We start from the raw sequence: 113232 nt of genomic DNA, 5'->3' as shown, positions 1-113232 counted from the left end.
CCGCGAGCACCGCCGTCTCAGTCTCCGGCACGGCCTCCGCATCCCCAGCGCCAGAAGCCCCAGCGGCCCTCACCTCAGACAGACCCGGCTCAACCCCACCGACCGCCGCAGCGAGAACCTCCGACTCGACTAAAGGATCACCCGCCGCAACGGACGGCACCCCTTCGCCGGCCCCCGAAACAGGTTCTAATGGCGTATCCGCCATGATGGTCCTCCCTGGTAGATCGACGATCATGCGGCACCCCGCGCAGTCGTCGATGCGGATCGAACCGCCATGCAGTTCGACGATCTCCTTCACGATCGCCAACCCCAGCCCAGCACCCCCGCCGTCCGCCGTCCGTCCCGCGTCCAACCGGGAGAAGCGCTCGAACACCCGCCCGTGCGCCGAGGCGGGGATCCCCGACCCCTGGTCGGCGATGGTGATGCGGACCCCGTCCCCGTCGGGCGCGCCGGTCACGGTGACCGAGCCGCCGGGCGGGCTGTGGCGTACCGCGTTGTCGAGCAGGTTCGCCAGGACCTGGGCGAGCAGGTCGGGGTCGGCGCGTACGACGAGGTCGGCGGGGACCACCGGGGTGAGCCGGACGTCCTCCCGCGCCAGCGCGGCCTCGCGTACGGCCTGCTCCAGCAGCGGCGCGAGCTCGACCGCTTCCGGTTCCATGAGGCGTACGCCCGAGTCGAGCCGTGACAGGTCGAGCAGTTGCGCCACGAGCCGGCCGAGCCGTTCGGTCTGGGCGAGCGCGGTCTTCATGGTGACCGGGTCGGCCGCGGAGACGCCGTCCACGACGTTCTCCAGGACGGCGCGCAGGCCGGTGATGGGGGTGCGCAGCTCGTGGCTGACGTTCGCGACGAGCTCGCGCCGTTGCCGGTCGACCTCGCCGAGGTCGGCCGCCATCGCGTTGAACGCCCTGGCCAGCTCCCCGACCTCGTCGCGCGAGGTGGCGCGGACGCGCAGCGTGTAGCGGCCCTTGGCGATGGTCTGGGCGGCCCTGGCCATCTGGCGCAGCGGCTTGGTCATGCCCATGGCGAGCACCTGCACCATGATCAGGGCGAGGACCAGCGCGACGGCGATCCGGATGGGCCGGGAGAGGCCGGAGTTGATGCCGACCTCGTTGACCAGGAAGGCGGTGCCCACGGCCAGCACGATCACCAGGCCGAGCTTGACCTTGATACGGCCGAGGAAGTCGAGCGGCTGCCTCATCGGCGGACCAGCGCGTAGCCGACGCCGTGCACCGTGCGGACGACGCCGGAGCCGAGCTTGCGGCGTAACGCGCGTACGTGGCTGTCCACGGTCCTGGTCGCGGCGGCCTCGGAGAAGCCCCACACGTCCGACAGCAGCCGGTCGCGCTCGAAGACCTGGCCGGGCCGCTCGGCCAGGCGGCGCAGCAGGTCGAACTCCGTCCTGGTGAGCTGCGCCTCGGCGCCGCGGACGAACACCCGGCGGGCCGCGGTGTCGATCTCCACCTCGCCCACCCTGATCACCGTGTCCTCGGAGGCGAGCTGGACGGCCCGCTCGACCCTGCGCAGCAGCGCGTGGATCCGGGCCACCAGTTCGCGCATGCTGAACGGCTTGGCCAGGTAGTCGTCCGCGCCCACCCCGAGCCCGACCAGCACGTCGGTCTCCTCACCGAGCGCGGTCAGCATGAGCACCGGAACCGGCCGGGCCGCCTGCATCCGGCGGCACACCTCCAGCCCGTCGAGTCCCGGCAGCAGCCGGTCCAGGATCACCAGATCGGGCTCCGCCCTGCCGTACTCGGTCAGGGCCGTCTCCCCGTCCCCCGCCACCCTGACGTCGAACCCCTCGGCCGCCAGCCGGTTCCGTACGGCCAGGGCGATGGTCTCGTCGTCCTCGACCAGGAGGATGCGTCGCTGCTCTGCCACGGACGAAAGCCTAGAAGGGGGCTGTGCAGACGGCACTCCCCAATCTGTGCATATCCGGTGCAGACTTGGTCGGTGAACACGGACGGATACCTGCGCCGCCTCGGGCTTCCCGACCTGCTGACCGCCCCGCCCACGGCCGAGAACCTGCGCCGGTTACACGTCGCGCACATCGAGCGGGTCCCGTACGAGGCGCTGCAGATCTGGCTCGGCCGCCCCACCACGGTCGATCCCGTCGAGTCGGCCGGGCGGATCATCGGCGGCCGCGGCGGCTACTGCTACCACCTGAACGGCGCGTTCTCCCTGCTGCTCATGACGCTCAACTACGACGTGACCAGGCACGTGGGCGGCGTGCAGGTCCCCAACGGCGCGCCCGGCATCACCGCCAACCACCTGGTGCTCACCGTTCGCGGGCTGCCGTCCGAGGACAATCCGGGCGGCGAGTGGCTGGCCGACCTCGGGCTGGGCGACGCGCTGCACGAGCCGCTCCCGCTGGTCGCGGGCGTCTACCGGCAGGGCCCTTTCTCGTACGGCCTGCGGCGTTCCGAGGTCGCGCCGGGAGGCTGGCGGTTCGACCACGACCCGAGCGGCTCGTTCCCGGGCATGGACTTCGACCCCGCCCCGACCGACATGTCAGCTTTTACTGCGATGCATCATCACCTGTCGACGTCGCGGGAGTCGGGTTTCGTGCGGGTCGCGACGGTCGCCCGGCGGGACGCTTCCGGCGTGGACCTCCTCCGCGGGCTCGCCCTGTCGCGCGTGGGCAACGGCGCCCATTCCATCACCCTCCACACGGCTCGTGACTACTACTCCGCGTTGTCCGACGTGTTCGGATTGCACCTGGACGACGTTAGTCAAGAAGAGAAAGAAGCCCTGTTCGGGAAGGTTCACGACGCGCATGAAAAGTGGCTGTCGGGAACCAACGCCTAGCCCATGGCTTTGCCATAGAACGTGGCGATATCGTGCACCTCGGGATGGGAGAGACCAAGAAGCTCGCCGGTCGCTACCGGCTGCTGAACCCTTTGGGCACGGGTTCCGTACGACTGGCATTCGACGAGGTAGAACATCGTGACGTCGCGGTCAGGGAGCTACGTGTGCCCGCCGAGTTACGCGGATCCGCGCTGCAGGACGCGCGGCGGGCCGCCGGGCTCCGGCATGCCTCCGTCGTACCGGTTCTCGACGTGGTGGTGGAGGACGGCGAGCCGTGGCTGGTGATGGAGTTCGTCTCCGGCACCTCGCTGGAGCAGACCGTTGACTCGCGGCACCCCTTGCCCGTGCAGCAGGCCGCCCGGGTGGGCGTGTGCCTGCTGTCGGCGTTGCGGACCGCTCATGACACGGGAATCGTGCACGGGCGGGTCAATCCGGGCAACGTGCTGCTCACCTCGACGGGCCGGGCGGTGCTCACCGGGTTCGGGCTGCCGGGGCTGGGCATGCGGCCGGCCGCCGACATGTGGTCGATGGCCGCGACGCTGCACTTCGCCGTCGAGGGCCGGCCGCCGGGGCGGGCCCCCGCGGAAAGCACCGACGCCTTCCGATGGCTGGTCAGGGCCATGCTGGAGCCCTCCGGACCGCCGCCGGTCGACGTGGTGGCCGGGATGCTCGACCGGCTGGCCGTGGAGCAGACGCTCGGGCACGTCCTCGCCACGGCCGGGCCGCTGCCGCCCGCCCGGGTGGCCGAGATCGGGCTGGCCGTACTCGACCAGCTGGCCGACCTGCACGCCCGGGGATCGCATCACGGCGGCGTACAGCCGGGCAACGTCCTGATCGACACGGCCGGCCGGGCCACGCTGGCCACCACGCCCGCGCCCGCGCCGGTGTCGCACGCGCCCGTGATGCCGGCGACGATCCCGGCCTACACGGCGCCAGAACGCGTGCCAGGGCCGGCGGCGGACCTGTGGTCGCTGGGCGCCACGCTGTTCGCGGCCGTCGAGGGGCATCCGCCCGCGCCCGGCGCCCCGCTGGCCAAGGCGGGCGCGCTGGCGCCGGTACTGTTCCGCCTGCTGTCGGGGTTCCCGGCGCACCGGCCGGGGCCGGACGCGCTCCGCAAGGACCTCAAGGCCGTGGCGGACCTGTTTTGAGATACATCGCGATTGGAACCACCGGGATGGTCCACTCGTTGGACTCAAGACGCACAATGGGAGAGGCGGGGCGCGCGCTCCGCGTACGGAGGAAGTTGAGGATGTCACCAGTCCAGAAGTACGCCATCGGCGCAGGCGCCGCGGTTCTGCTCTCGCTGATCTTCTTGCCCGGCTGGCTCACCCTGCTGGTCGTCCTCGGCGTGGTCGCCGCCCCGGTGGTCGGTTACCTGATGCTCGACCCGTCGCAGCGCGAGCGGCTCAAGCGAGCCCGCAGACGCGGCATCGGCAGCTGAACCCAACCCGAGCCGGGCACGCGGCGGGGCCTCAGGCCGCCGCCGCGGCCAGGGCCGTGTGCACCCGGCTCGTCACCCGGCGTTCGATGTAGAAGGACAGGAACGGCACCGTGCCGCCGAGCATGATGCCCAGCATGTACGGCCAGCTCCAGCGCGCCTTCATCCCCAGGTTCATCACCGTGATCAGGTAGATCATGTAGAGGAAGCCGTGGATGGGCGCCACGATCTTCGACAGGCCCACGATGCCGAAGCCGTATCGGAGCACCATGGCCACGCAGAGCACGAGCAGCATCACGCCGACGATGTAGGCGAGCACCCGGAAGGGCTTCAGAGCCGATTCCACCGTTAACCTTCCAGAACCATCTCAGGGGACTTGCCACTGTCCCGATCACGATCCGCTCGCACGGCATCGCGTACGAAGTGGAACCACATGAACACGGCGAACCCCGCGAAGATCCACCAGTTGGCGGCATAAGCGAGATTACGCCAAGTCAACTCCCCGCCGACGACCGGCGGCCGGACCTTCACCGGCGTCAGCGGCCCCGAGGCGGGCTGGGCGACGACATAGCCGTTGCGCACCTTCTGCCCGCTCCACAGGTTGATCAGCTCACCGGTGGACACCGTCTGCACCTGCCCCGCGGGCAGCCCCTCGGTGCGGCGCTGCACGCTGTCGGTGCCCTGCGACGGGCGCAGCCGGCCGGTCACCGCGACCTTGCCACCGGGCACGGCCGCCGCCGGATCGCCGGCCTTGGCCACCCAGCCGCGGACGACCGGCACCAGCGTGCCGTCGTCGAGCCGGAGCGGCGTGAGGACCCAGTAGCCCTCGTCGCGCGAGACGTTGCCGCCGGGCGCGTCGACGTCGGCCGGCCGGTCGGCCACGAGCAACTGGCGCGGCGCGTCGTAGACGCCCTCCGCCGAGACCTTGCGGCCCACTGCGGGCCCGGTCAGCTGCGCGCCCACCTGGGACAGCGTGGCGACGCCGACGGCGGCGGGATCGGTGACCGCGTGCGGCTTGCCGGAATCCTGGAACACGCCGAGCTGCCAGCGCCCGAGCAGGATGAACGCGATGAGGACCCCGATCGTCAGCAGGTGCAACCCCACCACGCGTGGGGAGAACAGGGTCCGGAGCATGCTTCAAAGCTATCCGGCCACCAGGCCGGTCCCCTAATCAGCCCATGTCCACAGATCACACCAAAAGCGGCAAGCGCACCAGACGATCACGCTAAGCTGCTGGGCATGTCTGACCAGCATATCGACCCTGCCGGCAACACTCAGCAGTTCCGCGCGTTCGCGCAGCGGTCCGAGCAGGAGGCGGCGCCGAGCAAGAAGTCCCCCATTCTGCCGATCGTCGCGGTGATCGCCGTCGTCGTGATCATCGGCGTCGCGGCCTTCCTGCTCCTGCGCTAATCCCGCGCACTTCAGAGCGCCGACGGCCACCCGCTCTCGGCGCTTTTCGTGTGCCCTGAGAGCAGGTAACATACCGACCAGTCGGTGTGATATGGGTCACCCTGGACGGACCTGGACGCCTCTCATTACATTGGACAAGTCGTCTAATAATGCGGAGGAGCAGTGGACGAGCCAGGAATAGTGATCATCGGTTCGGGCTTCGCCGGGATCGGCATGGCGATCAAGCTCAAGGCCGCCGGCTACCACGACTTCGTCATCCTGGAGAAGGCCGCCGACCTGGGTGGCACCTGGCGCGACAACACCTATCCCGGCTGCGCGTGCGACGTGCCGTCGCCCATGTACTCCTACTCGTTCGATCTCAATCCCGGCTGGTCGCGGATGTTCTCCCCGCAGGAGGAGATCTGGGACTACCTGCGGGCGTGCGGCGAGAAGCATGGCATAACCCCGCATTTCCGGTACGGCAAGCGCGTCATCGCGCTGGAGTACGACGACCTCGACCGCCGGTGGGCGGTGACCACGGACGACGGCGAGACCCTGCGGACGAATGCCGTGGTGTCGGGCATCGGCGCCCTACGCATCCCATCGTTCCCCGAAATTTCGGGACGTGAGGTTTTTGCGGGGGCGGCCTTCCACTCCGCCGAGTGGGACCACTCGGTCGATCTGACCGGCAAGCGCGTCGCGGTCATCGGCACCGGGGCCTCGGCCATCCAGTTCGTGCCGCGGATCGCGGAACGCGCGGCGCGGCTCACCGTGTTCCAGCGCACGCCACCCTGGATCCACCCCAAGCCGGACTTCAGCTTCTCACCCCGGGCACAGCGGCTCATGCGGTTGCCGGGCGCCGCCAGGACGGTCCGCAACGCCATCTACTGGCTGCTGGAGACCAGGGCGCTGGGTTTCACCCTCGACCCCAAGCTGATGAAGGCGTCCGAGCAATCGGCGCTCAAGCACCTGGAGAGGCAGATCCCCGACCCGGAGCTGCGTGAGCGACTGACGCCCGACTACACGATCGGGTGCAAGCGCATCCTGCTGTCCAGCGACTACTATCCGGCGCTGACCCGGCCGAACGTCTCGCTGGTCACCGACGGGATCGCCGAAATCAGGGAGCACTCGATCGTCGACGCCGCCGGGGTCGAGCACGAGGTGGACGTGATCGTCTACGGCACCGGGTTCAAGGTGACCGAGGCGCTCCAGCGGCAGCGGATCGTGGGCCGCGACGGGCTGAAGATCCAGGACGCCTGGCAGGACGGCATCGAGACCTACTACGGCATCTCCACCGCCGGGTTCCCGAACCTGTTCTTCCTCCTCGGCCCGAACACCGGCCTCGGCCACAACTCGGTCGTCTTCATGATCGAGTCGCAGGTCCGCTACGTGATGGACTGCCTGCGGCTGCTCTCGAAAACCCAGGCCAGGGCCATCGACGTCAAGCCGGGACGGCAGCGGGCGTTCAACCGGCGGCTGCGCGAACGGCTCGACCCGCTGGTGTGGAACGCGGGCGGCTGCCGGTCCTGGTATCTGGACGAGCACGGGGTGAACCGGACGCTGTGGCCGGGCTTCACCTTCGAGTACTGGGCGCGTACCCGGAAGATGAAGCCCGGCGCGTACGAACTGATCTACTAACCCGGTCTCACTACGAGGGCGCTGCCGCCGCCCCGCCGAACCGGCTCGGCGACCGCCTGCACCTTGCCCCGGCCCAGGAACTCCAGCGCGGTGGCCGCGCCGATCTCCGTGGTCAGCGCGAGCTTGTGCCCGCGCGCCTCCAGCTCCGCCCGGTACTTGTCGAGGAAGGCCTGCTCGGCCAGCGTCTGCTCGGTGTTGCGCTGCGTGGCCCGCGGCGCGGCGACCGCGTCGGGCAGGCTCATGCCCAGCTCGAAGCGGTTGACCAGGATCTGCAGCACGGTCGTGATGATCGTCGAGCCGCCCGGCGAACCGGCCGCCAGCACCGGCCGGCCATGGGCGAAGATCAGCGTCGGCGCCATCGACGAGCGCGGGCGCTTGCCGGGGGCCGGCAGGTTCGGGTCACCGGGGGCGGGGCCGAAGGTGAAGTCCGTGAGCTCGTTGTTGAGCAGCACCCCGCGCCCCGGGACCACGATGCCGTTGCCGCCGGTGGACTCGATCGTCAGGTTGTAGGCGACCACGTTGCCCCACCGGTCGGTGATGGTCATGTGGGTCGTCTCGGGGCCTTCGTCGGTGGTCGCCGTGGCCGTGCCCGCCGGGGTGGCGCACGCCTCATAGCTGCCGTCGGGGTTGCCGGGGGGAGCGGGGTTGGCCATCGCCTTGTCGCCGATCAGGCAGGCGCGTTCCTTGGCGAAGCCGTCGGACAGCAGCTCCTTGAGCGGCACGTTCGGGATGTCGCCGACGTACTTGTTGCGGTCGGCGAAGGCCAGGCGGGAGGCCTCCAGATATTCGTGCAGGCCCACGCTCGGCAGGGCCTCCAGGATGTTGAGCGCCTCGCCCACGGTCGAGCCGCCTGAGGAGGGGGGCGCCATGCCGTACACCTGCATGCCGTTGTAGTCCACGCGCGTGGGGTCGCGCTGGAGCACCCGGTAGGCGCGCAGGTCGGACAGCTCCATCAGGCCCGGACGTACGTTGCGGGTGGCGCCGGGGGTGACGGGCGGCTGCTTGACCGTGGCGACGATCTCCTTGCCGAGCTGCCCGTCGTACAGCCAGCTGATTCCGCGTTTGCCCAGCTCGCGGTAGGTGGCGGCGAGTTCGGGGTTCTTGAAGACTGAGCCGACGGGCGGCGGGGCGCCGTTCGGGAGGTAGAGCTTGGCGGTGGAGGTGATGTCCTTGAAGCGGGCGAGGTTCGCGGCGGTCTGGTCGTAGAAGGTCTGGTCGACGACGAAGCCCTTGGACGCCACCTCGACGGCGGGCTGGAGCGCCTGCTTCAGCGAGAGCGTGCCGTACTTCCGCAGGGCCACATCCCACTGCGCGAGCGTGCCGGGGATGCCGGCCGACAGGCCGCTGGTGACGCCCTCGTCGAACGGGATGCCCTCCAGCGTGGTGGCGGTCATGGCCTTCGGGGCGGTCTCGCGGCCATCCAGTGTGACCACCCTGCGGCTGCGGGCGTCGTAGTAGACCATGAAGCCGCCCCCGGTCAGGCCCGAGGAGTAGGGCTCGGTCACGCCGAGCACGGCGCCGGCGGCGACGGCCGCGTCCATGGCGTTGCCGCCCTGCTTGAGTACGGCGATGGCGGCCTTGCTGGCGTCGAAGTCCACCGTGGCGACCGCACCGCCGTACCCCTCGGCGACGGGGGCCTTCTGCTGCGGTGTGGGAGCGGCCAGTGCTGGGGTGGAGGCCAGCGAGATGAGGATTGCTGCTGCTGCAGGAACGATCACTCGGCGCATGTGTCCACGATGGCCCAGGTACGCCCATCGTGGTAGGGCCCCCTGCGGCCGGAGGATGATGCGCAGGTCAAGCGGGTGGCCTAGCGTTGGGGGGTGCGAAAGAAGCCGGGAAACGACGTCTACGTCGCTTTGGTCGTCGCGGTGATCCAGGTGGTGCTGTCGCAGGGGGCGGCCTGGGGGCAGCGGGGGTTCAGGGCACCGCTGGATTCGCTGGCGTACGTGTTGCTGCTGGTGGGGCCGGTGGCAATTGTGGCCCGCCGGAAATTCCCCGTTCTTTCGACTGTCGTCACTCTTTTGGCGACATATGCGTATGTGGTGGTTGGCTACCCGTATGGGCCGGTTTTTCTGGCGCCGATATACATGCTCGGGTCGCTCATCGTCAGTGGGCGGCGGCTGGTCGCATGGATCCTCTCGGGGGTCACGCTCGCCGTTTTCCTGATTTATGCCTCTTTGGGGGGCAACCAGACCCTTTGGATCTTCCACACGCTGGCGATCACCGCGTTCATCTTGCTGTTCATGGTGATCGCCGAGCTGGTCAGGATCCGCAGTGAGCGGCGTGCCGAGCACCAGCGGGTCGTCGAGGAGGAGTCGAGGCGACAGGCCAGCGAGGAGCGGCTGACGATGGCGCAGGAGCTGCACGACGTACTGGCGCACAACATCTCGCTGATCCACGTCCAAGCGTCCACCGCCCTGCATCTCATGGACGATCAGCCTGAGCAGGCCCGTACCGCCCTGACCACCATCAAGTCCGCCTCCAAGGAGGTCCTCGGCGAGATGCGCTCAGTCCTCAACGTGCTGCGCGAAGGCGCCCCCCGCTCCCCCACGGCCGGGCTCGACCGCCTCGACGAACTCGTGGCGCGCTCCGGCCTGGACGTGACACTCAAACGCGTCGGCTCCCGGCCGCTGCCGCCGCAGCTCGAGCGCGCCGCGTACCGGATCATCCAGGAAGCCCTCACGAACGCCGCCCGCCACGCGCCCGGATCCCGGGTGACGGTCCGGCTCGAGTACGGCACAGGCGCGCTGGGCATCCTGGTCACGGACACGGGCGCGACGAAACCGGCCGTACTGACGGAGGCAGGCAGCGGCAACGGCATCCCCGGCATGCGCGAACGCGCCTCAGCCCTCGGCGGCACCCTGACCGCCGGCCCGGCAGGCAACGGCTTCCAGGTCGAGGCCACACTGCCCCTCCCCGAGGAGACCTCATGATCAAGCTCGTACTGGCCGACGACCAGGCTCTCGTCCGGGCGGGCTTCAAGGCCCTGCTGGATGCCCAGCCCGACATGACGGTGGTCGCGGAGGCCGCCGACGGCGCCGAGGCGGTACGCCTGTCACGCGAGCACGAGCCGGACGTGGTGCTCATGGACATCCGCATGCCCGGCACCGACGGCCTGGCCGCCACCCGCCAGATGCCACCCGGCCCGCGCGTCATCATCCTGACCACGTTCGAACTGGACGAGTACGTCTTCGAGGCCCTGCGCGGCGGCGCCAGCGGCTTCCTCGTCAAGGACACGGAGCCGGCGGAGCTCATCCAGGCGGTCCGCGTGGTCGCGGCCGGCGAAGCCCTCCTGTCCCCCAGCGTCACCCGCCGCCTGATCGCCGAGTACGCCACCCGCGCCAAGGAACCCTCGGCCACCAACCACCACCTGGACCAACTGACGGACCGCGAACGCGAGGTCCTGTCACTGGTAGGAACCGGAAAGACGAACGACGAGATCGCCGCGGACCTCTTCATGTCCCCCGCCACGGCGAAGACGCACGTCAGCCGAGCCATGATGAAACTCCACGCCCGCGACCGCGCCCAACTCGTCGTCATCGCCTACGAATCCGGCCTGGTGAAACCCGGTTGGCTATAGACAAGCACGGCCTTCGCCTGGGCTACCGCCCCTTAGCCGGGTCCAGGGCCGAAGCGTTCTCAGGGGGTGGGACAACTGCGGGCATTCGCGGGCCATCATCCCCGATCGACGTGCTCATCCACCACCTGGAGCACATCACCGTCACCGACCCCCTGACATGGTTCCGACTGGCCGGACGCGAGTGACAAGTCGATGACAGAATGTGACCATGCGGCCACCCCGAGCGAGATCTTTCAACACCACCGGCCCCTGCGACCCGCGACGCCATTACATGCTGCCCCCCACGCCACGGCTCCCCGAGGCACGGGTGCTCATAGAGATGGATCGCTATTTCGTGCTGCACGCGCCCCGGCAGACCGGCAAGACGACCGCGCTGCGCACCCTGGCGGCCGAACTGACCGCCGAAGGCGACACCGCCGCCCTGATGCTCTCCTGCGAGCGCGCCAAGGCGGCCGGCGACGACTACGCCGCAGCGGAGACGATCCTGCTGAAGTCCCTCCGCCAAGCCGCCGAGTGGTCGGGATGGCCAGAGGAGCTGCTGCCGCCGAATCCCTGGCCACAGGCCCCGGCTGGCACCAGGTTCGGTTCGGCGCTGACCGAGTGGTGCCACCGCTGCCCGCGCCGGGTGGTGCTGTTCCTCGACGAGATCGACGCCCTGCAAGGCAACAGCATGGTCAGCATCCTCAGCCAGCTCCGCGACGGTCACAACGCACGGCCGGGAGGCCAGCCGTTCCCCACATCCGTCGCGCTGTGCGGGTTGCGTGACTACAAGGTCGCCTCGGGCGGCGAACCCGGCCGGTCCAACCCGGCCAGCCCGTTCAACATCATCACCGAGTCGCTGCGCCTGGGCGACTTCACCGCCGACGAGATCGTCGAGCTGTACGACCAGCACACACAGGCGACCGGCCAGGAGTTCATCAAGGATGCGGTGGACCGGGTCTTCGAGCTGACCCAGGGACAACCGTGGCTGGTCAACGCCCTCGCCTTTGAGACCATCCTCCAGATGGGGAAGACCATTACCATCACCGCCGGTCAGGTGGAAGATGCCAAGGAGCGGTTGATCCGAAAGCGGGTCATGCATCTGGACTCGCTGGTCGCCCGGCTGCGGGAGCCGCGGGTCAAGCGGGTGATCGAGCCCATCCTGGCCGGGGACTTCCCCGACGTCGACTCCACCTTCGACGACGACCTGTCCTACGTCCGCGATCTGGGCCTGGTCAAGCAGAAAGCCCTGCTGGAGGTGGCGAACCCGATCTATCGGGAGGTCATCCTGCGGGTGCTGGGTGCCCCGTCGGAATCGTACGTGATGGCCGATCCGCACAGTTTCGTGCTGCCGGACGGCCGCTTCGACCTGCCGCGCCTGCTGCAGGAGTTCGTCGTGTTCTGGCGCGAGCACGGCGAAGTCCTCATCCGGCAGGAGGGCTACCACGAGGCCGCCTGCCAGATCATCCTCATGGCCTTCCTGCACCGCCTCGTCAACGGCGGAGGCCACCTCGACCGGGAGTACGCCGCCGGCACCAAGCGCCTGGACGTACTGGTCCGCTGGCCCTACACCGGCCCCGAAGGCGAACGGCAGGTGCAACGGGAAGCCATGGAACTGAAGGTCTGGCGAACCGGCGAAAACGACCCGATGCCCGACGGCCTCGCGCAGCTCGACCGCTACCTGGACCGCCTCACCCTCACCACCGGCGTGCTGGTGATCTTCGACCGGCGCCCCGAAGCCCCGGCTTGGAAGGAACGCGGCGGATTCGAGGAGGCGACCACCCCGTCCGGCCGCCAGGTCACCCTTCTGCGGGTTTGATGGGTGCAGCCGTAGCTCAGGCCGCCTGGTCATCGCCCAGGCCATGATCAGTCGATCACCAGAACAGCTCCCAGTCCCCGGTGGTCGTCGAACGCGCCCGCAGCATGCCGAAATCGGCGCCCGTGTAGTTCACCTCGGCGGCCACGAGTCTGTCGTTGGCGAGAGACCTCATGGAGCAATAGATGGACCCGCACTGGAGACGGAACCTCTCCCATGGTCCGATGGTGGCCGCGCGTGCCCGGAGCATGCCGGAATTAGTGCCCGTGTATTCCACCTCGGCGCTCACATACCGCTGGGCACCCACCGAATAGATGGTGTCGGACGTTCCGTCATAGCAGACTCTGAACCTCTCCCATGGACCGGAGGCGGTCGCCCGAGCACGGAGCATGCCCCAAGCGGATCCCGTGTATTCGAGTTCGGCGCTGACATAAAGGTCGTTGGCCTTGAGCCTCATCACACCCTCTCCGCATGAGGGCCGCAAGATACTTCCGCTATCGCGGGCTGCCTTGCGAGCGGCGTCGCGCTGTTTCACGTAGTCGGCTAGATTTTTGAACGTGCCGACCGCCGGAGCGGGGGTGGGGGTCGTGTCGGCGCTCGCCGCGGGTGCCGCGGTCAGCACGACCGCGCCCGCTGCCAAAGTCATGCCGAACTTGCGCAAGACGTTCCTGGCTTTCATGTTCCTGCTTTCTGCTGCGAATACCTGCCGCGGTGTGCCGGCTATCGGTGGCCGCTGATGGCCGAGATATGGAAGGCGTTGCGGACAAAGCCAGCCGATCGCCTACACGGTCTCATGCCGCAGTGAATTACCAGTTAATCGGCTACACGCTGCCCCCGGACTGCATTCAGTCGGAATCCATTTCCTTCTGACAGCGTCCACTGAACAGAGTGCGCAGAAAGGACTCGTCACCGCCGACGAGGCAGAATTCACGTGCGAAGAAGAGCGATTTGGAGGCCGGCCGCACCGGCTCCTCGACGGCCGGCGAACGTTGCCGGTTCCGTCGACTACCTGACCACGAGATACGGCATCAGCGTCGACGAAGCGATGCGCCGGCTCGAGCTCATGTTCAGGGATGTCTTTCAGCTGATGATGGGCGAGGCGATGACGACGGTGACGTCGGCCGCATCAGGGCCGGTGCGGTAGATGTGCGGGGCGTCTCCCGCGAAGGCGAGCAGGTCACCGGAGCGCAGGTCGGTGGGGGCATCGGCGGGTCCGGCGGTGAGGTGGCCGGAGGAGACGAGCAGGTGCTCGATGGTGCCGGTCGCGTGCGGCACGCCGTCCAGGTGCGTGCCGGCGGGCATGCGCAGCCGCCAGATCTCCAGGCTGTTGCCGCTGCTGATACGGCGCAGCAGCTCGCGTCCCACTTCGCCGGCGGCCAGATCGGTGCCCGGTACGTACACCGGCCCCGGATCGGTGTCGCGAGCCAGGAGGTCGGTCAGCGGGATGCGCAGGGCGATCGCGAGCGCGTCGAGGGTCTCGATGGTCGGGTTGCCCCGCCCGGCCTCCAGTTGCGACAGCGTCGCCTTGCTCAAACCCGCCCGGCGGGCCAGCTCGGCACTGCTCATGCCGCGCTGCTCACGGCGCTGGCGAATCTGCGCCCCAACCGCGATCGCCGTGCTGCTGGCGGGCCGGCGGTCGCCGGATGTGGGTGCCATCAGCGTTCCCGGTGGGCGGCGCTGTAGGAGACGCGGATCCGGCCCTTCTTGACCTTCAGCGTGGGCAGCACGACGTCGGCGAGGTCGCCGAGGCTGTGCACGTGGGTCCCCCCACACGGAGCCGAGTGCAGATGGGCCAGGTGCACGATACGGTGCCCCTCGGCGTCGTTCTCCCAGGTCACGGGCAGGTCCTGCGCGATGGCCTTGGCGACCTCCGTCCGCAGCGCCTCGGTGGCGTCCTCCCGGCCCTCCGGGGTCTCCAGGCGGGCGTCGGGCCGCGGTGCGGTGAACTCGATCCGGGCCTGGCCGGGGAAGTGGTTGTTCGCGGCCAGCACCCAGCCCTGCGCCCGTCCGGCCGCCTCGATCAGGTGGCCGGACGTGTGCAGCGCGGCATGCGCGATGCGCGACGGAAGGTCGATGCGGACCTCGACCGACTGCCCGAGCGAGAAGAGCGGCAGCGTGGCCGCGCCGGAGGCCATGGCCACGACCAGCCCGGAGTCGTGGTCCCGTACGGGGGCGATCTCGTGGCCGTCTATCCACCCGCGATCGGCGGGCTGGCCCCCGCCCTGCGGATGGAACAGACAGTGCTCGACCGCCACCCACGGCGCGCCGTCGCGCGCACCTATGGCGGTGACCTGGGTATGGGCCTGCTCTTCGTACGTGTCCGCGTAGTAGGCGGGGACTTGCATGACAACCCTCATTAGGAAAGATTGGCGAACTCTACGTTCATTATAACGAACGATGGTGAGTGTCGCGTCTGGCCGGTGCGAGCCGAATGGCCACCTCCTGGGCGCGGCGCAGGTCGTACGGTGCCGACAGGCGTTCTGCCGCCCGTACTGCCTGCTCCGCGGCCTTCGCCGCCGCCCGCCGTTCGCCCGCGGCGGCCAGGACGAGCGCGCGGGCCCAGCCGATACGGGCGGCGGCTCCCGGATGGCGGGCCTGGTACTCGGCGAGGTGCCGGTGGAGCCTCCGGGCCGTCGCGGGGTCCGGGTCCGGGGACATGTGGCAGAGCAGCTCGGCCAGCCCCGACCAGCACTCCAGCATGCCGCGCTGGGCCTTCGGCAGGCGGGCGGCCAGATCCAGCGCCCGGGCCAGCGCCTCCCGCGGATCGTCCGCCATCGAACGAGTCTCGACCAGGCGGGCCGAGGCCGTGAGCAGGCGCAGCTCCTGGATCACCGGCATGACCGCGCCGTCCCGCAGGCCGAGCCGCTGCTCGTGGGCGCGCCGGCGTTCGGTCGAGGCGCGGGCCGCCGCCAGCACCTCGGCGACCCGATCGAGGCTGGTCCCCTCGATCCGCAGCAGGGCCTCGGCCTGGCCCGTCAGGCACCAGTGGCGGCCGATGTCGCCGCCGACCCGGCTCGCCGCCTGTTCCGCCGTGGCGGCGTACAGGTTCGCGGCCTGCTCGAAGTCGCCCCGCCAGAGCGCCGTCTCCGCGAGCATGCCCGCGCAGTTCTCGGCCACCCGGGGGTCCAGTGTCCTGACCCGGCACTCGGCGAACGACCCCCGGGCCGCCTCGAACTCCCCCGCCGAGAGCTGGTCCAGGCCCCGGGCCAGGCGGGCGCGGCTCGCGGGCTCCGTGGGATGCGCGATGCCCGTCAGGGCCCTGTCGGCGAGCGCGCCGTAGCGATGGGCCAGGCGGTGGCGTCCGGCGACGCGGGCGATGGTGGCGAAGTTCGCGTACGCCTCCGCGCGCAGGTCCGGGGCGGAGGTACGGTCGGCGGCGTTGAGCTGGCGCAACGAGACCGCCAGCATCGTAGGCACGTCCTGCTGGTGATAGGCCAGCCGTGCCAGGAACGTCAGCGCCTGCGCCACCTCGGCGTCCCGTTCGGACCGGGGCACCGGCAGGACCCGATGGAGGATCTGGCGCGCGGCGGCCGTCAGGGTGGCGGCGACCAGGCCGGGCCGGGAGGCCGGCAGCGGCCTGCCTACCGTGTCGAGTGCCGCCCTGACCAGCCGGTACGCCTCCCGCTCCCGGGCAAGTTGATGCTCGCTCACGCACGCCATCCGCAACCACCGCGCCCGCAGGCGGGGAGCCTCGGGCGTACGGGCCAGATGCAGCCGTACGACGGCCCCCGACTCCTCGTACAGCCGCAGCCGCAGGCACAACACCCAATAGTTGTCCAGGAACCCGGGCTCCCCGGACACCGCCCAGGCCAGCCGGATGTTGTCCATCTCCGCCCCCAGCACGCGGGTCACCTCCGCGTCCGAGGCATCCTGCAGGGCGGCGGCGTGCCGGTCGAGCAGGTGCGAGAAGTACGCGGCGTGCCGCTCCCGCGCCGCCCGCCGCTCGCCCGGCGACAAGTGCGCGGCGGCGAACTGCTGGATGAGCGGGTGGATGACGTACCGTCCGGCGGGGGTGAGCTCGATCATGCTCTGGTCGATCAGGCGGACCAGCACGTGTGGCCCGGCCCTGGCCACCTCCAGCGCCGCGGGCAGCGTGCAGCCGCCGCCGAACACCGCCAGCGCCGCCAGCGCCTTCTGCCCGGCCGGGTCGAGGAGCCGCCAGGAGGTCTCGAACACCGTACGCATGCAGGCGTGCCGCGATCGGGCCGCCGGTCCCGCGGCCGACAGCAGGCCGGGGTCCACGCCGAGGTGGCGGCCCAGTTCGGCGGGCGGTACGGCCCGCAGCAGCCCGGCCGCCAGCTCGATGGCCAGCGGCAGACCGCCTGTGGCGGCGCAGATCGCGGCCACGGCGGCGGCGTCCCGGTCGGCGTCGAACGCCGGTTGCGCCCGCGTCGCCCTGGCCGCGAACAGGGCCTCGGCCGCCGGTCCCGGCAGGCCCGCCACCTCGTACGTCACCTGACCGGGCAGGTCGAGCCGCCGCCTGCTCGTCGCCAGGACCCGCACGCCGGGGGCCGTACGCAGGACGCGCCCGATGACCGCGTCGAAGGCGGGCAGGTGCTCGAGGTTGTCCAGCACCAGGAGGACCTCCTGCCGGGCCAGCGCCGCCAGGAGCAGGTCCAGAGCGGGGCGCTGCGGCGTGAGGTCCACGCCGAGGCGGCGGGCGAGTGTGGTGACGGCTGCCTCCGGGCGTACCCCGGCGAAGGAGACGAAACGGGCCGAGTCCAAGGCGGCGGCGATGGCCAGGCGGGTCTTGCCGACACCGCCCGGGCCCAGCAGGGTGACCAGGCGTTCGGCGGCCAGCAGTGTACGCAGCCGCCCCAGTTCCGCCTCCCGGCCGTACAGGTCCGTGCCGGGCACCGGCAGGGGCGCGCGCCGGACGGCTGTCCGCTGGGTGATCAGGCGCCGTCTGGCCGCCGCGGTCTCCGGCGCGGGCTCGACACCCAGGTCGTCGGCCAGCCGTAGCCGCAGGTCGTCGTAGCAGGCCAGGGCCGCCGCCCGGTTGCCCGCCGCGGCCAGGGCCGCCATCAGCAGGCGGTGCGCCTCCTCGTCGTACGGGTCCAGCCCGGCCACCAGGCGTGCCAGCCGTACGAGATCGGCCGGTGGCGCGGAGCCGGAGCGCAGCAGCAGCTCGCGCAGCCGCAGCCGGGCCCGCCCGCGCTCCGACTCCAGCCACCCGCCGAAGGCCGGGGCGTCGCAGAACCACACCCCGTCCATGAAGTCGCCCCGCCACAACCGCAATGCCTCTGCCACGGTCGCCGTCTCGGCCAGGCGTCCGTGGTCCACGTAGCAGCCGCCGGGGCGGAACCGTACGTGGTCGCGGGTGATGTCCAGCCACCCGCCCACCTCTTTGCGCAGCTCCGACAGCGCCAGGCGCAGACTGCCGCGGGCGTTGGCGTCCGGCCGCTCGCCCCACAGCAGCGCGGCCAGCTCGGAGCGCGGGCGCGGGCCCGGCGTGGTGGCGAGATAGCAGAGCAGGGCGCGGGTCTTGGCGGAGCGGATGCCCACCGGCCGCGCTCCGACGGCCAGCTCAGGCGAGCCCAGCAACAGCAGGGTCAGCGTGTCTCCCATAACTGCAGCACGGTAGGCGCGTCCCGGCCGCGCGACTACGCAAAAGGGCGTGCACGGAACGTGCTCTACGCCACTGACCAGCGCTCTAACGATGTGCTCACGCTGCCGGCCCCACTCTGATGCCGTGTTTCGCGACAGCCGCGAGACGCGATCCTCTCCAAAGGAGAAGCAGTATGCGCTCTCAGAAGCTGATCCCCGCTCTCGCCCTGGCGGCGGGACTGGCCGTCCCGGCAGTGCTGGTCGCGGCCCCGCCCGCCGGCGCGACCACCGCGGCCGCGAACTGCTCGGTCGCGTTCTACGACCTCGACGCGTCCGCCGTGGACGAGGTCGACGGCAAGGACGAGCTCAGGCTCGAGGTCGGGTCCAGAATCTTCCCCAACTCCTGGGTCAACATGAACGCCGGCAGCGACGCCGACCCGGTGGACTTCGACTACGCGAGCGTCAACCTCAGCAGTTCCTCGTCATTGGCCTGGAACCTGCGCGAGGTCCAGCCGCCGATCGTCAAGTCCGGCTACAACCTCGGCACGATCATCGTGTACGGCTCCGACTGCGCCGGGCTGTCCACCGGCCAGTCCGTCATCGTCGGGGGCATCGTCTCCGGCACCCATGACAGCTACTACGAATACAACCTCAGGTTCAGGATGACCGGGCTGTAACCCCGCCGAACGTGAAGGCCCTGCCGTAGTCCCGAGGCAGGGCCTTCACCACGCCGACAGGCTTACTTTCTCTGCTTCTTGGTCAAGCCACCAGACGTACTGTCATTCTTGCGCTTGCTCGACGGCGTCTCGAAGATGCTGTCAGAGGATTCCTCGTCCTCCTGCTGCGCCTGCTCGGCTTCCAGGCGGGCCCGCTCGGCTTCCAGGCGGGCCCGCTCAAGAGCCTCCTGCACGTCCTTCTTCGAGGGCAGCAGTTTGTAGACGATGCCGAGCTCGTGGACGTCCCATTTCGCCAGCTCGACCGCGCCCGCAGGCGGTTTCACGCCGGTCGTGCTCTTCTTCTCCCGGTAAATCGCCCCGGCCTTTTTTTTCTGCGCATCGGTCTGCGTTCCAGCGGCTCGCTTGATCGGCTTGTACGTCTCCGAGAAATAGACGTGATCGTATTCGTCGAGCCATTCGGTGAAGCTGGTCGATACCTCTGCGTTCTCCGCGGGGACGGTCATCCCCTTCTCCTTCTTCGACTGGGTCCAGTCCGACGTGAAGAACACGCCGAGGGCCAGGCGGGCGCAGTCGGTGTGGGCCGTGTCCACCTCGTCGAGTTTGGCGATGTCGGCCTCGAAGTCGTTCTTGAAGTCCTTGAGCCGGCCGAGCGACTGGGTCTTCACCTCGACGATGACCTTGTCCGAACTGGAGCCGGCCACGGTGCCATTGAGGACGAAGTCGGCCTGCTTGGGCTTCGGCTTCTTGGTCACGTAGACGGCGCGGGTCTGTGGGGCCCCCAGATCGGCCCACGGATGCTTGCCCTCGATGTAGGTCGACAGGGCGGTTCTCAGCGAGTCCTCCCATCCCTCCCCGGGCATGGCCCAGAACTTCGCGATCGTGTCGAGATTCTCATCGGCCCACGCGAACAGCAGCGCGAGGAATCCATCGGTGGCGAGGAGTTTCGTCCCCGACCCCTGCTCCACGGTGAATGTCTGCTCGGTCATTTTTCCCGTTGCCCTCTCTCCCAGGTCTTGTCGGCATCCACAAGATGGGCGAGGGCATTCAGCAACGGATTGACGAATACTTGACGCGCTGTTCACGACTTTGCACGCGAAGCGGTGGCAATTTATTTCGCGCGGTTAATTCTCGCGAATCAAATCGCCACCGGCATGATGATCTGCGAATCAGGCTCGTAGCGGGTCACTCCGTCACAGGTCAAGCAGGGCCAGGCGAACGTCAGCACGTCCGCATCGCGGCGCGAGTCTGTTCGGTGGACATCGGCGGGGCGGGCAGGGGCCGGGCCGCGACGGCGCGCAGGCCGTCCAGGGCCAGGGCGAGGTGCCGCCGCCAGGCCCCTGGCGCCACCGTGTACGTGGCCTTGACGGTCGCCGCCACACCCCAGAGCACGAAGGCCAGGTCGGCGAGTGTGATGTCGCCCCGCAGGTCCCCGGATCGCTGGGCGCGTTCGAGGATTTCGCGCATCAGGCCGTACCCGCGATCCCCGTCCACTGCCGCCCCCCGTGCGGCGAGGTCGTTGTAGCCGAGGTCGGCGGCCTGCAGCTCGCACACGCCGGTCAGGAACGCGACGAACCCGTCCCAGGCGTCGTCCATCGCCAGCGCCTGCTCAGCCAGCTCGGCCACGGTCGCCCTTCGATCCTCGAAGACCGCCTCCACGAGGGCGCCCCGCGTGGGGAAGCGGTTGTAGAGCGTCCCGATGCTGACCTCGGCCGAACGGGCGATCTCTTCGAGCGGTACGTCGAGCCCATGGTCCGCGAACAGCTGCCGGGCCGCCCGCAGGAGGCGCTCACGGTTTTGAACGGCGTCCTTGCGCATATCCGCAAGCCTAGCTAAGTTGAGGACCATCTCAACTTGAGGAGAGCCTCAACTTATGCCCAGAACCATTGTGATCACCGGCGGCACGAACGGCATCGGCAAAGCCCTGGCCCGCCACCACACCGAACGGGGCGACCAGGTCGTGGCCGTGGGCAGCAGCGAAGAGGGCGAACGCCGCCTGCGCGAGGCGGCTCCGCAGGCCCGCTTCATCAGGTCTGACCTCAGCTCACTCCGCCAGACCCGAGACCTAGCAGAACGGCTCAACGCCGAGCACCCGGTGATCGACGCACTTGTGCTCGCCGCGTTCCGGTTCAACTCGGCACGGGTGGAGACCGAGGAGGGGTTCGAGCACACTTTCGCTCTCTATGTGCTCAACCGCTGGCTCATGGCCGAAGGACTGCGCGACTCGCTGGAGAACGCACCGACACCGGTGATCATCAACCTGTGCGGTGCCGGGCAGGGCGGCCGAATCCACTGGGACGACCTCCAACTGAAGAACAGCTACCGGGCGATCACCGCGACCATGCAGGGAGCCAAGGCCAGCGAACTGCTGGGGGCAGCCTATGCCTCTGGGCGCACGAAGTACGTGCTGTACAACCCGGTGTTCGTCGCGACCGGACTACACGAGTCCTTCAAGCAACCGCTGCGTGGCCTCGTACGGGTGACGTCGGCGGTATTCGCCCAACCAGTCGCCAAGGCCTTGCCGCCGATCACCGCGCTCATCGACCAGCCACCGAGCGAGCCGCTCACGACCTGGAAGAAGGGCAAGCCCATCGATCTTGCCGTGGACCGGAACGAGGCGCGGCGTTTGACGGAAGCCATCCGCGCCCTGGCCCCTTGAAGGAACCGCGCGGCCCCTCTCCGGCGTGCCAACGACCAACAGCGCGACGCACCCCAAAACGAACCCCCCAAAAAGCCCGCTCTACTTGACCTTGTCGAAAACGTCAGGCCGGGAGAACAGATAGACCCGAGACAGCGGCCAATACCGCACCACGGCCTTGCCGATCACCGAGGGCGGTCAAGATGAGGAACGTCGGTTCCTGCATCGCCCTGAAGCTCATGACAACGATATATACCGATGATCAGAGTCAGGCGCAACCCGCATCCGCAGCGGACGCGTCGGCGCGGGAGGACAGAATTGCCCTCATGATGGCGACGAGTGTGACGCTGCGGGTGCTGGCGCTGCTACATCAAGTGGGGTGCCAGGTATGGGTGGCCGGTGGATGGGGCATCGACGCCCTGGTCGGCAAGGTCACCCGTGAGCACCACGACCTTGACCTGTTGCACCGTGTCGAGCAGGAGCCGGTGCTGATCGAGACGCTGGCGGCCGCCGGGTTCGCCGAGCAGCCCGATGCCCAGCCGGGCCGGCCTGTTCGCTTCGTTATGAAGGACCGCCATGGTCACGAGCTGGACCTTCATCCGCTGCGGTTCGACCCGGACGGCTCCGCCGTCCAGCAAGCCGACGACCATGGAGGCGTCTTCGTCTATCCCGCGGACGCCTTCACCACCGGCATGATCGAGAACGTCCGGGTGGGGTGCCTCTCGGCCGCCCAGCAGGTCGCCTTCCATCAGGGATACCAGCCCCGCGACCGTGATCTCCATGACATGACCCGGCTGCGCGAGGCATTCGGTATCGCCACCCACTTCTAGGACTCTCAGGGAGTGTGGCGTAGGAGTGGGCGGTGGCCCCAGGTGGCCCAGCGCCAGAGCCACTCAAGGGGCCCGAAGCGGTATCGGCGCAGCCAGAGAGTAGACCACACCCACTGAGTACAGAGAATGGCAGCGGCGATCCCGACCACCATCGTCAACGACCAATTGTCCGGCGAGCCACCGATGACGCGTTGGACAGCTAGGACGAGGATCGTGGCGGTCAGATAGTTGGTCAGCGCCATCCGGCCCAGTGGCGCGTAGATGGCCTGCAGCGCCGGTCGGAGCGGCGTCCGGAGCAGGACCAGCAGCGCACATATGTAGAAACCGGCGACCAGCAGCCCACCCACGCCCATCGAGAGGCCGAAGCCGGGGTCGTCGGACCGCAGCCCGACCTGCCACCACAGGACAGGCGCCGCCACCACCGCCAGGGCCGTGCCCAAAACGACCGGCACCCGGGTGGACCGCTCGATCCGCTCGATCACCCCATACCGGGTCAGTGTCGAGCCCAGCAGGAACAGCCCGGGGACCAGACCGAAGAAGCCGCTTCCGAGGATCGGCGAGACCGCGAGGAGCGCGGCGGCCAGGCCGGCCAAGGCCCAGCGCGGCAGCCAGGTCGAGGGCAGCAGTATCGCCAGGCCGACGATGGCGTAGATGGTCAGGATGTCGCCCTGCCACAGCAGGAAGTGGTGCACCAGACCGAGCGCGAGCAGCACCAGCAGTCGGCGCAGCAGGAGCACTCGCGGGTGAGCGGTACGGCCCGCGGAGGACTCCAGCAGCAGCGAGAATCCGACGCCGAACAGCAGGGAGAAGATCGGGAAGAAGCGCTGCTCGACGAGCAGCCCCATCCACGCATCCCCCGCCGTCGGCGACCCATGGGTCACGACCGGGCCGCCGAGGCTGGCTATCGGCTGGACGTTGGCCAGCAGGATCCCGCACAGCGCGAATCCGCGGATTACGTCGAGCGCGCCGATGCGTGGGCGGCTGGAGGAGGTCATCGCCCCGCCATCGGATGGAGCCGGGCGCCCGTCCGCAGGTGATCGGCGTGCCCGGCGGCCCTCAGGCTCTGTCGGGTCCGTGGCCTTCCGCGCCGGATAGGGAGCTTGATGTGACATGAGGCTCATCCTGCGGGCTCGGTCCGGTGCCGGGCATCGGGCGAAAGCAGGGTTACGCGGTGCTTGACGGTACTTTCGGCTGGTTCGGTGCGGGGTGGTCATCTCCTAGCGTCTTGAATTCTCTGTGGTTCCCTGAAGGAATCAGGCAACTCGGACGGGCGTGGCCTGGCCTGGGCCGCCCCGGTGCTTGGCGAGCATGAGCACGGGGGTGGCTTTGGCGTGGTGGAAGCCGGTCCGATGGTGAGAATTCCTGACATGCCCTGTCCGGTACGGCTGGTGCCGTCCCGGCTGGGGTGCATGGCCCGCCGGACGCTGTCCACCGCTGGTGGGCGGTGGGGCGGGCACCGTGCGCGGGTCGGGCACACGGCTGGACGTCATCGGGTTGTTTCGTGCGGTGGCCGGGGTGCGGGTGGGCCGTTTCGGGGTGGGGCGCCTCTTGGCTCTGTCGCGTGCTGCCGGGCGGGGGTGCAGGTCTGCTCGGGTGCGGCGGGCGCGGCGGGCCGCGCGGGTGGGCCTGCGCGTTCGGCGGGCGCGGGCGACGTTGCCCTCCACGATGGCGTGGATGGTGCGCACCCCGGTGGAACGGTGGGTGCGGGTAGCATGCTGGCCGAGCAGGCCACGGGAGACGATCCGCTCGGCCGCTGCCCAGTCCCGATCACAGGACAGGCCGCAGGCCGGGCAATAAGCCCACCTCCAGCCCCGCTCGCCGAGCCGGTCCGGGGCCGGGCAATGCTGGAGCACCGACGTACCATCCCCGCACCGGGGGCAGTACCGGGAGGTCCCACGCGCCGTGACCGTGACCACCGCGATGGCGTACTTGGCCGCCAGATGCCGGATCGCCTCGACGATCCGCCCGCGCACCTGCCCCGACAGTCGCGCGTTCCAGCCCCCTCGGCGTCCGCGCGCCTCCAGGGTGGCCAGATCTTCCACATAGATGACCGTCGCCCCCGCGGCGGCGGCCTGATCGACCGCCCACCGCGCCGCCGACCAGGTCAGTGCCTTGTTCAAGTTTCGGATGCGAGCGCACAGCCGCTCATGTTCGACACCGAGGGTCTGGCAGACGGCGCTCAGCGTGGCGTAGCGGGAATCGGCGGGCGTGATCCCGGCTAGGAGCCTGTCCAGGTGCCGGTGCTTGGCGGCCAGGTGTTCACGCTCGCCGCGCAGCCGGTGCAGCTTGGCCGACACACCGCTCGCGTCGTAGATCAGCGGCCGCCCATCACTGATCACCCGGCCATCGGTCAGCTTCCCTACCACGCCGACCAGCAGCCCGTTGAGGCCCCAGTCGAAGCCGCACCCGACCCGATGACCGGTAGCGGGCGCGAAGCCGACCGGGATCTGGAACGGCAGATCGACGCGCGCCCGCCCTTTTGCCACCCGCACGGTGGGGGCGCACAACGCCGCCTGCGGCGGCACGGTCGGCGGCAGCGCGACCGGTACCACATGCCACGCCCAGTCCCGAGAAGACGCGGGCCACTCGACCAGCGGAAGCCGCACCCGCAGCCGGGCGCCGTCATCGCCGGCGCGCTCCACGGTGACCAGTTGCCGGTCGGCCGCCGCCAGCACCACCTGCGCCGCAACGTTCGGCGGCTCCTCCAGTTCGGTCAGATCTGCCGGGAAGGTGTGATGCTCGTCAAGGTAGGCGCGGGTCTGCCGGGTCCGGTTACGGATGTCCGCGGCTGTCACCCCGTCCGGCAGCAGCGCGCGCAGCGCCTGCCACTCGGCGCCGGTGCGTGCACCCGTATTCTGCGGCCAGGTGGCCACGATCGCCGCCACCAGGCGGCGCCGGTGCAGCGCCAGCCGCAACAGGCGGGCGGCCTGCTCTTGGGCGCACCGCATCACCCGATCACAGACGTACACGCCCGAGGGCGGGCTCGCGGCCCAGCCGAGCCGGCGCAGCGCCATCCAGCCCTTCGACGGCAGCACCTGCCCGTCCAGCCCCACCCCGGACCCCAAAGCGTCCAGATCAGCCGCATTCCACCGGGCCACCACCAGACGGGCGGTCACATCGCGTGCCAGAGCGGTCAGCCAGGCCACCCGCCGCACCAGCAGCGCCTGCGGGACGACCTCACCGGTCGCCTCCACCACCGCCGCGTAAGCGGTGCAGGAGGCTGTCGCGGTGAGCCTACTCACCCACCGCCCCCCATCAGGTCATGGGTGAGCAGGCGGCATCGACGCGTGTACCGCACGGCCTGGAGCCCAACCTGCACTCTGCCCACCCCCCGCCACCACGATGTGTGACCGTAACGCTACCAAGAGTTGACGTCTTTGGGTAGAACACGTGAGCGATACACGTCCGCCGGATACCGATCCATCCCGCGGATCACGTTCCACCGGCACAGCACGGGCTACGAGCCCAGAGCAGAATCCCAGGTTTTCATAGCGAATATGAAGAACGGTTCATACCCTGAGCGGTGTGAATCGTCGCGAGTGGGCCGGGTTCGCGGTCGATGCCGGGCTCGGCGTCGGGTTCGCGGCGGCGCTCGCCTTCCAGGCGTACCGGATCGCCGACAGCTGGGGTGGCGCCTACTGGCAGTTCGGCTGCGTGGCGGGGGCGGTGGTGTGCGGGCTGGCTCTGGTGCGCCGACGCGGGCGGTTGTGGGCGGCCATCGCGGGTCTGGCCGTCGCGGCGGTCGCCATCGTGGTCGCCCGGCTGGCCGGGCTGCCGAGTGAGCCGGGGCCCGCTATGGCGTTGGGCCTGTCGGTGCTGGTCGGCTCCGCGGTCAGAGTGCTGCCGGTCTGGTGGGCGGGCGCCGTCGCGGCCGGCGGTGGCGCGGTGGTCGCCGGTGGTCTGCTGGCCGCGTTCGTCTTCTCCACCGGCTCGGTGGTGGCGGTGCTGAACGGCGCGGCGTGGCTGGCCGCGCTGGTGGCCGGGCTGGGGCCGCGGCTGCTGGCCGCCCGGCGCCGGGCCATGGCCGAGCGGGTACGCCGCAACGAGCGTCTGGAGCTGGCCCGCGAGCTGCACGACGTCGTCGCCCACCACATCACCTCCATCGTGCTCCAGGCCCAGGCCGGCCAGCTCCTGGCCCGCAAGCAGCCGCACACGGCGGAAGGCTCCCTGGCCGGCATCGAGGCCGCCGGGTCCGACGCGCTGGCCGCGACCCGTCGCGTGGTCGGCCTGCTGCGCGACGCCACCGACAACGACAAAACGCACTCCGGCGAACAGCTTGGCGAGCTCGTCAAACGGTTCGACGGCCACGGCCTCGCGGTGCGTTTGAGCTTGCCCGACGGGGAGTCGGGGTGGCCGCCCGAAGTGGCCCGTACCGTCTACCGGGTCGTACAGGAGTCGCTGACCAACATCTCCCGCCACGCCCCGAACGCCCGCCACGTCACAGTCACCGTCACCCGAGACCAGGACGCCGTCAGAGTGCAGGTCGTCGACGACGCCCCGCCGGGCGTGACCTCCTACCCCCACCGGGGCGGGTACGGCCTGATCGGGATGCGCGAACGCGTCGAAGCCCTCGGCGGCACGCTCAGCGTCGGTCCGCGCCGCGGAGCCGGCTGGTCCGTACTCGCCACCCTGCCCATCTCCACAGCCGCTTCCGTGAGCAGGCTCCGATGACCATTCGGGTCCTGCTGGCCGACGACCAGGCGATGATCCGCGCCAGCCTGCGCATCATCCTGGAAGACCAGCCCGACATCAGCGTGGTCGGCGAGGCCGCCGACGGCGCCGGGGCGGTCGCCCTGGCCCGGAGACTGCGCCCGGACGTGTGCCTGGTGGACATCCAGATGCCCCGCCTGGACGGCATCGAGGTCACCCGCGAGCTGGCTGGCCCCCGCGTCCCCGACCCGCTGCGGGTGATCGTGGTGACCACCTTCGACCTGGACGAGTACGTCTACGGCGCGCTACGCGGCGGAGCGGCCGGCTTCATTCTGAAAGACGCCGGCCCGGCCCTGCTCGTCGAGGCCGTCCGGGCCGCGCACGCCGGAGACGCGCTGATCTCCCCGTCGATCACGCTGCGGCTCCTGCGCCACCTCACCGCTTCCGGCGCACCGGCCACTGGCGGAGCCGCTCCGCCGCTGTCCCAACGAGAGACCGAAGTCGTCCGGGCCATGGCCGCGGGCCGTACCAACCAGGAGATCGCCACCGAGCTGTTCATCTCGGTGAGCACGGTCAAAGGTCATGTCACCGCCATCCAGGCCAAACTCCAGATGCGCAACCGGGTCGAGGTCGTCGCCTGGGCCTGGGAGAACCGCATCGTGGGCACCGCCTGAAGGTCAGAAGACGTTCTTGAGGAACGGCAGCAGGGCTTCGGCCGTGCGCTCGGGGAACTCCGACATGGGGTAGTGGCCCGCGTCGTCGATCAACACGGCCTGCCCCCGCAGCAGTGACGCCTGGGTTCGCGCCTCCGCCGCCGGGTCGGGGAAGTCGGGGTCCTTGACGCCCATGAGGACCAGGGCCGGGCAGCGGACCTGGGGGATGACCTGTTCGGCGTCCGGCGCCCGGTCGAAGAGCATGCGGCGCATCGCCTCGTGCCGCTGCGGGTCGCGCAGCATGGCAACCAGCTTGGCGCGGTGCCCCTCCAGGTCGGTGGGCTTGGCGGTGGGATGCGCCACGCCGTAGTAGACCTTCCACAACCGGGGGGAGAAGCCGATGACCCGGACGAGCGCGCGGACGGCGATGTTGAGCGGGATGGCTCTGATGAACCCGTCGATCGGGACGATGCCGGCCACCCGCTCGGGAACCTCTGCGGCGGCGCAGACGATGCCGCCTCCGGCGTAGGAGTTGCCGAGCAGGACGGCGCCGGGCGCGTCCAGTTCCTCCAGAAGAGCCACGATGTCGCCGCCCACGGCGGACTGCGAGTAGTCGTCCCACCCCGCCGACGACTCCCCGTGGCCGCGCAGGTCCATGGTCACCACCCGATACCCCGCTTCCACCAGCGCGGGACGCAGGAACCGGTAGACCTCCCGGGTGTCTCCGAGGCCGGGCACGCACACCACCAGCGGCCCCTCACCGGCGGAATCGTAGGCCAGCCGCCCGTCCGGCACGTCAACGAACATGTCAGCACCCTTCGCGAAAGAGGACATAGGCGGTCTCAGCTGAGGACATCGACAACGAGGCCCAGGACGAGCAGCGCCGCCATCACGCCGCCGGAGACCATCGCGCGCCAGGTGACGGGTGCGCGCTGCCGTACCGAGCGGAAGTACAGGACGGCGCCGACCACCAGGAGGACCCCTTCGATGACGGCCGTGGCCCAGGGGACCTGCCACAGTCCGAGGCCGAGCAGCGGCAGGCCGCCGGCGTTACCGGGCAGCAGCGGCAGGTCGGCGCGGTGGACCAGCAGGTCGAGCAGCCAGTGGCTGAACACCATCGCGCCCAGCAACCAACCGGTCCTGCGGCCCCACCGCCGGGCGCTGAGGCCGCCGTACAGCGCCGATAGCAGTAAGGCGCCCAGCAGCGAGTGGGTGTACTGCGCGTTGATCAGCGCTTCGCCGTAGGTTCCGGGGGCGACGGCCTTGAAGGACTCGATCCCGCCCGCCAGGTACAGGGCCACGAAGACGACGTCGAGGAACTGCGTGGCGAGCATGAGCGACCACAGCGGGACGCGCGGCTCGCGGGCCTTGACCGCAGCGGCCAGGCCGAAGTGTCCGATGAACATCTAGCGTCCTTCCTTGGCGACGGGCTCGGCGGCGCGGGTGGCCCAGTGGTCGAGCCACCCGCACAGCACGACGAACAAGATCAGAAAGATAAGGAGGTCCACATGTTTCCCCTTACGTCTGTGCGCGGATCGCGCTTGCGGTACGACGCTAGGGATCGGAGGCGTCCGGCCGGTATCGGACGATTGTCGGGTGATGCGACTGATGCCGGTCTGGCGAGGGACGGTACATTCTGATCGTGCTGCGAGGGCGGGAACGAGAACTGGCGGAGATCGAGGCGCTGCTCGCACGGGCCAGGGACGGCCGGAGCGCCAGCCTGATACTCCGGGGCGAGCCCGGCATCGGCAAGTCCGCGCTCCTCGACCACGCGGCCCAGTCGCCGGAGGGCCTGCGACCGCTGCGCGGCACCGGCATCGAGACCGAGGCCGAGCTGCCCTTCGCGGCGCTCCATCTGCTGCTCCGCCCGGCCCTCGACCGGATCGGCCGGCTGCCGGCGCCGCAGGCCCGGGCGCTGGAGGGCGCGTTCGGCCTGGCCACCGCCGGCGGGGACGCCCCTGAGGACCGCTTCCTCATCGGCCTGGCCGCCCTGTCGCTGCTCACCGAACTGGCCGAGGACGGCCCGCTGCTCTGTCTGGTCGACGACGCCCAGTGGATGGACCGATCGTCGGCCGAGGCGCTGCTGTTCGCGGCCCGGCGGCTGCACTCCGAGGGGATCGCCCTGCTGTTCGCCGCCAGGGACGGCTTCCACGCGCCCGGGATCCCCGAGCTGCGGCTCGAAGGACTCGATCGGCAGGCCGCCGGCGAGGTGCTGCGCGAGCGCACGCCCGGGCTGGGTCCGTCGGTGCGGGAGAGGATCCTCGCCGCGAGCGGCGGGAACCCGCTCGCTCTGATCGAGCTGCCCCGGGCCCCCGAGGCGCTGCGGCACGCGCAGGAACCGCTGCCGCTGCCGCGCAGGATCCAGGAGGCGTACGAGGCGCGCATCGCCGTCCTGCCGCCGGGCACCCAGACGATGCTGCTGGTCGCGGCCCTCGACGACGCCCAGGACCTCGACGTCGTGCTGCGCGCGGCCGGCCGGCTGGGGGTTGACGGCAGTGCCCTGGGCCCGGCCGAACACGCCGGTTTCCTGTCCACCGCCGACGGGCGGATCTCCTTCGGCCACCCGCTCATGCGCACTGCGGCGGCGCGGCGGGCGGTCTACGACGAACGCCTGGCCGTGCACCGCGCCCTCGCCGGCGTACTCGACGACGAGCAGGATGCCGACCGCCGCGCCTGGCACCTGGCCGCCGCCACGACGGGCCGCGACGAGCCGATCGCCGCCGCGCTGGAGCAGGCGGCGGGCCGCGCCCGCGAGCGCGCCGGCCACGCCGCGGCCGCCGCGGCCCTGGAGCGGGCGGCGCGGCTCACCCCCGGCCTGGCCGAACGGGCCCGGCGGCTGGCCCTGGCAGCCGAGGCCGCCGCGGACGCCGGCGTCCTGGAGCACGCGCAGGGCCTGGCCGAGCAGGCGCGGCGGCTCGACGACGACCCGCTGACCGTCGCGCGACTGGCGGCGCTGCGCGGCCGGATCGCCTTCGACCGGGGAGCCGTGCACGACGCCCATCGGATCCTGCTCGACGGCGCCGCCTCCATCTCCGTCCTGGATCGCAAGGCCGCGGCGCTGATCCTGCTCGACGCCGTGCGCAACGCGTGGTACCTCAGCGATCCGGCGGCCGTCGCCGAGTCCGCGGCGCGGCTCGCCGAGCTGCCGTTGTCGCCGGAGGACGGGCTGGACGGCTTCGTCCGGGCGGCCCGCGCCATGGCCGACTTCCTGGCCGGCGACCTGGACCGGGCGCTACCGCCGTTCCGTGAGCTCATCGCCGTGGCCGTGGCGATCCCCGCCGGCATGACGGCCCTGAGGATCAGCATCTGCTCGCTGGCCGGGATCTCGGGGGACTTCGACAACGGGGCGGCGATCGCCCAGTCGGCGATCGAGGAATGCCGGGCCGTCGGCCTGATCGGGCTGCTGCCGCTCGCCCAGGCCGTGCTGGCGATCCACCAGATGTACCTCGGGCGCTTCCGCGACGCCGTCACGACCGCGACGGAGGGCCGTCGGCTCGCCGTCGACATCGGCCACACGCATCGCGTCGCGCACTTCGAGAGCGTCATGGCCATGGCGAGCGCCGTCCAGGGCCACGAACAGGAATGCCGCGAGCTCGCCGAACGGACGATCGCGCACGTCGCCGCCCATCCGGTGGCGACCATCGTCGGCTGGGCCGAATGGGCGCTCGGCCTGCTGGACCTCGGCCAGGGCCGCTTCGAGGCGGCGCTGGAACGCTTCGACGCCGCCGCCCGCGGGCCGCTCCGGCACCAGATCATGCCGATCTACTTCGCTCCCGACCAGATCGAGGCCGCCGTGCGACTGGGCCTGCCCGCCCGCGCGGAGCAACCGCTCGCCCGCTTCGCCACCTGGGCCGCGGCCGCCGGTCATCCGTGGGCGGAGGCCGTGCTGCACCGCTGCCGTGCCCTCCTCGCCCACGACGACCACGAGGCGGAACGGCACTGGCAGCAGGCCGCGCGCTCGCACGCCGAGGCGAACCGGCCCTACGAGCGGGCCCGCACCGACCTGCTCCACGGCGAGTGGCTGCGCCGCAACCGCCGCAGGCACGAGTCCCGGGCCCGCCTGCGCGCGGCGCTGGAGACCTTCGAGCGCGTCGGCGCCCGCCCCTGGGCTGAGCGGGCCCGCGCCGAGCTGCGCGCGGCGGGCGAGAACGTGGCCCAGGGCGGCCCTGACCTGGCCGCCCTGCTCTCACCCCAGGAGCAGCAGGTGGTACGCCTCGCCGCCACGGGGATCACCAACCGGGAGATCGCCGCCCAGCTCTTCCTCAGCCCGAAGACCGTCAGCCACCACCTGTACCGCGCCTTCCCCAAGCTCGGCGTCACCACCCGCACCGAACTCGCCCACCTCGACCTGAGCTGAACGACCCAAACCGGCTGCGGAACCGCGACCTGGGCTGATGCCTGGCGACGGGTCACGCTCCCGGCGGCGGCGCGGTTGGCGTCGTCCAGGCCCTCGGGCCGGAAACGGACCGCCATCAGCGGCTACGCCTGCTTCTTCCGTCATCAGGACGGCGGCGAGTAACGCCTTGCCTCTGGTCACGGGCGGCCCTTCGGCGTCGCGGGGAGCTCGTCCGTCCAATCGGTATCAATGGCAATGTACCCCTTGCTCCACCCCACGCCTCCGTCGCCGGAGAGGATGAGGTTGGCCCGGACGACCCGGGCGGACCCGGGATCGACGACCATCTCGATCCCCCTCTTCCCGCCGTTGGGGTCGGGCATCCGCAGGGCCTGGCCGCCTTCGACCGCGCCCGTGTTCTCGACTCCCGGCGTCGCGGCGAGCGCCCGGAATGCCGCGGAACGGACCTCAGCAGGCACGGGCAGTTCCATGATCAGCGCGAGCAGGCTGAAGGTGGGGTTGCCCTGTATCTCGGACGTGGACATGTTGTTCGGGTTGCCCTTGCGCTGGACGAGCCACGCCTTCAGCGCCTCCGGGTCCGTCGGCAGCTTCTCGAGGTCATCGAAGCTCACGGGGGCGCCCTTGAGCATGAGCGAGATCTGGGTCGGTACGACGATGCCCGGAGTGTCCTGCGGCTCGTTCCTCGTCCAGCGCTTGCCGTCGCGCGAGGTCCAGCTCTCATGGAGGGGGATCTCGTTCGACCACGTGGTGGTGACATGCCAGTAGGTCCCGGAGCTTTGCGGCGTACGTTCCGCGCTTACGGCCGCCATGAGCAGGACCTCCTTGCCCGAGACCGGAGCCGCGGCGATCACATGCGCCGGTGCGCCCGCGTTCGTGACCGCCCCCGTAGCGATCACGACCGCGGTGGCCGCCCCGGCGGCGACCAGCGCCACGCCCGGCACGAACCACCTGACGCGCCCCCGGCTCCGCATCCTCTGGCCCAGCGTCCTGTGGCCCAGCGTCCTGTGGCCCAGCGTCCTGTGCTGTAGCCTGCTCCGGCTGCGCGTGACCACCTCCTCGGACGGCTCCGGCTTGGCCAGCAGACTGGCCACCTCTTCCAGGTCATTCATGGGGTCTCCTTGCCTGTGAGCGTGCTGTCTATGAGGGTGCTGTCGATCCGGGCGTGGATCTTGGCGCGGGCCCGGCTGAGCCGCGAACCCACCGTGCCGATGGAGATGCCGAGCGCCTGGGCGATCTCGTCGTAGCTCAGCTCTCCCAGCGCAAGGAGCAGCAGCACGTCACGCTCGCCAGCGTTCAGCGAGGCGAGCGCCATGGCCAGTTGCGGCTGCATGCGCTGGGCGGATACTGAGGTGAGGACCCGGTTCTCGTGCCCTTCCACGACCGGCGCGGGGTCCAGCCGGGCCAGCGCCTTGTAGTGGCGGGCCTCCTTACGGCGATGCCTGGCCACCAGGTTCGTGGCGAACCCGAACAGCCAAGGCCGTAATCCCCCCTGCTCCGGATCGAAACGATCGCGCCGATCGAAGGCCAGCAGGAACGTCTCCGCCGCGATGTCCTCGGCCACCTGCGTGTCCAGGCGGCCCGCAACGTACAGGTAGATGTCGCGGAAATAGCGGTCATGCACGGCGGTGAACAGCTCGAGATCCCGCCGGTAACCGGCGACGAGGTCGGCGTCGGTCACCTGCTCGCCCACGTCGGCGGTCACGTGCCCGTCTCCGTCATGAGTGTGCCTTCCGGATGGTGATCGTTGCTTTCACCCACCCTTCGCCGTACGCCCGCTTCTTCTTCCCATCAGTCCCCTACGCCCGCCCAGTGCCGGATGTCCCATCACCCCCACCGCACGTCGACGGAGCTTCGGGAAGGAGTTCACTCCCTCGCATACAGACGACGAGTTCGCCCGGCCTTGCTCATCGCATTACAGGGGGAGTATCCCTTCGCAGCAGCCTCGTCATCGCGGTGCAGCCCCGCTCCAGGGGCCCCGGGGCTGTTGGTCCGTCCTTGAGCCGGGCGGGAGAGACCTCTGGCAAGCTTCGCGCTGCCAGGAGGCCGTCAGTGCTCGACTTCTTCAAGACAGTGGGCTTAAGTGCCTCGGTGCTGCCACTCTCCTTGGCGATCATCGTCGTCGCAGCGGGCCTGACCGCCCTGTGTGCCCGTCGGCCAAGCGCCAGAACCGCGCCGTCCAGGTGCTGCGGATCGTGCTACGCACCCCCGACAGGCGGACGCGAGACGGCCAACTCCGCACCCCGCCGTCAGGCGCCGAGGCAACTTCGCAGGAGAGCTCCAAACCCGAACAGGCGCCGTAGAGCCGTGCCGCCTCAACGGCTGGGTCGACGACTCTTGTTGCGGCCCCGCCGCTTGCACCAGGCCAGGCTCGGCGGCGGAGCCGCCCCCCAACGTCCACTTCCGAGAGACAGGCATGGATGGACGGAGCCTGTCTCTCTTTTCTCCGCCTTCAGCGGCAGGACCATGGGGGTGCGTGACCAGCCACAGGGGGAAGGCCGTTGAACGGCGTTCGGCTGGTCACGGGCTTGTGGTTAATGATCATGAGCCAGGCATGGCCGACCATCCGAAATTGGGAGCCCTAACCCCGCCTATGGCTTGGGCTGTCAGACGCGTGACCGGCGTGCGGGAGTCCGGCTGCGCCGCCAGTTTGTCGGCCAACTCCTCCAGGTTGGCGGCAAGGAGCACAAGAACCATGCCGCTTCCTGCCTCCGCTGGCGTCAACCTTCGTTGTCTACGGGAGGCCGCAACGCCGATCATAAGAAATGCGTGGATCTCCCATTTGTCGCCGAACCGCTCTTCGAGGTCTTCCTTGATCATCCCATCACCTCTTCGCATCTTGAAGCAGCCGGGTACGGCAAGTCGGCCCAGACCACACGGCGTTCACCGCTCAGGTATGTGCCCCAGGCGCTAGACAGCGTCTTCACGATGTGCAAGCCCCGTCCTGATTCCGTCAGGGCCTTCAACCCCTCGCACGTCGACGGATCTGGGGGCGGAGATTGCCGTACGACGTGTGGCCCGTCCCCACCGAGGGCGCCCGCGTCGATCACCTCGACGCGAAGAGAGCCGCTGCCACGAATTACCCGCAGCACCACCCAGTCGCGCCCCTCACCGCCCTCGACATGCGTGACGGCATTCGAGATCAACTCGGTCACGACCTGTTGCGCATCCAGCAGGAGCGGATCATCTTGCCGAAGCCAACCGCACAAGGCCATTCGCGCCTCTCGCGGCGCCTTGTTGCTGCGCCACAGGCTCGCGGCCGAGATCAGGGTCATACCGCCCTGCACATCAGTGCTGGTGGGTGTGGGCGTTCCGTGCTGATGGGCCAATGACACCGTCTGCCTCCATCGCCGTCATCACGTCCGAACTCGTGACGTGCCTCACCTCGCGAGATGGCCATGTTCTCGCAGCCTGTTTCCACAGAACCAGCACGGGTATTCCTCAGAGGTATAAGGAAGTATTAAGCCAATACCCCTCCGCTATAAGCTCAGCTGGTGGACGTACGGACTCTCCCCGAAGCGCTTAAAGCGATCATGGAAGAACGGAATTGGACACAGATCCAGCTCGCCCAAGAGTTGGGAGTTTCTCAAGCATGGATATCGCGCGTCTGCCGCGGCGTCGCCGATACGAGTTTGACCAGGGCAAAACAGCTGCTCGCGCGCGTCGGCTGGGAGATGCGCTTTTCACCTTCTGTGGAGGAACCTGTGGAACGCAGGGAATTCCTGGCAGCCGCCGCATCCGTGATGTTCGTGCCATCCGCTGTCAGTTCGAATCCCTATCTCGATCCGGACTATGTACGCGCGCTCGCCGACAGCCTGGCACGTGGCCGCTATGAGCTTGGAGGGGTGCCGATTGCGGCCCGCGCTCTAGGGCATGTGAAGCAAATTACTCACATCCCGATGAAAACGGTTGGGATCGAGCTACAAGGGGCTGCTTCCGATCTCATGTATCAGGCCGGCATTGCCCTGTACGACGCCGGGCGGCTCGCTCAAGCCGAGCACGCGGGCATGACCGCACTTGACCTAGCACACCATGCACAGAACTTCCCGGCGCAGGCACGCGCCTACGATGCGCTGAGCCGCGTCAGCCTCTACCGCGATGACCCAATGCGGGCGGTGCAGTACGCCCAGCGCGGGCTCCGAATTCCAGGTCTTCCCTCGAGCCGCCAATCCAGCTTGCACATGCGCCTGGGACGTGCCCTGGCCGGCATCAAGGGGAGCCAGAAAGATGCGCGAACTGCCCTTGATCGCGCCCTGGACGCGCGCGGACTGAGCGCGTTTGCGGAAGCTACCCTCGGCGGAGATGTAGCCATCGGCCTGAGCCAGCTGGGACAGTTCAATCAAGCGGAACAGCTCCTGGGCAATGCCGCCGAAGCCATGGGACAGTGGTCCCTCCTCTTTCAGGCCCAATACCTAGGCCGCCTGGCGCAAACAGCAATCCAGGCTAATAAACCGACACTCGCCGTCCACCACATATACGGCCTGACGCGGGCACTGCCCTTCATCAGCTCCGCTCGAGTGAACAATCAGGCGAAGGACATCATTCAGTCCTCGGCCAAATGGGATCGAATACCTGACGTCCGTGTGTCCCGTGAACGCCTATATGCGATGCTATCGCCCGAGCATCCTCCCTCTTGACGAAGGAGCGTGCGCGTGACGCTCTCACGACGCCAGTTCACCCACCTGCTCGCCGGCGGAGCACTCACCTCCCTTCTGCCCGGCCGCCTCGGCGACCCGGATCAAGCCCAGCGGGTAGCCCGCGCGATCGAGCAGCCATCGCGCATCGACGGCGAAGTCATCGACTACTTCCGGCGTGTGCTGGCCGAGCACTACACCGCTGACAAGATGCTCGGCCCTCGCTCCCTGCTTCGTCCGGTGTTGGCGCAGATCGACGTCTTGGACGAGCTCCGCCGCGGCGCCGGCACCCGCCATGCCGCGCCACTCCTTCAGGTGCTGGCCCAGTACGCCGAGATGGCCGGCTGGCTGCACCAAGACCTCGGCGAACCCAATAGCGCCATGCACTGGACCAGGCGAGCCGCCGAATGGTCCCAATGCGCAGGAGATTCCCAAATGTCGGCCTACCTGCTGGTCCGGCAGTCCAACATCGCCTGCCTGACCGATGATCACGCCGCCGTCGTCCAACTCGCCGGCGCCGCCCGTCGCAACTCTGATGCGCTGGAGCCGAAGCTGGACGCCCTGGCCGCACAGCAACTGGCCCGTGGACTGGCCATGCTCGGTGAGCACGACGAGTGCTTCACCCTTCTCGACCAAGCCGCCGAAACCCTACGCGACCATCCGCAAGTCACCCGTCAGCACGTACCGGTCTACCTGCATTCCTACGACCTCGACACACTCCAGGAGCAAAGCGCCGTCTGCCACCGGGCCGCTGGCCGCGCCGACACCGCCGCCACCATCCTCCAGGCCCAGATCGGCAAACTTCCCCCCAACCTCACCCGCGACCGCGGCCACCTCACGGCCAAACTTGCCGTAGCCGTCGCCCAATCCTCCCTCGCGGAGCCGAGCCGCGCCGCCCACCTGGGGCACGAGGCGCTGGGCATCGCCCATCAGACAGGCTCAGCCCGCATTCGCCGCGAGCTACAGACGCTGGACAGCGAATTGCGCGAGCGCTGGCCTGACGACACCGACACACGGACGTTCCGCGAAGCGCTTATCAGCCTCTGAGCCGTAGCTGAGCGACAGGTACTCGCAATGGGCGGTCAGGGGGCGGGGGCGGTGCTTTCGCGGATCACCAGGCTGGTCGCCACCTCCACCCGCAGCGTCTCCGGCCAGGACTCGGGCCCACGCAGCGAGCTGCGCTTCCACAACGACTACACCTCGGGACAGGCGCAGTTCGAGTGGGACATGAAGGTGGGCGCGGGCGCGTACCGGCTCTGCGTCATGCAGGACTTCGGTGGCGCCACGTCCGCGACGGCCTTCATGAGGCTGGGCGATGAACACCAACAGCATCAACTACTACGACTCCACGACACAGATCTTCGCTCCGGTGTACGACACCTACATCCGGCTCAACGTCGTCCACGACACGGCGGCAGGCAAGGTGCACGTCTTCGTCAACCGGCAGTACAGGACCAGCTTCGACGATCGCGGGGCCGCCACCCACTACTTCGAGTGCGGACGCTACGGGCGGACGGGGATGTCGGCCCGCAGCGACAACTACCTCAAGAACATTCACATCTACCGCAAGTGATCGCTCACGGGGCGGGCGTAGGTCACCTGTCGTTCCACGAAGTGCTCATGGCCTCTGAGCCGTAGCAGGGCGACATGCCACCACATCCGCATCGGCCTGTCGTCGGATTTGAGGCGCTGGTGTTCGCGGGTGCACGCAACGAGCACACGGCCGGTTGTCAGGGGGCGGTCAGGGTGAGGAACGGGATAGCCGCTCTGATGGGGAGTTCCAGCTCGAGTTCGGACCTGTGCACCTGATGGAGCCGGTACTCCGAAGCGACTGCGTCGAGGTGGAACTCCTTCACCTCAACGATCTCGTATTTCTCGTCCAGCATGATCAGAAGGTAAAGCGGGATACCGGAGGCCGCATACTGGACGCGTTTGTCGGTGAGGTCTTCGCGGACCGTTCCCGGCGAGGACACCTCGACAACCGCAAGGGTCTGCGATGCCTCCGGCTTCTGGCCAGGATCGTCCAGGCATTTATAGACCACGACATCCGGACGCCGGAACGTGAACTTGGGCACCCGCCAGAGCACTACATCAATGTCGGTCTCGACACTCATGCATGGACCACTGACAGGACGCGCGGTTTCCAGCGAACTGGCGAGGCGACGCGCGATCCGGTTGTGCTGAGGAGCCGGTGACTCACACTTGATCACGTGGCCGTGCACAACCTCGATGCTTGCGGCGACGTCCTCGGGCAGCGCGCGGTATTCGGCTTCACCCATCACTTCGGGAAGGGCGTCGAACCATGACGGGATTGCCATGCCGGTCTCCCTCGCTTGAGGCGGACATCGAGGATCGGCGAACAGTGAAAGGGTGACGAGAGTCGAACCCGCGCTGTCAGCTTGGGAACTGCGTCGATCATAGCTCGACAGGGCGCAGGATATTTGAGCCGCTTCCCCGGAGCCCCAACCGCCCCATATTGCTGGACCGCGCCGAGCCGCCCGAGAACCGCGGACTGAGCCAGTGCAGCTGAAACGCCCGCCGTGCTCCTCAGCGTGGGCACTACGCGCGAGCGCGAAGCGCCCCTCTGGCGAAGGCCTTGCCTGGAGGGCGGGTGACGGGTTTCAGTGGTCGCGTGCGTCGTACGCCTCGCGGGCGCTGTCGATCCGGTCGATGTTCTGCTCGGCCCACTGCTTCATGACCGCCATGACGGGCAGGAGGCTCCGTCCCAGATCAGTGAGCGCGTAGTCGACGCGGACCGGCACCGCTGGAGTGACCGTGCGCGAGATCAGGCCGTCGCGTTCGAGGTGGCGCAGTGTCTCCGTGAGCATTTTCTGGCTGGCGCCCGCGATCGCGCGAGCGAGGTCGCCGAAGCGGCGCGGGCCGTCGGCCAGCTCGTTGAGCAGGACGGCCACCCACTTGTCACCGATGCGCTCGATCAGCCGGTTGGCCGGGCAGGCGGTGAAGCGGGCCTGGTAGGAGAGCCGGCTCTCGGCGTGCCGCTGGGCGGCGGTGCGAGTAGTCATGGCATCCCCTCACGTGCGTTGGTCACCTTGAAGTGCGTACTGCCGTTCGACCGTAGCACCGCCTAACTTCGCTCGTGAGCAGGGTTCATCCTGACTGATCGAGGAGTGAAGAGAGCATGACGACGATCGCCATTCTCGGCTCGGGCGCGGTGGCCCGAGCCCTCACCGGCAGGCTGCGCGACGCGGGGCACGAGCTCGTCGTGGGCTCTCGTGCCCCGCGCGAGGACGCCGTCTTTCCCGTCATCGGCTTGCGTGAGGCGGCGGGATCGGCGGAGGTGGTGATCAATGCCATGCCCGGCCCCGTGTCGGTGGAGGTGCTCACCGGCCTCGCGGCGGAGCTGGCGGGCAAGGTGCTGGTCGACGTCGCCAACGCCACCGAGTCCGACGCGCACGGCTTCGCGTCGGCGCTGCTGTATCCGGGCAGCAGCCTCGCCGAGGAGATCCAGCGGGCCTTGCCGGATGTACGCGTGGTGAAGACACTCAACACCGTGCACGAATCGATCATGGCTCAACCGGCTCGGCCGGCCACTCCGCCCACTGCCTTTCTGTCCGGGAACGACGCCGACGCCAAGAAGGCCGTCGGTGGCCTGCTGGCCGACCTGGGGTGGGCGGCTGAGTGGATCATCGATCTCGGTGGGGTGGAGACGGCGCGGGTGCCGGAGGCGTTCATGCTGATGGTCGGCGACCTCGTCCGCGCGCTCGGCCCGGTGCCCTTCGGCATGGCCATCGCCCGCTGACGCCTGTTGCCACCCGTTGGCGCCTGCTGACGCCTGTTACGCCGGTTGAGGGGTGAGCCAGGTGGTCATCGCCTCGGGCAGGCCCTCCGTGCCAGCCCAGGCCACGTAGCCGTCGGGGCGGATCAGCAGGACGTCGGCGGGCGGATCCGCGCAGTGCGCGGCGACGACCTGGAGGCGCTCGTCGCTCGCCAGGTCGCCGAGCTCCGAAGGGCCCAGGTTGAGCAGCACCCAGCCGGCCGGGCGCATGAGCTCCGCCACGCGGGTCGGCCCTTCCGTGGTGGTCAGTGTCAGGTCGGGGGCGAATCGGCCGGTCAGTGGGTGGGGCGCGGTGCCGTACCGGATGTCGGAGCCCTGGAGCATGTCGCCGAGACGGCGCAAGGGCTGGTCGAAGGCGAACAGTTCCGCGAGGAGGTCACGCAGGGCCGTGCCGTCCTCGCCGGTGAGGCGTTCCAGGGCCGCCTGGGCGCGGGTGTGGCGCAGGGTGTGGACGGCCACCGGGCGGCGTTCCGACTCGTAGGTGTCGAGCAGGCCGGGCGCGGCGTGACCGTGCAGGTGGGCAGCCAGCTTCCAGGCGAGGTTGGCGGTGTCCATCAGGCCGACATTCAGCGCCGAGCCGCCTGCCGGGAACAGATGGGCGGCGTCACCCGCCAGGAACACTCGGCCCTCGCGGTAGTGGTCGGCGACGCGGGCCTGCGAGACGGTGCTCGACAGCCAGATGGGCTCGCCCAGCGGCAGGTCGACGCCGATGACCCGGCGCACCGCGGCCTCGAACTCCGCCAGTGTGACGGCCGTCGCGGGCGCCACCCCCTTCTCGCGTACGCCGACGATGTGGACGCCGGGCTGGAGCGAGGTGAGCAGCAGGCGGCCGTTCGGGGTCTGGTTCCAGCCCTGCTGCAGGCCATTGACCTGCGGTGTGTCGAAGATGCTCGCATCCGGCGCCGCGAAGTGGCCGAGCCGCAGCACCTCGTCGTCCGTCGTGCCGGGGAAGCCGATGCCCGCCTGTTCGCGTACTAGGCTGTGGCCGCCGTCGCAGCCGACGACGTAGCTGGCCTGGAGCCGGAAGCCGTCACCCTCCAGCGTCACGCCTTCGTCGTCATGGGCGAGCGTCCTCAGCCGGTGGTCCCAGCTGATCTCGGCGCCGAGCTCGGCCGCGCGCTCGCGCAGCAGCCGCTCCAGGCGGGGCTGCTGGATCATCAGCAGCTGTAACGGGGACTCGTCGCCCAGTTCGGCGAATTTCAGGGGCACCGAGCCGAACGGGAAGCCCGGCGCGCGTCCGGCGAACGGGCTGCCCGCGCTGAACCGTTCGAGCAGGCCCCGATGGTCGAGCAACTGGATGATCTGCCCGCCCAGGCCGTTGGCCTTGGGGAGGTCGCCAGGCTCGGCTCTCTTCTCCAGCACGGTCGTACGGACGCCGGCCAGGCGCAGCTCGCAGGCCAGCATGAGCCCCGTGGGGCCCGCTCCTATGATCACTACTTCTTCCATGCCCGTCAGGCTAGATTGACAAAGTTGCTCTGTCAATCTAGCCTGACGATGTGGACATGGGAGAACTCTCTGAACGCATCAAGTCGAACGACCCCGCCATGGGACTGCGCGCGGTCGGCGCCCTGCACCGGCTGGCCGAGCAGGTCGAAGCCGTCTCCGTGGCCCTGGCCAGGGAGCAGGGGTGGACGTGGGAGCAGATCGGCGACGCGCTCGGCATGTCGCGGCAGTCGGTACACGCGAAGTACGGAAAGTGACGCGCACCACGAAAGTGCTGCGGAGTACGGAAAGTGAGGGTTGGCATGTTCGGAACGGAGAAGAGCCCGTTCGGAGTGGTCGTGACCGCGGCGCTGGAGGAGGCCAGGCAGCGTGGCGACCGGCGGCTGGGGACCGAGCATCTGCTGCTCGGGCTGCTGCGCCAGCCGGATCTGGCCCCCGCCCGAGCGCTCGGCGTGGATCTGGAACGGGCGCGGATGGCACTCGAAGAGCTCGACCGGGCGTCGCTGCGAGCGCTCGGGATCGACGCCGGCGAGGTGCCACGGGCACGGCCGCGCAAGCATCCGGCCGTGCCGCGCACCGCGCTGACGTCCAGCGCGCGGGCGGCGATCAACCAGACGATCAAGACGACCACCCGCAAGGTCAGGAGCACCGCCGCACCGGCCCAGCTGCTGCTGGCCCTGCTCGCGCAGGGACGGCCCGATCCGGTGGCCGAGCTGATCGACCAGCTCGGCATCGACCGCGCCGAGGTCCGCGCCCGCTTGGCCGCCTAACCGACCGTCCGGCGCCCGGGCCACCGACAGCCGACCGACTGACCGGCTGCTGACTGGCCGACCGGCTGGCCGCCTGAAATCGGGTTGATCGTGCCTCACCCCCCTGGCAGGGTATGAACCGTTGCCAGCGCTCGCTACGCCAACCTGTGGCCGCCAGGAGAACTGTGATCGAAGCTTCCGATCTACCACCACTGAAAGTAATCAGATGGTAATGTTCGGCAACAGCCGGGTGCCTGACTGGCGCTCGGTCCCCGCCCCCATTGGTGTTCGCACCAACGGGACAGCGTCCGGCGGGGCGGTGGCCCAAGAGCCGCACCCCATCTGGGAATGCGGAATCAGGCCCCGACAACGCGGCTCTCAACCACGGTCCGCCCAGCTCGCCGGACGGACGCGGCATCGGCTTCCACCGGATCGCCTCCCGACCTCGGTCGGAAAGCGACGAGGCTACGCTGATGTCCGTTTTACTCAGGTAAACACAGAGAGTTGAAGACGCTCGAACGATGGACCACCGCATGTTCGACGACCTAGTCGCAGAGGCCGAGTCGGTCTCCGTGGACGGCTGGGACTTCTCCTGGCTCGACGGCCGGGCGACGGAGGCCCGCCCCTCCTGGGGATACTCCCGCCAACTGGCCGGCCGGATGGCCACCGCCGAGGCCGCGCTCGACATCGAGACCGGCGGCGGCGAGATCCTGGCCGGGGTCCCGAAGCTCCCGCCGGTCACCGTCGCCACCGAGTCGTGGCCGCCCAACCTCGCCCTGGCCGCCGAGCGGCTGCGCGCCCGCGGCGCCGCGGTGGTGGCCGACGACGAGCTGCCCCGCCTGCCGTTCCGCACGGCGGCCTTCGACCTGGTCGTCAGCCGTCACCCGGTGCGCACCTGGTGGGCCGAGATCGCCCGCGTACTCAGGCCGGGTGGCACCTACTTCTCCCAGCAGGTAGGCGCACGCAGCGTCGCCGAGCTGACCGAATTCTTCATGGGTCCGCAGGACGGCTCCAGCCGCGACCCCGAGAAGGCCAGGGCGGCGGCCGTGCAGGCCGGGCTCACCGTGGTCGATCTGCGGGCCGAGTCGTTGCGGATGGAATTCCGGGACATCGGAGCGGTGATCTACTTCCTGCGCAAGGTGATCTGGACCGTGCCGGGCTTCTCGGTCGACCGCTACCGGAAAGAGCTGCGCGAGCTGCACGAACGCATCCAGGAAGACGGGCCGTTCATCGCCCATTCCACCCGTTTTCTGATCGAGGCCAGAGCCTGACGCGTCGCCCGGCCGCTGCGGCTGGGCATCGACGAGGCCGGCCGACTACCCCCGAGGGCGTACGACGAAAGAAGCCGGACACTCCCCTGGGTGGAGCGCACGACGAGCCCACGGTCCGATGCGCCGGGCTCGCCCGGTGACGACTCTGGATGCATGAACACAATGACGCATTGGGGCTGGGGCGCTGGATTCTGGCCGATCATCCCGGTTCTCTGGGGCCTGTTCTGGGTGGCCGTCGTCGCCCTGGCCGCTCGGACCTGGCAGAAAGGTCGCTGGCACCGTACCGAGGCCGGAGCGACCACGTCGGCGGAGCGGATCCTCGCCGAGCGGTACGCGCGCGGCGAGATGAGCGACGATGAGTACTTCGAGCGGATATCAGTGCTCAAGAGCTGACCCACCCGGCGCTCAAGAGCCACGGCGAAAGCTAAACCGTCACGCGGGTAAAACAACTGTGACTGGCCGCATCCGGTTCGCGACGTTAAGTTGCCTCTAGGGACTGTCGAGAAGTGGGGGCTCTTATGCAGTCGATCGCCCGATTCTGCGGCCAATGCAACTGTGGCTGCCCTGAGCTGTTCGTCGACCGTTCGGCGCCGGAAGAGCGTCAGGTGCTGATCATCGACGACTTCGGGCAGCGGGTGGAGATGAGCCTCGACCAGTTCGGCTCGATCGTCGAGGCGGCCAAGAGCGGAGCGCTGGACGACCTGGCGCTCCGCGGCTGACCGTGCAGCCCATCGCCCTGCTCGCCAGCGGGATCGCCGCCGGACTGGTAGCGGGGACCGCGTCCTGCACCGCGGTGCAGGGCGGGCTGCTCGTAGGCCTCACCTCGGGCGGCTGCGATGGCGACGAGCGGGGGCCGTCGCGTGATCCGATGCTCGTGGGGTGGTTCCTGGCGGGGCGGCTGGCCTCCTACGCGGCCGCCGGGGCGCTGCTCGGCCTGGCGGGTTCGGCCGTCAGCCTGCCTCCGCAGGCGCGGGCGCTGCTGCTCGTGGCGGCGGGCGTCGCGGTCATCACGTACGCGATCAGGCTGCTCCGCCGGCGGCAACCCGGCTGCGGGGCCCCCAGACGGGCGCCCCGGAGCGCGCCGCTGCTGGGCGCGGCCACCATCCTCATCCCCTGCGGGGTGACGCTCGGCATGGAGATGGTCGCGGTCTCCAGTGGCTCGCCGCTGGGCGGCGCGGCGGTGATGACCGGGTTCGTGCTCGGCACCGCGCCCGCCTTCGCGCTGCTCGGCTGGGTCCTGCGGCGCGTCTCGCGGACCAGGCTCGCCCGGCTGGCCGGGGTGGCGGCGCTCGCGGCCGGCCTGTGGACGGTCGGCTCGGGTGTCAGTCTGGGCGGCTGGCTCGCGGCTCCGGCAGGTTCGGCGGGCCTGGCGGGTTCAGTAGGTCTGGCGGGCTTGGCAGGTCGGGCAGGTTCGGTGGCGTCAGGCGGACCCGGCGCCGGGCAGGGTGCCCATACGGTCACCGTCTGGGCGACCCGCGACGGCTACCGGCCGCAGATCGTGACCGCCCGTGCCGGAGTCCCCGTCGAGATCGTCTTCAAGCTGGCCGACCAGGGCTGTACGAGCACGGTCACGATCGCCGGGCGGGACGTCGCCCTTCCCGCGACGGTGCGCCTGCCGCCGCAGCGCCCAGGGTCGCTTCGTTACGTATGCGGGATGGGGATGTACAGCGGCTACATCAACTTCTCCTAGTCCCTCGGCGATTACTGTTCGCATTCACGCGATTACCTGGCACCCTGTGGCCATGGCGTGGTGGCAAGAGGAGGTGGCGGCACCGGCGATCCCGGCGCCACGGGTGGGAGACGAGCCCGAGCTGCTGATGGCCGCTCGGGCCGGCGACCCGCAGGCGGCGCACCGGCTCGGCCGGCTCTGCGCCCAGCGGGGCGACCGCTCGGCGGCCAAGGAGTGGTGGGAACGGGCGGCGGCCGGCGGCAATATCGACAGTGCCTACAACCTCGGCGTCTGGCACGAGAAGCACGGCAGCCTGGAGGAGTCAGTCTCCTGGTACAAACTGGCCGCCGCCACCGGCGACGTCGAGGCCGCGGTCAACCTGGCCACACTGCTGCTGGAGCAGCGCGGAGACGTCCCGGCCGCCAGGCGCTGGTTCGAGATCGCGGCTCGTGAGGGCTCCCGGACGGCCGCCCGGCGACTGGCATTGATCTGCGAGGACGCGGGCGAGGTCGCGGCCGCCCGCGAATGGCACCGCCGAGCGGCCGCCGACGGCGACGCAGCCTCCGCGCACGACCTGGGCTTCCTGGCGTACGCGGCGGGCGAGGACGAGGAGACCCTGCACTGGTGGGAATGCGCCGCGCGCGGCGGCCACGCCGAGTCGGCCTACTGCCTCGGCCTGCTCCTCCAGGCCAGCCGTGACCCCGAGGGCGCCGGCGCCTACTTCCGGCTGGCCGCCAAGAGCGACCACCCGGGCGCCGCCTCGCAGCTCGGCGGCAGCGCGCTGGCCCACGGAGATCTGCGTACGGCCCGCGCCTGGTTCGAGCGCGCGGCCAGTGCGGGCCGGCTGGCGGACCAGCGGATGGCCGGGTTCGTCTGCGTCGAGCTGGGCGACTCCGCCGGGGCCGGCCACTGGTTCGGCCGGGCGGCGGCCAGCGGCGACGCCGAGTCCGCCTTCCACTTCGGGCTGCTGCTCATCGCCGAGTTCAGCGACCTGGCGGGCGGCCGGCACTGGTTCCGGCAGGCCGCGCTGGCCGGACATCACCAGGCGGCCATCGAGCTGGCCGGGCTGCTGTCGGCGGCCGGGGAGACGGACGAGGCCGCGCGTTGGCTGGCCGACCCGCCGCCTCCGTCCTGGGACCGGCCGGCCGAGCCCGAGCTGGCCGCGCGGGCCGAGCTGGCGGCGTCCGCAACGGGCCGCCGGGGCGGCGTCTCGCTGGCCGTACGCGAGCTGGCCGAGATTCTCGGCACCTGGGACCTGGCGACCAGACCGCTGCACGACCACGCGGACGTGCTGGGCTGGCTGGCCCGGCGCAGCGGCCTGCACTCCAGCGCGATCGAGCACCTGGCGTCGGTGCGCGGCACGCTGCTGCGTCCGGGCAGCGCGCCCTGGCCCAGCCCTGGCGAGATCGACCACGTCCTCGCCACGGCCCGCGACCTGCGACAGCGGCTCGGCGTCCGATAGCCAAGCCGCTGTGCTCCAGTGGTGGTCAGGCGATTCAGGCAGGGTCAGGCGGCGAGGACCTCGGTCACCGGCGTGACCGGGAGTTCGAGCGCCTGCGCGACCGGGCCGTTGGTGAGCAGCCCGTCGTAGGTGTTGAGCCCACCCGCCAAGCCCGCGTCCGCCTTGAGCGCGTCCCGCCAGCCCAGGTCGGCCAGCTTGACGGCGTACGGGAGCGTCGCGTTGGTCAGGGCGTAGGTGGAGGTGTTGGCCACCGAGCCCGGCATGTTCGCCACGCAGTAGAAGATCGACCCGTGCACGGTGTAGGTCGGCTCGGCGTGCGTGGTCGGGCGGGAGTCCTCGAAGCAGCCGCCCTGGTCGATGGCGATGTCGACGAGCACCGAGCCCGGCTTCATGCGCGAGACCAGGTCGTTCGAGACCAGCGTCGGGGCCTTGGCGCCCGGGATCAGGACCGCGCCGATGACCAGGTCGGCGTTCAGCACCTCCCGCTCGATCGCGTACGAGGTGGAGACCAGCGTCTTGAGCCGGCCCTGGTAGATGGCGTCGATGAAGCGCAGGCGGTCGACGTTCGTGTCGAGGACGGTGACCTCGGCGCCCATGCCGACGGCGATCTGGGCGGCGTTCAGCCCGGATACGCCGCCGCCGATCACGACCACCTTGGCCGGGGCCACACCGGGCACCCCGCCCGGCAGCACGCCGCGTCCGCCGTTGAAGCGCATCAGGTTGTACGCCCCCACCTGCGGAGCCAGGCGGCCCGCGACCTCCGACATCGGGGCGAGCAGCGGCAGGCTGTTGCCGACCTGCACGGTCTCGTAGGCGATGCCCGTCGTCTTCGCGCCGAGCAGCGCGTCGGTGCACGGCCGGGAGGCGGCCAGGTGCAGGTAGGTGAACAGCACCAGGCCCTCGCGCAGCCGGTGGTACTCCTGGGCGATGGGCTCCTTGACCTTGAGCACCATCTCCGCCTCGCCCCACACGGCGTCGGCGCTTTCGACGATCTTCGCGCCCGCCGCCAGGTATTCCTCGTCCGGGATGTGCGAGCCCAGCCCTGCGCCTCGCTGAACGGTGACGTCGTGGCCGTGACGGACCAGCTCGTGCACGCCTGCCGGGGTTGCGGCGACTCGGTATTCGTGGTTCTTGACCTCGGCAGGCACGCCGATCTTCATGGCTGATCCCTTCTTTCCTTGAACAGCGTTGTCCTTGAACAGTCGTTGTCCTTGAACAGTGTTAGAGGCGAGCCCACGCTTCCGTGAGCACGTTGCGGAGGATCGACCCGATCTCGTCGAACTCCTTCGGCCCCGCGATCAGCGGCGGCGCGAGCTGGATGACGGGGTCGCCACGGTCGTCGGCGCGGCAGTAGAGCCCGGCCTCGAACAGCGCCTTCGACAGGAAACCGCGCAGCAGCCGCTCCGACTCCTCGTCGGTGAACGTCTGCTTGGTGGTCTTGTCCTTGACCAGCTCGATGCCCCAGAAGTAGCCGGAGCCCCGGACGTCGCCGACGATCGGCAGGTCCTTGAGACCGTCGAGGGTGGCCTGGAAGAGCGGCTCGTTCTTGGTGACGTGGCCGAGCAGGTCCTCGCGCTCGAAGATGTCGAGGTTGGCCAGCGCCACGGCCGCCGAGACCGGGTGCCCGCCGAAGGTGTAGCCGTGGGCGAACATCTGGTCGCCGCTCTTGAACGGCTCGAACAGCCGGTCGTGCGCGATCATGGCCCCGATGGGTGAGTAGCCGCTGGTCAGGCCCTTGGCGCAGGTGATGATGTCGGGCACGTAGTCGAACTTCTGGCCGCCGAACATCGTGCCGAGCCGGCCGAAGGCGCAGATGACCTCGTCGGAGACGAGCAGCACGTCGTACTCGTCGCAGATCTCGCGCAGCCGCTGCCAGTAGCCGGCCGGCGGCGGGAAGCAGCCGCCGGCGTTCTGCACCGGCTCGGCGAAGACGGCGGCCACCGTGTCGGGGCCCTCCATCTCGATCGCGCGGGCGACGCGGTCGGCGGCCCAGATGCCGTACTCCTCCGGGCTCATCCCCTTGATGCCGCTGATCTCGTCGGCGCGGTAGTAGTTGGTGTTCGGGACCCGCACCGAGCCGGGCACGAGCGGCTCGAACATCTGCTTGAACGCCGGGATGCCGGTGATCGACAGGGCGCCCTGCGGGGTGCCGTGGTAGGCGATCTGGCGGCTGATGACCTTGTGCTTGAGCGGCTTGCCGATGAGCTTGTAGTACTGCTTGGCCAGCTTCCAGGCGGACTCGACCGCCTCGCCGCCGCCGGTGGTGAAGAAGACCCTGTTGAGATCGCCGGGGGCCAGGCTCGCGAGCCGCTGCGCCAGCTCGGCCGCCTTCGGGTGCGCGTAAGACCACAGCGGGAAGAAGGCGAGCTCCTGTGCCTGCTTGGCGGCTGCCTCGGCCAGCTCGCTCCGGCCGTGACCCGCTTGGACCACGAAGAGTCCCGCCAGGCCGTCCAGGTAGCGCTTGCCGTGGATGTCGTAGATGTAGGAGCCCTCACCGCGAACGATGGTCGGGATCTCCGCCTGCTGGTAGGCGCTGTGCCTCGTGAAATGCAACCACAGGTGATCCTGCGCGGCCTTGAGAATCTCGTTTTCCGGCTGCGTCATGATTATCTTCCCTCGTGTCTGATCTCCCCACAGTCTGCATGTTCACCTCGGGTTTGCCAAGCGAAAGCGTCGCAGCAGTGTGCAAGAAAACCGAGATCCGCAGGAACGGTATGTAACAGCTGCGAAATCCGCAGGTAGATTAGCGCGCGGGTCATGCCCGTTTCACGCGTTGTGAAGCCTTTGTGATCCAATGAGACGTTAACTATCGAAGAACGACCCGGGGGACCGTCCGTGACTCCTGACCAGATCGAGAGCGCCGTCGCGGCCGCGATGCCGCAGTCCGTAGAGGACCTCAAGCGGCTCGCCGCCATCCCGTCGGTGGCCTTCCCCGGGCATCCCGAGGAGCCCGTGCTCGCCGCCGCCGCCATGACCGAGGAGCTCCTGCGCAGCACGGGGCTGACGCACGTGCAGCGAGTCGCGGTCGAGGGCAGCTTCCCCGCGGTGTACGGCGAGGTGGCCGCGCCGCCCGGCGCGCCCACCGTGCTGCTCTACGCGCACTATGACGTGCAGCCCGCCGGCGACCCGGCCGCCTGGCGCACCCCGCCGTTCGAGCCGACCCTGATCGACGGCCAGCTGTACGGTAGGGGCACCGCGGACGACAAGTCGGGCATCATCTCGCACGTCACTGCCCTGCGCGCGTTCCAGGGGCAGTTCCCCGTCGGGGTGAAGGTCCTCATCGAGGGCCAGGAGGAGTACGCCGGGGAGCGCCTGGAGGCGTTCGTCGAGCGCAACCCCGACCTGCTGCGGGCCGACGCCATCGTGGTGGCCGACTGCGGCAACCCGCGTGTCGGCGACCCCGCGGTCACCACCTCGCTGCGCGGCATGGCCGCGTTCACCATCGAGGTCCGCACCCTGCGCGAGCCGGTGCACAGCGGCCAGTTCGGCGGCGCTGCCCCCGACGCGCTCTCGGCGCTCATGCGCATGCTGACCTCGCTGCACGACGACAACGGCGACATCCGGGTGCCGGGCCTGCCCCGCGGGACCTTCCTCGGTCAGGGACCGTCGGAGGAGGAGTTCCGCAGGACCGCCGGGGTGCTGGACGGCGTGTCGCTGGTCGGCTCCGGCTCCTTGGCGGACCGCCTGTGGGCGTCGTACGCCATCACCGTGACCGGCATCGACGCGCCCACGGTGTCGGGCGCCATCAACGCGGTCCAGCCCGCGGCCCGCGCCCGCGTCACGGTCCGCATCCCCCCGTCCGGCGACCCCAAGACGACCGTGAACGCGGTGGTCGAGTTCCTGCGGCAGGTCACGCCGTGGGGCGCCCAGGTCTCGTTCGGCGACTACACCGTGGGGTCGGGCTTCCAGGCCGACTCGGGCGGCAAGGCCCGCACGGCGCTCAACCGGGCGATGGAGCGCGCCTTCGGGCGGCCGCCGCGCGATGTGGGGGCGGGCGGGTCGATTCCGCTGGTGAACACGCTGCTGAAGCAGTTCCCCGCGGCGGAGATCCTGCTGTTCGGGGCCGAGGACGAGGAGGCGGCCATCCACGCGCCCAACGAGCGGGTGGACCTGGAGGAGCTGCGTCGCACCGCCACCGCCGAGGCGCTGTTCCTGCGGGAGCTCAGCCTGCCCTCCGCGCTCGGCGTCTGATTCTCCGCTACAACCTCAGCGATCCGCCGCGCTTGACGGTGCGGATGATGGGGGCCGTCTCCATGGTGGTGACGGCCTCCAGGGCGGCGAGCCGTTCGGTGAGGTATCGGCCGAGGTCCAGGGGGTCGCGGCAGTTCAGGGCCGCGACCAGATTGGTGGGGCCGGTGGTGAGGGCGGCGAAGGCGATCTCGGGATGCCGCGCCAGCGCCGCACCGACCTCGAGCGCCTTGGCCGGCGGGGCGGCGATCCACAGCCGGGCCTCGGTGCCGAATCCGAGCGCCGAAGGCGGTACGTCGAGCTGGTAGCTCAGGATTCCCTGGCCGCGCAGCGCGTACAGACGGCGTTTCACCGTGGTCTCCGACCAGCCGGTGGCGGCGGCCAACTCGGCGTAGGACGCGCGGCCGTCCAGATTGAGCGCCCGCAGCAGCGCCTTGTCGCCCTCGTCGAGATCGATCGGGCCGTCTCCGGCTTCTACTGGCGGCGGCCGCAGCCGGTCGGCCTGTTCGGGTGACAGCCAGGCCAGCCCCTGCCAGCCGTCCGGCAGGACGAAATTGCGCAGCAGCAGGTGAGCGGAGACCGAGACGACCCGGCTGGTGCGGGGCAGTTTGTCCAGCAACAGGGCGTCCTGGTCGCGGGTGCCGCGCGTCCGTACGGTGCAGGAGATCTCGGTGCCGCCGGACAGCAGGTACACGAAGGACGTGTCGTCACGGGCGGCCAGCGCCTTGGCGACCGGCACAGCCGCGTCCGGGGTGCAGCGCAGCCGGATGGTCCACTGGGTGTGCCCCAGCCGAGCGCCGTTGACCAGACCCGCCACCCGCAGGGCACCCTGGCCGCGCAGCCGCCGGTAGCGGCGGGCCACGGTGTTCTCCGAGACCCCGAGCACGTCGGCGATCGTCCTGAACGGGGCCCGGCCGTCGATCTGCAGCGCGTGAACCAGACCCCTGTCGACGGTATCCATCCACATATCCCTGTGCGGTGACGGTTTCCGGCGATCCTAGCCGCCTGGCTGGGACGGATAGGCGGTCGTGCGCGACGCTCGTCGCATGAACATCCTCGTCCTCGCCGCCACCGGAAACGTCGGCGGCCAGATCATCACCCAGCTGCGCGAGAGCGGCCACTCCGTACGGGCGGTCACCCGCGATCCGCGCACCACCCGTTTCCCCGCCGAGGTCGAGGTGATGCGCGGCGACCTGTCCGCGCCGGACACCATCGCGGCCTGCCTGGACGGCATCGACGCGGTGTTCCTGCTCTGGCCGCTGCACACCGGCGAACAGCTGCCCGCCGTGCTCGATCTGGTCGCCCGGCGGGCCCGCCGGGTGGTCTTCCTGGGTACGGGCGGTGTTCCCGATCTCAGCTTCGAGGAGCAGGCGAAGCTCGTTCACGGCTGCGGGATCGCATCCACCATGATCAGGCCGAGCACCTTCGCGGTGAACACGTTGTGGTGGGCCGACCAGATCCGGGCCGGTGACGTCGTCGAGGGGGCTTACGGCGCGCTGCCGATGTCCCTGATCCATGAGGCCGACATGGCGGCCGTCGCGGTCCGCGCCCTCACCGAGCCGGGGCACGACGGCGCCACCTACACCTTGACCGGCCCGGAGGTGCTCACTCAGGCCGAGCAGGTCCGCGTCATCGGCGAGGCGCTGGGCCGGCCGCTGCGCTGGCGGGAGCTCACCCGAGAGCAGGCCCGAGAGCGGCTGCTGGCCGACGAGAGCTTCCCCGACTCCTTCGTCGACGTGCTGCTCGACGGCTACGCCGCCATGCTCGCCGGGCCGCCCCCGGTGCTGACCGCCACCGTCCACGACGTCACCGGGATCCCGGCACGATCTCTGCGCCAATGGGCCATGGACCACGCGGCCGACTTCAGCTGACGGGGGCCGACAGGGTGCGCGGTGGGCGGGCGCACCGGATTGACACGTATGTCACCGGACGTCAGTTTTGATTTATGGAAGAGTTTCGCATGGTAGGCGAGTTCTCACTCGCGACCGCTGCCCGATTACTCAGCCCGCTCATCCTGTTGATCCCGGTATGCCTTGCGCTCCCGGGCCCTCATGTCGCATGGGGGTTGACCGCCGCGGGAATGGCGATGCTCGCCGTTGGCGTACGACTGGCCAGGCACCGGCAGATGGCTGCTGACACGGTCGTACGTTTCTCCGCCCAAGGCGTGGAGATGGAAGACGCGTACGGGTCACGCGTACGCCTGGCATGGCGGCACATCGAGCGCGTCGATGTTGTGGAAAGCCGGGTGCCGAGCCCGCGCACCATCGCCGAGGCGGACCGGATTTATGTCCGGACCGGAACCAGGAACTGCATCGGTGTGGTCGGCTGGGGGGAATATGAGGTTTCTCCCAGCGCCCCTGGCTGGTTCTTGTGCCATCTGGAACGCATGCCGGTCGATCCGGCGACGGGATTACAGAAACTGAGCATTCCCCTTGGCGTGGTCGACCCACTGTGGGAACACGGTCCGATGGGCGATCGGGTCCGCCACCACCGGCCCGATCTGCTGGCCGGGGATCAGCTCCGGGCCGGCGTGGGGGGCGACGGAAGGCGCTGAGGTCAGGCGTCGGCGTCCTCGAGCAGTGTGCGGATGAGCGGCACGGCCAGGCGAAGGACGTCGTCGAGATCGGCCTCGGCCAGGTCGGGCATGCGCACCAGGTGGCGGTGGACGGTGATGCCGAACATCATCGCGCCCGCCAGCGCCGCTCGCAGGCGCGCGTCGGGACCGTGGACCCCGGCCGCGATCCGGTCGATCGCCTCCGAGGTCACGTGTTCGCGGAGCATCTGGGCGGCTTCCTGGCTGGTCATGCTGGTGCGCAGGAGTACGGCCATCGGGCTGTCGGGGACGGCGGCCCAGCGCTCGAGCATGGCGCGCAGGTAGTTTTCAGCGGAGCGGCCCGGGTCGTCGGTGGTCAGGGAGTCGACGTCGAGGCAGAAGTCGAGGGACTCGCGGAACAGCTGCTGCTTGGTGCCGAAGTATTGGATGACCGAGGACTTGTCCACGTCCGCCTCGGCCGCGATCGCGCGGATGGTGGCGCGTTCGTAGCCGACCTCGCCGAAGGTGCGGCGGGCGGCCTCCAGGATCCGGCGGCGAGTGCGCTGGCCCTTGCTCTCGTTCTCCCACGCCCGGCCGGCGAGCTCATCGGTCGACATGGGCCACCACCTCCTGCTGGCCTCCGATGGTAACGGGGTCAGGCACCACCAGAGGCCGGGCAGGGGGTCGGATCTAGCGGACCTCCTCGATGGACGAAGGGAACTGCCCCGCCATCAGCTCTCCCATCCTGCGCTGCAGCGACTCGGAGTCGTTGAGATGCGGGAACGGCTCATCGGGAACCTCGACGTCCAGGAACTCGCACAACGGCTCCCACCCCTCGCGCACGTCGAACACCAGGAGCCGGCTCGCGGGCAGGCTCGCCTCGACGGTGGCCTTGTGGCGCTCGAACGCCTCGATGGCGGCCTTTTCGTCGGGCAGGCCGTTCGCGGGGGTCCAGCTCTGGCCGAAGGTGTCCTCCCCGATCGCGCTCAGCACCGGCTGCATCTTCTGCATCCCCTCGAAGATCTTCGCCGCGGCCGGTGGCAGTGTCGACGGGTCCATGGACATGGTCCGGCCGGGGCCGTTGGAGAGGAGGTTCTGCATGCTGACGTACCAGCGAGCGGGGTCGCGGACGGTCAGGATGACCTTGGCGTCGGGGTAGGCCGCCGCCTGCTCGCGCCAGAACCCGCTGGCCGGCCAGTCCTGGGCCGACTGGTAGCCGTCGAACACCTTGTCCCAGTCCACCGGCTCGCCGGAGACGACGGACACCCACCGGTCGGCGTGCTCGGGCTTGGTCAGGATCTCGAACATGTGGTAGCAGGGGCCGAAGCCGAGCCGCTCCAGCGCGGCCTTCATCGAGCTGGTTCCGGTACGCGGGAACCCCGCGCCGATCACTTTCAGCATTGCCGTGCCTCCCGTTTCCGGCGGCTGACGCGCGCCTCTGGCCGAGAGTAAAGGACTAGATCATAAATCTCAACGCTTGTACATTTTTTCCTACTTTGGCCGCGTCGGTACTGTTTTTGGGCGAGTCAGCGCCTGCCGACCGTCCCGTACCTGAGCAGGTCAAGCAGTCGCGCGGACTGGTCCGAGCCGGTCAGTGCTATCGCGTTGGCGAGGGTCATCAGCTCGCGGACGGTCAGGTCGGGTCGGACCTCGCCCGCGTCCTGAGCCCTGGTGAGCAGGGCCGACGCGGTGGCCAGCATCTTCTCGTGCCACTCGCCGAACAGCGCCGAGCCGTCGCGCGGCAGGGCCAGCGCCAGGTCGCGCTTGCCGGCGACGTGCGCGACGAAGGCGCCCAGCCACTCGTGCAGCGCGTCGCCCGGCGAATCGGCCGCAAGGAGGGCGTCGCCGCTCTCGCACAGCTCCGTCACCTCGTCGGCGTAGACGGCGATGATCAGGTCCTGGCGGGCCGGGAAGTGCCGGTACATCGTCGCGTTGCCCACCCCGGCGCAGCGGGCGACGTCGTCGAGCGGCACGTCCACGCCGCGCTCGGCGAACAGCTTCCTGGCCGCGGCCAGGACCGCGTCGTGGTTGCGGCGCGCGTCCGCCCGCCTGGGGCGCTCTGCCGGCATACGGCTCAGCCTAGCCGCGCTGGAAGCGCCAGCGGGTTTGGCTGAAGTCGCCCTTGCGGAAGCCGAACGCCTTGGCCGGGGCCACCGCGAACACCAGCGCCCGGTCGCCGCCTTGCTTCTCCTCGATGGGCCTACCTGGGTACTGACCGCTCCGCAGCTGGAAACTCATCGGTGAGGGCCGGTGACTAGGCCGGTATTCTGACCGGCAGGTCGTAGACCCGGCGTACGCTGCTGCCGAGCCTGCTCACGTCGGCCCCGTACACGTGCACCGACACCCCGATCTCGTCACTCACATTGATCACCTTGTGGATGTCGCCGGGCGGCGCGAACCCGCTGGCCTCGCCCGGCAGGTTGGCGGCCTGCCCGATCTCCAGCAGATGGTCCCCCATGTCCCGGTAGAGCGTCTCGTGTTCGATCCCACTGATCACGCCGAACGCGCACCACGACACGTGGTCGTGGATCACCGTGTACTGGCCCGGCCGCCATACGACCGACACGATCGAAAAGTCGTCACACGCGTACAGCGCCTGGGACACGTACGTATCGGGCGATCCCGCTCGTTCCTCCGCCGTGAGCAGGTCGAGCGTGGACAGCCGTGGGCGGAGCAGATCCGCCACCGCGAACGCGGTCTCCCGCGGCGCGAGACGGCGGGCGGTGATGTCGCCGATGTCCGACACGAGGGCGTCGAGCCCCGGCCGAGTCAGGACCGTGTCCATGTTTGTCTCCCTCTCTCCCTTCTTACGGTGCTACGTCGAGATCCATAGGTCCAACAGAAGTTTTGTGGCTCATCAATAGATATGGTTGATGAATGCTGGATGTCGTACGGCTCCGCGTCCTCGTCGCCGTCGCACGTACGGGCTCGCTGACCGCCGCCGCCAAGGAGTTGCACTACTCGCAGCCGTCGGTCAGCCACCACCTCGCCCGTCTCGAAGCCGAGACCGGCGCCAAGCTCGTGCAGCGCGTCGGGCGGGGCATCCGGCTCACGGAGGCCGGCAAGCTGCTCACCATGCGGGCCGACGACATCATCGGCCGCCTCGACGCCACCGCCGACGAGCTCGCCGCGCACGTGGGGCTGCGCTCGGGGCGGGCCCGGCTGGCCGCGTTCCCCTCCGCGCTGGGTACCTTCATCCCCCGGACGGCGACCCGGCTGGCGGGTTCGCATCCCGGGCTGCGGCTGCACCTCACGGAGACCGAGCCGCCGGAGGCGCTCCGGCTGCTGCGGAGCGGGCGGGTGGATGTGGCGGTGATGTTCCGCTACGACGACACGGCGCCGGAGGACCCGGGGATCCAGATGATCCACCTGCTCGACGATCCGAGTTACCTGGTGTTCTCTGGCGGCACTGGGGATTTGGGGGCACACGCCGGGGATCCCTGGATCGCCGGGTGTGACCGGTGTCGTAGCCATCTGCTCGACATCTGCGCCAAGGCGGGGTTCGAGCCGCGGATCTCCTTCACCAGCGACGACATCGTGGCCGTACAAGCGCTGGTGGCGGCGGGCATGGGGCCCACTGTGCTGCCCGGTCTGGCGCTCAGCGCGCACCGGCATCCGGACGTGGAGGTGGCCCCGATCCCGGGTTCCATCAGGCACGTGTACGCGGCGGTCTACGGCGACCCACCCCACCCGCCGGCCACCGAGGCGCTGCTGTCGGCCCTGGTGGAGAGTGTCTGACCCGTCGCGCGGAATTCCGTTGACTGCAGTGAGGGCCGCACGCCTACCATGAGCGGTATGCCGGATTTCGCGACGCTCGCTCTCTTCTGCGCGGCCACCCTCGCCCTTCTCCTGGTGCCGGGTCCCGCGGTTCTGTTCATCGTCACCAGAAGCGTCGCGCAAGGCAGGTCGGCGGGCCTGGTCTCGGTGCTCGGCGTTCACGCGGGCTCGGTGGTGCACGTCGTCGCCGCGGCCCTGGGCATCAGCGCGCTGGTGGCCGCCTCCGCCACGGCGTTCACCGTGATCAAGTACGCGGGCGTCGCCTACCTCGTCTGGCTCGGGGTGCGCAAGCTGATGAACCGGACCTCCGCCTCGGCCGAGGAAACACTTGAGGTGGAGACGCACTCCAAGCGGCGGATGTTCTGGGAGGGCTTCGTGGTCAACGTGCTCAACCCCAAGACCGCCATCTTCTTCCTGGCCTTCCTGCCGCAGTTCACGGATCCGGCGGCGGGGCCGGTCGCGCCGCAGATCCTGGTGCTCGGGCTGGTCTGGATGGGCCTCGGGATGACCACCGACGGCACGTACGCGCTGCTCTCCTCGGCCCTGGCCGGGCGGGTCCGCCGCTCCACGCGGGCGCGGCGCCGCCTCGACATCGGCACCGGCCTCGTCTACCTCGGCCTGGCCGCCCTGCTCACGGGCGAGAAGGCATAGTAAGCGGGGCAATTTCCTGCCTGGGGGCGAGCCCGGATGGGATAGTGGTGGCACCCTCGTCGGGGGACGACACATCGGGACGTAGCGACTAGGCGGGCCCCATGGACAGGCCACCGCACCGCCTCGGGGTCGAGCGCGTCGTCGAGGTCCACTCTCTGCCGAGCCTCCTGCGGCGCGCCCGCGAACCGCTGCCGCCCGACTGCCCGGACTGGCCGCTGCTGGTGCCGGAGCACGCCGTCGTACCTTTCCTGGGCCGCCACGAGGAGCTGGCGACGCTGCGCGCCTGGGCCGACGACCCGGCGCCGCTGTCGATCGCGGTGCTGACGGGCCGGGGCGGCACAGGTAAGACCCGGCTGGCGGGCGAGCTGTGCACGGAGCTCGCCGAGGTCGGCTGGGACGCCGGTTTCCTCACCACCCCTTACCCCTGCGCCACCCGCCTCGACGTACTCCGCCCCACCCTCCTCGCCGTCGACCACCCGGAACCGTGGGCGGCGGCGATCGGCGAACTCATCCAGCACCTGACCGGTCTGCAGCGGCGTCACCGAGTCAGGATCCTGCTGCTCACCCGCGAGCCCGCCGACGGCGAGTGGTGGCGGCGCCTGGCCCTGGCCGCCGACAGTGTGCAGCACCGCGCCCCCGCCGGGCCTGGTGCCGACGGCCAGCCGCAGGGGCTGAACAGTGTCACCGTCCGACTCGACCGCCGTCCGCTGACGCGCGCCGAGCGGGTGGGGCACGCGGCTGCGGCCATGCGGGCGTTCGCGTCGCCCCGCGCCGTCCTGCCCGCTCTCGACGATCCGGGGTACGGCGATCCGCTGCGCGTGCACCTGGCCGCCTTGATGCGGCTGCGCGGGGACGACGTCGAGGGCGGGGAGTTGCTGAGCCGGTTCCTGATGTACGAGCAGCAACAGTGGATGACGGTATGGCCCGACGGGCACGAGCCGGTGGACGCCGTGACCGCCCGGCAGGCGGTGGCCCTGGTCACCCTCACCACGCCCACTCGCCAAGAGCTGCGGGAACTGCTGTCGGCGGTGCCCGGATCCCAGACGTACGACCGCGGTCTGGCCTTGGGCGACTGGCTGGCCCGCCTCTTCCCTGGGCGGTCTGGTCCGCAGGGAAGGCTGGCGCCTCTGGGGCCGGAGGTCGTGGCTGAGCAGTTCCTGGCCGAGACCGAGGGCCTGGACGCGCTCGTGCTGGCCGTACACGACCATCCGGCCAGATCGGCCGGGCACCTCTTGCGGATGCTGGACGTCCTGCGGCGGTCGAGCGAGCGGCCCGCCGTACGGTCGGCGCTGCTGTCGCTGCTCACGGCCCGGCTCGACGGACTGCTGGAGGAGGCGGCGGCCGAGCGGTCCGCGCGACTCGGCGACCAGGTCGAGGCCGCACTCCGGCCGCTGCTGGGCAACCCGGATGGGGACGTGGAACGCGGCACGCTGGTGCGCTGCCTGTGCGTCTACGCGAGGTCGCTGCTCGGGCGGGAACGGGCTGTGGAGGCTCTGGCGCAGGTAGAGCGGGCCGCCGATCTCTGTGACGAGCTGGACGAGCCGGTCGGCGCGGCCATGACGTACGCGGTCCTGGGCGCGACGCTGGCCGCGCTCCACCGGCCGCACGACGCGCTGGAGGCCATCGCCTGGTCCCAGGCCGAAGCCGCCGCGCTCATGCGCCAGGGCAGGCACGCCGACGCGGTGCGGCCGCTGGGTGAGGCGGTGGCGGTGCTGGAGCGCTTCGCGGCCGGCGATCCGGTTCTCATGGGTCATCTGGCCAACGGGATGCTCATGCTCGGCGACGCCCTGATCGAGGCGGGACGGGTGCTGGAGGCCAGCGTCGTGCTGCACCGAGGCACCCGGGTGATCGAGGACGACCTGCTCCGCGCCGTGGCCCAGGCCCGGCTCGACTTCTGCCGGACCGAGCTGGGCCACCACGAGGAGGTGCGAGCCGCTGAACCCCCGGCTTACGACCCGCCGGACTCCGCTTGCCGCCGGGCCCACCGATAGTCGGCCTTGCCCGCCGGTGACCGGACCATCTCGTCCACGAACACGTACGTACGAGGCACCTTGTACCCCGACAACCGCTGCCTGCAGTGCGCGTCCAGTTCGTCCGCCGTCACCGCCACCCCCTCGCGCGCCTCGACCACGGCCGCCACCCGGTTGCCCCACCGCTCGTCCGGTATCCCGGTCACTACGGCGTCGAAGACCGCGTCATGCCCCTTGAGCACCGCTTCCACCTCTTCGGGGAAGACCTTCTCCCCGCCGGTGTTGATGCACTGGGAGCCGCGTCCGAAGACGTTCACGGTGCCGTCGGCGTCGACGCTGGCCAGGTCGCCGGTCAGCAGCCATCGGGTGCCCTCGGCGTCGGTGACGACCGTACGGGCGGTCTTCTCCGCGTCGTTGTAGTAGCCGAACGAGATCGGCCCCGACTTGGCCACCGTGCCCAGTTCCCCCGAGCCGGGCTCGACGGGCCGCAGCTTCTCGTCGAGCACGGCCAGGCCGGACGTGGCGTTCGGCTGGTAGCGCAGCCCCGCCTCAGGTGAGGAGCCCGCCACCCCGGAGGCGGTGTAGCCGGACTCCGTGGAGCCGAAGCTGTCGAGGATCATGACGTTGGGTAAGGCCCGCTGCAGCCGGTCGCGTACGGATCCGGTGAGGATGGCCCCGGTCGAGCTGAGCGCGATGAGCGAGGACATGTCGTAGTCGCCGCTCTCCAACGCCTCCGCCAGCGGCCTGGCCATGGCGTCGCCGGTGATGCTCAGCGTGGCCACCTTTTCGCGCGCGAGCGCCCGCAACACCGCGTCGGCGCTGAACTTGCGCACGTAGACCACGGTCGAGCCCATCCACCAGCTGACGAACGTGCCCATCTGCGCGGCCCCGTGCATCAGCGGCGCGGCGGCCATCATCACCATGGGCGGATCCGCGGCGGCCGCCTGGTCGATCACCGCCTGCGGGGTAGGGAGCGGCGCGCCGTACGGGTTGCCGCCGCCGAAGGCCACGAACAGGTCCTCGACGTGCCACATCGCGCCCTTGGGCATGCCGGTCGTACCGCCGGTGTAGATGATGTAGACGTCCTGCGTGGATCGCGGTTCGAAGCCGCGCGTAGGCGCGCCGCGTTCCAGCGCCTCGGTGTACGGCACGGCGGTCGCGACGGACGACTGGCCGCCGACCGAGATCAGGTGCTCCAGCAGGGGCGCCTCTCCCATGACCGCCGACACCCGCGGCTCGAACTCCACGTCGTAGATCAGCGCCCGGATGTCGGAGTCGCGGTAGAGGTAGAGCAGTTCGGCCTCGACGTAGCGGTAGTTGACGTTGATCGGCACCGCCCGGATCTTCAGCGCGGCGAGCATCCCGGCGACGTACTCGATGCTGTTGTACAGGTGCAGCCCGACGTGCTGGCCGGGCTTGATACCGAGATCCTGGAGGTAGTGGGCGATGCGGTTCGCCTCGGCGTCCAGCTCGGCGAAGGTGCGGCGCTCGTCGTCGCAGACGACGGCCATCCGGTCGCCGACCGCGTCCGCGATCCCTTCGAACAGGTCGGCGTGGTTGAACTCCATCAGGGCTTCTCCCGTCCGACGATCCACATCGCGAAGAACTGGGCTCCCCCGCCGTACGCGTGGCCGAGCGCCAGCCGGGCGCCGTCCACCTGGTGCTCCCCCGCCATCCCGCGTACCTGGAGCGCGGCCTCGGCGAACCTGATCAGCCCCGACGCCCCGATCGGATTGCTCGACAGCACGCCGCCGGAGGCGTTCCACGGGGTGTCGCCGTCGAGTGCGGTGGCGCCCGATTCGGTGAGCTTCCAGCCCTCGCCGTCGGCCGCGAAGCCCAGGTTCTCCAGCCACATCGGCTCGTACCAGGAGAAGGGGACGTACACCTCGGCCACGTCGATCTGGCGGCGCGGGTCGGTGACGCCCGCCTGCCGGTAGACGTCGGCCGCGCAGTCCTTGCCCGCCTGCGGGCTGACCGTGTCGCGGTCGGCGCGGAAGATCGGCTCCGAGCGCATGGCCGTGCCGTGCAGCCACGCGGGTGTGCCGGTGACCGCCGACTCCGACGACAGGACCATGGCGCAGGCGCCGTCGCTGGACGGGCAGGTGTCCAGGTAGCGGATCGGCTCCCACAGCATCGGGGTCGACTCGACCATCTTCAGGTCGATGCCGGGGATCTTCAGGTGGGCGTAGGGGTTCTTGAGGGCGTTCAGCCGGTCCTTGACCGCCACCAGGTGGCCGATGTGCTCGGGCGCGCCGGTCCGGCGGATGTACTCCCTGATGTGCGGCGCGAAGTAGCCGCCGGCCCCGACCACCAGCGACGCGCTGAACGGCAGGTGGGTGGACAGGGCCCAGGTGGCGTTGGACTCCGACTGCTTCTCGAACGCCACGACCAGCACCCGGTCGTGCACCCCGCCCTGGATGAGGCTCGCGCCCACCAGTGCGGTGGAGCCGCCGACGCTGCCCGCGGTGTGCACGCGCATCATCGGCTTCCCGGCCGCGCCGAGCGCGTCGGCCAGGTATGCCTCGGGCATCATCACGCCCTCGAACAGGTCGGGCGCCTTGCCGACGACGACCGCGTCGATGTCCTTGAACGTCAGCCCGGCGTCCTCCAGGGCCCGGACGGCCGCCTCGCGGACCAGCCCGGCGATCGACACGTCCCTGCGCTTGGTCGTGTAGTGCGTCTGACCGACGCCGATCACGGCACACCTGTTGCCCATTTTCATGCCTCCAGGACGGTCACAAGGTTGTGCTGCAGGCAGGGGCCGCCGGCGGCGTGGCCGACCGTGCGGGCGGCCGTGCCGTCGTGGATGCGCCGGGCCGCCTCGCCGATGCGGATGAGGCCGGTGGCCATGACCGGATTGGCGGCGAGCGGGCCGCCGGACGGGTTGATCACTGTGCCGTCGGGGAGCTCCAGCGCCCGGCGCAGGATCGGCTCCTCGTGGGCGAACTGCGTGTGCAGCTCCGCCACCTCGACCGGACCCTTGCCGACCCCCGCGGCCCGTGCGGCGTCGGCCGCGGAGACCGACCGGGCCAGGTCGCGGGTGCCCAGATAGTGCGGCTCGATGCGGTGCGCGATGCCTCTGATGTACGCGGGTCTGGCGCACAGCTCCCTGGCCAGGTCGCCGGCCGCCAGGACGATCGCCGCCGCGCCGTCCGTGATGGGGGCGACGTCCGACTTCCTGATCGGCTCGACCGCGTACTCCTCGCCGACGTCCTCGGGCAGGTCGAGCGCGTACGGATTGCTCCGGCCGTCGGCCCGGCTGCGCCGGACGATCTCGTCGAGCTCCTTGCGTTCGGCGCCGGCCGCGCTGGCCTGGAGGGCGGCGAAGGAGAGCTGGTCGAGGCCCAGCGGCGCCAGATAGTACGGGTCCAGCTGGAGCGTCATGATCTCGCGCAGGTCGCCGAGTGACGACTTGCCGAAGCCGTACACCAGGGCGGAGTCGATGTCGCCGTGCTGCAGGCGTACCCATGCCTCGTACAGCGCCCAGGCCGCGTCCATCTCCACGTGGCTCTCGGAGATCGGCGGCCATGCGCCGAGCGCGTCGAGCGCGGAGACGAACGAGAACGGCGCGCCCGCGAGGTAGTCGCAGCTGCCGGAGCAGGTGAAGCCGAACCGCTTCAGCCCGGTCGACTCCTTGACCTCGTTGATGACGGGCAGGATCAGCTCGGGCTCGCTCAGGCCGCCGTCATGGTCGGTGTGGCGGGTCTGGGCGAACGCGACGACGGCTACCTCACGCATCAGAGCTCCACATCCGGCTCGCCGGTGGGGGCGAACCATCGGACGTTGGCCATGGACTTCGTCCGCTCGCCCTCGGGCACCCATTCGGCCCTGACCCGCATACCCTGCCGCACCTCGTGCGCCGGGACGCCGCCGACCAGGGCGATCATGGGGATGTCCGCCCCGTCGAGCAGGATGTAGGCGGAGACGAAGGGCACCTCGGGGGCGCGGGGGTCGGGCAGGTTGTTGATGGCGTACGTGGTGATCGTGCCGGTGTCGGGTAACTCCAGCTGGTCGGCGATCGGGCCACCGCAGGCCGGGCAGAAGACGCGGTACGGGACGTACACCTTCTCGCAGCTGGGACACCGGCCGCCGAGGAACACGCCGCGCTCGACGCCTTCCAGGAAGGTCAGCAGCGACCCGCCCACCTGCAGCCGGTACTCGGCCCGCACGGGGGACACGATCTTCGTGACCTCCGGCGCGAAGTAGGAGATGTCGGTGATGTGACCGGTACGCTCGCTCCGCCAGACGGGCCAGACCCGGCTGCCGATCCGCAGCGCCTTGGCGTTGCCCGCGTCGACGGCGTGCACCAGCGCGGTGTCGGCACCGTCGAGTTTGATCGTCGCCCAGGCGAACGGCCGGTCGAGCGGGTGGCTGTCGCGCGGCTCGGCCACCCACGCCCACGCGGTCACCGTCCCTGCGGGCCCGACCTCGACGAACTCCTCCGTGACGGCCTCGCCGCTGGCGGGGTCGTACTCCAGCGGCGGCACCAGCACCTTGCCCTCAGCGGTCCGTACGCCGACGATCCGGCCGCCGCGCAGCTCGGTCAGGAACCGCCCGATCACCGGCCCGGTCGTGCGCATGTATCCGCCGGGGAACTCCAGTACGTGCTCCGCCACCAGCGGTTCAGATGGCACGGTCGTGTCCCTCCCAGTAAGGTGCGCGGAGTTTTCTTTTGAGCAGCTTGCCGTTGGGCTCGCGGGGCATCTCTTCGATGAAGTCGATCGACCTGGGCCACTTCATCCGGGCCAGACGGCCTTCCAGCGAGGCGAGGATCTCGGCCGCGAGCTCGGGACCCGGCGCCGAGCCCGGCGCGGGCTCGACGATGGCCTTGATCTGCTCGCCCCACTCCTCGTCCGGGATGCCGAACACCGCCACGTCCGCGACCTTGGGGTGGATCATGATCTCGTTCTCGATCTCGGCGGGGTAGATGTTCGCCCCGCCCGAGATGATCATGTCGGCCTTGCGGTCGCACAGGTAGAGGAAGCCGTCCTCGTCCAGGTAGCCGATGTCGCCGACGGTGAAGTAGTCCTTGAGCTGGTTCTCGGCGGTCTTGGCGGGGTCGCCCTTGTACTCGAACCGGGCGCCGAGCATCTTCATGTAGATCGTCCCGGGGGTTCCGGTCGGCTGGGGTTCGCCCGCGTCGTCCACGATGAGCAGCTCGCTGATCGGCCAGGCCGAGCCGACCGTGCCCGGGTGCGCCTTCCAGCCCTCCGGCGTGGCGAGGGTGCCGCCGCCCTCGGTGGCCGCGTAGTACTCGTAGACGCAGTCGCCCCACCACTCGAACATCGCCCACTTCACCGGCACCGGGCAGGGGGCGGCCGCGTGGATCATCCACTTGAGCGAGGACAGATCGTACTTGTGGCGGGTCTCCTCGGGCAGTGCCAAGAGGCGCTTGAAGTGGGTGGGCACCATGTGCGAGTTCGTGACCTGGTACTTCTCACACAGCCGGAGCATCTCCTCGGCGTCCCACTTGTCCATGTAGACGAGCGTGTGGCCCATGTGCAGGGCCGTGCCGCCGAATTGGGTGACGGCGGTGTGGTAGTTCGGCGAGGTGATCAGGTGCGCGTTCGGCCGGCCCCGGGTGATGCCGAACAGGCCCGGCAGGAACGACAGCATCTCGGCGGCGTCGTCGGGGTCGAGCCCGTTCAGTGGCCGCCGGACGCCCTTGGGCTTGCCGGTCGTGCCCGAGGTGTAGTGCATGGTCAGCCCGGCCGTACGGTCGGGGGGCGCGGTGTCCGGCTGCCCGTCGGTCAGCTCACTGATCCGCCGGAACCCCGAAATATCGCCATCTTCTACGGCGAAGCGCCGCTCAGGCGCGATGGCCTCGGCGCCCCTGGCTCCTTCGGCCGCGTACCTGGGGTGCACGAAGAACGCCTGGGCCTCGCTGTCGGCCACGATGTAGGCGATCTCGGGCCCGGTCAGGTGCCAGTTGATCGGCGTGTAGTACCAGCCGGCCTGTAACGCGGCCAGGTAGAGGACGAGCCCGTCCACGCCGTTCGGCACCAGGCCGCAGACGCCGTCTCCCGGCTTCAGCCCGAGCTCGCGCAGGCCGTGCACCAGCTGGTTCGACCGGGCGAGGAGGTCGCCCGCGCGGTGCTCCGTACCGTCTGGGTCCACGCACGCGATCCAGTCCGGATCCGCCTGCGCCAGTCTCCAGAAACCGAGCGTGCCCATCGAAACTCCTCTTCAGGTGGTCCGAGGCCCCGATAAACAAGAACTTGTTCTCGTTTTGCCTGGGCAGCGTATCCCGGCACCGGAGTCGTAGCAAGCGCTTGATCGAGGTCGTGCCGCCATCATCGTCCCAGGGCTCGTCACAGGGTAGGATCGCTGCCTAACAAGCGCTTGATTCGTTACCTGGAGGCGTCCGTGGAGCTCCTGCCGATCAGCACCCCCCACTGCCGGGTCGAACGCGACGGCCACGTCGTCATCGTCACCATGAACCGGCCGGAGGCGCGCAACGCGCTCTCCTCCGACATGCTGATCGGCCTGGCCTCGGCCTGGGCGTACGTGTCGGCTGAAGCAGAGGTCAGGGCCGCCATCCTCACGGGCGCGGAGGGCACCTTCTGCGCCGGCGCCGACCTGAAGGCCATGGGACAGCCCTCGACGGACGCCGACGTCCAGGCGCGCGCCGCCCAGATCCCCAACTTCCACTGGAAGGGCCTGCTCCGCGAGGACCTGCCGACCAAGCCGATCGTCTCGGCGGTGGAGGGCTACGCGGTGGCGGGCGGCACCGAACTGCTGGTCGGGACCGACCTGCGGGTGGTGGCGGAGTCGGCCACACTCGGCCTGTTCGAGGCCAAGCGGGCGCTGTTCCCGATGGGCGGCAGCGCGATCCGCCTGCCCCGGCAGATCCCGTACTGCCACGCCATGGACCTGCTGCTCACCGGCCGCTCCATCACCGCGGCCGAGGCGCTGTCGATGGGCCTGGTCAACCGGGTCGTACCGGACGGGCAGGCGCTGGCGGTGGCGCGGGAGATCGCGGACGACATCGCCGCCTCGGGCCCGCTCGCGGTGCAGGCGATCCTGCGCACGTACCGGGACACGCTGGGCATGCCGGAGCCGGAGGCCCTCAAGGTCTCGGACGAGATCGGCTGGCCGGTCATCGGCTCCCAGGACGCCCGCGAGGGCGCCCGGGCCTTCAAGGAGAAGCGCGCGGCCGTCTACAAGGGCCACTGACCGCGACGGCGGGCGAGGTAGCGGGACCGCACCCGCTACCTCGCGGACGATCATCAGTCGCCGGTGATGCGGCCGAGCCGTTCCGTGGCCTCCGCGTACTCCTCCATCAGTGAGTACATGACGTCGCGCGTCGACCGGACCTGGTTCATGATGCCGATGATCTGACCGGCCGGGAAGGTGGCCAGTTCGGCGGCGTCCGAGCGGCCGATGCGCCGCAGCGCGTCCGATACCAGCATGAACTGCAGCGGCATCGGCAGCGTCCCCGGCGACTCCTGCGACTCCCAGGCGTCCGTCCACTCGTTCTTGAGCAGGCGGGCCGGCTTGCCGGTCCAGCTGCGGGAGCGGACGGTGTCGCGGGAGGTGGCCTCCAGGATGCGCTTCTTGGCCATCTCGGGGGTGTCGGCCTCCTCGACCGTGAGCCAGAGCGAGCCGGTCCAGACGCCCTCGGCGCCCAGGGCCATGCCGGCGGCCATCTGGCGGCCGTTGCCGATGCCGCCCGCCGCCAGGACCGGTACGTCCACCGCGTCCACCACCTGAGGGATCAGGACCATGGTGGAGATCTCGCCGGTGTGCCCGCCGGCCTCCGTGCCCTGCGCCACCACCACGTCCACGCCCACCTCCACCTGCTTGAGCGCGTGGCGCGGGGTGGAGGCGAGGGCGGCGACCTTGACGCCGTGGGAGTGGGCGAGCTCGACCACGTCCGCGGGCGGCGGGCCGAGCGCGTTGGCCAGCAGGGCGATCGGGTGCCGCAGCGCCGTCTCCACCTGCGGGCGGGCGGTGACGTCCGTCCAGCCGAGCAGCACCTTGCCCGCGTCGGCGTCCGAGGACAGGGGCGGCACGCCGTGGGCGGCCAGGAGGTTCTCGACGAACTGCCGGTGGCCCGCCGGGACCATCGTCTGCAGGCGGCCCACCAGCTCCTCGGGCGCGAAGTCAGCGCCCTCGTAGGAGGCGGGCATGACCACGTCGACGCCGTACGGGTGGCCGTCGACATGGTCGTCGATCCACTTGAGCTCCATTTCGAGCTCTTCTGGGGTGAAGTAGAGGGCACCGAGCACGCCCATCCCGCCGGCCCGGCTGACCGCGGCGACCACGTCGCGGCAGTGGCTGAAGGCGAAGATCGGGAGCTCGATTCCGAACATGTCCGTGACACGTGTCCGCATGGGCCGACAATACGACCGGCGGCAAAGAAACTGCAACGTGTTCTAGTACTAGAACTTTTCGTCGGTCGGACAAATAACCACACAAACGGACAGGGCGCCCGGAACGAGTCACGGGCGCCCTGTGCCGGCCGTACGAGTTACTCGCCTTCGCGGCGGCGGCGGCCGAGGAGGACCGCGACGGCCAGCGCGAGCAGGCCGAGCACGAGCAGGACGATCGGGATCGTGGTCTTCAGCAGCGTGATCTGGTTCTTGGCGTCAGTGGCCGTGCGCACCATCTCGGTGATGGTCTGCGGGGTGAACGAGGCGGTGGCGACCAGGGCCTTGGCGCGCTCGACGCCGTCCTGGGTCTTGAGCGTCTCGTTGCGGCGCACTTCCTCCTTGACCGGGGCGCCGCTGTTGGGCTCGACCCAGAAGGTGTCGGTGCCCTCGTACCAGCGGTCGAGCTGGATGTCGCCCGTCTGGGTCACGCCGAAGAGCGAGCCGGGGGCGGTCAGCGTGGCGACCTTCGTGGCCGGGACGACCTGCTGGAACTTGTAGACCGGCAGCCCGTTGACGGTGTCCTCACCGACGAAGGTCGTGTCGAACGCCTTCTTGGCCGTCTGGTTGAAGACCTTGTAGGTCTTCTTCTCCACGCCGAACGGGAACAGGTAGATCTGCCCCTCCAGCTTCACCGGCTCCTTGTTGACGCTGACCCCGCAGCAGTTGACGCCCACCCCGGTGCGCCGGTCGAAGGCGCTGCGCCGCTCCGAGAGGCTGATCTGCGGCTTGCTGTTGGTGACGTCGTCCACCACGGTGAACTCGTCCCAGACGACCCGGTTGTCCGTGGCCTCTTTGACGTCGCCACGGGTGGTGACGAGCATGCTGAGGTCCGCGGTCAGCACCTTGCCGTCGGCGATGGAGAAGTATTGCGCTCCCGGGGCCTGCAGCTTGGTGACGCTGTATTGGGCCGCCGGAGCCGCGATGATCCTTTCCGCCGCCCAGAAACGGATCATTCCCGCCAGTACGACCAGGAACGCGCCGACGGCGACGAGAATGAGTACAGGTGTGCGTCGCATTCTGGGATCCTCCTGGCGGTCGAGGGATACGAAGGCCCGTTACTTGTCCCCCCGGACAACAGATCGCGGGTGTGATTAACCCGCAACATGATCGCTACTGGAAAGTAGCATTCGATCACAGATCGCTGCAGCTACATCCGCATAACGAATCGGAACAGGTTCTACGATGAAGCAGGTCCGAGCGGGATGTTATCGCGCCTGTCCCGCAGCGGTATCGCCTCCGCCAGAGCTTCGTTCTATTGTGGGAGCCCGTCAAGCACCCGGGAGCCGCGAGTATGCGCGCCGATCTGGCCAGATCCGTCCGCCTCTTCCGCGCGTTCAGGTCCGAGCAGACCACGCCGAGCGACTACTACACCACGCTCGCCGCCGACACCGCCGCGCAGCTGCGGCATTACGTCACGCTGACCGGCAAGACGGTGCTCGACGTGGGGGGCGGTCCTGGATACTTCGCCGACGCCTTCAGACGCGACGGCGCCCGCTGCCTGTGCGTGGACGTCGACGCCGGTGAGCTGGCCGGACAGGGCGCGCCCAGCGGGGGTGTGCTCGGCAGCGCGCTCGACCTGCCGCTCGCCGACGCCTCCTTCGACGTCTGCTTCTCGTCCAACGTCCTGGAACACGTTCCAGACCCGTGGCGGATGGCGGCCGAGATGACGCGCGTCACCCGGCCCGGCGGCCTGATCTTCCTCGCGTACACGAACTGGCTCTCCCCCTGGGGCGGCCACGAGACCTCGCCCTGGCACTACCTGGGGGGCGACCGAGCCGCCCGGAAATATGAGGATAAAAACGGGAAGCCGCCTAAAAATCGTTACGGCCAGAGCCTCTATCCGGTCTCGGTGGCCGACGGTCTGCGCTGGGCGCGGACCCGTACGGACGCCGACCTGGTCGACGTGCTGCCCCGCTACCTGCCCTGGTGGTGGCGGCCGATGCTGAAGGTGCCGATCGTCAGGGAGTTCGCCACGTGGAATCTGGTCCTCGTGCTCAGGAAGCGCCCATGAGTGCCTCACAGACGCCCGCAAGCCCTCCGCAGACGCCCCCAAGCCCTCCGCGAGCGCCCGTGAGTCCGCCGGAAGCGCCCGCGAAGGACCCGCTGGCGCCCGCGACGGACCCACCGGCCGGCAGGGACGCCGCGCTCGACGGCATCCGCGCCCTGGCCGCGCTCGGCGTCTGGGTGCTGCACGTCGGCGGCAACACCGGGATCATGTACCGCGAGGGCATGTTCGCCTGGATGACCACCAGGCTGGGCATCGCCGTGCCGATCTTCTTCCTGCTGTCGGGCCTGCTGCTCTACCGCCCGTGGGCCCGCGCGGTCATCGAGGACACGCCTCGCCCCCGGCCGGGACGCTACCTGTGGCGCCGCCTGGTCCGCGTCATGCCCGCCTACTGGCTGGTCACGGCGCTGGCCCTGTGGGCGTGGAGCTCGCTCGACTGGACCGGCTGGGTGAAGTGGCTGTTCCTGCTGCAGAACTACACCGAGCAGAACCGCGCCCCCGACGGCCTCTACCAGATGTGGACGATGCCGATCGAGATGGCGTTCTACCTGGTGCTGCCGGTGCTCGCCTGGGCCCTGCACGCCTGGGCGCGCGGCGGCAACCGGCCGGTCAGGCTGCTGGCGGGCATCGCCGTGCTGCCGGTGGTCTCGCTGGCCAGCGTGGTCGTCTCGCACGTCTTCGACCAGCCGCAGCTGGCGCTCTGGCTGCCGCATCACCTGATCTACTTCGCCGCCGGCATGGCCATGGCCGTCCTGTCGGTGTGGATCAAGCAGAGCCAGGTCGTCGACGCGCTCGCGCCCCAGCTGCTGGTGCTGGCGCTGCTGCTGTACGCGGTGCTGAGCACCGAGCTGGCCGGGCCGCGCACGCTCACCCTGCCCACGCTGTCGCAGTCGCTCTGGCGGATGATCCTGGAGACGTCGGTGGCCGTCCTGGTGGTGGCGCCGTTCGCGCTCGCCTCCAGGCACGACTCACTGAGGCACCGCGTGCTGGGCAACCCGGTCATGGCGTACCTGGGCCGCATCTCCTACAGCTTCTTCCTGTGGCACGCCCCGGTGATCACCCTGTACTACAAGATCACCGGCGATCAGCCGTTCACCGGTGACTTCGTCAAGGTCGCGATCCTGACCTTCATCGCCTCGCTCCTGATCAGCGCCACCAGCTACCACCTGGTCGAGGAGAGCGCGCTCAGGCTGGCCGGGCGCCGGCCAGCTCCTGTTCCTCCGCCACCGCCGGCTCCGGCTCAGCCGCCGGTGGTTCCGGCTCCGTGACCAGCTGACCGAAGAGCACGCCCATGGCCGCGCAGGCGATGAGCTGCGGCACCTGGTCCATCAGCAGCCCGACGTCCACCCCGTAGTCGCGCAGCGCCATGGCCGCCGCCAGCGCCGCCGTGGCCCCGCCGAACAGCCAGCCGGCCACCCAGTGCACGGCCACCGCCCGCCGTACGCGTAGCAGCAGCACCGCCACGACGGCGGCCAGGACCGCGAGCATGCCGGGCCAGTCCGCCACCCAGCCGCCGAACGCCAGCCCCAGCACGATCACGTACGGCACCCGCCAACGCGACAGCCGCGACTCGGCGGCGGCGGCGGTCGCCAGGACGTGTTCGGGACGCGGCCCGCGCAGCGCCAGGGCGAGCAGCGTGAGCAGGGCGATTCCGGCCAGCCCGACGGCGAGGGCGAGCCAGTAGGGCCGGTCGGGCAGGTACTCCATGCGTACGGTCCCCGTCGTGCCGGCGGGCAGCTCCCATGCCTGCTTCCAGCCGTCGATCCGGACCGGCCGCAGCGCCTTGCCGTCGAGCTCGGCGCGCCAACCCGCGTTGTAGTTCTCGTTGACGACTAGGAAGGCGTCCTTCGGCGCCGTCACCCGCGCCTCGCGCACCGACGACGACCACGTAGCCGGGACGGCCGCGCCCTCCACGGCCGGGGGCCCGGCGGGGAGCGCGCCGATCACCAGGTTCTCCACCGCGAAGGGGTCCCAGCCGGCGGCCCTGACCCGGTTGTCGCCGGCCGCGAGCGCGGCCTTGGAGCAGCCGGTGAACTTCACCGGACGCTGTTCGAGCAGGTCGGCGAAGGTGCCGCTCACTTTGGTCGCCACGCTCGCGCCGTTGACCTGCAGCTGCGGTCCCTGCCCGCAGGGCAGCCGGAACGGTACGCCCTCCGGGCGGCTGGCCGGCGCGACACCGGGGATCACCAGTTCGGTGACCTGCAGCCGCTTGGAGGCAGGATAGAAGCGGAGCTTGAGCCGGGTCGTGGTGAGGGGCTTGAACGTCAGATAGCCGTTGGCGTCCACCCGGCCGCTGCGGACGGCGCCCTTGTCGCCGGTCACGGCCACGTCGAGCGGCTGCTTGTCTCCGCCGGGCCGGGCGATCTGGATCCGCGACAGGACGCGCTTGGCCCGCCAGCCGAGCGTGAGCGTGGGCTCGGGGTCGTCTGCGGCCGGGAGCCAGGTGGTGGCCGCGTCGGCGTCGAACGCCGACCGGGGCGCGACCACCGCGTCCTTGGCCGCCTGCGACGAGCCGGTCACCGTGGTCAGGTCCCCGCCCAGCCGGGTGAAGCGGTCAACGAGCTTGGCGTCACGCAGGACGGCGGAGCCGCGCACCGCGGCCTTCCGCCCCGCCTCAACGGTGAAAGTACGGTCGAATCCGGCGCCTTCTTCGCCCGGCCTGGCCAGCAGCGGGTTGCAGATCCAGCGGCTCTGGTTCCGCATGCACCAGGGGCGGGAGTCGAGCCCCCGGTCCATGACGAAGGCGTCGCCGCCCTCGCCGGGCAGCCGGATCGTCCGGCCCGGCAGGATGCCGGGGATCGTCAGCTCGGTGATGCCCACCCGCTGCACGAAGCTCCAGTTCCGGTTGTACGTGGCCAGGATCTTGACGCGCAGCCAGCTCGTCGCGCCGGGTGGGACGCGCAGCCACTGGGGGCTGTTGGTCTGCTGGACGTCCTGCTCGATCCGGCCGCCCTCGCTCTCCACGGCCACGCGCTTGACCGACTGCCCGAGCAGCACGTTGTTGGTGAACGTCGCCTGGAAGCGCGCGATCACCCGCGGCCTGGGCAGGTCCACGCGCAGCCACTCGCCCTGGGGCCGGTGCCAGCCGCCGCTCTCCCAGCCGGTCTCGTAGTCGCCGTCCATTGCGGCCCACGGGCTGCGTCCCGTGGCGCTGAGGCCGGGCACCGCCTCGGCGTCGGCCACCGAGGAGGAGGCGGTGATGCTGGAGATGCCGTCGTACTCGGCGGTGGCGGTGTCGCGCAGCCAGCCGTTCTCGAGCAGGTCGAGCGTCTTGACCCCGGAGAAGTCGTCGCGTCTGTCGGCTGTCAGCGTGGGCGTCCAGTTCGACCGGATCTCACCGAACTGCCGCTCGCGCAGTCGCAGCGCGTCGCTGGCCACGACCGGCGCCTCGCGCTTGCCCGCGTCGTCGTTCACCAGCACGGGACCGTCGCCGAGCAGCCCGAGATCACCCATCGCGAGCAGGGAGTCGGGGCCGCCGCGCACCTGTACGGCGTCGCCCGCCGACTGCACGCTGAGCAGGTCGGAGCTGCCCGACACCTCGTAGATCTCCAGCGCGGGGAACGGCCAGTCCACCGACTCGATCACGTCGTCCGTGACGGTGTCGCCGACCTCCCCGCCGAACGAGCGCACCTTCGTGATGCCCGGCGACTCGCGCAGCGCCTCGTAGACCCTGGACGGCCAGGCGCCCTGCAGGTTCGCCCGCATGAGGTCGTTCCTGACGACCAGATAGCGCACGCCCATCCTGCGCAGCACGTCGGTCAGCCCCGCCGAGCCGTAGCCGGCCGTGAGCCGCTGGTCGATGACGTCGAGCAGCCGGGTCAGGCCCACCGAGCCGGCCGCCGCGACCTGCCGGGTGGTCCAGCGGGCGGTGAACAGCGGCTGCATGGGATCGTCCATCGGCCGGCCCCAGAGGTATTCGCCGAACTTGGCGCCGGGCACGACCAGCACGCCGTCGTCTCCGGCGTTCTCGTTCACCCAGGCGGCCGCCTGCTTCCAGTAGAGCGGCACCTCCTTGAAGTCGCCGGGCGCGCTCAACCCCTGGTTGAAGACGGGGAGTACGAGTCCGGCCAAGGCCACCAGGGCCACCGAGCGCAGCCGCAGCCGGGCCCCGGCCAGCAGGTGCGCCAGGCCGAAGGCGAGCGGCAGCCGTACCAGGGGATCGAACTTCCGCAGGTTGCGCAGCGGTGCGAGCGGCCCGTCCAGCAGCCAGCGCACGGGCTCGGCGACCACCGGCTCCAGCGCGCTCACGTGCCCGGCGACCAGCGCGGCCACGCCCACGACGAACAGCACGAGCAGGAAGCCCTTCGCGGGCAGGTCGCGCCGGGCCAGCCCGGCCAGGCCGAGCGCGGCCAGCAGGCCGGTGATCGCGACCAGCACGGCGGAGGTGGCGATCGCGTAGCCGGCGGGCTGGTCGGTGACGCCGCCGACGGTCAGGTAGCGCACCCAGTCGGAGGCGCCGCGCAGCACGTTCGTCAGCGAGGTGACCTGCGTGGTCGTCGAGGCCGTCTCGGTATAGGGCAGGAAGGAGAAGGCGTAGCGGCCCACGAGCAGCAGCGGCAGCCACCAGAACAGGGTGGCCACGGCGACCGCGCCCGTCCACCAGCCGAGCATCCGCCAGCGGGGCACCGGGGCGGGCCGGGTCAGGATGTAGAGCACGGGGGCGACGAGCACGGCCAGCACCGCGACCGCGTTCACGCCGCCGCACAGCGCCACGGCCAGCCCCGACCTGACCGCCGCCCTGGCCCGCTGGCCCGTCTCCGAGGCGGTGAGCAGCGGGATCAGGATCCACGGCAGCATCGCGGCGGGCAGCCACTCGATGGAGATCTCGCCGATGATCGACAGCGTGCGCGGCGCCAGCGCGTACGCCAGCGCGGCGACGATCCGGGTGCCCGGCGTGCCGACGCCGAGCTGCCTGCCCAGCCGCTCCACGCCGAGGAAGGCCACGCACAGCAGCACCGTCATCCAGAGCCGCTGGGTCACCCAGGGCGCCAGGTTGACCAGGTCGCCGAGCGCGAAGAACGGGCCCATCGGGAACAGGTAGCCGGCCACCTGGTTCTGCAACTGGCCGAAGTGCTGCGGGTCCCAGAGGTGGGCGGCGCGCTCCAGCCAGCCGATCGGGTTGAGCGCCAGGTCGAGCTTGGTGTCGGAGATGACACTGCCCGGCTTGGTGGTGAACGTCAGCACGGCGAAGCCCAGGCAGCAGAGCGCCAGCCAGAGCCTGTGCCGGACCCTGTCGATCACGGCTCCTCCCAGCCGGGTCCCGTCGTACGGCCATGCACCAGCGCGGCCAGCCGTTCCGCGCTCCGGTCCCAGCAAAACTTCCCCGCCCATTCCCGACATTTCATGCGATAGGTGTCGTTGAGTTCGTCGAGGGCCGCGGCGATGCCCTTGGCCAGACCGGTGCTCCCGACGCCCTCGGGCACCAGCCAGCCCGTCTCGCCGTGGCGTACCGCGTCCCTGAGTCCGTCCACGTCGTACGCGACGGTCGGCACGCCGAGCGCGGCGGCCTCCAGCACGCACAGCCCCCAGCCCTCGCCCTGCGAGGCGTTGACCTGCAGCCAGGCGGCGGCGATCAGCCGCTCCTTCTCGTCCTCGGGCAGGTAGCCGTGCATGGTGACGCCTTCCGGCAACCGGGCGCGCAGCCGCGCCTCCTCCGGACCCCTGCCGATCACGTCCACGGTGAGGTCCGGCCACTGCTTCCTGAGCTGACTCACTGCGTCGAGCAGCAGGTCGACGCGCTTGTGCGCGACCAGCCTGCCGACACAGACCAGCCGCGGTGTCCGGCTTCTGGGGAAGTCTCCGTCTGTGGAGACGTTCACCCCGTTGGGCACGATGTGGATGGGGCCGACCCAGCCGAGCCGCTCGCGCATGGCGCTCACGGTCGAGGGCGAGACGGCCACGCTGTCGCGCCCCTTGTACGTCCACCGCGACGCGGGCCCCTCCAGGAACCGCCCGAACACCGCCAGCCACCGGGGCAGGTGCACATCGAACTGCCGGTCGTGCACGTGATGGACGACGCACATGACCTTGGTACGGCGCGGCAGCACCAGCGGCGTGAAGAACGGGATGCCGTTCTGGCAGTCGAGCACCGCGTCGAACACGCCCCGGCGCAGCACCAGCCAGACCAGGACCAGGGGGTAGACGGTGAACGGCCCGCCCATGCGGGCCAGCCGTACCCCCTCGACGGTCTCCTTCCTGAGCTGGCCCGGCGCCCGCGCCGTGACGAAGCACACCTGGTCGCCGGCCCGCGCGAAGCGGCGGGCCATCTCCCAGGCGTACGTCTCGGCGCCACCGGCGGCCGGGTGCCACGGATCACGCCAGTTGACGACGGCGACGTTCACGGAGATCCGACGGGGTCGAGCGGCTGCTCCCACCTCGGAGTGACACCGGGGCTCGGCACGGCGCGCAGTCTGAGCCAGATCCGGCCCAGCTCCAGCAGAATGCCGACGCTGTGCCTGGCCGGGGAGAAGCGGGAGCCGGGCATGTCCCGCCAGTTGACGGGGATCTCCAGCACCGTCGAGCCGAACGCGACGCAGCGGGCCAGCAGCTCGACGTCGAAGGCGAAGCCGTAGGTACGCAACCCGTCGACGGCCTCGCGGACGAGCGCGCCGTCGAAGAACTTGAAGCCGCACTGCGTGTCGCTCACCCCGCGCACCAGCACGCGGGCCAGCGCGCGGAAGCCGACGGCGCCCAGCTCGCGCACCCGGCTGTGCCGGTTCTCGACATCGGAGAAGGCGTGCGCCCGCGAGCCCACGACCACGCGCTCACCGGAGAGCAGCAGGCCGAACGCGACATCGATGGCGGCCAGGTCGGTGGCCATGTCGGCGTCGCAGAACCCCACGAACGGAGCGCTGGTGTCGAGCAACCCCGCGCGGACGGCGGCACCCTTGCCGGGAGTCGCGCACTCGACGAGCCGAACCGGAACCGGTCCCCGCGGCCAGGTCCTGACGATCTCAGCGGTGCTGTCCGTGCTGTTGTTGTCGACGACGATGACGGCGGTCGGGAACGGCATGCGGGCAAGCTTCGCGCACAGCTGCAGGAGCCCCCCCGGGAGTCGAAGTTCCTCGTTGAAGGCGGGAACGACGATCTCGAGCAGTGGTGGTCGGCTCGTCCTCTCGTCCCCTTGGGGGGAGGGCGGCATAACGGCTCGGACTACCGGTCGCCGTAGTTGTAGAGCGGGCGGTTGACGGGCGTCGCGGTGGCCCCGGTGAAGGACACGGTGGTGACCGTCGCGACGAGCGCGGCGACGGCGACACCGATGATCGCTGCTAAGAGGATCTTGATCACGGGGGGTTCCTCCTCGAGCGGCTAATGAGCGGGCGTCCCAAACTTAGAACCAATTCTTGCTACTCGGAAGTAGCTCTACGAAATCTTAATAAATACGCTGATCAGCGGACCTAGTGTTGTAAAAAACGTACAAACCGGCGGTCGGTTCGGTACAGTTTCAGCTCATCTGTGGCCACTAGCAGGCTCGCTCCGCTGAGCCAGCCCGCGAACCGTTGCCGCTCTTCCGGGGTTCCCGCGTCGACCACGATGTACCGGAAACCCGCTGCGGCCAGGTCTGGCGAGGGTCCTACTAGTACGCGTTCTAGCTCGCGTACCCTCTTGTCCTCGGCCTGGACGACCATGCTACCGACGCGTACCGAGTCGTTGGCGACCACCTCCCGGCCCGGCACGGCGAAGTAGCGTTGCGCCGGGTCGAGCACCGCCCGGTCCCCGTTCCACGGGAACCTCCGGTAGGACTCGAACGGCAGCACCAGCACGTCGCCCGGCTCCGGATCGCGCCGCATCACCTCACGGGCCTGGCTCCAGCTGTCCGGATAGCTCACGGCCCGCAGCGCCCCCGCCCCGCCCCAGGCCAGGGTCGGCAGCACGGCCATGGGCACGAGCACCATCAGGACCGCCCACCGTCCGGCCTTCCCCGCCTCTTTTGTCAGCGCCTCTTTTGTCAGCGCCTCTCGTTTCGGCGCCTCCCGTGTCAGGGCTTCTCTTGTCAGGGCGCCCAGCCCGACCGCGGCCAGCAGGGCCAGCGGCGCCACGAACTGCTGGGCGTCCCTGAACACCGCGAACCCGCCCCACACCTCCACCAACCACCTGAACACCGCGCGCCCCGGCTCGGTCACCCCCAGGCAGGCGATCCCGAGCCCGATGGCCGCCGCAGCGCCCAGCCCTCTCGGCCGGTCCCTCATCAGGACGAACCCCACGATCCCCGCCACGGCCAGCGCCAGCCGGGCCACCGACCCCACCGCGCTCTCGTACCCGGCCGGGACGGCATTGGCGTTCCAGATCCCGCCCAGTGACAGCAGGCTGCCCACCGCCCCGAACGGCCCGTCCGCCCTGGCCGCGAACGCGTCCACACCCACCGGATCCCCGCTCAGCCCGCCCGGCCGCAGCAGCGCGAGCAGCAGCCACGGCAGGCTGACGGCCAGCAGCACCGCGCCCACCCGGACCCGCCGCCCCGCGACGGGCAGCGCCGTGAGGGCCGTGACGGCCATGGCCGCGAACCCCCCGACTGCGGCGGGCAGCACGGCGAGCAGCAGTCCGCGCCGGGCGAGGACCGCGCGCACCACCCACGGCAGCCCCGCGTACCCCAGCAGCAAGGCCCACTGCCCCATCAGCAGCCGCTCGGCCACGTACGGGTTCCACACGTAGTACGCCCCGGCCACCAGCCGAGCCCCGAGGAGACCCGCGGGCACGAGCAGCGCGGCACCCGAGCAGCCCAGCACGAAGATCCCCAGCAGGATCGCCTTCTGCACCAGCTCGGCCGGGACGACGGTGGCCAGCGCGGTGACCACGGCGTCACTGGGCACCACCCGCGGCGCCCCACCGGCCAGCCCGAACGTGAAGCGCGAGAAAACCGGGTCCGGCACGAAGACCATGTCCTGCACCAGGACGAAACCCCAGCCCAGAGCGGGTCCGAGGGCGAGGCAGCCGAGGACGAGCCCGAGCACGGCCGACAGCGGTCCGGCTCGGGTCGTGTGCGGCATCCCGCTATGACATCACAACCGAACAACGGCCATTCCCCGCAAATCACCCAATGACTACGCTTCCCGCTGGAGGCTTGAGGGGGCCTGGAGGGGGCGGGGTGGCGACGAGCGAGACGACGGTGGGGGCCCGTCATTGGCTGCGCGGCGGGGACGCCGTGATGGCCACCGCCCTGGCGATGATCGCCGTACAGCTCGTCTGGAAGTCCGGCCTCGTCCGGCGTACGTACTTCCGCCAGGACGACTTCACCTTCATCGCCCGCGGCCTGGAGCACGACCTGACGTGGGACTACCTCATGCGGGTCGACTACGGTCACCTGGTCCCCGGCCCGTTCGCGATCCAGTGGGCGATGGGCCGCCTGGGCGTCTACAACGACGTCCTCGCGCACGTCGTGACGGTCACCCTGTTAGGCGCGGCGGGCCTGGCCCTGCTGCGGCTGCTGCGCCTGCTGTTCGGGGCGCGCCCGGCCATCCTGGTGCCGCTGGGGTTCTACCTGCTGACGCCGATGACGATCTCCTCGCTGTCGTGGTGGGCGGTGGTGATCGAGACGCTGCCGTTCCAGATCGCGCTGCCGATGGCGCTGTGCTCGCACGTCCTCTACACCAGGACGGGCCGCTTCAGACACGCGCTGGCCGCGGCGGGCTGGACGCTGTTCGCGATGGCGTTCTTCGTCAAGGCGCCGTTCATCCTGCTGCTGGCCGTCGCGCTGAGCGTGGGCTGGCTCGGCTGGAGCCGGCGGCAGTGGCCGGCCCTGCTGCTGTACGCGGGCCTGCTCGCCGGCTACGCGGCCGTCTTCTTCCGCCAGCTTCTCACCTCCGTGCAGCTCACCAACGACACGATCCAGCCCAGCCTTCCGGACGCGGGGCTGGCGGCGAAGTTCGCCTGGACGCTGCTGTCCAGCTCACTGGTGCCGACGTCGCTGGGCGGACCCTGGCAGTGGCGCCCGATCGGCGAGGACTACGCGACCGCGGGGACGCCGCCCGCGCTGGTCTGGATCGGGCTCGGCGTCGCGGTGGTCGTACTGGCGGTCTCGGTGCTCTTCCGGCGGCGGGCCTGGCTGGCGTGGCTGGTGCTGCTCGCCTACTTCGCGCTGGCCGACGTGGTGCCCGTCATGATCGGCCGGATCCAGCAACTCGGGCCGGACCTGAGCGGGGCCGAGCTGCGCTACGTGTCGTCCACGGCCACGGTCGTGGCGATCGCCATCGGCCTGGCGTTCATCCCGCTCGCCGGCGAGGAACGGCCCTGGCTGCGCGCCTGGCCGCGCCTCAGGTTCGCCTGGCTCCCGCTGGCCGCCGCGATCGCGCTCGGCTCGGTCTGGTCGGTCGCGGCCTACGCCCGGCTGCCGTTCGGCGCGGACGTCAAGAGCTACGTCGAGACCGGCAGGCTGGCGCTCAAGCGCGCCCCGGAGCACGCGGTCGTGCTGGACACGCACGTGCCCGCCAAGGTCGTCTACCCGATCTTCTTCTACGACTACGCGCTGGCCTCGAAGGTGCTCGGCCCGATCGCGCCGCACCCGGTGACCTGGACCAGACGGCTCAGCGGCCCCGTACGCAACCCACTGACCTTCGACCCGCAGGGCCGCCTGCGCCCGGTGAGCATCGACGGGCTGACGATCCCCCAGCCCGCCGGCTGCAAGCCGGTCGGCGCGCGCGAGGTCCGCTTCCGGCTGCCGGCGCGGCTGCCCGAGGGCGAGTGGACGGTCCAGGTCGGCTACCTCAACCCGGCCGCCACCCGGTTGTCGGTACGGCTCGGCGCCGGGCGGGACGAGGTGGCCGCGGAGAAGGGGTTCGGCTGGACGTTCGCCGCGGTCAAGGGCGGCGGGACCGAGCTCGTCATCCGTACGGCGAACGGCCCGGACGCCTGCCTCGGCGAGATCAAGATCGGCATCCCGAGACCGTGGGCCGACGGGACGCCGAGCCCGCTCCAGCCGGTCACCCCATAAGGCCCCCGCCGACCCGCTCCACGTCCGCCCGCTCCACACCCGCCCGTTTCAGGGCCCGGCTTCCGTGGCGAGCCGGTCCAGTGCCCGTGGAGGGCCGGGCCCCCGAGCCCGGCCCTCGCCGTCATTTACCCGGCTCAGGGTCCCTCGGCAGGCCGAGCATGCGCTCCCCGATGATGTTCAGCTGCACCTCGGTGGTGCCGCCGTAGATGGTCATCGCCCGGGTGGCGAGCACCGCCCGGTTCCAGTAACCGGCGTCGCCGAGCTTCATGTCGGCGGCCACCACGGCCGCGGACCCCAGCAGCTCCACCGCGGACTCCGAGACGTGCTGGGCGTGCGCGGTGGACAGCAGCTTGCGTACCGAGGCGTCCGCGCCGGGCTCGGCCCCAGCCAGCTGCTTGAGCGTCACCCGCATCGACAGCGCGTTGATCGAGTGCCCCTCGCAGATCACCTGCGCGACCTGGTACGCCTCGACCGGCGACAGCTCCCGCCCGAGCCGGCCTGCCAGCCCGAGCAGGTCCGGCACGGACGCGCCCGTACCGCCCGACCCGGACGAGAGCGAGACCCGCTCGTTGGACAGTGTGTTGCGGGCGACCTTCCAGCCCTGCCCGACCTCGCCCACGACCAGCTCGTCCGGCACGAACACATCGTCCAGGAACACCTCGTTGAACAGGTTCTCGCCGGTCATCTCGGTCAGCGGCCGGACCGTGACACCCGGCGCCTTCATGTCGACCAGGAAGTAGGTGATGCCCTCGTGCTTGGAGCCCTCGGAGGAGTTGCGGGCGATGCAGATGCCCCACTCGGCGACGTGCGCGACCGAGGTCCAGACCTTCTGGCCGTTGAGCTTCCAGCCGCCCTCGACCTTGTCCGCCTTCATCTGCAGCGAGGCCAGGTCGGATCCGGCGCCGGGCTCGGAGAAGAGCTGGCACCAGATCATCTCGCCGCCGAGCGTCTTGAGCAGGAAGCGTTCCTGCTGCTCGGGGGTGCCGTACGAGACGATCGACGGCACCACCCACGCGCCGATGATCATCGCGGGCAGTTTCACCCGCGCGGCCTTGAGCTCCTGGGCGATCAGCACCTGCTCCAGCGGCTTGGCGCCGCGACCCCACGGCTTGGGCAGGTGCGGCATGACCAGGCCGCGCGCGGCCAGCGCCCGCTTCTGCTCCGTGCCCTCCAGCTCCTTCAGCGACGCGATCTCCGCGCGGATCGACTCGCGCAGCTCTTCGGCGTCCTCGGGCAGGTCGAGCTCCATCTCGCGCGTGACGCCCTGCAGCGCGAGCGCGGTGACGGTGGCCGCCCACTCGGCCGACGAGCCGAGCAGCGCGCGGATCGTGAGCGCGCGGCGGTAGTAGAGGTGGACGTCGTGCTCGAAGGTGTAGCCGATGCCGCCGAAGGTCTGGATGGCGTCCTTGGCGCACTGCACGGCCGCGTCGGGCGCCATCACGGCGGCGATCGCGGCGGCGTAGTCCAGCTCCTTGCCGTCGGCGCGGGTGGCGTCCCAGACGGTGGCGCGCGCCTGCTCCAGTGCCACGAGCATGCGGGACAGCTTGTGCTTGATGCCCTGGAACTGGCCGATCGGGCGGCCGAACTGGACGCGGACCTTCGCGTAATCGGCGGCGGCCGTCACGCACCAGGAGGCCAGGCCCGCGGCCTCGGCGCCGAGCAGGATCGCGGCGAAGTTACGTACGTCGGAGCTCTGGACGCCGCCCAGGATGCCCAGGTCGGGCACCAGCACCTCCGACAGCTCCACCTTGGCCACCGGCCTGGTCAGGTCGAGAGACTTGATCTCCGTGACGGTGGCGGACGAGGCGTCGATGATGACCCATTCCTCGCCCTCGTCCGTGGCGACCGGTAGCACCAGCGCGTCGGCCAGCGAGGCGCCGAGCACGTTCTCGGCCGTGCCGGAGACGATCAGGCCGCCGTCCTCGGTGAGGGTTCCGGTCAGCGTGCCGGTCAGCGCGACCGCGGCGGTGAGCGAGCCGTCGGCGAACGACTCCAGGTGCTCGGGCCGCTTGGAGGCGTTGATCACCGCGCTGGCCAGCACCGTCGGCACGTACGGCCCCGGCGCCATCCGCTCGGCCAGCGCCTCGACGGCGACCGCGGCCTCCAGCAGCCCGTAGCCGGAGCCGCCGAACTCCTCGGGCAGGTGCAGGCCGAGCAGGCCCTGCTCGGCGAGCCCCGACCAGAACGCGGGACGCCCGTCCGTCCCGGATCGCAGCAGCTCGGCGGGGATGTTCCGCGCCGCCCAGCCGCTCACTGACTCGCGGAGCGCCTCGTGTTCCTCGCTCAACCCGATCGCCATCGAACATCCTCCAGCCAGGCCCGTTATATGCCAGAACCATATTCTAGAGCATGCTTCGCTTAGAGGGTCCGTATGTTCAGGGCGATCGTGTTCAGGTCACGGTAGTGCGACTTGCCGCTCTGGGGGATCGAGGCGAACAGCATCGCCGGCTTGGTCTTCCCCACGTCGTGGATCGAGATGATGGCCTGCGAGGTCTTCTGCTTGCCCGAGACCGTGTAGGTCACCTTGTAGCCGACCATCCAACCCTTGCCCACCGGCACCGTCTGCGATCCGGTCCAGGCGATCGTGGCGCCCGCCGGATACTGCGTGCGCAGCGTCCAATTGACCGCCCTGACGGCGAGGTCGCGGTAGTCGGCGTTCTTGGCCGGCTTGGGCTTCGGGGTGGCGCCGGGGAGCATCGCCGAGCCGATCACCGTGTGCGGGATGGCGACCTTGCCGACGCGCTGGGCGATGGCGAACGGCGCGAACGACTTGGCCGTCCACGGCAGACCCAGGCGCGGGTAGCTGATGCCGGTGGCCAGGTCGGAGATGGTGCCGATGGTGAGGGTCGCCGTGCCGGCCTGGTCGGGGTACGCGAGGCTCTTCGGCACCTCGGGGAGCACGATCCCGGCCGCCGACGGCTTGGGCGAGGCGGAGCCACCCGGCACGGGCGAGACCGGGGCCACCTGCCGTGGGGGCTGCTGCGTGTCCTTCGGCACGTCACCGGAGAAGATCACGAACACCAGCAGCACGGCCAGCACGGTCGCGATGATGGCGCCGAACAGGTAGATGACCTTGATCGGGATGTCACCGACCCGGGCGAGCAGCCCACCCTTGAGAGGTGGAGGCGGCGGCGGGATCGGCGGCAACGGCTGGACCGGCTGACCTTGGCCTGGCTGGACCTGACCCTGCTGGACCGGCTGGCCTGACTGGCCGGGCTGAGCCGACTGGATCGACGAATGGTCGGGGGGCTGTGGCCGCTCTAACGGCCGGGAGACCATGACCGTCTCATCGGCGGGAAGGACGATCTTCCTGAACGGGGTGGTGGGAGAGTCCGAGGTAGGTATCTGGTCGCCGACGTCCGCCATGGCTTTCAGGTTACGTTACGAATGAGCGGGATAATTCTGCTATTCGCCCGCCAGAATCTAGTTCTGTATGGTCGCGAGCATGAGGGGTTTCTACGAGATCGCCGCCGCCGACGCCGAGCGTCCCGCCCTGCTGGGCCCGGACGGCGCGACGTACGGGGAGTTGCTCGCCCGCGCCAACCAGGTCTCCCACGGCCTGACCGCGCGCGGAGTGGCGCCGGGCGACTCGGTGGTGACCGTGCTCAGGAACGGGCTGGACGCCCTGACCATGATGCTCGCGACGTACCAGATCGGCGCCTACCTCGTACCGGTCAACTGGCATTTCACCAACGAGGAGATCGCCTACATCGTGGCCGACTGCGGCGCGAAGGTCGTGGTCTCCCCCGCCGCGCTCAGTGTCGGCGAGCTGATGGCCGGTCAGCCGGACACCGCGCCGGAGCACCGGCGGGCCGGGTCGATGATGCTCTACACCTCCGGCACGACGGGGCGGCCCAAGGGCGTGCGCCGACGGCTGCTGCCCCTGACGCCCGAGGAGCTGTACCCGATCCTCATGCGTAAGAGCTGGCGGCATTTCGGGCTGCCGGTCGGTGGGGTGCATCTGGTGTGCTCGCAGCTGTACCACTCGGCGCCGTACGGTCAGGCGATGATGGCGCTGCACCTAGGGCACTCGATCGTGGCGCCGGAGCGATTCGACGCCGCCGAGACCCTGCGACTGGTGGAGCGGCATCGGGTGACGAACGCGTTCATGGTGCCCACGATGTTCCATCGGCTGCTGGCCGTACCGGATCGGGAGGAGTACGACCTCTCATCGCTGACGCACCTCTACCACGGCGCGGCGCCGTGCCCGCCCGCGACCAAGCAGGCCATGATCGACTGGCTCGGGCCGGTGCTGTGGGAGTACTACGGCTCCACCGAGGCGGCCGTGGCCACCATGGTGTCGTCGCGGGAGTGGCTGGCCAGGCCGGGCACGGTCGGCAGGGCGCTCGACGGCATGACGTTCACGATCGTGAGCGACGAGGGCGAGGAGGTGGCGCCCGGGGAGCCGGGCCTGGTCTACATCGGCGGCGTGAACCGCTTCGAGTACCACGGCGACCCCGGCAAGACGGCCGCCGCCATGCGCGGACCCGCCTACACCCCCGGCGACATCGGCTACCTGGATGAAGAGGGCTACCTGTTCCTGCTCGACCGCAGGACCGACCTGATCATCTCCGGCGGCGTCAACATCTATCCCGCCGAGATCGAGGCGGTGCTGCTCGAACACCCCTCCGTGACCGACGTCGCGGTGATCGGCGTGCCCGACCCCGAGTGGGGGCAGCGGGTCGTCGCGCTCGTCCAGCCCGCCGAGGGAGCCGACACCGGCGATCTCACCGCCGAGCTGATGCGGCACTGCGCGCCACGGCTGGCCAAACTCAAGCATCCGCGCGTCATCGAGTTCCGCGACGCGCTGCCGCGTACGCCCACCGGCAAGCTGAGCAGACGTAACGTCCGCGAGGCGTATCTTTCCAGCTGACCGGGGCAGTAGCTCTGCATGAGCAAGGCCGTCGTCGCGATCGTCGCCGCCACGCTGCTGGTCGCCTGCTCAGGACCATCGGCCATCCATGCGGCCCGCTCGACGACGCCCACGGCCTGGCCGTCTTCCCAGACGCCCGACGCCCAGGAGTCCGCGCCACCATTGGAAGCGTCCTACGAGCGCGTCATCAAGCAGGCGCTCCCGTCGATCGTGCAGATCACCACCGATGAGGTGCTCGGCTCGGGCATCGTGTACGACTCGGCGGGACACATCCTGACCAACGCGCACGTCGTGGGCGGCGCGAAGCAGATGACCGTGACACTGGCCACGGGCAGCAAGTCGCACAGCGCCCGGCTCGTCAAGAGCTTCGGCGGCGGCGACCTGGCGGTCATCAAGGTGGACGACCCGAAGGGGCTGACACCGGCCAGGTTCGGCGACTCGTCGAAGCTCCAGGTCGGCCAGGTGGTGCTCGCCATGGGCAACCCGCTGGGGCTGTCGGGCAGCGTCACCCAGGGGATCATCTCCGCGCTGGGCCGTACCGTGACCGAGCCGCAGGATCCCGACTCGCCCGGCGCCACGATCACCGGCGCCATCCAGACGTCGGCCGCGATCAACCCCGGCAACAGCGGCGGCGGCCTCATCGACCTGTCCGGGCAGGTCATCGGCATCCCGACACTCGCCGCGACGGACCAGGACCTAGGTGGCGGGGCCGCGCCCGGCATCGGGTTCGCGATCCCGAGCAACACCGCCAAGGACATAGCCGCTCAGATCATCCGCAACGGCAAGGTCACCAACAGCCACCGGGCCGCGCTCGGCATCAGGGGCACTACGGCCATAGAGGACGGCCAGGCCGCCGGGGTCGCCGTGGTCAAGGTCGACAAGGGCAGCGCGGCTGCCAAGGCCGGCATCAAGCCGGGGGACGTGATCATCTCCGTCAACGGCCGGGAGACGTTGACGATGGCCACGCTGGCCGAGGCGCTGAGCACGCTCCAGCCGGGGAAGCAGGCCAAGGTGGGGGTCGTCAGGCTCAATGGCTCGACCACGACGATCACGGTGACCTTGGGCGTCCTGCCGGGAGACTGACCCCGCATTAGGATGGCCGTTCTTTTCATCGGGAGGTGGGACGGATGGCTCATCTGGAGTGCACGCCCGAGGATCTGGCGAAGGTCAGGTTCGGTCTGTCGCCCATGAGCCAGGTCGTCGGCGCGCTCAACGTGCTGAGCGGCCAGAACGTGCCGCCCGGCCTGCCCATCTGGACGGCCCGCGTACGCGACCGCTACCAGCGGCTGCTGGCGGGCAGCCCCGTATTGCGCGCGCTGATCCGGCTGCACCGGGTGACCGACTACGCCCCCGACTTCTACTGCGTGCCGCCCGACGGCGTGGACACCACGTTCGAGCGGGAGGTGGCCGCCGTCCGGCGGATGCCCGCCGACCGGGTCGCCGCCGACTTCCGGCTCAGCCATCGGGAGCGGCCGGTCGATCCGGCGCTGAACGTTCCCGACGCCGCCGAGCGGGTCGCCGACGCTCTCGAAGCGCTCTGGACCGAGCTGCTCGCCCCTGACTGGCCCCGGCTGCGCGCCCTGCTGGAGCGCGACATCGTGCAGCGGGCCGGGCGGCTCGCGGTGTACGGCTGGATGGAGGTGTTCGGCCGCCTCGGCATCGACATGGAGCTGAAGGAGGAGCGCATCCTGCTCGGCAAGGTCCGCGGCGCCTCCCACCGACTCGGTGGGGTGGGGGTGGTGCTGATGCCGAACGCGTTCGGCGCCAGGTACGTCTACCTCGATCCACCGCGCGCGTACGGCCTGACCTACCCCGCGCACGGCGTCGCCGCACTCTGGGAGCGGGGCTCGCCCGCCGCCGACGGCCTGGTCGCGCTGCTCGGGCGGGGCCGGGCGGCGGTGCTGACGGCGCTCGACAGCCCGGCCAGCACCAGCCAACTGGTCGCCCAGCTGTCGATGACGCTCGGCGGGGTGGGCGGTCATCTGGCCGTACTGCGGCGGGCGGGGCTGGTCTCGCGTACGCGCAGCGGCCGGTCGGTGCTCTACAGCCGCACCCCGATGGGCGACGGGCTGGCCCAGCTCACCGCCTGAGCAGCCCTGCGTCAAGCCGCCGCCGGTTTCTCCTCATCGCTTCGCTGCGGCGTCCCCGGTGGCGGCGAGGAGAGTTCGCGCCTGTTCGCGGGCATGGCTGATGGGGTCCGGGAAGATGTTCAGGCCGTGTGCGACGAGCGCTCCTTCGTGAAGCAGCATGAGCGTCCGGCCCAGATGGGCGGCCCCGCCTGGGGCGATGTTTTCGGCGAGGTCGGTGAACAGGGAGAGCATCCACTCCTTTTGCCCGGTGATGATCGGGTACGCCGGGTGAGACGGATCGCTGATCTCGGCATGGGCGTTGACCATGCTGCACCCCTTGGAACTGTTCTCCGCCGACCACATACGTGAGGCGTCGAAAACGGCGAGGACGCGCGCCGACGCCGCCGGCTGTGCGGCGTCGAGGTGCTGGGCGAGGAAGGCCCGCCAGCGTTCATCGCGACCCGCGAGGTACTCCACGACGATCTGCTCCTTGGAGCCGAACCGGTCGTAGAGGGTCTTCTTTGTCACCCCGGCTTCGGCGGCGATCAGGTCCACACCGACGGCATGGATGCCGCGCTCGTAGAACAGCCTCGCAGCGGCTTCCAGGACGCGCAGTGCGGCTGGGGTCATCGTGATCCGTCGCGGCTTCTCCGCAGTGCCCATACCTCGGCAGTATACCGATCTGTATAGTAAGCCGGATGAGTATACCGATCTGTATATTGAAGGGTGAGTCGTGAACCTCCTGCTCTCGATCGCCTTCGTCCTCTGCTGGAGTTCCGGGTTCATTGGGGCCAAGCTCGGCGCGGGAAGTGCGTCCGCGGTCACGATCCTGATGTGGCGGTTCCTGCCGCTGACCGTCATCTTGATCGCCGTTGCCGCCACCGTCGCGAGAACGTCGTGGCGGGGCCTCGGGGCGCGGGACGTGGCTCGGCAGGCCGTGATCGGTGTGCTGTCGCAGAGCGGCTATCTGCTCACCGTCTACTACGCGATCCAACTCGGAGTCTCCAGTGGCACCACCGCTCTGATCGACGGCGTCCAACCCCTCGTCGCCGGGGCACTTGCCGGACCGTTGTTGCGTCATTACGTCTCGCGCAAACAGTGGCTCGGCCTGTGCCTGGGGGCGAGCGGCGTCGCCATCGTCTATCGCGGTGACACCCCATCCGCCAGGGTGTGTGCGCCGGATACGGACACGGTCGAGGCTTTGAGACCAGCCAAGCCCAGCCGCGCCTGGCGTAGGTGACCCAGCGAACCGCGGTGTCGCGGTGCATGTGATCGGCGCCGGCCCAATCGACTACTGCTTGACGTTGAAGACGAGCTCCACGCGGCGGTTCTTCGCCCGGTTCTGGGCGACAGGCTTGCCGTTGACGATGTTGGGCACCTTCGGGCGGCTCTCGCCGTACCCCTTCGCCTGGAGGTTCGCGTTGCCGCCGGTCAGCATGCCGCGCATGGCCTGCTGTACGGCCTGCGCCCGGCGCTGCGACAGTGTGACGTTGTAGGCGTCGGTGCCCTGGTCGTCGGTGTGCCCCTCGACCTTCACGACACCCCCTGCGCCCTCCGCGTCGATCTTGCGCGCCACCTCCTTGAGCCGCTGCTTCGCCGCCCCGGTCAGCACCCACTTGTCCACCGCGAACAGCACGTCGCTGGTGAGCGCGACCGTGACCTGCTCGCCCCGCTTGGTCTCGCTCTCGGTGCCGTCGAGCGACTCGACCTCGCCGATGATGTCCTCGACGGGAAGCACCAGATCCTCCACCGGGCCGGTGGCGTCGGCGGGCGGAGCGGGGGTCGGCGAAAGCAACAGAGCCAGCGCGACGCTAAGAGATCGGAACATCGGTGAACACGCCCATCATCGGCATCTCGACATTGATCTTCGTGACGTCCGGGGGTGGGGCGGCGAATACCGCGTAGAGCGTGGTGGCGTCGCCGCTGTTCAGGAACTGCCCCTGGGTGCCCGAGCAGACGCACTTCGCGTCCTGGCCCGTACCGTTGCGGGCGACGCGGTAGCGCTTGGCGTTGACCGGGTCGATCAGGGAGACAGCCGACACCGTGTAGTCGAGCGTGCCACTGCTCATGCCGTTGTGCAGGTTGACCTTGCCGTCAGTGGCGGTGACGGTCCAGTTGAGGCTGATCGTCCTGCCCTGCCGCTTGAGCCCGGTGATGTCGACGCGAGCCTTGCCGTACTGTCCGCCTGCCCCGACCTTGACCTCCCGGCTCGCGATCGCCTTGGCCTCCTGCGCGGGCGCGGTCGGCTGCGCTTCGGCCGGTGCGCTCCCCGTGGTGGCGGCCCGCTCAGGCTGCGCGGCCTGCGCGGTCTGCCCCGTCTGCTCCTCGCCGCCGCCGCCCTGCTGGCCAGGGAGCATCCCGCAGCCGGTCAACGCGACGGCCGCGACAGCCAGCGCGATCGTCTTCCGCATGTTCTGATCACCTTTGCCGGTAGGGGTGGAACTCGTGGCCCCGAAGGTAGCCGGGCGACCTTCAGGATCCGCATAGTGGGCTAAATCCCCAGGCCACGACGTCTGTCCAGCTCTTGCGCCAGAAGCTCGACCTCGGCACTTCGGGGCCCACCAAGGCTGTCAGACTCTCCCATAACACGCGCAAGCCCCTCAACCGCAGCATCAACCTCATCAAGGTCTAGGTGTGCTTTTATGAGGATAATCAGGGCTTTTGACGCGCTTCTCCGGTCACCGTGCGCCGTGAACATCACCTCGGCCTGACTCGCCAGCCTGGCCGCCGCCTCCGGATCGCCCTCGGCACTGGCGATGTCGGCCAGCACGAGCAGCCCGGCCGCCTCCGGCAGCCGGTCGCCCAGGCGCCGGTTGATCCTTATCCGCCGCTCGGCGCAGTCGCGGGCCCGTGCGTAGCGGTGGGCGCCGAGGTGCAGCCGGGCCAGGTCGAGCAGGGCTTCGGCGGCGCCGCGCGGGTCGCCCAATTCCTCGTACGCCTCCAGGCTGCGATCCACCAACCCCAGGTCTCCGCGTACGACGCCCAACGCCCGGAGCGCGTCGGCCGTGCCGCGCCGATCACCGGCCTCCTCGAAGACGTGCAGGCACCTGGCCAGCGCGCGCTCCGCCTCGGCCGGCCGCCGCTCCACCAGGCCGAGCCGCAGCATGATCCGAGCCAGCTCCAGGCCCTCGACCAGCGGCTGAGCGGCCCTCAGCGCGGCGGCGGCCGACTCAGGACGGCCCTCCACCCGATGCAGATCGGCCAGAGCACGCAACAGCAGCGCCTCACCCTCCCGATGCCCGGCCGCCCGCGCCGCGTCGAGGCCGGTGGCAGTGGTGACGTGCCAGTCGTCGTGATGCGCGCCCAGCTCGAACAGCGGAGTCAGATAAAAGGCCAGCCGCCAGGCCGCCTCGTGCAGACCGGCCCGGTAGAAGTCGCCCACAGTCGCCACAAGGAACCGACGTTCGGCGCTCAGCCACCGAGCGTCCGCCCGCAACCGCCCGGTCTCCAACGCCCACCCACCTGTCAGCCCGAGACCCGCCTCTCCCGCCCAACCCGAACCGGGCCCCAGCGCCTGCTCTCCCGGCCAGCCCGGACCGGCCGCCTGCGCCTGGTGGTCGGTGTGGGTCAGGGTGCGGCCTGAGCCGGGTTCGGCGGGGAGGAGGGCCGTCCTCGCGTGGCGGGTCCGGTCGAGGATCTCGCCCGCGATCCCGGCCAGGACCGCTGCGGGGCCTCCGTCCTCGGCGGTCAGGCGTTCGGCGGCGTACAGCCGAGTCAGGTCGTGCCAGCCATACCGTTCACCGCCGGACTCGTCCAAGCCGAGCGACTGGAGCAGCCCCGCCTCGGCCAGCGGCTCCAGATCGGCACCAAGCGCCCAGGAGGCGAAGTCGGGCGCGGACAGTGCGCCCAGCCTGCGCAGCAGCCGCCGTTCGGAGTCGGCCAGCCCGTGGTAGCCGAGCGCCAGGCTGCCGCGTACGGCCAGGTCGCCCGCGCTCAGCTCGTCCAGTCGGCGCCGCTCGTCGCCCAGCCGTCCGGCCAGGTGGGCGAGGGTCCAGCCCGGCTTCCTGGCCAGGCGGGATCCGGCGATGCGCAGGGCCAGCGGCAGACCACCACAGAGCCGCACGATCCGGTCTGCGGCCTCGGGCTCGGCGCCGACCCGTTCGCGCCCGACCACCTCGGCGAGCATGGCCACGGCCTCGGCGGGTTCGAACACCCCCAACTCGTACGCCCTGGCCGCCTCCAGCCCCGCCAAGGGGGACCGGCTGGTCACGAGCGTCAGGCTGCCCGGACCGGTGGGGAGCAGCGGGCGTACCTGGGCCTCGTCCGTGGCGTCGTCGAGCACCACGAGCAGGCTGCGGGCCGCCGTCATGCCGCGATATAGCCGTACACGCTCCTCGAACGCGGCAGGCACGGCCCCATCGGGACACCCCAGGGACCGGAGCAGGTCCTCCAGCACGGCGCCGGGCTGCCGGTCGCGGAGCGACGCGTAGAGACGGCCGCCCGGGAGGTCGATCATGGTCGCGGCGCGCACAGCCACGGCGGACTTACCGCACCCCGGCGGCCCGTGCACGACGAGGTGCACGGGGGCACCTCCCCGCGCGGACACTCCGCTTCCCTGCGTGGAGACACCGCCTCCCCGCGCGGGCGCCCCACCCGCAGGCGCACCGCCCCCACCCGCGGACACCCCGCCTTCTTGCGCAGGCGCAGTACTCGCAGGCGCACCGCCTCCTTGCGCCGGCACGCGGGCGACGATCCAGTCGAGGACGGCCCGGCGTCCCGTGAAATCCGAAATATCCGGCGGGGCCTCGCTCTTCACCGGTACACGCTGCCGCGGTCCCTCGCTCGACAGCGCGCGCCGGTGTGCCTCGACCAGCTCGGTGCCCGGTTCCAAGCCGAGCTCGTCCACCAGCACCCGGCGCGCCTCCTGGTAGGCCGCCAGCGCCTCCGCCCGCCGCCCGGCCTGGCGCAGCGCGTCGAGCAGCCGCGCCCAGGCCCGCTCGCGCAGTGGGTACGCGCCGACGAGCGCCCGCAACTCGCCGACCACCTCACCACCCCTGCCCAGCAGCAGGTCCAGCTCCACACGCTCTTCGAGCGCGGTCAGGCGGAGCTCTTCCAGGGGTACGGCGTGCGTTCTGCGCAGGTATGAGGACTCGATATCGGCCATGGCATCCCCTCGCCACAGCGCCAGCGCCGCCCGGAATCCCTCGGCCGCCGCTTCGACCCTGCCCGCCTCCCTCGCCCGCCTGGCCTCACCGACCAGCCGCTCGAACCGATGGCAGTCGACCGCATCCGGCTCCACCTCGATCAGATAGCCACCGGGGACGGTCCTGATGCCGTCGACGAGCTTGCGGAGCGCGCTGATGTACACCCTGAGCACCGACTCCGCGGAGGCCGGCGGCCGGTCGTCCCAGACCACGACCATCAGCCGCTCGATCGGCACCACCCGTCCGGCAGAGACCAACAGCGCGGCCAACACCGCCCGATGCTTCGCCGGCCCCGGCCCCGGCCCCGGCTCCGGGTCGCCTTCGAGTCGCAGTGGTCCCAGCAGCCGGAACCGGAGGGAACCGCGCCCCTCTTCGCCGGGCAGCGCCGGGAATTTCGGCATTTGTGGGGCTTAGTCCTTCGTGCGGTCGATGGCGAACGACACGAAGCGTACGCGCAGCGCCTCCCCGGCGTCCGGAGCCACCTGAACACCGGCCGCCCCCGGCCCGAGCGGATCACTCGCATCGGACACCTCGGCGACGAGCTTCTCGTTCACCCACATCCGCAACGTCACCCCAGCAGAGTCGCTGGGACCGGCACACTCGGCGACGATCCGGCCGCCCCTGGCCGTCGCCGCACCACTCAGAGCCGCCGGACCGTACAGAGGCGTGCCCTTCTGCCCAGTACGGCGCTTGACGATCGTGACCTGCCCCGAGCCGCTCACCCCGAAGTCGTAGCGGTCCCCCGAGCTCGCCGAGCCGTGGCACCACACACCGTACTCACCGGACCCCTGCTCAAGCCGCGCCTTCGCGCTCACCACCACCCCACCGGACGGCTCCGGCACGGGCGCGGACTTCCACAGGCGCCAGCCCGGCTTGGCGGTCAGCAGGTAGTCGCTCCCGGCGACCCGCGCGTCCCCGCCATCGGACGCCCCGGTCGCCCACGAGTCGCCGAACCCCGCCGCGTACGGCCACGACGGCGACCACACCCGAGGCACCACCACGACCCCCGCCACCACAGCGGCCAGGACAGCGACTGCCCCCGCCACCCAGGACCACCGACGCCGCGCCACCCCTCCACGTCCACCACCGGCGAGGCTCACACCGGCAGCAGCCTGGACGGGCGCGTCTTCGACCACTGCGGCCAGGCCACGCCCTTCGACCGCCCCGACGCGCTCCCCACCGCGGGCGCCAAAGTCCGCCGGCTGCTCCGCGGTCGAACCGCGAGGACCGAAGGCCGCCGGCTGCTCCGCGGCCAAGCCGCGAGGGCCGGTCCAGGTACGTTCGACGACCTGAGTGGCCGTGGCCGGGCTCAGCTGCCTGCCGCCCGTCAGGGACTCCAGCAGTTGTCGGGCCGTGGGGCGAAGACGTGGATCCCTGGCCATTGCCCGCTCCACCACGTCCCGCATGCCCGCGTCGAGCCCGTCCAGCCGCGGCCCCTCGTTGACGATCCGGTACAGCATCTCGGCCGGCGACCCGCCACCGAACGGCAGCCGCCCGGTCCCCGCGAAGGCGATCACCCCACCCCACGCGTACACGTCGGCCGCCGGCCCGAGCGGCTCCCCGCGTACCTGCTCGGGCGCCATGAACGCGGGCGTCCCCAAGATCGCCTGGCTGGTCTGGCTGTCGGCCTCGGCGAGCTGCGCGATGCCGAAGTCGATCACGCGCGGCCCGAGCGGCGAGAGCAGCACGTTCGACGGCTTGAGGTCCCGGTGGACGACCCCGGCCCCATGAATCGCACCGAGCGCGGTCGCGATGCCCACGGCCAGCGCTTCCAGGTCGGACCCGGACAAGGGCCCCTGTTCACGTACGGCCTTCGCCAGGTCCGGCCCTTTTACGTATTCGGTTACGAGATAGGCGACATCCCCATCGATCCCGGCATCCAGCACCGGAGCCGTACAGAATCTGGCCACCCGGCGAGCCGCGGCCACCTCGCGCTCGAACCGCCGCCGGAACGCGGGATCGCGGGCCAACTCGGGATGGATCACCTTGACCGCGGCCAGGCCACCGGTGGGCGTGCTGGCGAGATGCACCTCGCCCATGCCACCCCGGCCGAGCACCCGCCGCAGCGTGTACCCGCCTATGACCCGCTCGCCACTCATCGCAGACACACTAGCCAGGGTCAGCGCACATTCCCGATGTCGCCCACCTCCGGGACTGGGTCAGTCCGGGCCCGCGACCATGAGGAATGTCGTCAACGCGGTGAGTATGAGGAACACCACGCCGACCAGCACGAGGCCGACGGCCAGCAGCCGTTTGGGCGGTTCGGGCCGTTCCCCCGAGCGTTCCGAATCCCTTTCCACGGCCGACAAACTAACACCTGACAGCGAAGGTGACAAACGATGTCAGGCTACTCAGGCGACCAAACCAAGAACGGCGAGTTTCTTTACCGCACCCAGCTTTCTTTAAAGTACCCAGCGCAAAAGAATGAACAATTCGGAATGACAGCTGATCCAAGCGGTCGCCCTGCTTGAAAGTCAGTGGCGTCGAGCCCGGGACGCTGACGAAGGCACCGTCCATCTGGACTTCGAGCCCTGATTCCTTGCGGGTGTTTGTTGTACCAGGCGGCCACATAGCTCTTGCCGTTTTTCACCCACCCCACGAAAAGGCCGTCCTCCGGCTGCCCGGTGTTCGCGAACGTCCCCGCCGTCAGCACACTGACGGCCGCACCGGCGGGTGGCAGGCCGCTCTCCCCGGCACCTTGATGGCCACCGGCGCCTGCCCGAGATAGACCGTGCCCTGGCCGCCCTCACACCAGCGCCGGAGAACACCGGCATTTCCCGCTTAAAATCGGTTTTCCGCCTATGGCCGTTTCGGTACACTCGCCCGGAAACGGGGCGCCACAACGGCGCCCATTGACGAGCGAGGGGAGCCGGCCGTGCGCGACAGCAACACCAGCAACCGCACCGCCTCGGTCATCCCCACGTCTCGCTACGAGGTGATCCTGGTGTCTTCGTCCGCCCGGCGTCGGCTGCGCGGCCGGCACTGGACGTCTCTGACGAACACCTGATCAGCCCTTTCCTTTCGGAATCGAACAAACATCGGGCGGTGTTCGTCCGGGAATCGCGCTGTCCTGTCTGAAGCGTCCCGAAGGGCCATGAGGCCGTGCGTACCGAACTGCACCGTCATCACACCGACTCGCTGAACGCCGTCCGTAACCTGGGCATCCTCGCCCACGTCGACGCCGGCAAGACCACCATCACCGAGCGGATCCTGTACCTCACCGGCGCCACCTACAAGCGCGGCGAGGTACACGACGGCACGACCATCACCGACTTCGACTCCCAGGAGCGCGACCGTGGCATCACCATCTTCGCCGCGGCCGTGAGCTGCTCCTGGGACGGCCATCGGATCAATCTGATCGACACCCCGGGACATGTCGACTTCTCCGACGAGGTGGAGCGGTCGCTGCGGGTGCTCGACGGCGCGATCGCGGTGTTCGACGGCGTCGCGGGCGTCGAACCGCAGAGCGAGTCGGTATGGCGGCAGGCCGACCGGTACGGGGTGCCGCGCATCGCCTTCGTCAACAAGCTGGACCGCGCCGGTGCCGACCTCGACACGGTGGTCGAGTCGATCCGCGAGCGGTTGCGCGTGGTCCCGTTGGTGGTCCACCTGCCGATCGGGCGGGAGGACGGCTTCACCGGGGTGGTCGATCTGCTGAGCATGCGGATGCTGGCCTGGCCCGGCAGTGGCGACCCGGTCGAGGAGGGCCCGATTCCGGACGGTCTGCGGGAAGAGGCGCACCGGCGCCGCCGGCTGCTCGAAGAGGCGGTGGCCGAGCTGCATCCGTTCGCGTTGGAGGAGTTCTGCGCGGAGTCGGCGATCTCCGAACGGACTCTCGCCGCCGCGCTGCGCGACCTGACCCGTACCGGTGAGGGGGTGGTGGTGTTGTGCGGATCGGCGTACCGCAACCGTGGAATCGAGCCGCTCCTGGACGCCGCCGTGGCCTACCTGCCCTCGCCGCTGGACGTACCGGCGGTACGCGGCACGCACGACGGCACCGAGCAGGAGCGCCCGGCCGACCCGGCGGCGCCGTTCGCCGCCCTGGTGTTCAAGGTGCAGTCGACCGCCACCGGGCGGCTGACGTACCTGCGGGTGTACTCGGGAACGATGCGGAGAGGAGACGCGGTGCTGGACACCGGCGCGGGGCGCACCGAGCGGATCGGCCGGATCCTGCGGGTGCAGGCCGACCGGCACACCGAGGTGGACCGGGCGGCGGCCGGGGACATCGTCGCGGTGGTCGGGCTGAAAACGGCCCGCACCGGCGCCACGCTGTGCGCGCCCGCGGCGCCGCTGCTCCTCGAACCGCCGACCGTGGCCGATCCGGTGGTCTCGGTGGCGGTCGAGGCCCGCAGGAACACCGAGACCGACCGGTTGACGTCGGCGTTGGCCCGGCTGGTGGAGGAGGATCCTTCGCTGGTGGTACGCACCGACGCCGAGACCGGTCAGACGGTGCTGTCGGGGCTGGGCGAGCTGCATCTGGAGGTCGCGGCGGAGAAGATCCGGCGCGCCCACGGGCTGGAGGTCGCCATCGGCCGGCCGCAGGTGGCTCACCGGGAAACGGTCGAGCGCGGGGTCTCCGGGTTCCTGTACCGGCACGTCAAGCAGGACGGCGGGGCGGGGCAGTTCGCGCACGTCGTCCTCGATGTGGATCCGCTGGACGTCGCCGACGGCGTGGTGTTCCGCTCGACCGTCGTCGGCGGACGGGTGCCGCGCGAGTACGTCCGGGCGGTGGAGGCCGGCTGCCGGGACGCCCTGGCCGACGGACCGCTCGGCGGCCATCCGGTGACCGGCCTGCGGATCACCCTGACCGACGGAGCCACCCATCCCAAGGACTCCTCGGAGATGGCGTTCCGTACGGCCGGGCGGCTCGGGCTGCGCGAGGCACTGCGCGCCAGCCTCCTGGTGCTGCTGGAGCCGGTGGTCGAGGTCACGGCCACGGTGCCGGACGACGCCGCCGGCGGGGTGCTCGGCGACCTGGCGGCCCGGCGCGGCCGGATCTCGGGCTCGACCGCGCGGGCGGGCACCGTGGTGATCACCGCGACCGTGCCGCTGGCCGAGGTGTTCGGGTACGCGACCCGGCTGCGCAGCCGGACGCAGGGCCGGGGCACCTTCACCACCCGGGCCGCCGGTTACGCCCCGGCCCCGAGGCTGTCCCGGTAGACGATGGCCCCGTCCGCATTCGGACGGGGCCATCAGGACCTACGTTCCCGGGCGGAAGCGGCGCGGCGGGGTGTGGATGTCGAAGCTCGGCCGTGCCTGGGCCAGGACCGAGTGCGGCACGGTGTCCGGCGTGATCAGTCCGAGGCGTTCGAAGACCGGAAATCTCGCGGATCCGGCGATGAGATGCCCGGGGGCGCATCGGCGGATGCCAGATGCTTTGACGTGCTCCTCGCCCTGGAGAGGCGGAGATTCCCGTGCTGCTTACGCAGCAGTCCATGCCGCATAAGCAGCACGAGCTGTGGAACAGGATGCTTGACGCTTCACTGACCCGCCTACCGGCAAGTCTCCACGTCCTGTCACCGCCCGTCCGGCGGCCTCGTCGTACCGATGAATCCAGGAAGTGATCTCACCGCCAGCTTGGTTGTCGCTTGCCAGTTCGATCACGGATACTTTACCGTACGTGGTTGAGAGGTCGCAAGCAGTTCCGATCACTGCACACTCGCGCCCCAGAGGGCACTCACGCGCGGGCCTACACCATCCCGCCTGAAGACGGGAGCGCTGGCCCTCGTCTCAGTAGACACCCACCCGCCCGTCTCGCCGCCGATACCAGCCCGGGATCGGATGGGTGAGCCGTTCCAGCCAGTCCGGCTGGTCCGTGAAACCGGCCAGCCGGGTGAGGGGCTCGCCGGTCCCGGAAGGCGACGGCGGAGACTAGGGCTCCGGGACCGTCGTCGAAGGCCATCTTCAGGCTAGCAACGACTCACGCCAGGAAGGCTAGTCGCGCGCGCCGATCAGCTCGACCGGCCGCCTCCCGAGGACGAGACGGCCGGGCAGCGCCGTGGCCAGAAGGGCGAGGCCGGCCGCGGCGGCGATCACCGCGAGGTAGGTGAGCGGCGGGATGTGCGGCACCACCGAACCGGTCATGCCCATGCTGAACGCCGACAGCGTGACCAGCGCGATCACCGTCCCGATGGTCACCGCGACGACGACCGCCGCCAGAGTCTCCAGCCTCAGCATCCGCAGCACCTGCCGCCGGGTGGTGCCGACCAGGCGCAGCAGGGCGAGTTCCCGCGACCTCGACGAGGTGGACATGGCGATGGTGTTGACCACGGCTATCGCCGTGAAGGCGATGATCAGCCCCATCGCCACGTAGTTCACCTCGCCGTTGGCCCCGCCCGCCTCGGCCGCCTGAGCCCGGTCCAGCACGCCGACCCCCGGCACGGCCCGTTCCAAATCCGCCCGCGTCACCGAGGGGGCCGCGACCAGCACGGTCCCGAGCGGGTCGTCCACGTGCCCGGCCACCAGCGCGTGGGAGAGCGTGAGTTCGCCGAATCCCAGCCCGCGCGAGTAGATCGCGACGACGCGCAGCTCAGCGGGGGTGCCGTCACCCAGTGTCAGGCTGATCTTCGCGCCCGCCGAGACGCCGAGCCGCTCGGCCGCCGTCCGGCTGACCGCGACGGAGCCGTCGTCGAGGCCGTCGAGCGAACCGGAGACCACGCCCAGGTCCATGGTCCTGCCGAGCCCGTCGGCGGTCACGGCCTGCGCGCCGTACTTGTCCAGGCCCACCCGTACGGAGGTACGCAGCACTTCGGTGACCGCCTCGACGCCCGGAAGCCGCCGCACGGCCGCCGCCGTGCCGGAGGGCACGTGCGGGCCGAGGACGTGCTCCGCTCTGGTGCCCGCCGTCGCCTGCTCCTGGGCCGCGTACCCCATGGTCGTCTGTACGAACAGGATCGTGCAGGTCATCGCCACCATCAGGCTGAGCGGCGTGACGACCGAGCTCAGCCGCTTGGACGTGGCGCGCATACCGGCGGCGGCCAGGTACCCGCTCGTCCGGGCCGCGCGCAGCGGCACCCCGAGCAGGGCGGTCGCCACCTGCGCGAGCACCGGGCCGAGCAGGGCCACGGCGACCGTCCACACCAGCGCGGTGAGCAGGGTGACCGGGCCGGAGGCCGCCTCGCTCGACAGGGCCGACAGCACCAGCGTCAGCGCGACGCCGCCCGCCGCGCACAGGAGCCCGGCGACCATCCTGCCCAGGGGGATGCGTGCCGTCGGCAGCTCCGCCTCGCCGAGTGCCTCCACCGGGCGGATCCGTACGGCACGCCGCGCCGAGAGGTACGCCGCCGCCCAGGCCGCCATCACGGCCGCGCCCAACGCGGCGAGCAGCGGAAACGGACTGACCACCAGCCGCAGGTTGTCCGGCATCGCGCCCAGCGCGACGAACCGGGACCGCAACCAGAATCCCAGCCCGACCCCGGCCGCCGAGCCGAGTGTCCCGGCCACCACGCCGACCAGCAGCGCCTCGCCACCGAGCATCCCGCGCACCTGACGGGGAGTGGCGGCGACGGCCCTGAGCAGGGCGATCTCCCGCTGGCGCTGCTGGATGGACAGCGCGAACGTGCCGACCACGACGAGGATCGCCACCAGCAGCGAGGTCCCGCCGAGTGCGCCGCCCAGGCTGATCAGCCTCACCCGCGACTGCTCGGCGTCCAGGAACTCCACGGCCCCGCGCTCGTCCCCGGTGTAGGCGAGCGCGCCCTTGACCACCCCGGACGCGTCCCCGGTGTAGGCGAGCGCGCCCTTGACCACCTCGGACACGTCCACCTGGGGAAAGACGGCGATCGCGGCCACCTGCCCCGGCCGTCCCGCCAGGCGCCGCGCCTCGGCGGTGGCGAAGAACAGCGTGTCCTGGCTCGGCAGGTCCTGGGCGGTGACACCGGTGACCAGGTAGTTCCTGCTCCCGGCCGCCGTCCGCACAGGCACGCGCGCCCCCACCGAGAGCCCTGAGGCGGCCTCCACGACCACCTCTCCCGCCGCCCCGGGCGCACGTCCCGTGCGCAACGTGTACGGAGTGAGCGCCGCCGACTCCCAGCCGTGCCCCTGGAACCGGCGGCCCGCGACGTAGGCGGGGAAGGTCACCTCGGCGATCACCCGCGACACCCCGGGGATCCGGCGCAACCGGTCGGCCAGGGACGCGGGCACCCAGGCCCGCTCGGACAGCTGCTTGGCCTTGGTCTTGGTCTTCGTCTCGGACGCGCGGACCGTCTGGTGGGCGTACTGGTCCCCGCTGACGATCATCGGGGCGCCCGCGTAACGTTCGGGGGCCACGCTGCCGCGCAGTCCCGTCTCCAGCAGCATGCCGCAGGCGCAGACCAGCGCGGCTGCGCAGAACAGGGCGACGAACGCCCCGGCGAAGGCGGCCTTGCGGTGCCGGAGCGTCTTCAGGGCCACAAAGATCATGGAGGTCAACGCACCCACGCTCCCAGCCTGGTCATCCGCTCGGCGACCTGCTCCGAGGTGGGCGCCGCGACAGAGTCCACGATCCTGCCGTCGGCAAGGAACAGCACCGCGTCGGCGTACGAGGCGGCCACCGGGTCGTGGGTGACCATCACCACCGTCTGTCCAGTTACGTCCACGATCTCCCGCAGCAGCGTCAGCACGTCACGGGCGGTCATCGTGTCCAGCGCGCCGGTCGGCTCGTCACCGAACACGACCTCCGGCCGGGTGACCAGCGCCCTGGCGATGGCCACCCGCTGCTGCTGGCCGCCGGACAGCTGCGCGGGCCGGTGGCCCGTACGTCCCGTCAGGCCCACCTTGGACACGACCTCGTCGAGCCATGCCCGGTCCACTCGAACGCCCGCCAGGCGCAGCGGCAGGGTGATGTTCTCGATCACGGTGAGCGCCGAGACCAGGTTGAACGCCTGGAACACGAAGCCGATCCGCTGCCTGCGCAGCTCGGTCAGCGCGGTCTCGTCCATCCCGGCCAGTTCGGTGCCGCCGAGCCGTACCGAACCCGAGGACGGCACGTCCAATCCCGCCGCGCAGTGCAGGAACGTGCTCTTGCCCGAGCCCGAAGGGCCCATGACCGCGGTGAAACTCCCGCGTGGAATACCTACCGACACCTCGCGCAGGGCCGCGACCGCGCCCTGCCCCTTGCCGTACACCTTGCTCACCGCGTCCAAGCGCAGCACGTCTGTCATGCCTCTCAGCCTGCTGACCAGGTACGGCGTGGACCAGAGACGCGATCACGCCTGCGCCATGACCTCATCATGATCCGGACACTGGTAGACATATCCCTGTGATTCGAGTGCTTCTGGCCGAGGACCAGCACGTCATCAGGGGCGCCCTGGTCGCCCTGCTCAGCCTCGAGCCGGACCTGGAGATCGTGGCCGCCGTCGAGTCGGGCGACGCCGCCGTACCCTCGGCCCTGGTCCACCGGCCGGATGTCGCGGTGCTCGACATCGACATGCCCGGCACGCTCGACGGCCTGGCCGCCGCGGCCGAAATACGCGCGAAGCTGCCGTCGTGCCGCACGCTCATGCTGACCGGACACGGCAAGCCGGGGCACCTGCGCCGGGCGCTCGGGGCGCAGGTGGACGGGTTCCTGCTGAAGACCGCGCCGCCCGAGGACCTGGTCGCGGCGATCCGCGACGTCGCGGCGGGCAAGCGGGTGCTCGACCCCTCGCTGGCGGTCACCGCCTGGGACCTGGCCGACAACCCGCTGACGTCGCGAGAGGCCGACGTGCTGCGGCTGGCGGCGGGCGGCGCCGACGCGGCCGAGATAGCGGCCAAGCTCTTTCTCGGCGCGGGCACGGTACGCAACTACCTGACCGCCATCGTCGCCAAACTCAATGCCCGCAACCGTACGGACGCCGTCCGCATCGCCACCGAGGCGGGCTGGATCTAACCGACCATGTGCAGGGAGGTCGGCGCCTGGGCCGTCAGCTCGAACCAGCCGTCCTCGCGGGCCGTGCCGAGCCGCCCGTCCAGGGCCGCCAGGCGGGTGGTCAGGTTGCCGATACCGGCCGAACCGGGCCGCCCCTCCGAAGAGCGCACGCCGTCGTTGCGTACGCGGAGCCGTACCACGCCTTCCTCCATCACCGTGGTGATCACACAATGCCGAGCGGAGCTGTGCCTGAGCACGTTGGTCACCGCTTCCCGGAGCACGGTGCCCAGGACGTTCTCCACCTCGGCGGACAGCTCCGCGTGCGCGAGGCCGAGCTCCACCTGGATGCCCGCGGCGGCCAGCACGGACCGTGCCGACTCGGCCTCGGCGGCCAGCGACAGCGCCGGCCGCGCACCGGAGATGACCCGCAGATCCCCCTCCGCCTTCTCGGTCATCGCCAGTACGTCCACCAACTCGGCCCGAGCCCGCGCGGGGTCCAGGCGTCTGGCCAGCTCGCACTTGAGCAGGATCGCGGCCAGGCTGTGGCCGAGCAGGTCGTGCAGGTCGCGCGCGGCGCGCAGGCGCTCCTCGACCACGGCGGCGCGGGCCAGCGCCTGCCTGGCCTCCTGCAACTCCCGTACCAGCTGAGCGAGCTTGAGCAGCCCGTACACGACCAGGCCGGTCACGAGCGTGCTCGCGGTGAAGTTGACCGTCAGCGGGACCGGCAGGCCGAGCAGCACCGCGCTCACCGCGACGCTCGCCATCACACACCCGACCAGCGGCCAGGCCACGCTCCACGGGAACGCGAGCAGGATCGGACCGGCGAGGAACCCGGCCGCCCCCAGCCAGGCCCGCCCGAACACCGGAATCGGCAGGTAGACGAGCAATGCCAGCAACGCGAGCGCGAGCATGTGACGCCCGTTGATCGAACGGAGCTGCATGACGACGATCACGGCGAGACAGGCCGCGGCGGGGACCATGAGGCTCGCGGGGACGAACAGCAGCGCCTTGATCGAGAACCCGACCAGCACCGCGGCGAGCAGCGCGACCGACAACCGGTAGGCGCCCGGGTCCACGGCCGCCTCCGCCGCCTCCGCCGGTCCCTCGGGCAGCACGGCGTCCACGGTCAGCCGGCCCTCGGCGGACAGGCCCGTGGTCAGGCTGCCGCCTGCTTCTTCCAGCTGCCGGGTCAGATCGGCCAAGCCCTCGTCCTCGGCCGTGCGGGCGCCGTCATGGGTGACGCGCAGGCGTACCGTCCCGTCGGTCGTGGTGGTCTCGATCACGCACGTCGTGGCCGTGTTCTGGCGTACGGCTTCGGTCACCACCTCGCGCAGCACCGCCGCGAGCAGCGCGCCCGCGGGGCCTAGCGGCTCGGAGTGCCCGATCCGCGTCTCGGTCTCGATCGCCGCGGCCGTCAGCATCGCGCGGGCGGTCGTCATCTCGGGCGCGAGTGACGTGGCGCGGTAGCCCGCGGCGGCGTTCCTGGCGTCGGCCAGGGAGCGGCGGGCGGTGGCGACGACCTCGCCGAGCGTCTCCGCGACGCGTTCGGGTCGATCCAGAGCGGACCGTACGCCTGCGGCGATCGCCGTGAGCCCTCTGCCGAGGCCGTCGCTCAGCCCGGTGGCGATGCGCAACCGCTCCTCGGCCGCCGCAGCCAGCGCCAGCGCGAGCCGGGCGGCGTACATCTCGTCCACCCGATCGGTGAGCCGGGTGAGGCCGTAGATCACCAGGGCGATCAGCACCATGCTGATCGCGGGGTCCGCCGGACCGACGACGGCGGCGCTGACCGCCACCAGCGGGGCCAGCGGCCACGCCGGGGTCAGCAGCAACGATCCGCCCAGGAAGCCGAGGATCCCGACGGAGGTGCCGAAGCCGAGCGTGGCCGCGTAACCGACCACCGCCTGTACGACCAGCAGCCACGGCCCCCTGAACCGCCGCAGGGAGCGCTGTACGTAGACGAGCTGCAGCCCGAACGCCACGATCGCGAGGGGGGACCCCGCCAGCACATAGACGGACGCGAACCCGGCGAGCACCACGACCACGATCCCCCGCGCCAGGCGCGGCACCGGAACCTGCGACAACTCACTCCCCCGTGTCAGATCGGGGGCAAGCCTACGGGTTGTCCGTTTCGTGAGGAGGTCATGGGTCTTCGGTGACGCGGTCTCTGGTTCGGAGATCCGCGGCTCGGCAGAGTCGTTGACGCAAGCCGAACGATCACTGAAGAGGACCCCTGATGCGAAACCTCGCGAGACTGTCCGCCGCTGGAGCGGCCACCGCCATCCTTGCCACCGCCCTCGTGACCCCCGCGCAGGCGGCGGCCGTCTCGTGGAGCGCCTGCCCCGCCGGGCCCGGTGTCGACGCGCGACAGGAGTGCGCCACGCTGAAGGTCCCTCTGGACTATCAGGCGCCCGGTGGGCCGACGATCTCGCTGGCGGTGTCGCGGATCAGGACCGCCAAGCCCACGTCGCGCCGTGGTGTGCTGCTGATCATCCCCGGCGGGCCGGGCAGCCCGGGCCTGAACCGGCCGAGTGTCCAGGTCAAGCGGCTGCCGCAGGACGTGCTCGACCGCTTCGACATCATCGGGTTCGACCCGCGTGGCGTGGGCCAGAGCTCCCCTGTCTCCTGCGGGCTGGCGACCGGTGATCTCTCGTTCACCAAGCTCAAGCCGTACCCCGACGCCGACGGCGGCATCGCGGCGAACGCCGCCTGGTCGCGCAGGATCGCCGAGGCCTGCGCCCGCAACGGCGGGCCGCTCGTCCGGCACATCAGCACCCGTAACGAGGCCAGGGACATCGACGCCATCCGCCGGACGCTGGGCGAGAAGAAGATCTCCTACTGGGGCGTCTCCTACGGCACCTACGCCGGGGCCGTCTACGCCACCATGTTCCCTGAGCGTACGGACCGGGTCGTTCTGGACAGCAACGACGATCCCGATCCGAGCCGGGTGGCGCGGCAGTGGCTGGCCAACTACTCCGTCGGCGTGGAGGATCGCTTCCCCGACTTCGCCACCTGGGCCGCGGCCCGTGACGCCGACTACGGCCTCGGTACGGACGCGGCGGCGGTCCGGCGCACGTTCCTGGAGCTCGCGGCCGACCTGGACCGCAAGCCCTTGCCGTGGCCGGGCGCCAACCCCGAGGAGCTGAACGGCAACCTCCTCCGGGAGACCATGCTCAACGCGCTCTACTCCGACGCGAACTTCCCCATGCTGGCCGGACTCATGCACGCCGCCCTGACCTCCGCCGAACTGCCTCCGGCGAACACGCCGCCGCCGGCCGTCCTGCAGAACACCGCCGCCCACGCCGGCGCCACCATGTGCAACGACGTGGAGTGGACGGACTCGGTCGCCACGTTCCAGCGGCAGGTGGCGCGTGACCGGATCGCCCACCCGCTCACGGCGGGCATGCCGGTCAACATGGGGCCGTGCGCGTACTGGCCCGTCAAGCCCGCCGAGTCGCCCGTACGGGTCGGCTCGCGCGGCCCGGCCAATGTGCTGCTCATCCAGAACCTGCGTGACCCGGCCACGCCGTACAGCGGCGCGCTGAAGATGCGGCAGGCGTTCGGGCAGCGGGCCCGCATGGTCAGCGTCGACTCCGGCGGCCACGGCGCCTACCTCGCCAACGGCAACGCCTGCGGCGACCGGACCGTCACCGGCTTCCTGACCACCGGCCAGCTGCCGAACCGCGACAAGGCCTGCTGACCGGCCTCGATGTGAAGGCTTCTCCGTACGGTCACATAGGCCCTTCTCAGGGGCGGCGGCGCGCCGACATGACCAAGGCCACCAGCAGGAACACCCCGAACACCGCACCCAGCAAGAGCAGCCCGAACCCGATCAACAGATTCCAATTCCCGAACTCACCGAGAACCGGGAAGGCGGGATCCACGTAGTACATGACGATCCACAGGATGCCGACGATCCATGCGGCAGGCATCGCCACGGCCCAGCGTCGCACCCAGCGTGTGGACCGCGGCGGCGGCGCGGGCGTTCCTTCACGGGGATAGGGCCCAGACACCGATTTCGCTCCTACCGTCAGCTGGGAATCGCGCCGACGACGCTATCGGAGAAGGGGCGGCCATTAAACCCCTTGGCCATTCGGGGACCGATTCCTATGAGCTGGGGACTGAGCTGGGGACCGAGAAGCGAGGCGATCTACGGGACCCACCACGCGCACGGCGCGTCATCCGCCCTTGACAGCGCGTGTATGGTTCCGTAAGTGCTTGATCAGCATTCGCGACAAAGGTGATTCGCATGTCATATCCCTCCCATGACCGCCATGATCGCCACCCGGGGTCGTCCCGGCCGAGAGTCAATCCGGCGCGAGTGTGGGGAGGCGGCGTGGCCGCCGCCGTGGTGGCCGCACTGATCGTGGTCGTCGGAGCCATGATCAGCAACCGGCTTCTGGGCATCCGCGCGCTGACTCCGTACGGGAACTCCGCTTACGGCAGCACGGCGATCACGGGATACGCGATCTCGGCCGCCACGGCCGCGCTCGTCGCGACGCTGCTGCTCTATGTCCTCATGCTGTCGACGCCGGAGCCGACCAAGTTCTTCGGCTGGATCGCCGGGCTCTTCACCGTGATCATCACGATCCTGCCGTTCATGTACTCCGTCGACCTCATCAGGCAGGTCGCCACGGCCGCCATCAACCTCGTCGTCGGCATCGCCATCTTCTCGCTCCTGGCCTCGATCGGGCGCACAGCCATAGAGTTCGAGCACGTATCGGACCCCGAGCCGTATCCGTACGAGCAGCCCCGGGGGTATGAGCCGCAAGGTTACGAGCCCCACGGATACGACCAGCGCGGATACGACCAGCGGGGCCACGAGCCCAGAGGACACGAGCAGCGCCGGTACGAGCGCACCCGCGAGTACGAACAGCGCGAATACGAGCAGCGCCGAAGCCGCGACCCGTACAACTGATCGGCTTTTGCCAGCCCGTACTCTTTCCCGGTGATGTGGCATCACCTCTCGGGGCTGACCGGGCATGCTTAGGGGCAGACGCGAGGACCAGGCAGTCGTCGACGGGCTACTGGAGAGCGCGCGAGCGGGGCGCAGCGGCGCTCTCGTGATCTACGGTGATCCGGGCATCGGCAAGAGCGCCCTGCTGAGAAGCGCCGCCGAACAGGCTACCGATCTGCGGGTGCTCCGCAGCGTCGGGGTGGAGACCGAGGCCGAGCTCCCGTTCGCGGCGCTGCACCAGTTGCTGCGGCCGGAGCTGGCTCGCGCGGAGGCGCTGCCCGAGCGCCAGGCGCTCGCGCTGAAAGGCGCGCTCGGCCTCGGTGCGGCCGCGGGCGAGGACCGTTTCCTCATCGGACTCGCGACGCTGTCCCTGTTGTCGGAGATCGCCGAGGACGGCCCGCTGCTCTGCCTGGTGGATGACGCGCACTGGCTGGACCGGGCCTCCGCGGACGCGCTGGTCTTCGCGGCCAGGCGGCTCGACGCCGAGGGAGTCGTCCTGCTCTTCGCCGCACGTGACGGTTTCAACGCGCAGGGCCTGCCGGAGCGCCGGCTCGGCCCGCTCGACGCGGAGTCGGCGGCCGAGCTGCTGACCGAACGCGACCCGCACCTGGCGGAGGGCCCCAGAAGCCGGGTCCTGACCGAGAGCTGCGGCAACCCGCTCGCGTTGATCGAACTGCCGCGCACCGCCGACCCGTTCACTCCGATGCCGCTGCCGCGCCGGATCCAGGAGGCGTACGCGACCCGCATCGCGCGACTGCCGGACGGAGCCCAGCTGATGATCCTGCTCGCCGCCGTCGAGGACACCGGCGACCTGGGCACCGTACTCCGGGCGGCCGAACGGCTCGGGATCGGCGCCGAGTCTCTTGGTACGGCAGAGCGGGCCGGCTTCCTCACGGCCGGCGGCGGCCGCACCTTCGCCGACGGTGGCGGCGTCACTTTCGCGCACCCGCTCATGCGGGCCGCCGCCGTCCAAGTGACTAGGACCAGACCTCCACCGCTTTGTGCCCTTCGCCACGAGCAGGTGCTTGGCGACCGATTCGGTGCGACCCATGCGTTCATTTTGATCACACATGAGTTCGCCTGGAGCCAGCGGAGGGCACCAAGTCGGGACGGACAAACCGACCGAAGGGGGACATTCAATGCCCAAAGCGATCATCCCCATCATGTTCGCCCTTGCGATTGCCGTGATGCCTCCCGCGGCCGCCGGCGCGCGCACGCACCTGGACGTGAACGAACAGGACCGGACCTTCCTCCGGCAGGCACACCAAGGCAACCTGGCCGAGATCCAGGCCGGACAGGCCGCCCAGGACATGGGCGTCAGCAAGGCGGTCCGGGAGCTGGGCGCCAAACTGATCAGCGATCACACCAAGATGGACGGCGACGTGAGCCGGGTCGCCAAGCAGGTAGGGGTGGACCTGCCCGACAAGCCGAGTGCCAGCCAGCGCCGCCAGCTCGGGGAGCTGGCCGCCAAGAGCGGCGAAGCATTCGACCGAGCATGGCTGGCCGCGCAGATCGCCGGACACCGCCAGAGTCTCGCCAACGGCGCCAAGGAACTGCGGAAGGGATCCTCGCCGGAGGTGAAGCAGCTCGCCACCGATGCCAAGCCCATCGTCCAGACGCACCTGGACATGCTGATGGCCGCCAAGGGCGGCACCTGAGGCGATCAGCTGTAGGTCCGAACGTGTCAAAGGTCCAGGATGACGTCCTCACGTGGCCGGGAGCAGCAGATGAGCGCGTCGCCTTCGGCGGGCGCGTCGAGCGGCTCGGGCGAGTAGTCGACGCTTCCGGCCAGCAGGCCGCTCTCACAGTTGTGGCAGACGCCGGTACGGCATGACCAGCGGGTGGGCACGTCACAGGCTTCGGCGAGCTCCAGCAGGCTCATGTACGCGGTGCTCCAGCTCACCGTCAGCCCGCTGCGCGCGAAGGAGACCGCGGGCCCGTCACCCGGCGGACCCGCGGGCGGGTGTACGGGAGCCACCGAAGCGCTGGTGACACCAGGAGTCAGAGACGGACCGGCGCCGAAGATCTCCGTACGGACATGGGAGGGAGCGAGCGCGGAGGCGGCGAGCGCGACCGGGAGGTCCCGCATGAGCGCGGGAGGGCCGCACACGTACGTGTCGGCGCCGCGTGGCAGGCCGAGGCCGCAGAGCAGGTCAAGGGAGAGGCGACCCCTGGAGTGGTAGTCGACGCCCTGCCGGTCGCCGGGGGCCGGGCGGCTGTAGCAGACGTGCCGGTGCGCGTTCGCCAGTCGGCCGAGCAGGTCGCGGCTCTCGTCGGCGAACGGGTGCTCGGTGCCGTCTCGCGCGCCGTACAGCCACCACACCTCACGAGAGGATCGCTCGGCGGCGAGCGTGTGCAGCATGGCCATGACGGGGGTGGCGCCGATGCCCGCCGAGATGAGGACAACGGGACCGTCACCGGCCACGAGTGTGAAGACGCCTCGCGGGGCCGCGCATTCGAGGACGTCTCCGGTACGCAGATGGGCACGCAGGTATCCGCTGGCCACCCCGTGCGGCTCCTGCTTAATGCTGAGGCGATACTCCGCGCCGCCCGGCGGGCCTGACAGCGAGTAGCTGCGGATCAGCGACGGCCCGCCGCCCTCGGATGGCACCCGAACGGTGAGGAACTGGCCCGGCAACGCGGCAGGAAGCGGCGCGTCGCCGGGCGCGCCAGAACGCGGGTCGCCGTCGGAGGCGGCAGGGAGCGGCGCCCCGTCAGGGGCGGCAGAACGCGGGTCGCCGCCGAGCGCGGCAGGACGCGGGTCCCCGTCGGGGGCGGCCAGCGTCACGGAGAACACGCTGGCGCTCTCCGCCTCGATCCGCTTCACCCGGAGCGGCCGGAACCCCGGCCAAGCCGGCGGCGGAGAGACGGCGGGGGCCAGCCCCGCGTTGCCGCCCGCCGCGCCGGAAGCGCCGTCGGCCTGGTCGAGCAGCGCCTGCAACGACGTCCTCCAGCCGGGGCTGAGAGCGGGAATGCGCTGCGCCCGCGCGAGCTGCCGACGGGAGTGGCCCGGCAGGTACAACAGCGCGTCGATATCGGCGACCGTCACCTCCTCGGGGCCGGAGGCGACCTTGACGAACTCCTGCCCCGCCTCCACCCGGCCCTCGACGAGGACTTTCAGGTAGAACCCCGGACGCCGGTGGGACACCAGCAACGCGGCCATCTGGGGCTCGCCCATCCGCAACCCCACCCGGTAGCAGGTGACACGCGGCTGGGTGACTTCGAACAGCGCCTCGCCCACCTGGAACCGGTCACCGATGCACACCTCGTCGTCCGGCAGCCCGTCGACGGTGAAGTTCTCCCCGAACTGCCCGTAGGCGAAGTCGTCGCGACCCAGGTACTCCTGCCAGTGGCGGTAGGAGTCGAGCTGGTAGACCAGGACGGCGCGGTATTCACCGCCGTGCCCGGCCAGATCCCCCTGGCCGTCCCCGTCGACGTTGAGCCGCCGCACCATCCGCGGGCCGGTGACGGCGTACTTCCACACGCCGGTACGCACCGTCTTGCCCCGCCAGGCAACATCCTGCGGAAGACCCACGTTGACCGATACCAGCCGCGCCATGCGTCCCTCCTCGCGTCAGAGTCCGTGTACGGGGCTGGACTACCGAACATACAGAACGAATAGCAACAAAACGGTCAGATGCCGTTCGCCGGAACGGAGGGCAGTGCATTGCCCGCCCTTAAATTATTAGTTAACTTTCCTGTATGAAGTCGCGCCCCCTAGCCGCGCTCACATTGGCCGCGGCCACCCTCATCACCGCATTCGCTTTCGCCTCGCCCGCACAGGCCGAAATACCCGGCTATGTCAAGCAGGGCACCTACGGCTGGCCCGACCAATGCGCCGGGATCGGCTACAACGGTCAGACCAACCACACCTGGCGCCAGTACTACTGCGAAACCGTCATCCCGACCAACTGGAACGCCCCGGGCCTTTACTACCTGTGGGTGCAGTACTAAAACAGCAGGTCTAGTTCGGATCAGCACCGTCAGCGAAGTGCCCTAGAACCATCTCGACCAGTGCGGCCACGTCGGCGTCGACCATCGGCTCGCCGGTCATGCCCATCCGGTGCAGCAAGGTTCCGACGACGACGTCAATGAAGAACAGGACCCGGTTCTCCGGCTCGCCCAGCGCTTCCTGGAGCGCGAGCCGGTACGGGTCCTGCAACCGCGCGGACAGCACCTCGCGTACGGCCGGATCACTCACGGCGTCACTGAACACGCCCGCGAACGCGTCACCCACCCCGGGCTCGCCGATCTTCGCCGCGATCCAGTGAATGGCCGAGGACATGAGCTCGGCCCGGCTGACGCCCTCCAGCGGCACCGAGCCGAACGCGTCCAGGAGGCAGTCCACGATCAGCGCGCCCTTCGACGGCCAGCGCCGGTAGATCGTCGTCTTCGCGACGCCGGCCGCGGCGGCGATGCGGTCGACGGTGGCACTCGCGTACCCGAGCTCGTGCACCGTGCTCAGCGTCGCGGCGAAGACCACGTCGTTGACGCCGGCTCGCGGACGACCGGGCGGCCTGGCGGATGTGGTCGTTCGGGTCATGCTCACACGATAGCCCTTTGCGCTACCATCGGTATCGATACTTGCCGTAGCGAAACCAGGGGGACAGATGAGCGAGGTCACCGGTACGGAGCGGCCGCCGCTGGGCATCCGGTTGATGCATGCCCTGCAGAAGGAGCCGGACTGGTCGGCGATGACGGCCGAGGAACTGGTCGCCCTCCGCGACACGGTGAACCGCAAGCGGGCCTCCCGTCTGGCGCGGCTGATCACCGGGTTCCCTGACCGCGGCGCCACGATCCAGTGGCAAGAGGTGGCACTGCCCGACCGCCGGCTCCGGGTCCGGGTGTACCGGCCCTCGCCCGGGCACGGCGGCGAAGGCCTGCCACTCGTACTCCACGTGCACGGAGGCGGGTTCGTGGGTACGGCT

General features: G+C 70.2%; 104 protein-coding genes and 1 pseudogene (2 of these 105 running past the window's edge). 49 read left to right on the top strand and 56 right to left on the bottom strand.

Annotated features, from left to right (window positions below):
- Both AB0L53_RS31450 and AB0L53_RS31445 read right to left on the bottom strand, forming a co-directional pair.
- Positions 1-1198: the 5' portion of a DUF4153 domain-containing protein gene (locus AB0L53_RS31450; protein WP_364001418.1), read on the bottom strand. It extends 2126 nt beyond the left edge of the window; the window shows 1198 of its 3324 coding nt (coding positions 1-1198); the start codon lies at positions 1196-1198; its stop codon lies off the left edge, out of view.
- Positions 1195-1878, bottom strand: a complete 684-nt coding sequence (locus AB0L53_RS31445; RefSeq protein WP_364001415.1) for a response regulator transcription factor — start codon at positions 1876-1878, stop codon at positions 1195-1197. Before AB0L53_RS31445 ends, AB0L53_RS31450 begins: the two co-directional genes overlap by 4 nt.
- Before the next feature lie 72 nt (positions 1879-1950).
- Between AB0L53_RS31445 and AB0L53_RS31440 the strand changes: the two genes are divergently transcribed.
- From AB0L53_RS31440 to AB0L53_RS31430, 3 genes are all read left to right on the top strand, one after another.
- Complete coding sequence (locus AB0L53_RS31440; RefSeq protein WP_364001412.1) at positions 1951-2805, top strand: arylamine N-acetyltransferase; 855 nt, start codon at positions 1951-1953, stop codon at positions 2803-2805.
- A gap of 44 nt (positions 2806-2849) precedes the next feature.
- Complete coding sequence (locus tag AB0L53_RS31435; RefSeq protein WP_364001409.1) at positions 2850-3953, top strand: protein kinase; 1104 nt, start codon at positions 2850-2852, stop codon at positions 3951-3953.
- A gap of 101 nt (positions 3954-4054) precedes the next feature.
- Positions 4055-4246, top strand: coding sequence for a hypothetical protein (locus tag AB0L53_RS31430; RefSeq protein WP_357941526.1), 192 nt, complete (start codon positions 4055-4057; stop codon positions 4244-4246).
- A 31-nt stretch (positions 4247-4277) separates the two neighbouring features.
- Here the strand turns inward: AB0L53_RS31430 and AB0L53_RS31425 are convergent, their stop codons facing one another.
- Together AB0L53_RS31425 and AB0L53_RS31420 are read right to left on the bottom strand one after the other, a co-directional pair.
- Positions 4278-4589, bottom strand: coding sequence for a DUF3817 domain-containing protein (locus AB0L53_RS31425; RefSeq protein WP_357941524.1), 312 nt, complete (start codon positions 4587-4589; stop codon positions 4278-4280).
- A 2-nt stretch (positions 4590-4591) separates the two neighbouring features.
- Positions 4592-5377: an SURF1 family protein gene (locus AB0L53_RS31420; protein ID WP_364001404.1), complete on the bottom strand. Its 786-nt coding sequence runs from the start codon at positions 5375-5377 to the stop codon at positions 4592-4594.
- 105 nt (positions 5378-5482) lie between these two features.
- On the opposite strand from AB0L53_RS31420, the gene AB0L53_RS31415 reads away from it, so the two are divergent.
- Together AB0L53_RS31415 and AB0L53_RS31410 are read left to right on the top strand one after the other, a co-directional pair.
- Positions 5483-5653 carry a hypothetical protein gene (locus AB0L53_RS31415; protein WP_357941520.1) on the top strand — a complete coding sequence of 57 codons (171 nt, stop codon included), beginning with the start codon at positions 5483-5485 and terminating at the stop codon, positions 5651-5653.
- A 162-nt stretch (positions 5654-5815) separates the two neighbouring features.
- A complete protein-coding gene (locus AB0L53_RS31410) occupies positions 5816-7270 on the top strand; it encodes an NAD(P)/FAD-dependent oxidoreductase (RefSeq protein WP_364001401.1) in 1455 nt (484 codons plus the stop codon).
- Here AB0L53_RS31410 and ggt read toward each other — a convergent pair.
- On the bottom strand, positions 7267-8997 hold the full coding sequence (gene ggt, locus AB0L53_RS31405) for a gamma-glutamyltransferase (protein ID WP_364001398.1): 1731 nt from the start codon (positions 8995-8997) through the stop codon (positions 7267-7269). The genes AB0L53_RS31410 and ggt overlap by 4 nt on opposite strands.
- A 93-nt stretch (positions 8998-9090) precedes the next feature.
- Here ggt and AB0L53_RS31400 point away from each other — a divergent pair, with 93 nt between their 5' ends.
- The 3 genes from AB0L53_RS31400 (at position 9091) to AB0L53_RS31390 (ending at position 12648) form a co-directional block, all read left to right on the top strand.
- Entirely contained in the window at positions 9091-10203 is a 1113-nt protein-coding gene (locus tag AB0L53_RS31400; protein ID WP_364001394.1) for a sensor histidine kinase, read from the top strand.
- Positions 10200-10850 carry a response regulator transcription factor gene (locus AB0L53_RS31395; RefSeq protein ID WP_357647582.1) on the top strand — a complete coding sequence of 217 codons (651 nt, stop codon included), beginning with the start codon at positions 10200-10202 and terminating at the stop codon, positions 10848-10850. Before AB0L53_RS31400 ends, AB0L53_RS31395 begins: the two co-directional genes overlap by 4 nt.
- Before the next feature lie 208 nt (positions 10851-11058).
- Positions 11059-12648 carry an AAA family ATPase gene (locus tag AB0L53_RS31390; RefSeq protein WP_364001390.1) on the top strand — a complete coding sequence of 530 codons (1590 nt, stop codon included), beginning with the start codon at positions 11059-11061 and terminating at the stop codon, positions 12646-12648.
- 55 nt (positions 12649-12703) lie between these two features.
- Here the strand turns inward: AB0L53_RS31390 and AB0L53_RS31385 are convergent, their stop codons facing one another.
- Entirely contained in the window at positions 12704-13105 is a 402-nt protein-coding gene (locus AB0L53_RS31385; RefSeq protein ID WP_364001387.1) for a hypothetical protein, read from the bottom strand.
- Between the two features lie 127 nt (positions 13106-13232).
- Between AB0L53_RS31385 and AB0L53_RS31380 the strand changes: the two genes are divergently transcribed.
- The gene (locus AB0L53_RS31380; protein ID WP_364001384.1) at positions 13233-13382 is read left to right on the top strand and encodes a hypothetical protein; all 150 of its coding nucleotides are present in this window, start codon (positions 13233-13235) and stop codon (positions 13380-13382) included.
- Between the two features lie 343 nt (positions 13383-13725).
- On the opposite strand, the gene AB0L53_RS31375 is transcribed toward AB0L53_RS31380, so the two are convergent.
- The 3 genes from AB0L53_RS31375 to AB0L53_RS31365 are packed head-to-tail and all read right to left on the bottom strand — an operon-like array spanning position 13726 to position 18213.
- Entirely contained in the window at positions 13726-14301 is a 576-nt protein-coding gene (locus AB0L53_RS31375) for an XRE family transcriptional regulator (RefSeq protein WP_364001382.1), read from the bottom strand.
- A complete protein-coding gene (locus tag AB0L53_RS31370; protein ID WP_364001379.1) occupies positions 14301-14990 on the bottom strand; it encodes a hypothetical protein in 690 nt (229 codons plus the stop codon). Before AB0L53_RS31370 ends, AB0L53_RS31375 begins: the two co-directional genes overlap by 1 nt.
- A gap of 40 nt (positions 14991-15030) precedes the next feature.
- The gene (locus AB0L53_RS31365; protein ID WP_364001376.1) at positions 15031-18213 is read right to left on the bottom strand and encodes a BTAD domain-containing putative transcriptional regulator; all 3183 of its coding nucleotides are present in this window, start codon (positions 18211-18213) and stop codon (positions 15031-15033) included.
- Positions 18214-18386: 173 nt separating this feature from the next.
- On the opposite strand from AB0L53_RS31365, the gene AB0L53_RS31360 reads away from it, so the two are divergent.
- A complete protein-coding gene (locus AB0L53_RS31360) occupies positions 18387-18869 on the top strand; it encodes a hypothetical protein (protein ID WP_364001373.1) in 483 nt (160 codons plus the stop codon).
- Positions 18870-18931: 62 nt separating this feature from the next.
- On the opposite strand, the gene AB0L53_RS31355 is transcribed toward AB0L53_RS31360, so the two are convergent.
- Together AB0L53_RS31355 and AB0L53_RS31350 are read right to left on the bottom strand one after the other, a co-directional pair.
- Complete coding sequence (locus tag AB0L53_RS31355) at positions 18932-19951, bottom strand: hypothetical protein (RefSeq protein WP_364001370.1); 1020 nt, start codon at positions 19949-19951, stop codon at positions 18932-18934.
- Between the two features lie 136 nt (positions 19952-20087).
- Positions 20088-20684, bottom strand: a complete 597-nt coding sequence (locus AB0L53_RS31350) for a helix-turn-helix domain-containing protein (RefSeq protein WP_364001368.1) — start codon at positions 20682-20684, stop codon at positions 20088-20090.
- A gap of 55 nt (positions 20685-20739) precedes the next feature.
- On the opposite strand from AB0L53_RS31350, the gene AB0L53_RS31345 reads away from it, so the two are divergent.
- Both AB0L53_RS31345 and AB0L53_RS31340 read left to right on the top strand, forming a co-directional pair.
- On the top strand, positions 20740-21525 hold the full coding sequence (locus AB0L53_RS31345) for an SDR family NAD(P)-dependent oxidoreductase (RefSeq protein WP_364001365.1): 786 nt from the start codon (positions 20740-20742) through the stop codon (positions 21523-21525).
- A 305-nt stretch (positions 21526-21830) separates the two neighbouring features.
- Positions 21831-22334 carry a hypothetical protein gene (locus tag AB0L53_RS31340; RefSeq protein WP_364001362.1) on the top strand — a complete coding sequence of 168 codons (504 nt, stop codon included), beginning with the start codon at positions 21831-21833 and terminating at the stop codon, positions 22332-22334.
- 5 nt (positions 22335-22339) lie between these two features.
- Here the strand turns inward: AB0L53_RS31340 and AB0L53_RS31335 are convergent, their stop codons facing one another.
- Both AB0L53_RS31335 and AB0L53_RS31330 read right to left on the bottom strand, forming a co-directional pair.
- A complete protein-coding gene (locus AB0L53_RS31335) occupies positions 22340-23329 on the bottom strand; it encodes a DUF418 domain-containing protein (protein WP_364001359.1) in 990 nt (329 codons plus the stop codon).
- 258 nt (positions 23330-23587) lie between these two features.
- The gene (locus AB0L53_RS31330; RefSeq protein WP_364001356.1) at positions 23588-25576 is read right to left on the bottom strand and encodes a zinc ribbon domain-containing protein; all 1989 of its coding nucleotides are present in this window, start codon (positions 25574-25576) and stop codon (positions 23588-23590) included.
- Positions 25577-25859: 283 nt separating this feature from the next.
- Between AB0L53_RS31330 and AB0L53_RS31325 the strand changes: the two genes are divergently transcribed.
- A complete protein-coding gene (locus AB0L53_RS31325; protein ID WP_364001353.1) occupies positions 25860-27005 on the top strand; it encodes a sensor histidine kinase in 1146 nt (381 codons plus the stop codon).
- On the top strand, positions 27002-27658 hold the full coding sequence (locus AB0L53_RS31320; protein WP_364001351.1) for a response regulator transcription factor: 657 nt from the start codon (positions 27002-27004) through the stop codon (positions 27656-27658). The genes AB0L53_RS31325 and AB0L53_RS31320 overlap by 4 nt, the downstream gene beginning before the upstream one ends.
- Positions 27659-27661: 3 nt before the next feature.
- Here AB0L53_RS31320 and AB0L53_RS31315 read toward each other — a convergent pair whose 3' ends face one another.
- Positions 27662-28444 (bottom strand): alpha/beta hydrolase, encoded by a 783-nt coding sequence (locus AB0L53_RS31315; protein WP_364001348.1) that lies wholly within the window; start codon positions 28442-28444, stop codon positions 27662-27664.
- Between the two features lie 35 nt (positions 28445-28479).
- Positions 28480-29043: a permease gene (locus tag AB0L53_RS31310; protein WP_358425423.1), complete on the bottom strand. Its 564-nt coding sequence runs from the start codon at positions 29041-29043 to the stop codon at positions 28480-28482.
- A 236-nt stretch (positions 29044-29279) separates the two neighbouring features.
- On the opposite strand from AB0L53_RS31310, the gene AB0L53_RS31305 reads away from it, so the two are divergent.
- The gene (locus AB0L53_RS31305) at positions 29280-31994 is read left to right on the top strand and encodes an AAA family ATPase (protein ID WP_364001346.1); all 2715 of its coding nucleotides are present in this window, start codon (positions 29280-29282) and stop codon (positions 31992-31994) included.
- 176 nt (positions 31995-32170) lie between these two features.
- Here the strand turns inward: AB0L53_RS31305 and AB0L53_RS31300 are convergent, their stop codons facing one another.
- The 4 genes from AB0L53_RS31300 to AB0L53_RS31285 all read right to left on the bottom strand — a co-directional run bounded on the left by AB0L53_RS31300 (position 32171) and on the right by AB0L53_RS31285 (position 35263).
- Positions 32171-33100 carry a CU044_5270 family protein gene (locus tag AB0L53_RS31300; protein WP_364001343.1) on the bottom strand — a complete coding sequence of 310 codons (930 nt, stop codon included), beginning with the start codon at positions 33098-33100 and terminating at the stop codon, positions 32171-32173.
- Positions 33097-33693, bottom strand: coding sequence for an RNA polymerase sigma factor (locus AB0L53_RS31295; RefSeq protein ID WP_364001340.1), 597 nt, complete (start codon positions 33691-33693; stop codon positions 33097-33099). The genes AB0L53_RS31300 and AB0L53_RS31295 overlap by 4 nt, the downstream gene beginning before the upstream one ends.
- Positions 33694-34529: 836 nt before the next feature.
- Positions 34530-34808 carry a hypothetical protein gene (locus AB0L53_RS31290; RefSeq protein WP_364001337.1) on the bottom strand — a complete coding sequence of 93 codons (279 nt, stop codon included), beginning with the start codon at positions 34806-34808 and terminating at the stop codon, positions 34530-34532.
- A complete protein-coding gene (locus AB0L53_RS31285) occupies positions 34805-35263 on the bottom strand; it encodes an ATP-binding protein (protein ID WP_364001334.1) in 459 nt (152 codons plus the stop codon). The genes AB0L53_RS31290 and AB0L53_RS31285 overlap by 4 nt, the downstream gene beginning before the upstream one ends.
- A gap of 219 nt (positions 35264-35482) precedes the next feature.
- On the opposite strand from AB0L53_RS31285, the gene AB0L53_RS31280 reads away from it, so the two are divergent.
- The 3 genes from AB0L53_RS31280 to AB0L53_RS31270 all read left to right on the top strand — a co-directional run bounded on the left by AB0L53_RS31280 (position 35483) and on the right by AB0L53_RS31270 (position 38195).
- Positions 35483-36625: a helix-turn-helix domain-containing protein gene (locus tag AB0L53_RS31280; RefSeq protein WP_364001331.1), complete on the top strand. Its 1143-nt coding sequence runs from the start codon at positions 35483-35485 to the stop codon at positions 36623-36625.
- A gap of 9 nt (positions 36626-36634) precedes the next feature.
- Positions 36635-37669 (top strand): hypothetical protein, encoded by a 1035-nt coding sequence (locus tag AB0L53_RS31275; RefSeq protein ID WP_364001328.1) that lies wholly within the window; start codon positions 36635-36637, stop codon positions 37667-37669.
- 268 nt (positions 37670-37937) lie between these two features.
- A complete protein-coding gene (locus AB0L53_RS31270) occupies positions 37938-38195 on the top strand; it encodes a hypothetical protein (RefSeq protein WP_364001326.1) in 258 nt (85 codons plus the stop codon).
- 157 nt (positions 38196-38352) lie between these two features.
- Here the strand turns inward: AB0L53_RS31270 and AB0L53_RS31265 are convergent, their stop codons facing one another.
- Together AB0L53_RS31265 and AB0L53_RS31260 are read right to left on the bottom strand one after the other, a co-directional pair.
- Positions 38353-38940, bottom strand: coding sequence for a Uma2 family endonuclease (locus AB0L53_RS31265; protein WP_364001323.1), 588 nt, complete (start codon positions 38938-38940; stop codon positions 38353-38355).
- A 303-nt stretch (positions 38941-39243) separates the two neighbouring features.
- Positions 39244-39645, bottom strand: coding sequence for a helix-turn-helix domain-containing protein (locus tag AB0L53_RS31260; protein WP_364001320.1), 402 nt, complete (start codon positions 39643-39645; stop codon positions 39244-39246).
- Between the two features lie 116 nt (positions 39646-39761).
- Between AB0L53_RS31260 and AB0L53_RS31255 the strand changes: the two genes are divergently transcribed.
- Positions 39762-40382, top strand: coding sequence for an NAD(P)-binding domain-containing protein (locus AB0L53_RS31255; RefSeq protein ID WP_364001317.1), 621 nt, complete (start codon positions 39762-39764; stop codon positions 40380-40382).
- 36 nt (positions 40383-40418) lie between these two features.
- On the opposite strand, the gene AB0L53_RS31250 is transcribed toward AB0L53_RS31255, so the two are convergent.
- Positions 40419-41864, bottom strand: a complete 1446-nt coding sequence (locus tag AB0L53_RS31250) for an FAD-dependent monooxygenase (RefSeq protein ID WP_364001314.1) — start codon at positions 41862-41864, stop codon at positions 40419-40421.
- 56 nt (positions 41865-41920) lie between these two features.
- On the opposite strand from AB0L53_RS31250, the gene AB0L53_RS31245 reads away from it, so the two are divergent.
- The 7 genes from AB0L53_RS31245 to AB0L53_RS31215 all read left to right on the top strand — a co-directional run bounded on the left by AB0L53_RS31245 (position 41921) and on the right by AB0L53_RS31215 (position 47012).
- A complete protein-coding gene (locus tag AB0L53_RS31245) occupies positions 41921-42118 on the top strand; it encodes a helix-turn-helix domain-containing protein (protein ID WP_214633670.1) in 198 nt (65 codons plus the stop codon).
- A 45-nt stretch (positions 42119-42163) separates the two neighbouring features.
- On the top strand, positions 42164-42631 hold the full coding sequence (locus tag AB0L53_RS31240) for a Clp protease N-terminal domain-containing protein (RefSeq protein ID WP_364001311.1): 468 nt from the start codon (positions 42164-42166) through the stop codon (positions 42629-42631).
- Positions 42632-43143: 512 nt separating this feature from the next.
- The gene (locus tag AB0L53_RS31235) at positions 43144-43881 is read left to right on the top strand and encodes a class I SAM-dependent methyltransferase (RefSeq protein ID WP_364001308.1); all 738 of its coding nucleotides are present in this window, start codon (positions 43144-43146) and stop codon (positions 43879-43881) included.
- Positions 43882-44034: 153 nt separating this feature from the next.
- Positions 44035-44274, top strand: a complete 240-nt coding sequence (locus AB0L53_RS31230; protein ID WP_364001306.1) for a hypothetical protein — start codon at positions 44035-44037, stop codon at positions 44272-44274.
- Positions 44275-44399: 125 nt separating this feature from the next.
- Positions 44400-44600 carry a hypothetical protein gene (locus AB0L53_RS31225; protein ID WP_364001303.1) on the top strand — a complete coding sequence of 67 codons (201 nt, stop codon included), beginning with the start codon at positions 44400-44402 and terminating at the stop codon, positions 44598-44600.
- 2 nt (positions 44601-44602) lie between these two features.
- Complete coding sequence (locus AB0L53_RS31220) at positions 44603-45571, top strand: sulfite exporter TauE/SafE family protein (protein WP_364001301.1); 969 nt, start codon at positions 44603-44605, stop codon at positions 45569-45571.
- 52 nt (positions 45572-45623) lie between these two features.
- Positions 45624-47012, top strand: coding sequence for a tetratricopeptide repeat protein (locus AB0L53_RS31215; protein ID WP_364001298.1), 1389 nt, complete (start codon positions 45624-45626; stop codon positions 47010-47012).
- 44 nt (positions 47013-47056) lie between these two features.
- Here AB0L53_RS31215 and ald read toward each other — a convergent pair whose 3' ends face one another.
- Together ald and AB0L53_RS31205 are read right to left on the bottom strand one after the other, a co-directional pair.
- Positions 47057-48172 carry an alanine dehydrogenase gene (ald, locus tag AB0L53_RS31210; RefSeq protein ID WP_364001295.1) on the bottom strand — a complete coding sequence of 372 codons (1116 nt, stop codon included), beginning with the start codon at positions 48170-48172 and terminating at the stop codon, positions 47057-47059.
- Between the two features lie 61 nt (positions 48173-48233).
- Complete coding sequence (locus tag AB0L53_RS31205; protein WP_364001292.1) at positions 48234-49616, bottom strand: aspartate aminotransferase family protein; 1383 nt, start codon at positions 49614-49616, stop codon at positions 48234-48236.
- Positions 49617-49847: 231 nt separating this feature from the next.
- Between AB0L53_RS31205 and AB0L53_RS31200 the strand changes: the two genes are divergently transcribed.
- Positions 49848-51203, top strand: coding sequence for a dipeptidase (locus tag AB0L53_RS31200; RefSeq protein WP_358547650.1), 1356 nt, complete (start codon positions 49848-49850; stop codon positions 51201-51203).
- A gap of 7 nt (positions 51204-51210) precedes the next feature.
- Here AB0L53_RS31200 and AB0L53_RS31195 read toward each other — a convergent pair whose 3' ends face one another.
- Complete coding sequence (locus AB0L53_RS31195) at positions 51211-52161, bottom strand: Lrp/AsnC family transcriptional regulator (protein ID WP_364001289.1); 951 nt, start codon at positions 52159-52161, stop codon at positions 51211-51213.
- A gap of 85 nt (positions 52162-52246) precedes the next feature.
- On the opposite strand from AB0L53_RS31195, the gene AB0L53_RS31190 reads away from it, so the two are divergent.
- A complete protein-coding gene (locus AB0L53_RS31190; protein ID WP_364001286.1) occupies positions 52247-53071 on the top strand; it encodes an NAD(P)H-binding protein in 825 nt (274 codons plus the stop codon).
- A gap of 74 nt (positions 53072-53145) precedes the next feature.
- Positions 53146-53754: a hypothetical protein gene (locus AB0L53_RS31185; protein WP_364001283.1), complete on the top strand. Its 609-nt coding sequence runs from the start codon at positions 53146-53148 to the stop codon at positions 53752-53754.
- A 2-nt stretch (positions 53755-53756) separates the two neighbouring features.
- On the opposite strand, the gene AB0L53_RS31180 is transcribed toward AB0L53_RS31185, so the two are convergent.
- From AB0L53_RS31180 to AB0L53_RS31160, 5 genes are all read right to left on the bottom strand, one after another.
- On the bottom strand, positions 53757-54350 hold the full coding sequence (locus AB0L53_RS31180) for a TetR family transcriptional regulator (protein ID WP_364001280.1): 594 nt from the start codon (positions 54348-54350) through the stop codon (positions 53757-53759).
- Between the two features lie 73 nt (positions 54351-54423).
- Positions 54424-55134 (bottom strand): sulfotransferase family protein, encoded by a 711-nt coding sequence (locus tag AB0L53_RS31175; RefSeq protein ID WP_364001278.1) that lies wholly within the window; start codon positions 55132-55134, stop codon positions 54424-54426.
- Positions 55135-55259: 125 nt separating this feature from the next.
- Entirely contained in the window at positions 55260-55802 is a 543-nt protein-coding gene (locus AB0L53_RS31170; protein WP_364001275.1) for a helix-turn-helix domain-containing protein, read from the bottom strand.
- Between the two features lie 10 nt (positions 55803-55812).
- Positions 55813-55971, bottom strand: coding sequence for a hypothetical protein (locus AB0L53_RS31165; protein ID WP_364001272.1), 159 nt, complete (start codon positions 55969-55971; stop codon positions 55813-55815).
- A 16-nt stretch (positions 55972-55987) separates the two neighbouring features.
- Positions 55988-56518 (bottom strand): cysteine dioxygenase family protein, encoded by a 531-nt coding sequence (locus tag AB0L53_RS31160; RefSeq protein WP_364001270.1) that lies wholly within the window; start codon positions 56516-56518, stop codon positions 55988-55990.
- A 92-nt stretch (positions 56519-56610) separates the two neighbouring features.
- On the opposite strand from AB0L53_RS31160, the gene AB0L53_RS31155 reads away from it, so the two are divergent.
- The 3 genes from AB0L53_RS31155 to AB0L53_RS31145 all read left to right on the top strand — a co-directional run bounded on the left by AB0L53_RS31155 (position 56611) and on the right by AB0L53_RS31145 (position 60152).
- Complete coding sequence (locus tag AB0L53_RS31155) at positions 56611-57471, top strand: LysR family transcriptional regulator (protein ID WP_364001267.1); 861 nt, start codon at positions 56611-56613, stop codon at positions 57469-57471.
- 57 nt (positions 57472-57528) lie between these two features.
- The gene (locus tag AB0L53_RS31150; RefSeq protein ID WP_364001264.1) at positions 57529-58161 is read left to right on the top strand and encodes a LysE family translocator; all 633 of its coding nucleotides are present in this window, start codon (positions 57529-57531) and stop codon (positions 58159-58161) included.
- Between the two features lie 101 nt (positions 58162-58262).
- Entirely contained in the window at positions 58263-60152 is a 1890-nt protein-coding gene (locus AB0L53_RS31145; protein WP_364001261.1) for a hypothetical protein, read from the top strand.
- Here the strand turns inward: AB0L53_RS31145 and AB0L53_RS31140 are convergent.
- From AB0L53_RS31140 to AB0L53_RS31120, 5 genes are read right to left on the bottom strand one after another with little or no spacing between them, the layout of a single operon-like run.
- Positions 60110-61699, bottom strand: coding sequence for an acyl-CoA synthetase (locus tag AB0L53_RS31140; RefSeq protein ID WP_364001258.1), 1590 nt, complete (start codon positions 61697-61699; stop codon positions 60110-60112). The genes AB0L53_RS31145 and AB0L53_RS31140 overlap by 43 nt on opposite strands.
- Positions 61699-62847 carry a thiolase domain-containing protein gene (locus tag AB0L53_RS31135; RefSeq protein ID WP_364001255.1) on the bottom strand — a complete coding sequence of 383 codons (1149 nt, stop codon included), beginning with the start codon at positions 62845-62847 and terminating at the stop codon, positions 61699-61701. Before AB0L53_RS31135 ends, AB0L53_RS31140 begins: the two co-directional genes overlap by 1 nt.
- 2 nt (positions 62848-62849) lie before the next feature.
- Positions 62850-63869 (bottom strand): thiolase domain-containing protein, encoded by a 1020-nt coding sequence (locus tag AB0L53_RS31130; RefSeq protein ID WP_364001252.1) that lies wholly within the window; start codon positions 63867-63869, stop codon positions 62850-62852.
- Entirely contained in the window at positions 63869-64711 is an 843-nt protein-coding gene (locus tag AB0L53_RS31125) for an OB-fold domain-containing protein (protein ID WP_364001713.1), read from the bottom strand. The genes AB0L53_RS31130 and AB0L53_RS31125 overlap by 1 nt, the downstream gene beginning before the upstream one ends.
- A gap of 43 nt (positions 64712-64754) precedes the next feature.
- Positions 64755-66305, bottom strand: a complete 1551-nt coding sequence (locus AB0L53_RS31120) for an acyl-CoA synthetase (protein WP_364001249.1) — start codon at positions 66303-66305, stop codon at positions 64755-64757.
- Positions 66306-66497: 192 nt separating this feature from the next.
- Between AB0L53_RS31120 and AB0L53_RS31115 the strand changes: the two genes are divergently transcribed.
- Positions 66498-67307, top strand: a complete 810-nt coding sequence (locus AB0L53_RS31115) for a crotonase/enoyl-CoA hydratase family protein (RefSeq protein ID WP_364001710.1) — start codon at positions 66498-66500, stop codon at positions 67305-67307.
- A 53-nt stretch (positions 67308-67360) separates the two neighbouring features.
- Here AB0L53_RS31115 and AB0L53_RS31110 read toward each other — a convergent pair whose 3' ends face one another.
- Both AB0L53_RS31110 and AB0L53_RS31105 read right to left on the bottom strand, forming a co-directional pair.
- Complete coding sequence (locus AB0L53_RS31110) at positions 67361-68467, bottom strand: nitronate monooxygenase family protein (protein WP_364001246.1); 1107 nt, start codon at positions 68465-68467, stop codon at positions 67361-67363.
- Between the two features lie 137 nt (positions 68468-68604).
- Complete coding sequence (locus AB0L53_RS31105; protein ID WP_364001244.1) at positions 68605-69522, bottom strand: DUF3068 domain-containing protein; 918 nt, start codon at positions 69520-69522, stop codon at positions 68605-68607.
- A 275-nt stretch (positions 69523-69797) separates the two neighbouring features.
- On the opposite strand from AB0L53_RS31105, the gene AB0L53_RS31100 reads away from it, so the two are divergent.
- Both AB0L53_RS31100 and AB0L53_RS31095 read left to right on the top strand, forming a co-directional pair.
- The gene (locus AB0L53_RS31100) at positions 69798-70517 is read left to right on the top strand and encodes a methyltransferase domain-containing protein (protein WP_364001241.1); all 720 of its coding nucleotides are present in this window, start codon (positions 69798-69800) and stop codon (positions 70515-70517) included.
- Positions 70518-70576: 59 nt separating this feature from the next.
- Positions 70577-71779, top strand: a complete 1203-nt coding sequence (locus AB0L53_RS31095) for an acyltransferase (protein WP_364001238.1) — start codon at positions 70577-70579, stop codon at positions 71777-71779.
- Here the strand turns inward: AB0L53_RS31095 and AB0L53_RS31090 are convergent.
- The 5 genes from AB0L53_RS31090 to AB0L53_RS31070 all read right to left on the bottom strand — a co-directional run bounded on the left by AB0L53_RS31090 (position 71697) and on the right by AB0L53_RS31070 (position 79498).
- On the bottom strand, positions 71697-75752 hold the full coding sequence (locus tag AB0L53_RS31090; protein WP_364001235.1) for an alpha-(1->3)-arabinofuranosyltransferase family protein: 4056 nt from the start codon (positions 75750-75752) through the stop codon (positions 71697-71699). The two genes, AB0L53_RS31095 and AB0L53_RS31090, sit on opposite strands and share 83 nt — an antisense overlap.
- Positions 75749-76852 (bottom strand): glycosyltransferase family 4 protein, encoded by a 1104-nt coding sequence (locus AB0L53_RS31085; protein WP_364001233.1) that lies wholly within the window; start codon positions 76850-76852, stop codon positions 75749-75751. Before AB0L53_RS31085 ends, AB0L53_RS31090 begins: the two co-directional genes overlap by 4 nt.
- Positions 76849-77652 (bottom strand): glycosyltransferase, encoded by an 804-nt coding sequence (locus AB0L53_RS31080; protein ID WP_357647703.1) that lies wholly within the window; start codon positions 77650-77652, stop codon positions 76849-76851. The genes AB0L53_RS31085 and AB0L53_RS31080 overlap by 4 nt, the downstream gene beginning before the upstream one ends.
- An 11-nt stretch (positions 77653-77663) precedes the next feature.
- The gene (locus AB0L53_RS31075; protein WP_263655675.1) at positions 77664-77798 is read right to left on the bottom strand and encodes a hypothetical protein; all 135 of its coding nucleotides are present in this window, start codon (positions 77796-77798) and stop codon (positions 77664-77666) included.
- A 110-nt stretch (positions 77799-77908) separates the two neighbouring features.
- Positions 77909-79498, bottom strand: coding sequence for a hypothetical protein (locus tag AB0L53_RS31070; protein ID WP_364001229.1), 1590 nt, complete (start codon positions 79496-79498; stop codon positions 77909-77911).
- A 98-nt stretch (positions 79499-79596) separates the two neighbouring features.
- Between AB0L53_RS31070 and AB0L53_RS31065 the strand changes: the two genes are divergently transcribed.
- On the top strand, positions 79597-81438 hold the full coding sequence (locus AB0L53_RS31065; protein WP_364001227.1) for a hypothetical protein: 1842 nt from the start codon (positions 79597-79599) through the stop codon (positions 81436-81438).
- 121 nt (positions 81439-81559) lie between these two features.
- Here AB0L53_RS31065 and AB0L53_RS31060 read toward each other — a convergent pair whose 3' ends face one another.
- Both AB0L53_RS31060 and AB0L53_RS31055 read right to left on the bottom strand, forming a co-directional pair.
- The gene (locus AB0L53_RS31060; protein WP_364001224.1) at positions 81560-83737 is read right to left on the bottom strand and encodes an acyl-CoA dehydrogenase; all 2178 of its coding nucleotides are present in this window, start codon (positions 83735-83737) and stop codon (positions 81560-81562) included.
- Between the two features lie 59 nt (positions 83738-83796).
- Positions 83797-84804, bottom strand: a complete 1008-nt coding sequence (locus tag AB0L53_RS31055; RefSeq protein ID WP_364001221.1) for a hypothetical protein — start codon at positions 84802-84804, stop codon at positions 83797-83799.
- 79 nt (positions 84805-84883) lie between these two features.
- Here AB0L53_RS31055 and AB0L53_RS31050 point away from each other — a divergent pair, with 79 nt between their 5' ends.
- The 3 genes from AB0L53_RS31050 to AB0L53_RS31040 are packed head-to-tail and all read left to right on the top strand — an operon-like array spanning position 84884 to position 88401.
- Positions 84884-86311 (top strand): AMP-binding protein, encoded by a 1428-nt coding sequence (locus AB0L53_RS31050; protein ID WP_364001218.1) that lies wholly within the window; start codon positions 84884-84886, stop codon positions 86309-86311.
- Positions 86312-86329: 18 nt separating this feature from the next.
- Complete coding sequence (locus AB0L53_RS31045) at positions 86330-87394, top strand: trypsin-like peptidase domain-containing protein (protein ID WP_364001215.1); 1065 nt, start codon at positions 86330-86332, stop codon at positions 87392-87394.
- A gap of 44 nt (positions 87395-87438) precedes the next feature.
- Positions 87439-88401 (top strand): winged helix-turn-helix domain-containing protein, encoded by a 963-nt coding sequence (locus tag AB0L53_RS31040; RefSeq protein ID WP_364001212.1) that lies wholly within the window; start codon positions 87439-87441, stop codon positions 88399-88401.
- 33 nt (positions 88402-88434) lie between these two features.
- Here AB0L53_RS31040 and AB0L53_RS31035 read toward each other — a convergent pair whose 3' ends face one another.
- Positions 88435-89043 carry a helix-turn-helix domain-containing protein gene (locus AB0L53_RS31035; RefSeq protein ID WP_364001209.1) on the bottom strand — a complete coding sequence of 203 codons (609 nt, stop codon included), beginning with the start codon at positions 89041-89043 and terminating at the stop codon, positions 88435-88437.
- Positions 89044-89113: 70 nt separating this feature from the next.
- On the opposite strand from AB0L53_RS31035, the gene AB0L53_RS31030 reads away from it, so the two are divergent.
- Positions 89114-89620 (top strand): DMT family transporter, encoded by a 507-nt coding sequence (locus AB0L53_RS31030; RefSeq protein WP_364001206.1) that lies wholly within the window; start codon positions 89114-89116, stop codon positions 89618-89620.
- 51 nt (positions 89621-89671) lie between these two features.
- Here AB0L53_RS31030 and AB0L53_RS31025 read toward each other — a convergent pair whose 3' ends face one another.
- The 5 genes from AB0L53_RS31025 to AB0L53_RS31005 all read right to left on the bottom strand — a co-directional run bounded on the left by AB0L53_RS31025 (position 89672) and on the right by AB0L53_RS31005 (position 95824).
- Positions 89672-90208, bottom strand: a complete 537-nt coding sequence (locus tag AB0L53_RS31025) for an OmpA family protein (RefSeq protein WP_364001203.1) — start codon at positions 90206-90208, stop codon at positions 89672-89674.
- Positions 90192-90791, bottom strand: a complete 600-nt coding sequence (locus AB0L53_RS31020; RefSeq protein WP_364001200.1) for a hypothetical protein — start codon at positions 90789-90791, stop codon at positions 90192-90194. The genes AB0L53_RS31025 and AB0L53_RS31020 overlap by 17 nt, the downstream gene beginning before the upstream one ends.
- Positions 90792-90871: 80 nt before the next feature.
- Positions 90872-93925, bottom strand: a complete 3054-nt coding sequence (locus tag AB0L53_RS31015; RefSeq protein ID WP_364001198.1) for a BTAD domain-containing putative transcriptional regulator — start codon at positions 93923-93925, stop codon at positions 90872-90874.
- Positions 93926-93934: 9 nt separating this feature from the next.
- Positions 93935-95623 carry a serine/threonine-protein kinase gene (locus tag AB0L53_RS31010; protein WP_364001195.1) on the bottom strand — a complete coding sequence of 563 codons (1689 nt, stop codon included), beginning with the start codon at positions 95621-95623 and terminating at the stop codon, positions 93935-93937.
- A gap of 60 nt (positions 95624-95683) precedes the next feature.
- Positions 95684-95824: a hypothetical protein gene (locus AB0L53_RS31005; RefSeq protein WP_364001192.1), complete on the bottom strand. Its 141-nt coding sequence runs from the start codon at positions 95822-95824 to the stop codon at positions 95684-95686.
- Between the two features lie 575 nt (positions 95825-96399).
- On the opposite strand from AB0L53_RS31005, the gene AB0L53_RS31000 reads away from it, so the two are divergent.
- Positions 96400-96531, top strand: coding sequence for a hypothetical protein (locus AB0L53_RS31000; protein ID WP_364001190.1), 132 nt, complete (start codon positions 96400-96402; stop codon positions 96529-96531).
- A 95-nt stretch (positions 96532-96626) separates the two neighbouring features.
- Complete coding sequence (gene fusA / locus AB0L53_RS30995) at positions 96627-98684, top strand: elongation factor G (protein WP_364001187.1); 2058 nt, start codon at positions 96627-96629, stop codon at positions 98682-98684.
- A gap of 774 nt (positions 98685-99458) precedes the next feature.
- Here the strand turns inward: fusA and AB0L53_RS30990 are convergent.
- Together AB0L53_RS30990 and AB0L53_RS30985 are read right to left on the bottom strand one after the other, a co-directional pair.
- Positions 99459-101924: an FtsX-like permease family protein gene (locus AB0L53_RS30990; RefSeq protein ID WP_364001184.1), complete on the bottom strand. Its 2466-nt coding sequence runs from the start codon at positions 101922-101924 to the stop codon at positions 99459-99461.
- A 5-nt stretch (positions 101925-101929) separates the two neighbouring features.
- Positions 101930-102664: an ABC transporter ATP-binding protein gene (locus AB0L53_RS30985; RefSeq protein WP_358547755.1), complete on the bottom strand. Its 735-nt coding sequence runs from the start codon at positions 102662-102664 to the stop codon at positions 101930-101932.
- A 98-nt stretch (positions 102665-102762) separates the two neighbouring features.
- Here AB0L53_RS30985 and AB0L53_RS30980 point away from each other — a divergent pair, with 98 nt between their 5' ends.
- Positions 102763-103371, top strand: a complete 609-nt coding sequence (locus AB0L53_RS30980; protein WP_364001181.1) for a response regulator transcription factor — start codon at positions 102763-102765, stop codon at positions 103369-103371.
- Here AB0L53_RS30980 and AB0L53_RS30975 read toward each other — a convergent pair.
- On the bottom strand, positions 103368-105431 hold the full coding sequence (locus tag AB0L53_RS30975) for a histidine kinase (RefSeq protein WP_364001178.1): 2064 nt from the start codon (positions 105429-105431) through the stop codon (positions 103368-103370). The two genes, AB0L53_RS30980 and AB0L53_RS30975, sit on opposite strands and share 4 nt — an antisense overlap.
- A gap of 152 nt (positions 105432-105583) precedes the next feature.
- On the opposite strand from AB0L53_RS30975, the gene AB0L53_RS30970 reads away from it, so the two are divergent.
- Positions 105584-107047, top strand: a complete 1464-nt coding sequence (locus AB0L53_RS30970) for an alpha/beta hydrolase (RefSeq protein WP_364001175.1) — start codon at positions 105584-105586, stop codon at positions 107045-107047.
- Between the two features lie 46 nt (positions 107048-107093).
- Here the strand turns inward: AB0L53_RS30970 and AB0L53_RS30965 are convergent, their stop codons facing one another.
- On the bottom strand, positions 107094-107300 hold the full coding sequence (locus AB0L53_RS30965) for a cell division protein CrgA (protein WP_364001173.1): 207 nt from the start codon (positions 107298-107300) through the stop codon (positions 107094-107096).
- A 296-nt stretch (positions 107301-107596) separates the two neighbouring features.
- On the opposite strand from AB0L53_RS30965, the gene AB0L53_RS30960 reads away from it, so the two are divergent.
- The 3 genes and pseudogenes from AB0L53_RS30960 to AB0L53_RS30950 all read left to right on the top strand — a co-directional run bounded on the left by AB0L53_RS30960 (position 107597) and on the right by AB0L53_RS30950 (position 109962).
- Complete coding sequence (locus AB0L53_RS30960) at positions 107597-108265, top strand: DUF6069 family protein (protein ID WP_364001170.1); 669 nt, start codon at positions 107597-107599, stop codon at positions 108263-108265.
- Between the two features lie 64 nt (positions 108266-108329).
- A pseudogene (locus tag AB0L53_RS30955) lies at positions 108330-108740 on the top strand (ATP-binding protein); the annotation flags it as partial.
- 727 nt (positions 108741-109467) lie between these two features.
- Positions 109468-109962 (top strand): DUF4142 domain-containing protein, encoded by a 495-nt coding sequence (locus tag AB0L53_RS30950; protein ID WP_364001167.1) that lies wholly within the window; start codon positions 109468-109470, stop codon positions 109960-109962.
- 26 nt (positions 109963-109988) lie between these two features.
- Here AB0L53_RS30950 and AB0L53_RS30945 read toward each other — a convergent pair whose 3' ends face one another.
- On the bottom strand, positions 109989-111863 hold the full coding sequence (locus AB0L53_RS30945) for an MOSC and FAD-binding oxidoreductase domain-containing protein (RefSeq protein ID WP_364001164.1): 1875 nt from the start codon (positions 111861-111863) through the stop codon (positions 109989-109991).
- 143 nt (positions 111864-112006) lie between these two features.
- On the opposite strand from AB0L53_RS30945, the gene AB0L53_RS30940 reads away from it, so the two are divergent.
- Positions 112007-112258 (top strand): hypothetical protein, encoded by a 252-nt coding sequence (locus tag AB0L53_RS30940; RefSeq protein WP_364001161.1) that lies wholly within the window; start codon positions 112007-112009, stop codon positions 112256-112258.
- Between the two features lie 10 nt (positions 112259-112268).
- On the opposite strand, the gene AB0L53_RS30935 is transcribed toward AB0L53_RS30940, so the two are convergent.
- On the bottom strand, positions 112269-112847 hold the full coding sequence (locus AB0L53_RS30935; protein WP_364001158.1) for a TetR/AcrR family transcriptional regulator: 579 nt from the start codon (positions 112845-112847) through the stop codon (positions 112269-112271).
- Between the two features lie 67 nt (positions 112848-112914).
- On the opposite strand from AB0L53_RS30935, the gene AB0L53_RS30930 reads away from it, so the two are divergent.
- Positions 112915-113232, top strand: the start of a protein-coding gene (locus AB0L53_RS30930; RefSeq protein WP_364001155.1) for an alpha/beta hydrolase. It continues 663 nt past the right edge of the window; the window shows 318 of its 981 coding nt (coding positions 1-318); the start codon lies at positions 112915-112917; the stop codon falls past the right edge of the window.

Source organism: Nonomuraea sp. NPDC052129 (genome assembly GCF_040680095.1).
Taxonomy (GTDB): domain Bacteria; phylum Actinomycetota; class Actinomycetes; order Streptosporangiales; family Streptosporangiaceae; genus Nonomuraea.
Note: the sequence above shows the minus strand (reverse complement) of the source record. Positions and strands in the feature narration are given on the sequence as shown.

Coding starts and splice junctions, on each gene's coding strand:
- AB0L53_RS31160 (WP_364001270.1), bottom strand. CDS start 56,518: ATGGACACGGTCCTGACTCGGCCGGGGCTCGACGCCCTCGTGTCGGAC.
- AB0L53_RS31155 (WP_364001267.1), top strand. CDS start 56,611: ATGCTGGATGTCGTACGGCTCCGCGTCCTCGTCGCCGTCGCACGTACG.
- AB0L53_RS31315 (WP_364001348.1), bottom strand. CDS start 28,444: ATGTTCGTTGACGTGCCGGACGGGCGGCTGGCCTACGATTCCGCCGGT.
- AB0L53_RS31345 (WP_364001365.1), top strand. CDS start 20,740: ATGCCCAGAACCATTGTGATCACCGGCGGCACGAACGGCATCGGCAAA.
- AB0L53_RS30940 (WP_364001161.1), top strand. CDS start 112,007: ATGAAGTCGCGCCCCCTAGCCGCGCTCACATTGGCCGCGGCCACCCTC.
- AB0L53_RS31020 (WP_364001200.1), bottom strand. CDS start 90,791: ATGCGGAAGACGATCGCGCTGGCTGTCGCGGCCGTCGCGTTGACCGGC.
- AB0L53_RS31420 (WP_364001404.1), bottom strand. CDS start 5,377: ATGCTCCGGACCCTGTTCTCCCCACGCGTGGTGGGGTTGCACCTGCTG.
- AB0L53_RS31055 (WP_364001221.1), bottom strand. CDS start 84,804: ATGGCGGACGTCGGCGACCAGATACCTACCTCGGACTCTCCCACCACC.
- AB0L53_RS31170 (WP_364001275.1), bottom strand. CDS start 55,802: ATGCCGGCAGAGCGCCCCAGGCGGGCGGACGCGCGCCGCAACCACGAC.
- AB0L53_RS31235 (WP_364001308.1), top strand. CDS start 43,144: ATGTTCGACGACCTAGTCGCAGAGGCCGAGTCGGTCTCCGTGGACGGC.
- AB0L53_RS31100 (WP_364001241.1), top strand. CDS start 69,798: ATGCGCGCCGATCTGGCCAGATCCGTCCGCCTCTTCCGCGCGTTCAGG.
- AB0L53_RS31035 (WP_364001209.1), bottom strand. CDS start 89,043: ATGGGCACTGCGGAGAAGCCGCGACGGATCACGATGACCCCAGCCGCA.
- AB0L53_RS31135 (WP_364001255.1), bottom strand. CDS start 62,847: ATGGGCAACAGGTGTGCCGTGATCGGCGTCGGTCAGACGCACTACACG.
- AB0L53_RS31415 (WP_357941520.1), top strand. CDS start 5,483: ATGTCTGACCAGCATATCGACCCTGCCGGCAACACTCAGCAGTTCCGC.
- ggt (WP_364001398.1), bottom strand. CDS start 8,997: ATGCGCCGAGTGATCGTTCCTGCAGCAGCAGCAATCCTCATCTCGCTG.
- AB0L53_RS30935 (WP_364001158.1), bottom strand. CDS start 112,847: ATGACCCGAACGACCACATCCGCCAGGCCGCCCGGTCGTCCGCGAGCC.
- AB0L53_RS31165 (WP_364001272.1), bottom strand. CDS start 55,971: ATGAGTTTCCAGCTGCGGAGCGGTCAGTACCCAGGTAGGCCCATCGAG.
- ald (WP_364001295.1), bottom strand. CDS start 48,172: ATGAAGATCGGCGTGCCTGCCGAGGTCAAGAACCACGAATACCGAGTC.
- AB0L53_RS31310 (WP_358425423.1), bottom strand. CDS start 29,043: ATGTTCATCGGACACTTCGGCCTGGCCGCTGCGGTCAAGGCCCGCGAG.
- AB0L53_RS31175 (WP_364001278.1), bottom strand. CDS start 55,134: ATGCTGAAAGTGATCGGCGCGGGGTTCCCGCGTACCGGAACCAGCTCG.
- AB0L53_RS31290 (WP_364001337.1), bottom strand. CDS start 34,808: ATGATCAAGGAAGACCTCGAAGAGCGGTTCGGCGACAAATGGGAGATC.
- AB0L53_RS31285 (WP_364001334.1), bottom strand. CDS start 35,263: ATGACCCTGATCTCGGCCGCGAGCCTGTGGCGCAGCAACAAGGCGCCG.
- AB0L53_RS31180 (WP_364001280.1), bottom strand. CDS start 54,350: ATGTCGACCGATGAGCTCGCCGGCCGGGCGTGGGAGAACGAGAGCAAG.
- AB0L53_RS31390 (WP_364001390.1), top strand. CDS start 11,059: ATGCGGCCACCCCGAGCGAGATCTTTCAACACCACCGGCCCCTGCGAC.
- AB0L53_RS31240 (WP_364001311.1), top strand. CDS start 42,164: ATGTTCGGAACGGAGAAGAGCCCGTTCGGAGTGGTCGTGACCGCGGCG.
- AB0L53_RS30985 (WP_358547755.1), bottom strand. CDS start 102,664: ATGACAGACGTGCTGCGCTTGGACGCGGTGAGCAAGGTGTACGGCAAG.
- AB0L53_RS31190 (WP_364001286.1), top strand. CDS start 52,247: ATGAACATCCTCGTCCTCGCCGCCACCGGAAACGTCGGCGGCCAGATC.
- AB0L53_RS31205 (WP_364001292.1), bottom strand. CDS start 49,616: ATGACGCAGCCGGAAAACGAGATTCTCAAGGCCGCGCAGGATCACCTG.
- AB0L53_RS31105 (WP_364001244.1), bottom strand. CDS start 69,522: ATGCGACGCACACCTGTACTCATTCTCGTCGCCGTCGGCGCGTTCCTG.
- AB0L53_RS31010 (WP_364001195.1), bottom strand. CDS start 95,623: ATGAGTGGCGAGCGGGTCATAGGCGGGTACACGCTGCGGCGGGTGCTC.
- AB0L53_RS31270 (WP_364001326.1), top strand. CDS start 37,938: ATGAACACCAACAGCATCAACTACTACGACTCCACGACACAGATCTTC.
- AB0L53_RS31130 (WP_364001252.1), bottom strand. CDS start 63,869: ATGCGTGAGGTAGCCGTCGTCGCGTTCGCCCAGACCCGCCACACCGAC.
- AB0L53_RS31050 (WP_364001218.1), top strand. CDS start 84,884: ATGAGGGGTTTCTACGAGATCGCCGCCGCCGACGCCGAGCGTCCCGCC.
- AB0L53_RS31120 (WP_364001249.1), bottom strand. CDS start 66,305: ATGGGCACGCTCGGTTTCTGGAGACTGGCGCAGGCGGATCCGGACTGG.
- AB0L53_RS30960 (WP_364001170.1), top strand. CDS start 107,597: ATGTCATATCCCTCCCATGACCGCCATGATCGCCACCCGGGGTCGTCC.
- AB0L53_RS31025 (WP_364001203.1), bottom strand. CDS start 90,208: ATGTTCCGATCTCTTAGCGTCGCGCTGGCTCTGTTGCTTTCGCCGACC.
- AB0L53_RS31150 (WP_364001264.1), top strand. CDS start 57,529: ATGCCGGATTTCGCGACGCTCGCTCTCTTCTGCGCGGCCACCCTCGCC.
- AB0L53_RS31225 (WP_364001303.1), top strand. CDS start 44,400: ATGCAGTCGATCGCCCGATTCTGCGGCCAATGCAACTGTGGCTGCCCT.
- AB0L53_RS31230 (WP_364001306.1), top strand. CDS start 44,035: ATGAACACAATGACGCATTGGGGCTGGGGCGCTGGATTCTGGCCGATC.
- AB0L53_RS31300 (WP_364001343.1), bottom strand. CDS start 33,100: ATGAATGACCTGGAAGAGGTGGCCAGTCTGCTGGCCAAGCCGGAGCCG.
- AB0L53_RS31365 (WP_364001376.1), bottom strand. CDS start 18,213: ATGGGAGACACGCTGACCCTGCTGTTGCTGGGCTCGCCTGAGCTGGCC.
- AB0L53_RS31265 (WP_364001323.1), bottom strand. CDS start 38,940: ATGGCAATCCCGTCATGGTTCGACGCCCTTCCCGAAGTGATGGGTGAA.
- AB0L53_RS31195 (WP_364001289.1), bottom strand. CDS start 52,161: ATGGATACCGTCGACAGGGGTCTGGTTCACGCGCTGCAGATCGACGGC.
- AB0L53_RS31045 (WP_364001215.1), top strand. CDS start 86,330: ATGAGCAAGGCCGTCGTCGCGATCGTCGCCGCCACGCTGCTGGTCGCC.
- AB0L53_RS31140 (WP_364001258.1), bottom strand. CDS start 61,699: ATGGAGTTCAACCACGCCGACCTGTTCGAAGGGATCGCGGACGCGGTC.
- AB0L53_RS30945 (WP_364001164.1), bottom strand. CDS start 111,863: ATGGCGCGGCTGGTATCGGTCAACGTGGGTCTTCCGCAGGATGTTGCC.
- AB0L53_RS31350 (WP_364001368.1), bottom strand. CDS start 20,684: ATGCGCAAGGACGCCGTTCAAAACCGTGAGCGCCTCCTGCGGGCGGCC.
- AB0L53_RS31070 (WP_364001229.1), bottom strand. CDS start 79,498: ATGCCGCACACGACCCGAGCCGGACCGCTGTCGGCCGTGCTCGGGCTC.
- AB0L53_RS30990 (WP_364001184.1), bottom strand. CDS start 101,924: ATGATCTTTGTGGCCCTGAAGACGCTCCGGCACCGCAAGGCCGCCTTC.
- AB0L53_RS30950 (WP_364001167.1), top strand. CDS start 109,468: ATGTTCGCCCTTGCGATTGCCGTGATGCCTCCCGCGGCCGCCGGCGCG.
- AB0L53_RS31015 (WP_364001198.1), bottom strand. CDS start 93,925: ATGCCGAAATTCCCGGCGCTGCCCGGCGAAGAGGGGCGCGGTTCCCTC.
- AB0L53_RS31395 (WP_357647582.1), top strand. CDS start 10,200: ATGATCAAGCTCGTACTGGCCGACGACCAGGCTCTCGTCCGGGCGGGC.
- AB0L53_RS31125 (WP_364001713.1), bottom strand. CDS start 64,711: ATGCGCACGACCGGGCCGGTGATCGGGCGGTTCCTGACCGAGCTGCGC.
- AB0L53_RS31145 (WP_364001261.1), top strand. CDS start 58,263: ATGGACAGGCCACCGCACCGCCTCGGGGTCGAGCGCGTCGTCGAGGTC.
- AB0L53_RS30970 (WP_364001175.1), top strand. CDS start 105,584: ATGCGAAACCTCGCGAGACTGTCCGCCGCTGGAGCGGCCACCGCCATC.
- AB0L53_RS31340 (WP_364001362.1), top strand. CDS start 21,831: ATGATGGCGACGAGTGTGACGCTGCGGGTGCTGGCGCTGCTACATCAA.
- AB0L53_RS31215 (WP_364001298.1), top strand. CDS start 45,624: ATGGCGTGGTGGCAAGAGGAGGTGGCGGCACCGGCGATCCCGGCGCCA.
- AB0L53_RS31370 (WP_364001379.1), bottom strand. CDS start 14,990: ATGCAAGTCCCCGCCTACTACGCGGACACGTACGAAGAGCAGGCCCAT.
- AB0L53_RS31250 (WP_364001314.1), bottom strand. CDS start 41,864: ATGGAAGAAGTAGTGATCATAGGAGCGGGCCCCACGGGGCTCATGCTG.
- AB0L53_RS31360 (WP_364001373.1), top strand. CDS start 18,387: ATGCGCTCTCAGAAGCTGATCCCCGCTCTCGCCCTGGCGGCGGGACTG.
- AB0L53_RS31435 (WP_364001409.1), top strand. CDS start 2,850: ATGGGAGAGACCAAGAAGCTCGCCGGTCGCTACCGGCTGCTGAACCCT.
- AB0L53_RS31375 (WP_364001382.1), bottom strand. CDS start 14,301: ATGGCACCCACATCCGGCGACCGCCGGCCCGCCAGCAGCACGGCGATC.
- AB0L53_RS31040 (WP_364001212.1), top strand. CDS start 87,439: ATGGCTCATCTGGAGTGCACGCCCGAGGATCTGGCGAAGGTCAGGTTC.
- AB0L53_RS31335 (WP_364001359.1), bottom strand. CDS start 23,329: ATGACCTCCTCCAGCCGCCCACGCATCGGCGCGCTCGACGTAATCCGC.
- AB0L53_RS31255 (WP_364001317.1), top strand. CDS start 39,762: ATGACGACGATCGCCATTCTCGGCTCGGGCGCGGTGGCCCGAGCCCTC.
- AB0L53_RS31430 (WP_357941526.1), top strand. CDS start 4,055: ATGTCACCAGTCCAGAAGTACGCCATCGGCGCAGGCGCCGCGGTTCTG.
- AB0L53_RS31185 (WP_364001283.1), top strand. CDS start 53,146: ATGGAAGAGTTTCGCATGGTAGGCGAGTTCTCACTCGCGACCGCTGCC.
- AB0L53_RS31060 (WP_364001224.1), bottom strand. CDS start 83,737: ATGGCGATCGGGTTGAGCGAGGAACACGAGGCGCTCCGCGAGTCAGTG.
- AB0L53_RS31245 (WP_214633670.1), top strand. CDS start 41,921: ATGGGAGAACTCTCTGAACGCATCAAGTCGAACGACCCCGCCATGGGA.
- AB0L53_RS31320 (WP_364001351.1), top strand. CDS start 27,002: ATGACCATTCGGGTCCTGCTGGCCGACGACCAGGCGATGATCCGCGCC.
- AB0L53_RS31110 (WP_364001246.1), bottom strand. CDS start 68,467: ATGCGGACACGTGTCACGGACATGTTCGGAATCGAGCTCCCGATCTTC.
- AB0L53_RS31080 (WP_357647703.1), bottom strand. CDS start 77,652: ATGCCGCCCTCCCCCCAAGGGGACGAGAGGACGAGCCGACCACCACTG.
- AB0L53_RS31260 (WP_364001320.1), bottom strand. CDS start 39,645: ATGACTACTCGCACCGCCGCCCAGCGGCACGCCGAGAGCCGGCTCTCC.